General features: G+C 64.6%; 80 protein-coding genes and 4 pseudogenes (1 of these 84 running past the window's edge). 35 read left to right on the top strand and 49 right to left on the bottom strand.

The features are described 5' to 3' along the window. Positions 1 to 155: 155 nt before the first annotated feature. The 3 pseudogenes from ACLFKU_RS04340 to ACLFKU_RS04330 all read right to left on the bottom strand — a co-directional run. Positions 156 to 542 (bottom strand): annotated as a pseudogene (locus tag ACLFKU_RS04340) (type I restriction-modification system subunit M N-terminal domain-containing protein); the annotation flags it as partial. A gap of 376 nt (positions 543 to 918) precedes the next feature. Continuing rightward, a pseudogene (locus tag ACLFKU_RS04335) lies at positions 919 to 2,050 on the bottom strand (integrase). Positions 2,051 to 2,528: 478 nt separating this feature from the next. Next, positions 2,529 to 3,482, bottom strand: a pseudogene (locus tag ACLFKU_RS04330) (Rieske 2Fe-2S domain-containing protein); the annotation flags it as partial. Between the two features lie 299 nt (positions 3,483 to 3,781). Here ACLFKU_RS04330 and ACLFKU_RS04325 point away from each other — a divergent pair. Then, on the top strand, positions 3,782 to 5,314 hold the full coding sequence (locus ACLFKU_RS04325) for a diguanylate cyclase (RefSeq protein ID WP_368583283.1): 1,533 nt from the start codon (positions 3,782 to 3,784) through the stop codon (positions 5,312 to 5,314). Positions 5,315 to 5,486: 172 nt separating this feature from the next. Next, positions 5,487 to 6,794: a solute carrier family 23 protein gene (locus ACLFKU_RS04320; protein WP_368583284.1), complete on the top strand. Its 1,308-nt coding sequence runs from the start codon at positions 5,487 to 5,489 to the stop codon at positions 6,792 to 6,794. Between the two features lie 76 nt (positions 6,795 to 6,870). Here the strand turns inward: ACLFKU_RS04320 and ACLFKU_RS04315 are convergent, their stop codons facing one another. Beyond that, positions 6,871 to 8,526, bottom strand: coding sequence for a Na+/H+ antiporter (locus tag ACLFKU_RS04315; RefSeq protein ID WP_410848263.1), 1,656 nt, complete (start codon positions 8,524 to 8,526; stop codon positions 6,871 to 6,873). A 236-nt stretch (positions 8,527 to 8,762) separates the two neighbouring features. Here ACLFKU_RS04315 and ACLFKU_RS04310 point away from each other — a divergent pair, with 236 nt between their 5' ends. Both ACLFKU_RS04310 and ACLFKU_RS04305 read left to right on the top strand, forming a co-directional pair. Continuing rightward, complete coding sequence (locus tag ACLFKU_RS04310) at positions 8,763 to 10,049, top strand: EAL domain-containing protein (protein ID WP_368583286.1); 1,287 nt, start codon at positions 8,763 to 8,765, stop codon at positions 10,047 to 10,049. Positions 10,050 to 10,084: 35 nt separating this feature from the next. Continuing rightward, on the top strand, positions 10,085 to 10,780 hold the full coding sequence (locus ACLFKU_RS04305) for a copper homeostasis protein CutC (protein WP_410848262.1): 696 nt from the start codon (positions 10,085 to 10,087) through the stop codon (positions 10,778 to 10,780). A gap of 24 nt (positions 10,781 to 10,804) precedes the next feature. On the opposite strand, the gene ACLFKU_RS04300 is transcribed toward ACLFKU_RS04305, so the two are convergent. Both ACLFKU_RS04300 and ACLFKU_RS04295 read right to left on the bottom strand, forming a co-directional pair. Continuing rightward, positions 10,805 to 14,392 carry an indolepyruvate ferredoxin oxidoreductase family protein gene (locus tag ACLFKU_RS04300; protein WP_410848261.1) on the bottom strand — a complete coding sequence of 1,196 codons (3,588 nt, stop codon included), beginning with the start codon at positions 14,390 to 14,392 and terminating at the stop codon, positions 10,805 to 10,807. Positions 14,393 to 14,633: 241 nt separating this feature from the next. Beyond that, positions 14,634 to 15,611: an ion channel gene (locus ACLFKU_RS04295; RefSeq protein WP_410848260.1), complete on the bottom strand. Its 978-nt coding sequence runs from the start codon at positions 15,609 to 15,611 to the stop codon at positions 14,634 to 14,636. 319 nt (positions 15,612 to 15,930) lie between these two features. Between ACLFKU_RS04295 and ACLFKU_RS04290 the strand changes: the two genes are divergently transcribed. Continuing rightward, complete coding sequence (locus ACLFKU_RS04290) at positions 15,931 to 16,296, top strand: NlpC/P60 family protein (RefSeq protein ID WP_410848259.1); 366 nt, start codon at positions 15,931 to 15,933, stop codon at positions 16,294 to 16,296. Further along, positions 16,193 to 16,768, top strand: coding sequence for a DUF3828 domain-containing protein (locus ACLFKU_RS04285; protein WP_410848258.1), 576 nt, complete (start codon positions 16,193 to 16,195; stop codon positions 16,766 to 16,768). The genes ACLFKU_RS04290 and ACLFKU_RS04285 overlap by 104 nt, the downstream gene beginning before the upstream one ends. A 91-nt stretch (positions 16,769 to 16,859) precedes the next feature. Here ACLFKU_RS04285 and ACLFKU_RS04280 read toward each other — a convergent pair whose 3' ends face one another. The 6 genes from ACLFKU_RS04280 to ACLFKU_RS04255 form a co-directional block, all read right to left on the bottom strand. Next, complete coding sequence (locus ACLFKU_RS04280; protein WP_410848257.1) at positions 16,860 to 17,105, bottom strand: hypothetical protein; 246 nt, start codon at positions 17,103 to 17,105, stop codon at positions 16,860 to 16,862. Between the two features lie 71 nt (positions 17,106 to 17,176). Next, positions 17,177 to 17,407: a hypothetical protein gene (locus ACLFKU_RS04275; protein WP_176383813.1), complete on the bottom strand. Its 231-nt coding sequence runs from the start codon at positions 17,405 to 17,407 to the stop codon at positions 17,177 to 17,179. Positions 17,408 to 17,560: 153 nt separating this feature from the next. Next, on the bottom strand, positions 17,561 to 18,469 hold the full coding sequence (locus tag ACLFKU_RS04270) for a carbohydrate kinase family protein (RefSeq protein WP_368583291.1): 909 nt from the start codon (positions 18,467 to 18,469) through the stop codon (positions 17,561 to 17,563). Then, entirely contained in the window at positions 18,466 to 19,767 is a 1,302-nt protein-coding gene (locus tag ACLFKU_RS04265; protein WP_368583292.1) for an AGE family epimerase/isomerase, read from the bottom strand. The genes ACLFKU_RS04270 and ACLFKU_RS04265 overlap by 4 nt, the downstream gene beginning before the upstream one ends. Continuing rightward, positions 19,764 to 20,750 carry a LacI family DNA-binding transcriptional regulator gene (locus ACLFKU_RS04260; protein WP_410848256.1) on the bottom strand — a complete coding sequence of 329 codons (987 nt, stop codon included), beginning with the start codon at positions 20,748 to 20,750 and terminating at the stop codon, positions 19,764 to 19,766. Before ACLFKU_RS04260 ends, ACLFKU_RS04265 begins: the two co-directional genes overlap by 4 nt. A gap of 371 nt (positions 20,751 to 21,121) precedes the next feature. Further along, entirely contained in the window at positions 21,122 to 22,147 is a 1,026-nt protein-coding gene (locus ACLFKU_RS04255; RefSeq protein WP_368583294.1) for a bile acid:sodium symporter family protein, read from the bottom strand. A 535-nt stretch (positions 22,148 to 22,682) separates the two neighbouring features. Here ACLFKU_RS04255 and ACLFKU_RS04250 point away from each other — a divergent pair. From ACLFKU_RS04250 to icmF, 4 genes are all read left to right on the top strand, one after another. After that, on the top strand, positions 22,683 to 23,204 hold the full coding sequence (locus ACLFKU_RS04250; protein ID WP_368583359.1) for a hypothetical protein: 522 nt from the start codon (positions 22,683 to 22,685) through the stop codon (positions 23,202 to 23,204). A 557-nt stretch (positions 23,205 to 23,761) separates the two neighbouring features. Next, positions 23,762 to 24,847 carry a porin gene (locus ACLFKU_RS04245; protein ID WP_410848255.1) on the top strand — a complete coding sequence of 362 codons (1,086 nt, stop codon included), beginning with the start codon at positions 23,762 to 23,764 and terminating at the stop codon, positions 24,845 to 24,847. 151 nt (positions 24,848 to 24,998) lie between these two features. Further along, positions 24,999 to 25,931: a LysR family transcriptional regulator gene (locus tag ACLFKU_RS04240; RefSeq protein ID WP_410848254.1), complete on the top strand. Its 933-nt coding sequence runs from the start codon at positions 24,999 to 25,001 to the stop codon at positions 25,929 to 25,931. 118 nt (positions 25,932 to 26,049) lie between these two features. Further along, positions 26,050 to 29,442, top strand: a complete 3,393-nt coding sequence (icmF, locus tag ACLFKU_RS04235) for a fused isobutyryl-CoA mutase/GTPase IcmF (protein WP_410848253.1) — start codon at positions 26,050 to 26,052, stop codon at positions 29,440 to 29,442. Between the two features lie 38 nt (positions 29,443 to 29,480). Here icmF and ACLFKU_RS04230 read toward each other — a convergent pair whose 3' ends face one another. Next, positions 29,481 to 30,440: an NAD(P)H-dependent flavin oxidoreductase gene (locus tag ACLFKU_RS04230; protein ID WP_368583298.1), complete on the bottom strand. Its 960-nt coding sequence runs from the start codon at positions 30,438 to 30,440 to the stop codon at positions 29,481 to 29,483. Between the two features lie 316 nt (positions 30,441 to 30,756). Here ACLFKU_RS04230 and ACLFKU_RS04225 point away from each other — a divergent pair, with 316 nt between their 5' ends. Beyond that, positions 30,757 to 31,647 (top strand): alpha/beta fold hydrolase, encoded by an 891-nt coding sequence (locus ACLFKU_RS04225; RefSeq protein ID WP_410848252.1) that lies wholly within the window; start codon positions 30,757 to 30,759, stop codon positions 31,645 to 31,647. Between the two features lie 38 nt (positions 31,648 to 31,685). Here ACLFKU_RS04225 and ACLFKU_RS04220 read toward each other — a convergent pair whose 3' ends face one another. Continuing rightward, positions 31,686 to 32,156 carry an Lrp/AsnC family transcriptional regulator gene (locus ACLFKU_RS04220; protein ID WP_368583300.1) on the bottom strand — a complete coding sequence of 157 codons (471 nt, stop codon included), beginning with the start codon at positions 32,154 to 32,156 and terminating at the stop codon, positions 31,686 to 31,688. Between the two features lie 113 nt (positions 32,157 to 32,269). On the opposite strand from ACLFKU_RS04220, the gene ACLFKU_RS04215 reads away from it, so the two are divergent. Next, entirely contained in the window at positions 32,270 to 33,208 is a 939-nt protein-coding gene (locus ACLFKU_RS04215; RefSeq protein WP_410848251.1) for a DMT family transporter, read from the top strand. 282 nt (positions 33,209 to 33,490) lie between these two features. Here ACLFKU_RS04215 and ACLFKU_RS04210 read toward each other — a convergent pair whose 3' ends face one another. The 6 genes from ACLFKU_RS04210 to ACLFKU_RS04185 form a co-directional block, all read right to left on the bottom strand. Continuing rightward, a complete protein-coding gene (locus tag ACLFKU_RS04210) occupies positions 33,491 to 34,408 on the bottom strand; it encodes an MBL fold metallo-hydrolase (RefSeq protein ID WP_410848250.1) in 918 nt (305 codons plus the stop codon). Further along, positions 34,405 to 34,878 (bottom strand): MaoC family dehydratase, encoded by a 474-nt coding sequence (locus tag ACLFKU_RS04205; protein WP_410848249.1) that lies wholly within the window; start codon positions 34,876 to 34,878, stop codon positions 34,405 to 34,407. Before ACLFKU_RS04205 ends, ACLFKU_RS04210 begins: the two co-directional genes overlap by 4 nt. Continuing rightward, a complete protein-coding gene (locus tag ACLFKU_RS04200) occupies positions 34,875 to 35,120 on the bottom strand; it encodes a DUF1289 domain-containing protein (protein WP_368583304.1) in 246 nt (81 codons plus the stop codon). The genes ACLFKU_RS04205 and ACLFKU_RS04200 overlap by 4 nt, the downstream gene beginning before the upstream one ends. Positions 35,121 to 35,125: 5 nt before the next feature. After that, positions 35,126 to 35,647: a YbaK/EbsC family protein gene (locus ACLFKU_RS04195; RefSeq protein WP_410848248.1), complete on the bottom strand. Its 522-nt coding sequence runs from the start codon at positions 35,645 to 35,647 to the stop codon at positions 35,126 to 35,128. Positions 35,648 to 35,681: 34 nt separating this feature from the next. Beyond that, on the bottom strand, positions 35,682 to 36,608 hold the full coding sequence (locus ACLFKU_RS04190) for a hydroxymethylglutaryl-CoA lyase (RefSeq protein WP_410848247.1): 927 nt from the start codon (positions 36,606 to 36,608) through the stop codon (positions 35,682 to 35,684). Between the two features lie 117 nt (positions 36,609 to 36,725). After that, positions 36,726 to 37,667: a 2-hydroxyacid dehydrogenase gene (locus ACLFKU_RS04185; protein ID WP_368583307.1), complete on the bottom strand. Its 942-nt coding sequence runs from the start codon at positions 37,665 to 37,667 to the stop codon at positions 36,726 to 36,728. Positions 37,668 to 37,981: 314 nt separating this feature from the next. Here ACLFKU_RS04185 and ACLFKU_RS04180 point away from each other — a divergent pair, with 314 nt between their 5' ends. Both ACLFKU_RS04180 and ACLFKU_RS04175 read left to right on the top strand, forming a co-directional pair. Further along, positions 37,982 to 38,584, top strand: a complete 603-nt coding sequence (locus ACLFKU_RS04180) for an RBBP9/YdeN family alpha/beta hydrolase (protein ID WP_410848246.1) — start codon at positions 37,982 to 37,984, stop codon at positions 38,582 to 38,584. Positions 38,585 to 38,684: 100 nt separating this feature from the next. Continuing rightward, positions 38,685 to 39,722 carry a sulfate ABC transporter substrate-binding protein gene (locus ACLFKU_RS04175; RefSeq protein WP_410848245.1) on the top strand — a complete coding sequence of 346 codons (1,038 nt, stop codon included), beginning with the start codon at positions 38,685 to 38,687 and terminating at the stop codon, positions 39,720 to 39,722. Positions 39,723 to 39,829: 107 nt separating this feature from the next. Here the strand turns inward: ACLFKU_RS04175 and bioB are convergent, their stop codons facing one another. The 11 genes from bioB to ACLFKU_RS04120 form a co-directional block, all read right to left on the bottom strand. Continuing rightward, positions 39,830 to 40,909, bottom strand: coding sequence for a biotin synthase BioB (bioB, locus tag ACLFKU_RS04170; protein WP_410848244.1), 1,080 nt, complete (start codon positions 40,907 to 40,909; stop codon positions 39,830 to 39,832). 52 nt (positions 40,910 to 40,961) lie between these two features. Beyond that, positions 40,962 to 41,702 (bottom strand): dethiobiotin synthase, encoded by a 741-nt coding sequence (bioD, locus tag ACLFKU_RS04165; protein WP_410848243.1) that lies wholly within the window; start codon positions 41,700 to 41,702, stop codon positions 40,962 to 40,964. Continuing rightward, complete coding sequence (bioF, locus tag ACLFKU_RS04160) at positions 41,699 to 42,883, bottom strand: 8-amino-7-oxononanoate synthase (RefSeq protein WP_410848242.1); 1,185 nt, start codon at positions 42,881 to 42,883, stop codon at positions 41,699 to 41,701. Before bioF ends, bioD begins: the two co-directional genes overlap by 4 nt. Then, on the bottom strand, positions 42,883 to 44,244 hold the full coding sequence (gene bioA, locus ACLFKU_RS04155) for an adenosylmethionine--8-amino-7-oxononanoate transaminase (RefSeq protein ID WP_410848241.1): 1,362 nt from the start codon (positions 44,242 to 44,244) through the stop codon (positions 42,883 to 42,885). The genes bioF and bioA overlap by 1 nt, the downstream gene beginning before the upstream one ends. Positions 44,245 to 44,692: 448 nt before the next feature. Then, positions 44,693 to 46,000, bottom strand: a complete 1,308-nt coding sequence (locus ACLFKU_RS04150) for a dienelactone hydrolase family protein (RefSeq protein ID WP_410848240.1) — start codon at positions 45,998 to 46,000, stop codon at positions 44,693 to 44,695. A 613-nt stretch (positions 46,001 to 46,613) separates the two neighbouring features. Then, positions 46,614 to 47,069 (bottom strand): YchJ family protein, encoded by a 456-nt coding sequence (locus ACLFKU_RS04145; protein WP_410848239.1) that lies wholly within the window; start codon positions 47,067 to 47,069, stop codon positions 46,614 to 46,616. A 7-nt stretch (positions 47,070 to 47,076) separates the two neighbouring features. Next, positions 47,077 to 48,207 (bottom strand): acyl-CoA dehydrogenase family protein, encoded by a 1,131-nt coding sequence (locus ACLFKU_RS04140; RefSeq protein ID WP_410848238.1) that lies wholly within the window; start codon positions 48,205 to 48,207, stop codon positions 47,077 to 47,079. Between the two features lie 41 nt (positions 48,208 to 48,248). Further along, entirely contained in the window at positions 48,249 to 48,926 is a 678-nt protein-coding gene (locus ACLFKU_RS04135) for an SDR family oxidoreductase (RefSeq protein ID WP_368583317.1), read from the bottom strand. Between the two features lie 27 nt (positions 48,927 to 48,953). Continuing rightward, complete coding sequence (locus ACLFKU_RS04130) at positions 48,954 to 50,162, bottom strand: acetyl-CoA C-acetyltransferase (RefSeq protein WP_410848237.1); 1,209 nt, start codon at positions 50,160 to 50,162, stop codon at positions 48,954 to 48,956. A 72-nt stretch (positions 50,163 to 50,234) separates the two neighbouring features. After that, a complete protein-coding gene (aceK, locus tag ACLFKU_RS04125) occupies positions 50,235 to 52,052 on the bottom strand; it encodes a bifunctional isocitrate dehydrogenase kinase/phosphatase (RefSeq protein ID WP_410848236.1) in 1,818 nt (605 codons plus the stop codon). Between the two features lie 39 nt (positions 52,053 to 52,091). After that, the gene (locus ACLFKU_RS04120) at positions 52,092 to 52,496 is read right to left on the bottom strand and encodes a MerR family transcriptional regulator (protein WP_018436808.1); all 405 of its coding nucleotides are present in this window, start codon (positions 52,494 to 52,496) and stop codon (positions 52,092 to 52,094) included. A gap of 158 nt (positions 52,497 to 52,654) precedes the next feature. Here ACLFKU_RS04120 and ACLFKU_RS04115 point away from each other — a divergent pair, with 158 nt between their 5' ends. Beyond that, positions 52,655 to 53,728 (top strand): MBL fold metallo-hydrolase, encoded by a 1,074-nt coding sequence (locus ACLFKU_RS04115; RefSeq protein ID WP_410848235.1) that lies wholly within the window; start codon positions 52,655 to 52,657, stop codon positions 53,726 to 53,728. Positions 53,729 to 53,833: 105 nt separating this feature from the next. Here the strand turns inward: ACLFKU_RS04115 and ACLFKU_RS04110 are convergent, their stop codons facing one another. Then, positions 53,834 to 54,271, bottom strand: a complete 438-nt coding sequence (locus ACLFKU_RS04110; protein WP_410848270.1) for a lysozyme inhibitor LprI family protein — start codon at positions 54,269 to 54,271, stop codon at positions 53,834 to 53,836. Positions 54,272 to 54,631: 360 nt separating this feature from the next. Between ACLFKU_RS04110 and ACLFKU_RS04105 the strand changes: the two genes are divergently transcribed. Together ACLFKU_RS04105 and ACLFKU_RS04100 are read left to right on the top strand one after the other, a co-directional pair. Further along, complete coding sequence (locus ACLFKU_RS04105) at positions 54,632 to 55,414, top strand: hypothetical protein (protein WP_410848234.1); 783 nt, start codon at positions 54,632 to 54,634, stop codon at positions 55,412 to 55,414. Between the two features lie 88 nt (positions 55,415 to 55,502). Next, the gene (locus ACLFKU_RS04100; RefSeq protein WP_368583323.1) at positions 55,503 to 55,982 is read left to right on the top strand and encodes a hypothetical protein; all 480 of its coding nucleotides are present in this window, start codon (positions 55,503 to 55,505) and stop codon (positions 55,980 to 55,982) included. Between the two features lie 94 nt (positions 55,983 to 56,076). On the opposite strand, the gene ACLFKU_RS04095 is transcribed toward ACLFKU_RS04100, so the two are convergent. The 6 genes from ACLFKU_RS04095 to argS all read right to left on the bottom strand — a co-directional run bounded on the left by ACLFKU_RS04095 (position 56,077) and on the right by argS (position 63,055). Next, positions 56,077 to 57,663, bottom strand: coding sequence for an ABC transporter substrate-binding protein (locus tag ACLFKU_RS04095; protein WP_368588424.1), 1,587 nt, complete (start codon positions 57,661 to 57,663; stop codon positions 56,077 to 56,079). A 280-nt stretch (positions 57,664 to 57,943) separates the two neighbouring features. Further along, entirely contained in the window at positions 57,944 to 58,762 is an 819-nt protein-coding gene (locus tag ACLFKU_RS04090; RefSeq protein ID WP_410848233.1) for a helical backbone metal receptor, read from the bottom strand. Between the two features lie 3 nt (positions 58,763 to 58,765). Continuing rightward, positions 58,766 to 59,539, bottom strand: a complete 774-nt coding sequence (locus tag ACLFKU_RS04085) for an SDR family oxidoreductase (RefSeq protein WP_410848232.1) — start codon at positions 59,537 to 59,539, stop codon at positions 58,766 to 58,768. A gap of 15 nt (positions 59,540 to 59,554) precedes the next feature. Then, positions 59,555 to 60,193: a thiol:disulfide interchange protein DsbA/DsbL gene (locus ACLFKU_RS04080; RefSeq protein WP_410848231.1), complete on the bottom strand. Its 639-nt coding sequence runs from the start codon at positions 60,191 to 60,193 to the stop codon at positions 59,555 to 59,557. Positions 60,194 to 60,369: 176 nt separating this feature from the next. Then, complete coding sequence (locus tag ACLFKU_RS04075; protein WP_368583328.1) at positions 60,370 to 61,185, bottom strand: SPOR domain-containing protein; 816 nt, start codon at positions 61,183 to 61,185, stop codon at positions 60,370 to 60,372. Positions 61,186 to 61,264: 79 nt separating this feature from the next. Beyond that, complete coding sequence (argS, locus tag ACLFKU_RS04070) at positions 61,265 to 63,055, bottom strand: arginine--tRNA ligase (protein WP_410848230.1); 1,791 nt, start codon at positions 63,053 to 63,055, stop codon at positions 61,265 to 61,267. Positions 63,056 to 63,517: 462 nt separating this feature from the next. Between argS and ACLFKU_RS04065 the strand changes: the two genes are divergently transcribed. Next, a complete protein-coding gene (locus ACLFKU_RS04065) occupies positions 63,518 to 63,844 on the top strand; it encodes a DUF1840 domain-containing protein (RefSeq protein ID WP_013088219.1) in 327 nt (108 codons plus the stop codon). A 131-nt stretch (positions 63,845 to 63,975) separates the two neighbouring features. Here ACLFKU_RS04065 and ACLFKU_RS04060 read toward each other — a convergent pair whose 3' ends face one another. The 7 genes and pseudogenes from ACLFKU_RS04060 to ACLFKU_RS04030 form a co-directional block, all read right to left on the bottom strand. Continuing rightward, entirely contained in the window at positions 63,976 to 64,173 is a 198-nt protein-coding gene (locus ACLFKU_RS04060) for an acid-shock protein (protein WP_368583330.1), read from the bottom strand. A 188-nt stretch (positions 64,174 to 64,361) separates the two neighbouring features. Continuing rightward, positions 64,362 to 67,088: pseudogene (gene metH / locus ACLFKU_RS04055) on the bottom strand (methionine synthase); the annotation flags it as partial. Between the two features lie 62 nt (positions 67,089 to 67,150). Continuing rightward, on the bottom strand, positions 67,151 to 68,221 hold the full coding sequence (locus tag ACLFKU_RS04050) for a homocysteine S-methyltransferase family protein (protein ID WP_176383760.1): 1,071 nt from the start codon (positions 68,219 to 68,221) through the stop codon (positions 67,151 to 67,153). A gap of 296 nt (positions 68,222 to 68,517) precedes the next feature. Then, on the bottom strand, positions 68,518 to 68,775 hold the full coding sequence (locus ACLFKU_RS04045) for a DUF3567 domain-containing protein (RefSeq protein WP_013088223.1): 258 nt from the start codon (positions 68,773 to 68,775) through the stop codon (positions 68,518 to 68,520). Positions 68,776 to 68,894: 119 nt separating this feature from the next. Next, positions 68,895 to 69,683, bottom strand: coding sequence for a 3-oxoadipate enol-lactonase (pcaD, locus tag ACLFKU_RS04040; RefSeq protein WP_368583331.1), 789 nt, complete (start codon positions 69,681 to 69,683; stop codon positions 68,895 to 68,897). Positions 69,684 to 69,834: 151 nt separating this feature from the next. Continuing rightward, on the bottom strand, positions 69,835 to 71,118 hold the full coding sequence (locus ACLFKU_RS04035; protein WP_410848229.1) for a DUF3108 domain-containing protein: 1,284 nt from the start codon (positions 71,116 to 71,118) through the stop codon (positions 69,835 to 69,837). Positions 71,119 to 71,159: 41 nt separating this feature from the next. Beyond that, on the bottom strand, positions 71,160 to 72,224 hold the full coding sequence (locus ACLFKU_RS04030) for an IclR family transcriptional regulator (protein ID WP_410848269.1): 1,065 nt from the start codon (positions 72,222 to 72,224) through the stop codon (positions 71,160 to 71,162). A gap of 21 nt (positions 72,225 to 72,245) precedes the next feature. Here ACLFKU_RS04030 and ACLFKU_RS04025 point away from each other — a divergent pair, with 21 nt between their 5' ends. The 6 genes from ACLFKU_RS04025 to rfaE2 all read left to right on the top strand — a co-directional run bounded on the left by ACLFKU_RS04025 (position 72,246) and on the right by rfaE2 (position 78,653). After that, the gene (locus ACLFKU_RS04025; protein WP_410848228.1) at positions 72,246 to 73,229 is read left to right on the top strand and encodes a fumarylacetoacetate hydrolase family protein; all 984 of its coding nucleotides are present in this window, start codon (positions 72,246 to 72,248) and stop codon (positions 73,227 to 73,229) included. 196 nt (positions 73,230 to 73,425) lie between these two features. Continuing rightward, entirely contained in the window at positions 73,426 to 74,679 is a 1,254-nt protein-coding gene (locus tag ACLFKU_RS04020; protein WP_410848227.1) for an ABC transporter substrate-binding protein, read from the top strand. A gap of 54 nt (positions 74,680 to 74,733) precedes the next feature. Next, positions 74,734 to 75,591: an enoyl-CoA hydratase/isomerase family protein gene (locus tag ACLFKU_RS04015; protein WP_410848226.1), complete on the top strand. Its 858-nt coding sequence runs from the start codon at positions 74,734 to 74,736 to the stop codon at positions 75,589 to 75,591. A gap of 82 nt (positions 75,592 to 75,673) precedes the next feature. Next, the gene (locus ACLFKU_RS04010) at positions 75,674 to 76,516 is read left to right on the top strand and encodes a PhaM family polyhydroxyalkanoate granule multifunctional regulatory protein (protein WP_410848225.1); all 843 of its coding nucleotides are present in this window, start codon (positions 75,674 to 75,676) and stop codon (positions 76,514 to 76,516) included. A 623-nt stretch (positions 76,517 to 77,139) separates the two neighbouring features. Beyond that, entirely contained in the window at positions 77,140 to 78,018 is an 879-nt protein-coding gene (locus ACLFKU_RS04005; protein WP_013088232.1) for a ferritin, read from the top strand. A 152-nt stretch (positions 78,019 to 78,170) separates the two neighbouring features. Beyond that, positions 78,171 to 78,653, top strand: coding sequence for a D-glycero-beta-D-manno-heptose 1-phosphate adenylyltransferase (gene rfaE2 / locus ACLFKU_RS04000; protein ID WP_152851779.1), 483 nt, complete (start codon positions 78,171 to 78,173; stop codon positions 78,651 to 78,653). A gap of 68 nt (positions 78,654 to 78,721) precedes the next feature. On the opposite strand, the gene ACLFKU_RS03995 is transcribed toward rfaE2, so the two are convergent. The 3 genes from ACLFKU_RS03995 to ACLFKU_RS03985 form a co-directional block, all read right to left on the bottom strand. Next, positions 78,722 to 78,961, bottom strand: coding sequence for a hypothetical protein (locus ACLFKU_RS03995; protein WP_368583336.1), 240 nt, complete (start codon positions 78,959 to 78,961; stop codon positions 78,722 to 78,724). Between the two features lie 78 nt (positions 78,962 to 79,039). Further along, positions 79,040 to 79,879, bottom strand: coding sequence for a type III pantothenate kinase (locus ACLFKU_RS03990; RefSeq protein WP_410848224.1), 840 nt, complete (start codon positions 79,877 to 79,879; stop codon positions 79,040 to 79,042). Further along, a complete protein-coding gene (locus ACLFKU_RS03985) occupies positions 79,876 to 80,814 on the bottom strand; it encodes a biotin--[acetyl-CoA-carboxylase] ligase (protein ID WP_410848223.1) in 939 nt (312 codons plus the stop codon). Before ACLFKU_RS03985 ends, ACLFKU_RS03990 begins: the two co-directional genes overlap by 4 nt. Before the next feature lie 147 nt (positions 80,815 to 80,961). Here ACLFKU_RS03985 and ACLFKU_RS03980 point away from each other — a divergent pair, with 147 nt between their 5' ends. The 10 genes from ACLFKU_RS03980 (at position 80,962) to ACLFKU_RS03935 (ending at position 89,740) form a co-directional block, all read left to right on the top strand. Further along, on the top strand, positions 80,962 to 82,095 hold the full coding sequence (locus ACLFKU_RS03980; RefSeq protein WP_368583339.1) for an MlaE family ABC transporter permease: 1,134 nt from the start codon (positions 80,962 to 80,964) through the stop codon (positions 82,093 to 82,095). After that, the gene (locus ACLFKU_RS03975) at positions 82,092 to 82,970 is read left to right on the top strand and encodes an ABC transporter ATP-binding protein (protein ID WP_368583340.1); all 879 of its coding nucleotides are present in this window, start codon (positions 82,092 to 82,094) and stop codon (positions 82,968 to 82,970) included. The genes ACLFKU_RS03980 and ACLFKU_RS03975 overlap by 4 nt, the downstream gene beginning before the upstream one ends. A gap of 46 nt (positions 82,971 to 83,016) precedes the next feature. Continuing rightward, a complete protein-coding gene (locus ACLFKU_RS03970) occupies positions 83,017 to 83,994 on the top strand; it encodes an MlaD family protein (RefSeq protein WP_368583341.1) in 978 nt (325 codons plus the stop codon). Between the two features lie 30 nt (positions 83,995 to 84,024). Continuing rightward, on the top strand, positions 84,025 to 84,651 hold the full coding sequence (locus ACLFKU_RS03965) for an ABC-type transport auxiliary lipoprotein family protein (protein ID WP_368583342.1): 627 nt from the start codon (positions 84,025 to 84,027) through the stop codon (positions 84,649 to 84,651). 31 nt (positions 84,652 to 84,682) lie between these two features. Next, positions 84,683 to 85,840, top strand: a complete 1,158-nt coding sequence (locus ACLFKU_RS03960) for a VanZ family protein (RefSeq protein ID WP_410848222.1) — start codon at positions 84,683 to 84,685, stop codon at positions 85,838 to 85,840. A gap of 136 nt (positions 85,841 to 85,976) precedes the next feature. Continuing rightward, positions 85,977 to 86,300, top strand: a complete 324-nt coding sequence (locus ACLFKU_RS03955) for a (2Fe-2S) ferredoxin domain-containing protein (protein WP_013088242.1) — start codon at positions 85,977 to 85,979, stop codon at positions 86,298 to 86,300. A 32-nt stretch (positions 86,301 to 86,332) separates the two neighbouring features. After that, the gene (locus ACLFKU_RS03950; protein WP_410848221.1) at positions 86,333 to 86,977 is read left to right on the top strand and encodes an alpha/beta hydrolase; all 645 of its coding nucleotides are present in this window, start codon (positions 86,333 to 86,335) and stop codon (positions 86,975 to 86,977) included. Positions 86,978 to 87,296: 319 nt separating this feature from the next. Then, positions 87,297 to 88,526: a D-alanyl-D-alanine carboxypeptidase family protein gene (locus ACLFKU_RS03945; protein WP_368583345.1), complete on the top strand. Its 1,230-nt coding sequence runs from the start codon at positions 87,297 to 87,299 to the stop codon at positions 88,524 to 88,526. 13 nt (positions 88,527 to 88,539) lie between these two features. Then, positions 88,540 to 89,499, top strand: a complete 960-nt coding sequence (locus ACLFKU_RS03940; protein ID WP_410848220.1) for a D-amino acid aminotransferase — start codon at positions 88,540 to 88,542, stop codon at positions 89,497 to 89,499. Next, entirely contained in the window at positions 89,471 to 89,740 is a 270-nt protein-coding gene (locus ACLFKU_RS03935; RefSeq protein ID WP_013088246.1) for a DUF493 family protein, read from the top strand. Before ACLFKU_RS03940 ends, ACLFKU_RS03935 begins: the two co-directional genes overlap by 29 nt. A 20-nt stretch (positions 89,741 to 89,760) precedes the next feature. On the opposite strand, the gene ACLFKU_RS03930 is transcribed toward ACLFKU_RS03935, so the two are convergent. After that, positions 89,761 to 90,744 (bottom strand): transcriptional regulator GcvA, encoded by a 984-nt coding sequence (locus ACLFKU_RS03930; RefSeq protein ID WP_410848268.1) that lies wholly within the window; start codon positions 90,742 to 90,744, stop codon positions 89,761 to 89,763. Positions 90,745 to 90,842: 98 nt separating this feature from the next. Here ACLFKU_RS03930 and ACLFKU_RS03925 point away from each other — a divergent pair, with 98 nt between their 5' ends. Beyond that, a protein-coding gene (locus ACLFKU_RS03925) for a DUF2917 domain-containing protein (protein ID WP_013088248.1) crosses the window boundary here: on the top strand, positions 90,843 to 91,133 show its 5' portion. The gene runs 36 nt beyond the window's last position; 291 of the gene's 327 nt are visible here — the first part of the coding sequence; the start codon lies at positions 90,843 to 90,845; its stop codon lies beyond the right edge, outside the window.

The raw sequence follows: 91,133 nt of genomic DNA, 5'->3' as shown, positions 1-91,133 counted from the left end.
GCCGGCTTCTACGATCCCCTTCTTGGCCGGATCGGCCGGCGGGCATGGATCAATCCGGAAACCGTACCCCTCGGCGCATTCCGCGTAGGAGCGTTGCACGACAGGGTCGTAGGTGCAGGCACGCGTGGCGGATTCAACCGGTCGTAGTCGCGCGGCAATTTGCCCTTGAGATTCGCGTTGTCCCGCTCAACGGCGAGGATCGCATCATCGATCAACGTGGCGATGTCAGGGCGTGTCGCTTGATTCTGCAGGTTCGACCAACGCGCTTCGGGCGGCACCCAGAACACCCGCTCGGCGGTGTACTCGTCGCGCGATTCAAGCAGGCGTTCGAGCTGGTCGTCCTTGATGCCGTCGTTTACCAGTTCCGCACGTAGGTCGTCGCGGCGGCTCTCGAAACTGTCGGAGATGTATTTGAGAAATAGCAACCCAAGGACAACATGCTTATATTCAGCAGCGTCCACCTGGCCACGCAGAGTGTCGGCGGTTTTCCACAGTGTGTCTGCGTAGGTGAGGTCGATGGTGTTTGCTTCAGTACTCGCCATCAGTGCTCCGTTTTGGTTTCATTCATCGTGTCGCGTCCGTCCAATCTCATTGACCGCTGCTCGGAACGCTTAACGTTTGGCTAAGGGGCGTCCAAAAGCGCAGCTTTTGGACGCCCCGAGTGAGCGAAGCGAACGACTTGAGCCAATGTTTAGATTGCCCAGCCGAACGTTGGAAATTGTGCTAGCGGCGAGCATAACCCGCCGGGCGTCCGGCGTGCCGTTTTTGGGTCCGGGAGAATATTTGTGCGGTGCACATTCTCTGAAAGCAACTCCCTTGTTGAACAAAAATAACGGCCTCTACTTTTAGCCGCGGCGCCCAAAGGAGGGACACCTGGGACATCTTTGGGCAGGGCGTCTTGGGAAAAATCCGGCGCAGTTATGACAGCTTCTTTGCAAGATCCTCGGCCCTTGGATGGTAGTAACGCATCAACATGCGCGGGTCTTTGTGGCCCGTTATCTTTGTCAGCTCATGCATGGGGAATATCGATGCCAAGCGGGAGGTTGCCTCGTGTCGGAGGTCGTGAAAGCGAAGGTCCGTCAGGAATTTGCCGTCCGGTCTCTGTTGCGCAGCCCTTGACTCATCGATGTAAAGCATTCGAGCGCGCGCTACTGCGCGCTCGAATGCTCTCGTGACGGCGTCGCCGCGAATCTCGAACACGCGGCCGGCGGCGTCTTTGTCGATCCCGCTCGTATCATCCTCGGCGTGATCCCGCGCATCTTTCAGCGCCTGAAGAACAGCAACGGCGCGCGAAGATAGTGGTACGTCGCGAGCGTCTCCGTTTTTCGTTGAAGGCAGGTGCACGACGCGGCGATTGAGGTCTACATTCACCCACAATAGGGACACGATTTCACCCCGGCGCATCGCGGTCTCGACGGCCAGCCAGATGATGGAAGGGAGCAGTGTCGAACCGCTAGCATTGGCTACCCTTTCGAGTTCGCCGTCTTGTGTAGCACGTTGCGGGTCGGATTCTTCTCCGTCTACCGTGTTGAGTGATGCGTTGTTGACGGCAATGCGCCGAGTGCGAGCGTTGTTAGGTTGCGGCTTGCGGACCAGTTCGACCGGATTCGACAAGCTATCCATGCCCCATTCTTTGCGGGCGATGCTGAATACATGGGACAAGGACCGCCAAGCGGCGCAGGACCGTCGCGGGCTTATAGTCCTTCAGCCATTCGTCCCGGAGCTTTGCTATGTCCGCGCTGCGAATCGTTGCTAGCGGCCGCTTTGCGAGGTCGACTGCCTTGCAGGTCTTTAGAACCGACAATTCCTGCGCAGCCCCCTTCTTCGCCAGCGAGATTTCGTCCTCGTAGCGTTCCAGTGCCTCATAGAGAGTTGTTGTCTCGGCCTCGCTGCGGCTGACCCATATACCGCGCGACATTTCCGATTCGATCATACCGGCCCAAGCTTCCGCGTCCGCCTTGGTGTTGAAGGTCTTACTTTGTGCGGGGTAGCCGCGACGGCGTACCTGTGCCTCCCACTGGTAATGGCCGCGCTTTCGTATGGTCGGCATTTCTCGGTGCTTGCTCGAATGGAGTGTGGCGGAATTGTGGCAAATAATCGTGAACGGCGCTAGATCCGTTGGTGTATATAGCGCGGTTTTTACATTCGCAATGCGAAGGTCGGGAGTTCGATCCTCCTCCTCGGGATGCAGGGGATAGCCGTGTCCACAACTTCCGTCAACGTCACTGCTTCACACGCTTTAGCGCACGCACGTTCTGATCGCGTCCTTGATGCTCACGAACTCGGTGAGACTTATCTTCGCCGACCTGCTGCAACGATACTCAAAGATCTCACGCGAGCGCCCCATCGGCTGCCAGCCTCGAGGCGAGAACGTCTGGCCCGACTGCAGGCCATTCGGTTGCCACAACAAAACGACTTCGCGCCCGTATGAGAGCCCTTCAAGTGCGGTCGCATAGAAGACACCGTGATAACCCGCATCGAAATTGTCATTGGCGGAATCGTGAAACGGCTTCAGTACCTGACTGTTAGACGTTCAGGTTGCGCAGCCGGTGCATCATCCATTCAGCCTTGTCCTTACCATAGGCTTCGACGAGGCGCGGCATCACGCTTTCGTAGCCGGGACGCACCTGCGGATTCGGCATGTCGCTGAACAGTACGCTGTGGCCATTCCCGAAAGCGAACCAGCCGTCGTCGGTTTCGCTGTCGCCGGCGCCGAGCTTGCTGTAGTCGAGCGTGCCGCCGGGGGTATCGCCTTTCTTCGCATTCGACTCGCTGCGATGCTGCACGGTCGCAACGTAGTTGTAGTGCGCAGTGCTCACGTGGTAACCATCGAGACCGTTCTCGTTCTGCAGCTTCCAGTTGCCGTCGAACGCATAGGTCGACTTGCCGGGCAGTACGTCGAGCTCGCCGGTCGGCGACTGCGCGACCATCATGTCGAAGAAAATGCGCGCGTCGCCGAGATAATCTTCGAGCGTGTCGGTGCCGTCGACGTCGAGGCTCACGAACACGAAGCCCTTGTAGCTCGCGATGCGCGCTTTTTTCAGGCCGCGCACCGACTTGTCGAAGTCGTCGCAGTACTCGCCGGGCGCCTTCACCTTCACGAGGCGGCCGTCGTTCTTGTAGCACCATGCGTGGAACGGGCACGTGAAGGTCGACTGGTTGCCCTTGCTCATCCGCGTGAGCGTCGCGCCGCGGTGCTGGCACGCGTTGATTATCGCGTTCAGGTTGCCGGCGCCGTCGCGCGAGATGATCAGCGGCTGGCGGCCCGCCCGCATCGTCAGGAAATCGTTCCTGTTGGCGATCTCGCTTTCGTGGCACGCATATATCCAGGCCTTCTCGAAGATGTGCTCCATCTCAAGCGAGAACAACTCGGGCTCCGTGAACATCTCTCGGGCAATCCGGTACACGCCTTCCGCCGGGCGAAAGTCCAGACAGCCGCTAACGAATTCGCGCCATTCGGAGGCGCTGCGCTTCTCGCTCATGATGTGTCTCCCTCCTTGTGTCCAATCGTTTGAACGTGACAGGCTCGATTGAATACCCAAGTGAAGAGGCCAACTATCCAGCCAATATGCATTTGCTATCCGAATAATCTGGATGGCGCCTGGATAATCTGGCGATCGGGCGCAGACCCCCGCGGGCAAGAATCTGACTATGCAAACGTTTGCCAATGCGTCATGTCTGTTACGCTAACGTTTTCGTAGGTCGCGTAATTGACGGTATTGCCGGGACGCGGCCACCTCTTCACGCGCGACTTTCAGCGCAAGTCAAAAACCAAAAACGCATGGTGACGCGCGGACCGAACAACGTGATTGCGATCAGTGTCTTGCTGGCCGGCGCGATCCTCGCGATCGCCGTGTCGCTGCTCGCACAGATGCGCGAAGACGCGTTGCGGCGCGCGCAGGACTCCATCGGCAACATATCCCTGCTGGTCCAACGCGACGTGTCGCGCAATCTCGAGATTTACGACCTGTCGCTGCGCGCGGTGATCGACGGACTCAAGCAGCCGGGCGTGCTCGATCTGCCGCCGGCGATCCGCCAGATGGTGCTGTTCGACGGCGCGATCAGCGCACAGGACATGGGCTCGGTATTTGTGCTCGACGAGAACGGCAACGTGCGTTTCGATTCACGCGCGTGGCCGCCACGCGAACACAGCCACGCTGACCGCGATTACTTCAAGGTTCAGCGCGCTTCGCCCGACGTCGGCCTGTACATCAGCCGCCCGTTCAGCCAGAGCGGCACCGACGAGGACCTGCGCATCGCGCTGAGCCGGCGCATCTCGAGACCCGACGGCAGCTTCGGCGGCGTGGTGGTCGGCACGCTGCGGCTCACGTATTTCCATCGGCTGTTCGACGGCATGAAGCTCGGGCCGAGCGGCTCGATGGCATTGATGCTCAGCGACGGCACGATGCTGATGCGCCGTCCCTACGATCCGAAAACGATCGGCATCAACCTGACCGGCACGGCCAACTTCTCGCGCTTCGTCAAGCAGCCGAGCGGCGACTTCTTCGGCACCGCGGCGATCGACCGCGTCGAGCGCTGGTACGCGTTCCGCCACATCGACGGCTTTCCGCTGATCCTCGACGTCGCGTTGTCCACGCGCGACATCTACGTTCAATGGCGGCGGCGCGCATGGATCATCGGCACGCTGATCGTCGCGCTCGACGTGACGATCATCGCGCTCGCGATCCTGTTCTCACGCCAGTTGCGTTTGCGCCGCGCGGCCGAGGAAGAACTGCGCGAACTGGCGCGCACGGACGGGCTGACCGGCCTGAACAACCGCCGCACGTTCGAGGAGCACGTGAACGACGAATGGCGACGCGCGCAGCGCAACGGCAGGCCGCTGTCGCTGCTGCTGATCGATGTCGACAACTTCAAAGGCTTCAACGACCTGTACGGTCATTCGGCCGGCGACGAAGCGCTGATCGGCGTCGCTCGCTGCATCGCGCAGAACGTGCGGCGTCCGGGCGACACGGCCGCGCGGTTCGGCGGCGAGGAGTTCGCGGTGCTGCTGCCGGACACGGATGCGGCGGGCGCGCAGCGGATCGCCGAGCAGATTCGCGCGGCGGTGCAGGCGCTGCAATGCCGCCATGTGGCCAGCACGCATCACGTGCTGACGGTGAGCGCGGGAGCGGCCACCGCTCAGGGCGCGGCGTTCGCGACCAGCCGCGCGCTGGTCGACGCCGCCGACCAGGCGCTGTATCGCGCGAAGGATGCCGGTCGCAATCGGGTGATGGCGTACGGCGCGACGATGGGCGACTCTTCGCCGGCCAGCGCCGCTGTGACGCCGGATATCGACGCGCGCGGCGCGGAGTGACGCGCACCCGAGCCGTGCTTGTCAACCCGCTTCATGGCCTGCTTCATGGCCCGCTTCATAGCCTGCTTGCCAGCCCTTATCGCTCTCCGTAAACTCGCGCGTAACTTCGCCGGACCCACGCCGCAGCGCGTGATCGGCATACACCACGCCGACCCTGAGGAGAATTCCCGCGATGGCCGCATCCTATTTCCCCCGCTGGCGCCGCCAGCCTGCCGCCGCCGAGGGCGGCATCGTCGGCATCGACGAACGGCTCGGCTGGCCGCAGATGTTCGCGATGGGCGTCCAGCACGTCGTCGCAATGTTCGGCTCGACCGTGCTCGCACCGCTGCTGATGGGCTTCGATCCGAACCTGGCCATCTTCATGTCGGGCATCGGCACGCTGTTGTTCTTCGTGCTCGTCGGCGGGCGCGTGCCGAGCTACCTCGGTTCGAGCTTCGCGTTCATCGGTCTCGTGATCGCGGTGACCGGCTACGGTGGACACGGCGCGAACCCGAACATTCCGGTCGCGTTGGGCGGCATCATCGCGTGCGGTGTTGCGTACGGGGTGATCGGGCTGATCGTGTCGGCGGTCGGCACGGCCTGGATCGAAACGCTGATGCCGCCGGTCGTGACCGGCGCGATCGTCTGCGTGATCGGTCTGAACCTCGCGCCGATCGCCGTGCATGGCGTGAGCGGCAGCAATTTCGAATCGTGGATGGCGCTCGTCACGGTGCTGTGTGTCGGCGCGGTCGCGGTGTTCACGCGCGGCATGCTGCAGCGTCTGCTCATCCTGATCGGCCTGCTGCTCGCCTACGTCATCTACGCGATCGTCACGAACGGCCTCGGCATGGGCAAGCCGATCGATTTCTCGATCGTCCAGAACGCCGCGTGGTTCGGCATGCCGCACTTCATGTCGCCGGTGTTCGACCCGCACGCGATGACGCTGCTCGCGCCGATCGCGGTGATCCTCGTCGCCGAAAACCTCGGCCACATCAAGGCCGTCAGCGCGATGACGGGACAGAACCTCGACCGTTACATCGGCCGCGCGTTTCTCGGCGACGCGCTCGCGACGGTCGTATCGGGCTTCGCGGGCGGCACCGGCGTGACCACATACGCGGAAAACATCGGCGTGATGGCGGTCACGAAGATCTATTCGACGCTGGTGTTCGTGATCGCCGCGTTGATCGCGCTCGTGCTCGGCTTCTCGCCGAAGTTCGGCGCGGTGATCCAGACGATTCCGGGGCCGGTGCTGGGCGGCGTGTCGATCGTCGTGTTCGGGCTGATCGCGGTGACGGGCGCGCGCATCTGGGTCGTCAACAAGGTCGACTTCTCCGATAACCGCAATCTGATCGTCGCGGCCGTCACGCTCGTGCTCGGCGCCGGCGACTTCTCGCTGAAGCTCGGCAGCTTCGGGCTCGGCGGCATCGGCACAGCGACGTTCGGCGCGATCATTCTGTACGCGCTGTTGAGAAGGAAGCCGACGCAAGGGCCGGTGGCCTGAGCGTCTTTTATCGGCACCGGCATTTCAAGCGCCGGTGCCGAGCTCGATCCAGCAGCGAACTCCTACCTCCTACCTTCTACCTTTTGCGCGCGGTCAGCGCCGTCTCCGACAGATCCACTTCGCGCATCAGCTTGTTCATCGTCTCGTCGTTGATACGCTGGGAGTCGCGCAAATCGAGCAGCGTCTTGCGCTCGGCGCGCATCGCCGCGAGCTTCATGCGGAATTCGAGCGCATCCGCACGGCGCGCGAGTTCGCGTGGCGCCTGGTCGTCGTCGAGTGATGCGAGGCGGCGGCGGTACAGGTCCATCACGCGCGCGGTCACATCGGTCGCATAGGCCTGCGCCGATTCCTCGAGGTCCGCGCACTCGGTTTCGTGCAGATGATCGATCGCGCGAATCGCCGATTGCGCGGCCAGCGTGCGCGCGAGCGCTTCTTCTGCCGCATGCGGGTCCTTGCCGCGCCGCCAGCCGCGCAGCAGCAGCGGCAACGCGACGACCGCCACCAGCAGCGACAGCAGGATCACGCCCGACGCAATGAAGATCGCGAGGTCGCGTCCCGGCAGCGGCGTGCCGTTAGGCAGCACCTCCGGCAGCGACAGCACGCCCGCGAGCGTCACCGCGCCGCGCACGCCGGCTACCGTCGTCACCGACACCATGCGCAACCCCGGCACCGCGTTCGCGACACCGTGTTTCGTCGCGCCGCGGCTCGCGAACCAGCGCAGCAGCCACACCCACGCGAAGCGCATCGCGTACAGCGCGAGCGCCACCGCAACGATATAGCCGATCAGCAGCACGACCTGCGCGTCGTTGGTTTCGTGCGCATCGAGCAGCGCGCGGCCGAGGATGTGCGGAAACTGCAGGCCGAGCATGATGAACACCATGCCGTTGAACACGAACTCGATCATCGTCCACGTGCTCGTGGCCCGCACGCGTGAGGCGACCTGCCACTTTTCCATGATGCTCGCGTAATTCATCATCATGCCGGCGGAGACCGCGGCGAGAATGCCCGACAGCTCGAAGCGCTCGGCGGTCAGATAGGCGGCGAACGGAATCAGCAGCGTCATCACGACGCCCGGCGCGGGATCGGCTTCCTCGGTGAGATTCAGGAAACGCGCGGACACGAAGCTGAACACCGCACTCACCGCTGCGCCGACCGCGAGGCCGCCTACCGCGATGACCACGAAGCTCACCGACGCCGCACGCAGCGAGAACGCCCCGGTCAGCGCAGCGGCGATCGCGAACTTCAGCGCGACGAGGCCCGACGCGTCGTTCATCAGCGCCTCGCCTTCGAGGATATGCATCAGCTGCCCCGGAATCTTGCCCTTGCCGGCGATACCCGACAGCGCGACCGCGTCGGTGGGCGACAGCACTGCGGCGAGCGCGAACGCGACCGGCAGCGAGATCTGCGGCACCAGCACGTGCACGAAGTGACCGACGACCAGCACCGTCATGAACACGAGACCCAGCGCGAGCATGAGGATCGCGCGGCGCGCCATGAAGAACTCGCGCTTCGGAATGCGCCAGCCATCCGCGAACAGCAGCGGCGGAATGAACAGCAGCATGAAGATCTCCGGATCGAACGCGACGTGCAGATCGAGGCGAGGCCATGCGAGGATCGCGCCGATCGCGATCTGCACGAGGGGCAACGGCAGCTTGAACGGCAGCGCGCGGGTCAGCACACCGGACGCGGCGACGGCCAGTAGCAGGATCAGAACGGTGAAGACTATTTCCATCGTGAATTCCGGGTGGATCAAGGGGCCATCCGCGCACCGCATCGGTGCGCGCCACGCCCCCGGGCGGCGCACGAACACTGTCGCCGGTGCAATCTTTCGGGCGAATTACAGCACAGTGTGCGCCAGCGTGCGCATGGACCTTGCTTAACCGGTAACGATGACGCACATTTGAGAGACGGTGTCGGTCTAGTTGCCGTTCGCGTTCTGACCGGCCGGTTCTCGCGTGAGAGGATTGCATGACGACTGCGCAACAGGACAGGGCGGCAAGCGTGCCGCACGGCTTCGAGGTCGAGGTGACCTCGGGCCTTCGACGCTATTCGGTGCAGCACGGCGAACTGACGCTGACTAGCGTGTTCCAGCCGATTTTCAGTTTGTCGCACCTGCGCGCGGTTGGCTACGAGGGCTTGCTGCGCGCGCACGACGCGCTCGATCGCGCGGTGTCGCCGCTCGACGTGTTCGGCGAGGCCGCGCGCCTCGGCGACGCGCTGCAGATCGACCGGCTCGCGCAGACGCTGCATCTGGAGAACTTCAAGGTGCTCGGCGCGGAGCGCGAATGGTTGTTCCTGAACGTGCATCCGGGCGTGCTGACCGACCCGTATCTCGCGGCCGCTTTGCTGGCCAATCTGCGGCGGCTCGATCTGTCGCCGCGGCGTGTCGTGCTCGAAGTGCTCGAGCAGCGCGCCGAAGATCTCGATCGACTCGCCGACGCGGTGCGCGAGTTCCGCGAGCGCGGCTTCCTGATCGCGCTCGATGATTTCGGTGCCGGCCATTCGAACATCGAGCGGATTTGGCAACTGAATCCCGATATCGTGAAGCTCGACCGCATCATGCTGTCGCACGCCGCGCATCGCGCCGACATGGCGACGATCCTGCCGGGGCTCGTGTCGCTGCTGCATGAGGCGGGTAAGCTCGTGCTGATCGAGGGCGTCGAGACCGAGCATGAAGCGCAGATGGCGCTCGCCTGCAATGCGGACTTCGTGCAGGGGTTTTTCTTCGGCCGGCCGAGTCCCGGTATTGCCGATGCGATCCACACGGCGATTTGCATCGGCGAAGTCACCGAGCGTTATCGCGCGCAGGCCGAGGCGCGCGAGCGGCGCAGCGCGATCCGGCTCGCGCCGTATCTGCGCGCGTTCGAGCGCGCCGCGGAGCGTCTCGCCGCCGGAGAGCCGCTCGACGAGGTGTGCTGGAATTTCCTCGCGCTCGATCACGCGGCGCGCTGTTTTCTGCTCGATGCGAAGGGCCGCCAAGCTGGCCGCAACGTCGTGCTGCGCGCCGATCGCGCGGCGCACGAAACGCGCTTTCTGCCGCTCGCCGACGCGCAGGGCGCGAACTGGCTGCGTCGGCCGTACTTCAGCGTCGCGATCAATGCGCCGGAGCGCGTGCACGTGACGCGGCCGTATCTGTCGATCAACGAGGCGTTGCCGTGTGTGACGCTGTCGGTGGCGACGCGCGTGGGCAGCGAGACCTGCGTGCTGTGCGGCGATATCGATTGGGTCGAGGACGAACGGGGCGCGCGCATCTGACATGATGTCGTTTTAATCGAAATCAGCCTGCGCTCATGTCCGTGCTGCTCGAAGTGATTGCCACGACCGTCGCCGATGCGCGCGCTGCCGCGCAAGCCGGTGCCGACCGTCTCGAACTGGTGACCGCGATGGGCGAGGGCGGTCTGACGCCGAGTGTGGGCTTGATCGAGGCGGTGGTAGCCGCGGTCCGCATCCCCGTGAACGTGATCGTGCGGCCGCATAGCCGCTCGTTCGTCTACGACGCCGACGACTACGCGGTGATGCTGCGCGACATCCGTGCGGTGAAGGCGGCGGGCGCGAACGGCATCGTGATCGGCATGCTGGATGCCGAGCGCGCGATCGACCGAGAAGGTCTCGCGCGCGCGTGCGAAGCTGCCGATGGACTAGCGATCACGTTCCATCGCGCGTTCGATGAAGCGCGCGATCTGCGCGAAGCGCTCGATGTATTGCTCGGTTTCGACGCGGTGACGAACGTGCTGACGTCGGGCGGAAAGCCGTCGGTGCTGCAGGCGCAAGCCGTGGTCAGCGAGCTGGTGCGGCAGGCTGAAGGCTCGCCGTGCACGGTGCTCGCCGGTGCCGGCTTGACGGTCGATGCGGTCGAGGACTTCGTGAGCAACACGCACGTCGAGGCCGTCCATTTCGGCTCCGGCGTGCGCGTGAACGGCAACGGACTCGCGCCCGTCGATCCGGCGAAAGTGATGCAGGTGAGGGCGCTGCTCGACGCGACGTAAAACCGAGCAGCGCAACGAACGTACTTACTTCGCGACGACCACCGGAATGCCGCGCAATTGCCCGGCGCCCTTCATTTCCTCGAGTGACTTCTTCACCGCGACACCCGTCGCAGCATCGATGCCGAGGCGCGCGGCGAGGTCGCGTTCACCACGCTTGACCCCCGCCAGATTCGCCAGCTTCACGTGCCCATAACCGCGTACGCGCGCATGCAGTTCAGCGAGTTTCGCGACGTCGTCGAGATGGCTCGCGTCGAGTTTTGCCAGTGCGCGTTGCAGCGTGGTTTCGTAATCGCTCGCGAGTTCGCGCTCCATCTTGCGCTCGAGTGTGCGGCCGAACGGATCGAGCGCCGTGCCGCGAAGACCTCGCCATTTCGCGAGCAGGCCGAGCACGGGCCACATCCACTGACCATAGGTCTTCTTCGTGGGCACGGCGCCGGGCTGCGCGCGCGTAAGCGTCGGCGGCGCGAGGTTGAAGCGGATCGTGAAGTCCTTGCCGGCAGCGCCCTCGAACTGCGCTTCGAGCGCTTCGCGGAACGCGGCATCCGTATGCAGACGTGCGACTTCGTACTCATCCTTCACCGCGAGCAGCCGATAGAACGTCGTCGCGACTGCACGTGTCACCCGCTCGCTCGTCTTATCGACGGCCGTTTCCGCGCGGCGAGCCGTATCGACTAGCGTGCGATAGCGCTTCACGTAAGCGGCACCGCCATACGCGAGCAGACGTGCTTCACGATGCGCGATCAGCTCGTCGAGCGTATCGACCCGCACGCCCGGCTTCGGCGCATGGCGCGACTGCCACAGCGATTCGAGCGCGGCCGGATCAGCCGCGGCCATGCGCCCGATCGAAAACGCGAGCTGGTTCATCTGCACGGCGACGTTGTTCAGTTCGATCGCGCGCATCATCGCGGCGAACGATACCGGCACCAAACCGAGCTGCCACGCGAAACCGAGCATCAGAATGTTCGCGCCGATCGTGTCCCCGAGAAAACGCGTAGCGAGCGCTTGCGCGTCGCACGTAGACATGCGCTCTGCACCGGCCGCGTGACGCATCTTGTCGATCAGCGCGTCGGCATGCAGCGTCGCGTCGGGGTTCTGCACGAAGCTCGCGTTCGGAATCGCATGCGTGTTGACGACGATGCGCGTGCGGCCATGCCGCACCGTCTGCAGCGCATCGGCGCTCGCGCCGACCACCATGTCGCAGGCGAGTAGCACGTCGGCCTGCTGCGTGTCGATGCGCACCTGGTTCAGCCATTCGTCGCGCGCGGCAAAGCGCACGAACGACAGCACCGAGCCGCCCTTCTGCGCGAAGCCCATGAAGTCGAGCACCGACGCGCTCTTGCCTTCGAGGTGCGCGGCCATGCTGATCAATGCGCCGACCGTCACGACACCGGTGCCGCCCACTCCGGTGACGAGGATGTCGTACGGCGCGGCATCGAGTGGCGTCGCGGGAATCGGCAACGCGTTGACTTGGGCGGCGAGCGCCTGCGGATCGAATGCGACGCCTGCGGCCTTTTTCAGCGTGCCGCCTTCGACGGTGACGAAGCTCGGGCAAAAGCCGTTCACGCACGAGTAGTCCTTGTTGCACGACGACTGATCGATGCGGCGCTTGCGACCGAGCGCGGTTTCCACCGGTTCCACCGACAAACAGTTCGACTGCACGCCGCAATCGCCGCAGCCCTCGCAGACTTCTTCGTTGATGAAGAGCCGCTTGTTCGGATCGGGGAATTCGCCTTTCTTGCGACGACGGCGCTTTTCGGCCGCGCAGGTCTGGTCGTAGATCAGCACGGTCACGCCGTCGGTGTCGCGCAACTCGCGCTGCACCGCGTCCATTTCGCTGCGATGGTGAAACGTCGTGCCCGGCGGAAACTGGCCGTGATGACCGTCGTATTTCTCGGGCTCATCGCTGACCACGACGAAGCGCGACACGCCTTCGGCTTCGACCTGTCGCGCGATCTGCGGCACCGAGATGCTGCCGTCGACGGGTTGACCGCCCGTCATCGCGACCGCGTCGTTATAGAGGATCTTGTAGGTGATCGTCGCTTTCGCGGCGACCGCCTGGCGGATCGCGAGAATGCCCGAGTGAAAGTAGGTGCCGTCGCCGAGATTCTGGAACACGTGGCGGGTCTTCGTGAACATCGAATGCGCGGCCCAGTCGACGCCTTCGCCGCCCATCTGAATCAGCCCGGTCGTATCGCGCTCCATCCACGACGCCATGAAGTGACAGCCGATGCCGGCCTGCGCGATCGAGCCATCCGGCACTTTCGTCGACGTGTTGTGCGGACAGCCGGAGCAGAAGTACGGCGTGCGCTTCACGCTGTCCGCCGCGTTCGACAGGATCTGCGGCGCGACCAGATCGACGACGCGTTCGCGGCGATCGAGCGCCGGCTTGTGCTTCGCGAGCCAGTTCGCGAACACCGGCAGGATGCGCGACGGCCGCAATTCGCCGAGCGACGACAGCAGCAACGTGCCATCTTCGGCGTGCTTGCCGATCACGACCGGCCGCGTGCCTTGCGTGCGGTTGTACAGATAGTCCTTGATCTGCTGCTCGATCACGGGGCCCTTCTCTTCGATCACGAGCACTTCCGACAGGCCCGATACGAACGCGTCGATGCGTGTCATCTCCAGCGGAAACGACAGCCCGACCTTGTAGATGCGCACGCCGGCCGCGTCGAGATCGGCGACCGTCAGATCGAGCCGGCGCAGCGCTTCCATCAGATCGAGATGCGCCTTGCCGCACGTGACGATGCCGACGTTCGCGTGCGGGCTCGGCGCGATCCATTTGTCGATGCTGTTGATGCGCGCAAACTGGCGCACCGCGTCGAGCTTCGCGTGCAGACGCGCTTCGATCGTCAGGCTCGGCAGATCGGGCCAGCGGTTGTGCAAACCGCCGGCTGGTGCTTCGAATTCCTGCGGCGGTGCCCATTCGGTTTGCAGCGCGTCGAGATCGACGGTCGAGCCCGATTCGACGGTCTCCGAAATCGCCTTGTAGCCGACCCACGCGCCCGAGAAGCGCGACAACGCCCAGCCGTACAGGCCGAATTCGAGCATGTCCGCGATGTTCGACGGATTCACCACCGGCATATGCCACGCCATCATCGCGAAGTCGCTCTGATGCGGCATCGACGACGACACACAGCCGTGATCGTCGCCCGCGACCACCAGCACGCCGCCGTGCGGCGACGAGCCGTACGCGTTGCCGTGCTTCAGCGCATCGCCCGCGCGGTCGACGCCCGGGCCCTTGCCGTACCACATCGCGAATACGCCGTCGACGGTGCGCTCGGGATCGGCTTCGACGCGCTGCGTGCCGAGCACGGCGGTGCCGCCGAGTTCTTCGTTGATCGCGGGCAGAAAGCGGACATCGCTCGCGGTGAGCAGTTTTTTCGCCTTCCACAGTTGCTGATCGACCATGCCGAGCGGCGAGCCGCGATAGCCGCTGATAAAGCCGGCGGTGTTCAGGCCGCGGGTTTTGTCGAGCGCGCGCTGCATCAGAGGGAGGCGCACGAGCGCCTGGGTGCCGGTCAGAAAGATCCGGCCGCGCGTCGCGGTGAGATTGTCGGAAAGCTTGTAGTCGGCGAGAGCGGGCGTGCCGTCGATGGGCAGGCGAGCGGTCATGGGGAGTCTCCAATGTTCTGGCTCGGCGCGCGGATGGTGGGGTCACCGATGACGCGCAGCGAAAGAGACTCTATTTTTTAGCGCTCGCGGGAGTGAATTATTTCTTCTTTAATCGGACGTGCACGAATGGGCGCGATGACTCGCGCGTTTCGGCCCGCTTTTGAGCCGGATTTGCCATGCGGCGGCGCGCTTCGGGTATCCCCTGGGTATCGTGGGGCGTCGAATGGGACTGTGGCTATTGCTACTGCGCGGTGTTCGCCGCGATGTCGGGTTGGAGCGGCGCCGCATCGAGCGGCACGATCTCGTCGAAGTGCGAATAGTCGATGTGGCTCACGCCGTCTTGCTCGCTCATGATGTCGACGAACCGGTGCTGCCAGACGATCTGGTCGCAGGTCCACATGTGGCGCGCCTGCATGGTTTGCGACGTCGATTCGTCGATGCCTTCGAGCGTGAGCAGCAGCGACACGTCGCGGCCCTTCAACGATTCGGCGTTTTCGCCGAACAGCGGACTCGCTTCGTCGATGATGTGCATCAGCGTCCAGCCGAGCTTGAACACCGGGTGCTGGTCGCGTACCAGCGTGAGGTCGTAGAGCTTGCGAAGCGTAAAGCCTTCGATCGAGGTCTCCAGACGCATGATGCGCAGCCGCGCGCGTGCCTCGGCGATCACGTTTTGACGCGCGTTGGCCGAGCGCACCATCAACGTCATGCGGCCGTCGATCGGCCGGATCACCGCATAGCGCGCGAACATGATCTTCGCGTGCGGCCGCGAAAAGCGCGCGAAGATCAGCCCGGTCGCCAACGCGATGCTGGACATGCCGATGAAGATTTCCAGCGTCGCGATCCAGTGCGCGTAGACGGTTTGCGGATGCATGTCGCCGTAGCCGACCGTCGCGAGCGTTTCGACGCTAAAGAAGAACGCGCCGCCGAAGCCCTTCGGAAACAGATTCGCGATCGGAGCGTCGCCGAGCATGTAGAGCATCGCGAAGACGGTGTTGAGCAGCAGGAACAGCAGCGCGAGCGACACGAAGAACACCGGCCAGCGCACGCCGAGCGCGCGGTGATACAGGTCTTGCCACAACGGTGTCGGCATGCCGTGCGCGATCACCACGCGATCGTCGAGCCGCATTTCGCGGCTGCCGCGTGGGTGGCGCCTCGGCGCGCTCGTGTCGGTGTCGGGGTCGCCGAGCGTGGAAAAACGGTCTGACGGTTCGGTTGCCATCACGCGCTCGTGGGGATCAATACAGGCACAGCGTAGCATGGCGCGAGAGGGGGTAGAGAGGGGCGAAGCGGCGCCGTTGCCTTGCAGTTTTGCGAATGACATTCAGCATTCCGACGTTATATGACAAGGCTCATGTAGTTGACTGGACCGTGCCGATCAGCTTGATTTACCTCGTCACTAGCATGGTAGTGACGAGGGTTATTTTTATTCGGAAAAGCTATCTCAATTTAAATTGTTTTCGAGATAATCAAATGTCTTGGTTTGTTTTCTTAATTTACTGTACCATTCCGAAATCAAAATATGATTGAAATAATCTGATATGTCGTGGGATAAGACCGCTGCTGTTAACTATTTGCAATCGAATGCAAGACCAGTGAGCCGTGGAGAATGCGCCCGGTACGTTAGAGAAGCAATTGAGCGAGGCGGAATTGTATTGGCTCGCACCCGGTCCGCGAAAGACTACGGGCTTTCGTTGGCTCACGCTGGGTTTCGCGCGGTATCGACAGCCTCTCCCCAAAAAGGCGATGTAATCGTGATCGACGGCATCCATTTGCATCCGCACGGACATATGGCAATGTACGATGGACAATACTGGATTTCCGATTTCAAGCAGTGGCGTGGCTTCTATCCCGGTTCCGATTACCGGTCCGCACGACCGGATTACAAGATCTATCGCCACGATTGAGGTTGCATCCATGAGAAAATATCTGGCGATTTTTATCGCCGCGCTGTTGCTGATTTTTAACGGCACCTCATATGCAGGAAATGCGACCCACGCCGAACAAGCAACTCCCGAGACCCGCGTAAGAGATTTCTACGCATGGTTCATTCCGCGCCTGGCCGCAGACCGCGACTATCCGATCATGGACAAGGAGATATACAGGCACGTTGCAAAACCAACCGTCGATTTATTACGAAAGCAATATCAGGCCAACAAATTGTCCGAAGATGCGGAGTACTTCACGAAAGTGCAAGACTTCGACGAGAAAGATTGGGCCGGGCATATAGCGGTGCATCCAGTCTTCATGCTCGACAGCGTGGCGCTCGTGGCTGTTACGTTCGGCTTGAAAGACAAACAGACCAATATCGTGTTTTTGCGCCAGGAAAACGGAATCTGGAAGATCACCAAGGTCGTCGACACGCTCGACTATCGCTGACAGCTCAGCGTTATCTTGCGTGGCGACGCGCAGCGCTCAAGGCCGCCACGGCGAATCTCGACGCGACCTCAAAAAGCGCGTCGACAACCGCTTACGGAAACACGTGCGGCTTCGGAATCCCCGCGCCGTGCTCGATATCGTCGACGGCCTGCCGATGCGCGCTTTCCACCGCTTCGGCCTGCTCGGCAAAGCCCGCGTCGCCGCCGACCGTGGTCCACGGCTTGACGGGCTTCTCGCGATGACGGATTTCGTATTCCGCGTCCCAGCGCGCGCCGCTCAGCTCGAGCGGACGAACGTGAATCGAATACACGCCGTATTGGAACAGCTGTTCAGACATGATCGCCTCCAGCCGGCCGACCCCGCAGCGGTGCGCCAATGCGCGAGCACGCTGCTGCGCCTTGGTTCGGCCTACAGTTCGATTTCCCCGAGGATTCGATGTGCGAGCGCTTTGGCTTCTTCGAGCGCTTCTCCCGGCGTCGACGACGTCGAGTCGACTTCGTAGAGCGTGGTCTCCTGATCTTCGCTGGGTTCGCCCTCGTCGCGCGCGAGGGTGACGACACCTTGAAAGGCGTCCTGTGCGACTTCTCTTATCGACGCAGTGGCCGTGTAGATCCCTTTTGTGTAGGTGACGTCCTCCATGGCCTCGCTCCTTTTCGCAAAGGTTTCGATATTTTCATCCTAGCACGGCGTGGCGGGATCGGTTCCCGCCCAGGGCGGCTTCGCGCCGCGCGACGTGCTCGACACCCGTCACGCTACGCGCGCCCCAAGGCAGCAGAATTACAGCGCCGCGTTTTACAGCAGCGCGACCACCTCGTCGAGCGTCGGCGCGTGCGCGCCGGCATGGCCGCAAGCCGCCGCGCCTGCGGCGAGCGCGAATGCGAGATGCTCGGGCCATCCGCGTTGCGGCGCGCTCATCAGGCTGAACAGCAGGCCGCCGATCGACGCATCGCCCGCGCCGACCGTATCGACTACTTCGACGCGCGGCGGCTTAGCCTCGATCACCGCGGCGCCGTCGAGCAGCATCGCCGTGTCGGGGCCGCGGGTGACGAGCACGGTGGCGGCCGGATTCATCGCGCGCAATTGCGCGAGCGCGGCGGCTTCGTCGCTGGTCTTGAAGAACATGCGCAAGTCTTCGTCCGATACCTTGATCAGATCCGCGAGCGCGGCCATCTGGCGCAAGGTCGGCTCGTAGCCGTGCTCCATCAGATTGCGATAGTTGGGATCGAAGCTGATCTTCACGCCGTGCGAGCGCAACTCGGCGGCGAGCGCCGCGAGCGTATCGCCGAGCGGCTGACGCACGAGGCTGATGCCGCCGAAGTGCGCCCATTTCACTGCGTTCATCCAGCCGGCCGGTAGCCTGGCTGGATCGAACGCGAGGTCGGCGCTGTTCTCGCCCATGAAGAAGTACGCGGGAGGATGCGTCTGATGCACGATCGCGAGCAGCGGCGGGTGCTCGACGCGCTGCAGGAAGCGCATGTCGAGCCCGGCGGCGACGCTCGCGTCCCACAGCTCGTCGGAGAAGTTATCGACGCCCAGCGAGCCCGCGCACGCGGTCGGCAGGCCGAGCCGCGCGACGCAGCGCGCGACGTTCCAGCCGGCGCCGCCTGGACGCGACAGCCAATGCGATGCGCCGGTGCGCACGAGGTCGGTGAGGATGTCACCGGCGGACACGAAAACGGGGAGGTCGGTGGTTGCGCTCATTGTGCTTTCTCCGCTGAAACCGCTGCGGCGGGCGCGGTCGATCCAGCCGACGCGTCTTCGCCGAGCGCATGGGCGAGCACTTCGTAGCACGCGCCCATCGTGTGATAGTCGGTCTTGCCGGCCGGGCTCTTTTCGTCGCTGTACTTGCGGTTGTCGCAAGTCAGGATGCGATACCACGCGCCGTACTTGTGGTCGACGAAGTGCGTCCAGCTATAGCGCCAGATCTCGTCGTACCAGTCCCAGAAGCGCTCGTTGCCGGTGCGCTTGCCTAGCAGCGCGGCGGCCGCGAACGTCTCGGCCTGCACCCAGAAGTACTTGTCGTGATCGCACACGGTGCCGTCGGGGCCGAAGCCGTAGTAGAGGCCGCCGTGGTCTTCGTCCCATGCGTGCGTCATCGCGGCGTCGAACAGTTCGATCGCGCGCGGCAGCAGCCACGGCAGCGGACGGAAGCGTTCGAGAATCAGCAGCAGCTTCGCCCATTCGGTTTGATGGCCGGGCTGAAAGCCCCACGGACGGAAGATGTTCGAGCTGTCTTCCTCGTTGTAATGCCAGTCGACCGACCAGTCCGCGTGAAAGTGCTCCCACACGAGCCCTTGCGACAGCTTCGCCTGGCGCAGCGTGATGTTCGACGCGACGCGCTCGGCGCGATCGAGATACACCAGATGACCGGTCGCCTCGTGCGCGGCGAGCAGCGCCTCGGTGGTATGCATGTTCGCGTTCTGCCCGCGATACGTGCTGACGCGCCAGTCGGCCGATGCGTCGTCGGCATAGAGGCCGGCGGCGGGGTCCCAGAAGCGGTGCTCCATCAGTTCGAAGGTCGCGCCGATCATCGGTTTCGCTTCTTCGATGCCGGCCATCGCCGCATGCGAGTACGCGAGCAGCACGAACGCGAGGCCGTAGCAGTGGCGCGTCGCGTCGAGCGTGCGTTTTCTGCCGTCGCGCCATTCGATTTCCCAGTCGTAGCCCTCGTGCTGCGAATCCCAGTGCGCGTCGCGCAGAAAGCGCAGGCCGTGGCGCGCGTATTCGAGGTGCTTCGGGTCGCCGAACTGCCGGTACGCCATCGCGTAGTTGAACACGTAGCGGCAACTGCTCACCAAATGGCGCGTGGTGCGGTTGTAGACCGAACCGTCGTCGCGGAAGAAGTGGTAGAAGCCGCCGCTCGGGTCGAGCACGTTCGGCGCATAGAAGCGCAGCGTGTCCTCGATGTGCGCGAGCAAAAACTCGCGCTTACGGAAGCTGGCGACCGGCGGCGCCTTCACGACGTCGGTGAGAGGGTGATGCGGATCGGTTTTCGTCATGGCGTTTTCACCAAAGTACTGGCACGGGCAACGAGTTGAACGGGCAAGCGGACTTCGAGTTCGGCGGGCGAGTCTTCGAGCAGCAGTTCGACGCCGCGTCGGCCGAGCGCTTCCTTGTCGACAGCGATCGTCGATAGCGGCGGGGTCGCGTGGGCGGCGGCGGGAATGTCGTCGAAACCGATGATCGCGATGTCGTCGGGCACGCTGAGACCGCGCGCGAGGCACACGCGCAGCGCGGCGAGCGCGGCGGCATCGTTGAATGCGAATACGGCGTCGGGGCGCGGGCCCGGCGCGTCGAGCAGGCGCTGCATCGCGCGCGCGGCGCCGGTGTCGGGATCGAGCCCGGCGTCGATGGTCACTTCGAGCGACGGGTCGAACAGCAGCCCCGCTTCGAAGAACGCGCGCCGGTAGCCGAGCGCGCGCTCGGCGATGCTGAAGTGCGCGAGCGAGCCGCCGATGAACGCGACGCGCTTGCGCTGCTGCGCGAACAGATGGCGCATCGCGAGGGTGGCGCCGCCGGCGTTGTCGAGATTGACCGAGCGCAGGCCCGGCGACCATAGATCGATCAGCACCAGTGGGCGTTGCATCGCGACCAGCGTGGCGAGCGTTTCGGGCTCGACGAAGCCGGCGATCGTGACGGCGTCGGGCGCGTGCAGGCGCATCTGGTGAATCACGTCCTCGGTCGGCCCGGCGGTGAGCACCGACGGCACGATGCCGCGTTCGCGGCACGCGTCTTCGACGCCGTGCAGCACGTGCGAGAAAAACGGGCTCGCGGCGAAGTTGTTGTGCTGACGATGCAGCAGGAAAGTCAGGCGACGGATGCGCGGACGCAGCTGCGCCGAATCGTAGCCGAGTTGGCGCGCCGCTCGGACGACGCGTTCGCGCGTGGCCTCGGAAAGGCCCGGCTGATTTTTGAGCGCGCGCGACACGGTGCCGATCGAAACGCTGGCCGCGCGGGCGACGTCGCGGATGGTTGTGGCCATCGAATGAAGCTGCCGCGCAAGGCGAGGCAGCACGGGTTCAGGTCGGGCGATTGTATAGTAAAACGCTGCCAAAACAGCCCGCAAAACGCCCGAGCAACACCGGTAAATACCCGTATTTTATGGAGTTGTCTGAAGTTAAAGTGTTTAGTAAAAAAGACTAAACAATAGGTGGGCCGCCGTTTTCGACGCACATCCAGAATCGTCCTATGCCATCCGGCCGAGGCGACAGCGAGAGCGTTTGCGCGTGAAATAACGACAACGGCCAATGAAGCGCCAAAAGAAAAAGCCACCCGAAGGCGGCTTGCTTCACACGATCAAAACGACGCTCAGGGAGGGCGCTTATGAATGTCCTGTTTGCATTGCGTGTGCGTTCAACGGCGCGCGACGGCGGCGGCGGGTCGCCGCGCCGCCGCCTCGCTCTCGCCGCTGAGGTCGCGGGCGCCCCAGCGCTGCGCGAGCGCGGCGCAGACCATCAGCTGGATCTGATGGAACAGCATCAGCGGCAGCACCACGGCGCCGACCGCGTGCGACGCGAAGATCACCTTGGCCATCGGCACGCCGGCGGCGAGGCTCTTCTTCGAGCCGCAGAAGATGATCGTGATCTGGTCCGCGCGGTTGAAACCGAGCCGCTTGCTCGCGAAGATCGTCATGCCCAGCGCGAGCGCGAGCAGCACGCAGCTCACCACGACGAGGCCGCCGAGCGCAGAGAGCGGAATCGTATGCCACAGGCCTTCGGTGACGGCCTCGCTGAACGCGCCGTACACGACGAGCAGGATCGAGCCCTGGTCGACGAACTTCAGCACGCCGCGATTCTTCTCGATCCACTTGCCGATCAGCGGGCGCAGCAGCTGTCCGGCCACGAACGGCACGAGCAGTTGCAGCACGATGTTGCCGATCGTATGCCACGGCGACGCGCCGCCGCTCGCGGCCTGATTCGTCACGATGAGGCTGACGAGTGCTGGGGTAACGAAGATGCCGAGCAGGCTCGAGGCGGACGCGCTGCATACCGCGGCCGGCACGTTGCCCTTGGCAATGGACGTGAACGCGATCGACGACTGGACCGTCGATGGCAGCGTGCAGAGGAAGAGGACGCCGGCGTAGAGCGACGGTGTGACCAGAGGCGAAAGGACCGGTTTAAGCGCGAGGCCGAGCAGCGGAAACAGCGCGAACGTGCTCAGCAGCACCACCAGGTGAAGGCGCCAGTGCGTCGCGCCCGCAATGATCGCCTCGCGTGACAGCTTCGCGCCGTGCAGGAAGAACAGCAGGCCGACCGCGATGTTCGTCACCCAGTTGAATCCCACCGCGGCCTGTCCATGAACGGGCAGCAGGCTGGCGAGGATCACGGTGCCGACGAGGCACAGCGTGAAGTTATCGGGAAGGAGTTTCGGACGGGCCATGTCGCAATCTCAATTCAATAACGCGGTGTAAGCACGGGACGGGCCTGTCAGGGCGCGGTGCGTGCCAATGTGAAACGACTATTGTTGTCGAAAGTCGATTGAAAACGCAAATTCATTTGCCGAATCGATTAATGATGTCTGCGCATTGACCCGGCGGCCCACCCGATTTCAGTATTGGCGACGTGCTTCCTCGCCACAAATCGTTTACCCATTGAGGTTGCAGGCGGCGTTTATTTGCAACAAACGGCGCTTGCGTGAGGTAGGTAAAAACGCCCCTTGGCAAGCCGCAAAGACGCCCCCCGCACAAGGGCTCCAGCGCGGAAAAACGCCGCAGTAACAGGGTGTTACATCCACCGACGAGACCTAACACTTTTTGGCTCGACACCCTCTGCCCACGACCATAAATTACTCAGTCAAAGGCCGCAGGGATACCCTGCGCCGCGGCAGGCACGCGGCGCATTTCTCCTCCCGCAACAGGTCCATCGCAGCTCGAACGGTGGATTTCAGGCAAGTCTTCGGGCGTGAGAGTCACAAGGTGGACGGGTTGTCGAGAACGAGGCACTGGGTGTGGGGCGCGGTTATCGCCGTGCTGTGCTCGTTCGCCTATGCGAAGGGGCAAGGTGTGCCGCATGGCGGCGGTGCTTATTCGCACCAGGCTGGGGGCCACGCGCCGCGCATGGAGATGCGCGGCGACGGCCATTACGCCGGCCCGGGCGGTGCGCCCGCTCCGCGTGGCTCGCGCAATGCGACGGCTTGGCGTGACGCACGCGCGCAGCGCGGCAATCCGAACATAACGGACGCCAATTTCGGTTATGGCTTCGGCAGCTACAAGTCCGGCATGCGCCGTGTCGGCGATCCGTCCAGCTATGCCGGCGCGATCACGCCGGTCAGCGCGGAATCGCGTCCGGTGCCGCATCCCCCGTCCAACATGCCGATGCGCAACGGTTCGATCCGCGCCGACGTCGCCCGCTACAACGAAGAGCGCGGCGCCGCGCGTCCGATGCAACGTCCAGCCGACGATCCGCGGCAACCAGGCGGTTCACCCTATCGCAATTAGCTGAGCGCGATTTACCCGATCGTTTCGCGTCATGTGGGCCACGTTCGCCGCTACCTGAACGGGTGAGCCTGCCGGCTTTGCACGCAACGCGACCGCATATCGCCTGTCGCAAAACCCGTCCTCCGAATCCCTTCCCGCGATCCCTTGCGCGCCTTCCGCCGCGCCCGAGCGCCCAATCTGACGTTTCGACGCCACACTTTTTTGAAAACGCTCGGCATCGAAGTATCTGTCAGCGTCAAATCTTGGCATTCTGCCGCGTCGCGTCATCGGCCCGTATTCAAGGCGCTCCCACACGCTGTGGCGCGCCGTTCGCCGCATGCCGCATTGCGTTCGAGGCGCCGGCCGCAGTCCGCTCAAAGTGTCGTATCAAGCCGATAACCGACCAAACTAATCAGACCGATATACCCGCAATAAGCAGCGATATTTTTGTTTATAAAAATGGTCCGCAAAGATGGACCCGCCCCGATTGACTCGACGATCGAACGGATAACAACAACCTTTCGCGCGAGCGCCCCCTTTCGCACAGCCACACCTTTTTGACAAAGATTGGAGAACCCATGAACACAAGCCTCAGCAGCGCGCTGAAGACTACTCTCAAGGCCACCGCATGCGTCGCCGCGCTGGCGAGCGCATCGTCGGCGTTCGCGCAATCGAGCGTGCAGCTTTACGGCCAGGTCGACGAATGGGTCGGTGCGCAGAAGTTTCCGGGTGGCAAGACGGCGGTGGTCGTGTCGGGCGGAGGCATGTCGACGTCTTACTGGGGCTTCAAGGGGACCGAGGATCTGGGCAACGGCTACAAGGCGATCTTCACGATCGAAGGCTTCTTCCGCGCGCAAACCGGCGAGTACGGCCGCTTCACCGGTGACACGACGTTCTCGCGCAACGCGTATGTCGGTATCGAAGCGCCGTGGGGCACGGTGACCGCCGGCCGGCTGACGACGCCGCTGTTCGTGTCGACCATCCTGTTCAACCCGTTCGTCGATTCGTACGTGTTCTCGCCGATGGTCACCCACGTGTACCTCGGTCTCGGCACGTTCCCGACTTACACGACCGACCAGGGCGTGACCGGCGACTCGGGCTGGAACAACGCTGTGTCGTATGCGACGCCGAACTTCAACGGCCTGTCGGCGACGGCGATGTACGCGCTCGGCAACACGACGCAGAACGGCGCGAAGAAGTGGAGCGGCCAGGTGCTGTACTTCCACGGCCCGTTCGCGGCGACCGCGGTGTACCAGTACGTGAACTTCAACAACGTGCCGGGCGACCTCGGCAGCTTCGAAACCTCGGGCGTGCCGGGTCTGCGCAGCCAGAGCGTCGCGCAGGCGGGCGTGTCCTACGACCTGAAGTTCGTCAAGCTTTACGGCCAGTACATGTACACGTACAACAACCAGCAGGTTACGAGCTGGCACGTGAACACCGGACAGGGTGGCGTCACAGTACCGTTCGGGCCGGGCTCGGTGATGGCGTCCTACGCCTATTCGCGTAACGGCGGCGGTTCGAACCAGACGCGCCAGACGGCGGCGGTCGGCTACGACTATCCGCTGTCCAAGCGCACCGACGTCTATGCCGCGTACATGTATGACCACATCACCGGTCAGTCGAGCGGCAACACGTACGGCGCGGGGTTGCGCGCGAAGTTCTGATCCCGGCCAACGGTTTCACCGCAAAGCCCGCGTTCCGCCCGGAACGCGGGCTTTGTCGTTTTCGCCGCAGTCGAAGACCGGATGTTTGCTGCCGTTCCTTTGATAAACCAGGCAAAATGACGTCGATTGATTCCTGAAGCGAGCGACTGAGATGGACACCCTCGTCAGCATGAAAGTATTTCGCCACGTGGTCGAAGCCGGGAGCTTCGTCGGTGCGGCGGAGAAGATGGAGATGTCCGCCGCGATGGCGAGCAAGCACGTGATGCATCTGGAGCAGCAGCTCGGCGCGCGGCTCCTGAACCGCACCACGCGCCGCGTCGCACCGACCGAGGCGGGCCGCGAGTACTACGAGCGGCTCAGTCAGGCGCTCACCGAGCTCGACGAGGCCGGCCAGGCGGTCGGCGCGGCGAGCGTCGTGCCGCATGGGCGACTGCGGGTGTCGTCGCTGTCGGCGTTCGGCCTGAATCACGTGATGGCCGCGGTCGCGGACTACGCCGAGCAGTATCCGCAGGTCACCGTCGATATGACGCTGTCCGATCGCGTCGTCGAGCTGATCGACGAAGGTTTCGACGTCGCGATTCGCGCGTCGCCGGGCGGGCTCAAGTCGTCGTCGCTGATCGCGCGGCAGATCGCGACTGCTCACCTGGTGCTGTGCGCGTCGCCCGCCTATCTGCGCAAGCATGGCACGCCGAAGCGCGTCGCCGATCTCGCGCGCCACAACTATCTGCAGTACGCGGGCGTGTCGGCGCTCGAAGTCGCGACCGGCGACGCGAGCTCGCGCGTGCGCCTGTCGGGCAACCTGATCGTCAATCAGCTCGAAGCGCAGCGCGTGGTCGTGCTGCACGGCGCGGGCATCGCGATGCTGGGCACCGAGGTGATCGGCAGCGATCTCGCCGAAGGGCGGCTCGTGCCGCTGCTCGTCGACGAAGTGCCGCCGCGCGAGCTGCCGATCCACGTCGTCTACACGAGCCGGCGGCATCTGTCGGCCAAGGTCCGCTCGTTCGTCGATTTTCTGGCGGAGCGGTTCGCGAACGAATCGCTGTGGCCGTCGCTCGATGAGATCAAGGGGTTGGCTGTGCGGTAGCGTTTCCCGAAGCACCTAACAGACGCCGCCAATCGGCCGCCCGGCGCCCCGGCGCCGTCTTACCCCGTTTCTATATACTGACTGTCAACACCCATCAGTTAAATGAATTGGGGGAGACATGACCGATCTGTCCACGCCGCAGCGTGCCGGCAGCCACGAACTGCCCGCGGGCCGGCGCCTGCGCTTCGTCACCGCCGCCGCACTGTTCGACGGCCACGACGCGTCGATCAACATCATGCGGCGCATCCTGCAGGCGAGCGGCGTGGAGGTGATCCACCTGGGCCACAACCGCTCCGTCGCCGAAGTCGCGACCGCCGCGCTCAACGAGGACGCCGACGGCGTCGCCGTGTCGAGCTACCAGGGTGGTCACAACGAATATTTCCGCTATCTCGTCGAGTTGCTGCGTGCGCGCGGCGGCGAGCGCATCAAGGTGTTCGGCGGCGGCGGCGGCGTGATCGTCCCCGAGGAGATCGCCGCGCTGGAACGCGACGGCGTCGAAAAAATCTACTCGCCGCACGACGGCCAGCGGCTCGGCCTGCAAGGCATGATCGACGATATGATCGCGCGCTGCGTCGAAGGCGCGCGCGCGGCCGATGCCGCGCGCCCGACGCCGGTGCGCGAATGGCTCGCCGAACTGGCCGCGCGGCCGTTGCCGCTTTGCGTCGAGGTTAATGCTCCGCACGGCCGCGCTGCCCCTGGCTCGTACCCCGCCGATCCCGCCGCGCCGATCTTCCGCCGCCTCGCGCAACTGATCAGCGCGTTCGAAACGAACACCGTCGACGCCGCCGCACGCGACCAGCTATCGACACTCGCGCAGACCACGCGGGTTCCCGTGCTCGGCATCACCGGGACCGGCGGCGCGGGCAAGTCGTCGCTGACCGACGAGCTGATCCGCCGTTTCCGGCTCGACTACGACGACACGCTGAACATCGCCGTGCTCGCGATCGATCCGTCACGCCGCAAATCCGGCGGCGCGCTGCTCGGCGACCGCATCCGCATGAACGCGATCGGCGATTGGGGCGGCGGCGCACGGGGCGACGCCCGTGTGTATATGCGCTCGATGGCGACGCGCGAGGCGTCGACCGAACTCTCCGACTCTCTACCCGCCGCGCTGATGCTGTGCAAGGTCGCGGGTTTCGATCTGATCGTCGTCGAGACCTCGGGGATCGGTCAGGGCGATGCGGCGATCGTGCCGTTCGTCGACGAATCGCTGTACGTGATGACGCCGGAGTTCGGTGCCGCGAGCCAGCTCGAGAAGATCGACATGCTCGACTTCGCGAGCTTCGTCGCGATCAACAAGTTCGATCGCAAGGGCGCGCAGGATGCGCTGCGCGATGTCGCGAAGCAGGTGCAGCGCAACCGCGCGGACTTCGCGACATCGCCCGATGCGATGCCGGTGTTCGGCACGATCGCGTCGCGCTTCAACGACGACGGCGTGACCGCCCTGTACCTGCGCATCGCCGCAGCGCTGCGCGCCCACGGTCTGCGCGACGGCGGCGCCCGGCTGAGTGCTCCAGAAGGTTTGCGCTTTTCGAGCAACCTGCACGCAATCGTGCCACCCGCGCGCGTGCGTTATCTGGCCGACATCGCACAAACCGTCCGCGGCTATCGCGAGCGGGCCGACGTGCACGCGCAGATCGCGCGCGAGCGCTGGCAACTGATCGAGACGCGCCGCATGCTCGGCGAAGCGGGCCACGACGCGTCATCGCTCGACGCGCTGATCGAGCAACGCAACACCGCGCTCGGCGAGCGCGAACGCAAGCTGCTCGATGCGTGGCCGCAAACGGTGGCCGCCTATACCGGGGACGAACACGTGGTGCGCATCCGCGAACGCGAAATCCGCACCGCGCTGACGGTCACGACGCTGTCCGGCTCCGCAATCCGCAAAGTGTCGCTGCCGAAATTCGTCGATCACGGCGAGATCCTGCGCTGGCTGATGCTCGACAATCTGCCCGGTTATTTTCCGTTCACCGCTGGCGTGTTTCCGTTTCGCCGCGAGAACGAGGACCCGACGCGCATGTTCGCGGGCGAGGGCGATCCGCAGCGCACCAATCGCCGCTTCAAGCTGCTGTCGGAAGGTATGCCGGCCAAACGGCTATCCACCGCATTCGACTCGGTGACGCTGTACGGCGAGGAGCCGCACGAGCGCCCGGACATCTACGGCAAGGTCGGCAATTCGGGCGTGTCGGTCGCGACCCTCGACGACATGAAGACGCTCTACGACGGCTTCGACCTGTGCTCGCCGGAAACGTCGGTGTCGATGACGATCAACGGCCCCGCGCCGACGATCCTCGCGATGTTCTTCAACGTCGCGATCGACCAGCAGATTGCTTTGAAAGAGCAACAGCAAGGCCGTCCGCTGAGCGAAGCCGAACTCGCCGCAACGCGCCGTGCCGCGCTCGAAAACGTGCGTGGCACCGTGCAAGCCGACATCCTGAAGGAAGACCAGGGGCAGAACACGTGCATCTTCTCGACCGAATTCAGCCTGAAGGTGATGGGCGACATCCAGGCGTATTTCGTCGAACACGGCGTGCGCAATTTCTATTCGGTGTCGATCTCCGGCTATCACATCGCCGAGGCCGGTGCGAACCCGATCTCGCAGCTCGCCTACACGCTCGCGAACGGTTTCACGTACGTCGAGGCGTATCTCGCGCGCGGCATGTCGATCGATGACTTCGCGCCGAATCTGTCGTTCTTCTTCTCGAACGGCATGGACCCGGAGTACACGGTGCTCGGCCGCGTCGCGCGACGCATCTGGGCGATCGCGATGCGCGAGCGCTATGGCGCGAACGAGCGCAGCCAGAAGCTGAAGTATCACGTGCAGACGTCGGGCCGCAGCCTGCACGCGCAGGAGATCGATTTCAACGACATCCGCACGACGCTGCAGGCGCTGATCGCGATCTACGACAACTGCAACTCGCTGCACACCAATGCGTTCGATGAAGCGATCACGACGCCGACCGAGGAATCGGTGCGCCGCGCGGTCGCGATCCAGCTGATCATCAATCGCGAATGGGGGTTGGCGAAGAACCAGAATCCGAATCAGGGCAGCTTCGTGATCGACGAGCTGACCGATCTGGTCGAGGAAGCGGTGCTCGCCGAGTTCGAGCGGCTCACCGAGCGCGGCGGCGTGCTCGGCGCGATGGAAACCGGCTATCAGCGCGGACGGATTCAGGACGAGTCGATGCTGTACGAGCATCGCAAACATGACGGCTCGTATCCGATCGTCGGCGTGAATACGTTCGTGAGCGCGCATCCGCATGAAGCGCCGCGTCCGCTGGTGCTGGCGCGTTCCACCGACGCGGAAAAGCAGAGTCAGCTGCGGCGGTTGCGCGATTTCCAGACGCGCCACCGCGACGCCGCGCCTGAGGCGCTCGAACGCCTGAAGCGCACGGTGATCGACGACGGCAACGTGTTCGCGGTGTTGATGGACGTGGTGCGCGTGTGTTCGCTTGGGCAGATCACCCACGCACTGTTCGAGGTGGGCGGGCAGTATCGGCGGAATATGTAGGCCGCGAGGGGCGGCCCGGCCCGCCCCCGTTCAACACCTCAGCGTGCGATGCCGAGCCGCGCCTTCGCGTCGTCGTATTCCTTCTTCAGACGCCGCACGAGTTCGGCGACGTCGGGCACGTCGTCCATCAGGCCGACGCCCTGGCCCGCGCCCCAGATGTCTTTCCACGCCTTCGCTTTTTCGCTGCCGAAGTTCATCTTGGTCTTGTCCGATTCGGGCAGCGCGTCCGGGTCGAGCCCCGCGTTCTGGATGCTCTCGCGGATGTAGTTGCCATGCACGCCGGTGAACAGGTTCGTGTAGATGATGTCCGACGCCTTCGCGTTGATGATCGCCTGCTTGTAGCTATCGACCGCATGCGCCTCTTTGGTCGCGATGAAGCGCGTGCCCATGTACGCGAGGTCCGCGCCCATCGCCTGCGCGGCGAGAATCGAGCCGCCGTTCGCGATCGAGCCCGACAACACGATCGGGCCGTCGAAAATGCGCCGCACCTCGCCGACCAGCGCGAACGGCGAGGTGGTGCCCGCGTGGCCACCCGCGCCCGACGCAACCAGAATCAGCCCGTCGACACCGGCGTCCAGCGCCTTCTGCGCATGACGCAGATTAATCACGTCGTGCAGCACGATGCCGCCATAGCTATGCACCGCATCGACGATCTCGCGCGCCGGCGCGCGCAGGCTGGTGATGAAGATCGGCACCTTGTGCTCGACGCAGACGCGCACGTCGTGTTCGAGCCGCGCATTCGACTGATGAACGATCTGATTGACCGCGATCGGGCCGATCACCGCATCCGGGTTCGCGGCCCTGTGCTCGGCGAGTTGCGCCTGGATCTGCGTGAGCCACTCGTCGAGCAACTCGGCCGGACGCGCGTTGAGGGCAGGGAACGAGCCGACGATACCGGCCTTGCACTGTGCCAACACGAGTTCGGGATAGCTGACGATGAACATCGGTGAAGCGACGACGGGCAGCGCGAGGTTTTGCAGAACGGCGGGCAGTGCCATGGTGCGAATCTCCAGATTGGGCCAACCGGTGCGGCGCGCGCCCGGCGAATAGATGAGTTTAGCGGCGGCACGCGGCTTGCGGCAGGCCGAGCGGCGAATGCGTGTGGCAATCGCACGAAACCGGCATACCGCAGTCGCGGCAAACATTTAAGAACGATCGTTCGATTATAGGCTAAGTGGACGAGCACCGGCGCGTTAGGGCCATTTGAACGGTTCGAAGGAGTATTCAGGTTCCATGTCTGCGGGGGTTATCCCACCTCGCACGGACTTGTCGGCCTTCTACAATGCACGGACCTGAATCGATCAACGAGACGTCATGGCCTTCGAAAATTTCACGCCTTTTCGCGTCGCCGTGGGCGATGTCGATATTTTCGGAGTGAAGGGCGGCGCCGGGCCGCCTCTGTTGCTGCTGCACGGCCATCCGCAATCGCATCTGATCTGGGAACGCTGCGCCGCGCCGCTCGCACAGCACTTCACGGTGATCGCAACCGATCTGCGCGGCTATGGCGCGTCGGGCAAACCGCCGAGCGATGCGACGCACATGCCGTACTCGAAACGCGCGATGGCCGCCGACCAGGTCGCGGTGATGCGCCACTTCGGCTTCGAGCGCTTCCTCGTCTGCGCGCACGATCGCGGCGCGCGAGTCGCGCACCGGATGGCGCTCGATCACGCCGATGCGGTCGAGCGTTTGATGCTGCTCGATATCGCGCCGACGCTCGCGATGTACGAAGCCACCGACCGAACGTTCGCGACGCACTACTTCCACTGGTTCTTCCTGATTCAACCCGAGCCGCTGCCCGAAACGTTGATCGGCGCGAATCCGGCCGCCTATGTCGACGCGGTGATGGGCGGACGTCACGCGGGCCTCGCGCCGTTCGATCCCGCCGCGCTCGACGCCTATCGGGCAGCGCTCGCCCAACCGGGCGCGGTGCACGCGATGTGCGAGGACTATCGCGCGTCGGCGAGCATCGACCTCGAGCATGATCGCGCCGATATCGAGCGCGGCATCAAGATCGGCTGTCCGCTGCGCGTGCTGTGGGGCGACAAGGGCGTGGTCGAAAAATGCTTCGATGCGCTCGACGAATGGCGGCATGTCGCGCGCGACGTGAGCGGCCGCGCGCTATCGTGCGGACACTATCTGCCCGAGGAAGCGCCGGACGAACTGGTCGCCGAGATGCTGTCGTTTTTCGAGGCGGTCGAAAAATAAGCGCTGGGCCGCTTCGCGCGGCCTTCGTTCGACCTTTCTCAGCCGAGCGGCGGCAGACGTCGTGTGACCGGCGTCGACTTGACGATCGCGGTGCTGGTCTCCGCGCGCTCGGTCACTTTCGACAGGATCTCGTCGAGTTGCTCGATCGAATGCAGGTACAGGCGGCAGATGAAACAGTCGTCGCCGGTTACCTTGTCGCATTCGACGAACTCCGGAATGCGCCGGATCACTTCTTCCACCAGATGCAACTGGCCCGGCAGCGGCTTCACGCGCACGATCGCCTGCAGCGTGAAGCCGAGCGCGCGCGGATCGATCTGCACGGTGAAGCGTTCGATCACGCCCTGCGCTTCGAGCCGCCGTACGCGCTCAGCCGTGCTGGGCGCCGATAAGCCGACGACGCGCGCGAGTTCGCTGACCGGCTGACGCGCGTCCTGCGCGAGCGCGGCGAGCAGTGCCCGGTCGGTGTCGTCGAGTGCGACCGGTGTGATCGAAGCAAGGCGCTTGCTCATAATGGCCTTCGTTTATGAGGTGAAAAAGCAGTAACGCTTAAGTTTAGCCATGTATTCGCGTGGGTGGATTAATTACACTGCCAGTTATGCAGTCATCAATCCGGGATCGAACCATGGCTTCAAACAAGGCTTCAGCAACGACCGCGAGCAGTTCGTCCAGCGACATCCGCCGCGGCGCGGCCGAGATGAGCATTGCGATGCTGATGTCGGGCACGATCGGCTGGCTCGTCGTGTCGTCGCAGCAAAGCCCCTTTAACGTGGTGTTTTTCCGCTGCATTTTCGGCGGCGCGACGCTCGCGCTCGTGTGCGCCGTGCTCGGCCTGTTCCGCCGCGAGCTGTTTTCGTGGAAGATGCTCGGCCTCGCGTTACTCGGCGGCGCGGCGATCGTCGTGAACTGGGTGCTGCTGTTCGCCGCATATTCACGCGCGTCGATTTCGATGGCGACGGCCGTCTACAACACGCAGCCGTTCATGCTGGTCGGGCTCGGTGCGCTGGTGTTTCGCGAGCGCATCAGCACGTCGACGATCGCGTGGCTCGTGGTCGCGTTCGTCGGGCTCGTGTTCGTCGTGAAGGTCGAGCCGGCCGTGCTCGCGGTGCCGGGGCAATATCTGGTCGGCGTCGCCTATGCGGTCGGCGCGGCGGCGATGTACGCGGTGTCGTCGATCATCACGAAGCGGCTGAAGGGCACGCCGCCGCATCTGCTCGCGCTGATCCAGGTGTCGCTCGGCGTGCTGTTGCTAGCACCGTTCGTGCGCTTCGACGCACTGCCCGCAAGCGGCGTGCAGTGGCTCGAACTGGTCGTGCTCGGCGTCGTCCACACAGGTCTCATGTACGTGCTGCTGTATGGCGCGATCCAGAAGCTGCCGACGTCGATGACGGGCGCTTTGTCGTTCATCTATCCGGTGGTCGCGATCATCATCGACCGGATTGCGTTCGGACAGACGCTCGCATGGATTCAGGTGCTCGGCGCCGCGCTGATTCTGCTGGCGGCGGCGGGCGTGAATCTCGGCTGGCGGATCGTGCCGCAGAAAAAGCGCTTGTCGTCCACGTGATACGGCTCTTGCCAGGGATTCCGGAATAAGCGCGCGCATTCGAACGCCTAACGCGGCTTGATGACAGAATATGTATGCATTTGTAAAACGCGGTGTCAAATTTCTGTAGGGAAATCACCGATGCGTTGCGAATATTCGCTCGCGTATCATTGATGGCGACGCTGATCACGTCCACACAGATGTTCCGCCGCTCGCCTTGTCGAGCGGCTTTCTTTTTGTAGGTACGGTTTTGGTTCCGGTGCGCGTTCCAACTGCACCCGACTGCACGGGCCAATCACACGTTCAACGCCGCGCGAGAATGCGCGTGCCGTCCACTTCGAGCGGTCCACCGTTTGCCGCGAGCTCCCCGATCATTCCCTTCAGCAACGCTGGCCATTCGCTGCGTGGCTTCAGCATCGACGCGGCGGCGCGCATCACGGATGCGTCGTCGAGCATGCGCAAAAGCGTGTCCACGCTCATCTCGCGGACTTCGAGCAGCTTGAATACGATTAGCACCTTCAGCGCGTTCCTCGCATTGCGAGCGGGATCGGCACGCAACCAGGCGACGCGCGACATCGCGCGTTCGAGCGCCGGTTCGACATGCGTGAACGGCGCGCCGTGGCCAGGGATGACCACGCGCACGTCGAGTGTCGCGATCATGTCGAGCACGGCCTGCTGCTCGGCAAAGCCGCTTTCGCCTTCGAGTTCGGGAAAGATCACGCCGAAGCCGTTTTCCCATAGTGCGTCGGCGCTGATCAGCAAGCGTTCGTCCGCGCAATAAAGCATCAGCGAATGCGGATCGTGGCCCGGCGCGCCGAGCACCTGCCAGTCGAGCGCGCCGAGCCGCAAGCGCGCGCCGGGCGCGAGCGTGCCGGTGAAACCGAAGCGCTCGCAGGTTTGACCGGTCGCGCGAAAGCTGAGGCGCGTTTCGTCCCAGTCGCGTACGGCATCGGCTTCGGATGACGGGATCAACGTGCGACACGGCCATGTGGCCTGCAACAGCGTGTTGCCGCCGCAGTGATCCGAATGCAGATGCGTGTTGACGATCAGATCGAGCGGCCGCGTGTGCAGCGCATTGCGCACCAGCGCGACCGTCTGCGAAGCGTGCGTCGCATAGCCGGTATCGACGAGCGCCGCGCAGGTGTCATCGACGAGCAGCACGTTGTTCGACGACAGCCAGCCGCGCTCGAACACCTGGATCGATGCGGGCAGCGCGATCATGGTGCGGCCGTTTTCGATTGCGCGTGCTCGAGCACGTCGGGCTTCGGCATCACGAGGATCGTCGAGGTGCCCGTAAGCATCAGCTTGCCGCGCTGATTGACCACCGTGCCTTCGAGGTAGGTCAGGTCGCCGCTCAGGCTCGGCTTCCAGTGAGCGTCGCGCACACGCCAGGTGATCGTCAGCGTGTCGTGCGCCTGCACTGCCTTCTTCAGCTTGATATCGAATTCGAGGCCGAGTGGTTGCGCGTAAGTCGAAAAATGCGTGGCGAGGAGCGCCATGAAATACGCGGTGGGTTGCGTGCCCGACGCGATCAGCCCGCCAAAGCGGCTTTGCGCGGCATACGCTTCATCGTGATGCAGCGGGTTCAGATCGACGACGAGCGTCGCGAACGATTTGATCGAATCCACCGACAATTCGACCGTCGAACTGAACGTCTCACCGAGCGTGACGACGCGCGGTGCGGCTTTCATTGCTTCTCCTTCGCCGTCGATGCCGTGCGGCTAGCGATGAACTGCGCGTGGCGCGCTTCGATCGAGTCCCATACCGCGCGCTTATCGTCGTCGTCGAAGGTCGACCAGCCGGCGATTTCATCGATCGTGCGCAGGCATCCTTCGCACCAGCCGGTCGACGCATCCATCCTGCACACGTTGATGCACGGCGACGGCACACAGACGCCGGCGGCTTTTTGTTCGTAAGGCTTACTGCTCGCCATCGTGTTCAGGCCGGCTCGCGCAACGCGACATCGGCGACCGGCGCCCCGGTCAGCGCGATCAGCTCCTGCGCGGTGAGATTGAACACTGCATGCGGATGACCAGCGGCCGCCCACAGGCTCTCCAGCTCGAGCAGATCGGCATCGATCAGCGTGACGGGCTCGGTCGCATGGCCGACCGGGCACACGCCACCGATCGCATAGCCGGTTTTTTCACGCACGAACTTCGCGTCCGCGCGGCCGATCTCGCCGACCTGCGCGGCCACTTTCTTTTCGTCGACGCGATTCGCGCCGCTCGCGATCACGAGCACCGGGGCGTCGTCTTCGCGGCGCCGGAACAGGATCGACTTCGCGATCTGCGCGACCGAGCAGCCAAGTCCCGCGGCCGCTTCGGCGGAAGTCTTGCCGGTTTCCGGCAGCATCACGATTCGCCCCGCGTGACCGCGTTCGCGCAGCAGCAGCGCGACGCGGCGTGCCGAGTCGGGCAGCGCGGCGAGATCGTCGGAGTCGAAGGACGCGAGGTCGTTCATCGTTGGAGATCCTGATTCAAAATGGATGGAGCGTTTATACGCAGGAATTCGCTTCGCTGCGCGCCTTCGCGAGCAGCGCCTTGCCGGCGCGCGACACGTTGGCCCGGCCGATCGCGTTCGAAATGAAGTCGCCGATCTCGACCACCTGGGGGAGGTCGATGCCGGTCTCGATGCCGAGGCCGTTCATCAGATACAGCACGTCTTCGGTCGCGACGTTGCCGGTCGCGCCCTTCGCGTACGGGCAACCGCCGAGCCCCGCGACCGACGCATGAAAAATCTCGATGCCTTCGAGCAACGCAGCGTAGATGTTCGCAAGCGCCTGGCCGTAGGTGTCGTGGAAGTGTCCCGACAGATGCTCGCGCGGAAACACTTCGGTCACCGCCTCGAACACCTCGCGGGTGCGCTTCGGCGTGCCGACGCCGATCGTGTCGGCGATATCGATTTCGTCGCAGCCGAGCGCCGCGAAGCGCTTGACGACATCGACGACCGACGCGACCGGCACCTCACCCTGATACGGACAGCCGAGCGCGCACGACACGCTGCCGCGAATCCGCAGGCCATGTTCTTTCGCCGCTGCGGCAACCGGCGCGAAGCGCTCTATGCTCTCGGCGATGCTGCAGTTGATGTTCTTCTGCGAGAACGCCTCGCTCGCCGCGCCGAAGATCACGATCTCGTCGGCGCGCGCCGCGAGCGCGCCTTCGAAGCCCCGCAGGTTCGGCGTCAGCACCGAGTAGATGGTGCCGGCGCGGCGCTCGATGCCGGCCATCACATCAGCGCCGTCGGCCATCTGCGGCACCCATTTCGGCGACACGAACGACGCCGCTTCGACGTTGCGAAAACCCGCCGCCGACAGCCGGTTGATCAGTTCGATCTTGGTTGCGGTCGGCACGAATTCCTTCTCGTTCTGCAGCCCGTCGCGCGGACCCACTTCGACGATTTTCACTTGTTGCGGTAAGGCCATGATGTGTCTCCGATCCGATGCGGTTTTATCGCAGTCCCATCCAGGACGGGTGCCGCCGCATTGCTGTGATTCAGTTCAGCGCGCACGTCTGCGACGCGCGCGGGTGTGGGAATTCACTTAGTAGCCGCGCTCCAGCCGCACGACGCCGCTCACCTGCTCGCCGCGCATCATCGCGCCGATCTTGTCCGCGACCTGCACGACGCTGTCCTCGCGCAATGTCAGCGCCGACGTGTGCGGCGTGATCGTGATGCGCGGCTCGCGCCAGAACGGATGATCGGCGGGCAGAGGTTCCTCGCGGAACACGTCGAGCGTCGCGGCGGCGAGCTGGCCGCTCGCGAGCGCGGCGAGCAGATCCGTTTCCACCAGATGCGCGCCGCGCGCGACGTTGATCAGATACGCGCCGCGCACGAGTTTCGCGAAGACTCGCGCATTCAGCACGCTTTCCGTGTCGGGTGTATGCGGCAGCAGATTGACGAGCACCTTAGCGCCGTCGAGGAAGCTATCGAACTGGGCGTCGCCGGCGAACGTCGCGATGCCGTCGATCTGCTTCGCGCTGCGGCTATAGCCGCGCACCGGCAGGCCGAACGAAGCGAGCGTTTGCGCGACCTGCGTGCCGAGCACGCCGAGACCGAGCACGCCCACCGTGAACGTTGCGCGCGGATGCGGCTCGAGCACTTTCCAGCGGCGCTCGTCTTGCAGCATCTGATATTCGTCGAAGCGGCGCAGATAGCGCAGCACCGCATGCGTTACGTACTCGGCCATCTGCGCGCCCATGCCGGTGTCTTCGAGGCGAATCAGCGGCACCTCGGGCGGCAACGTGCCGGGGTGCGCGCGTTCGAGCGCGAGAATCGCATCGACGCCCGCGCCCAAATTGAAGATCGCGCGCAGCGTAGTGCGGCCGGCCAGCATCTCGCGCGGCGGACGCCAGACCACCGCGAAATCGGCTGGCGCGTTGTCGCCGGGCTGCCATTCGCGCAGCTCGGCCGCGGGCAAAGCGCGCGCGAAGTCGTGCAGCCAGGCGGCGGCTTCGGTGTGCGGGGCGTAGAAGAGTATTTTCATGCGGTACGGATTGCGGCGGCGTCGACCTGAGCATCAGCGGGGCGGACTGTCAGCGCGCCTCGGCGATGGGGCGACGCGAGTGGCATCGGGTCTCCTCCCGTTGAAATAGGCTTCATTCTACTTTTTCGACGCAAATCGCGCGCGTCTGCGCACGGGCGTGCGTTTCGCGATGCGTGTGGTCGCGGGCGTCGAGTTCGCACGTAACGGCGCATTTCTTCGTTTGCCCCATAACCAAAGCACAAAATCTTGGTTCATCGACGCGCGACCGAGCGGGACAATGATCGCCCGGATTTCCTGCGCAGCGAGACACGCACATGCTTTCATGCACCCGATCGAGCTGGCCGCCACGGCTCGTCACCGTTCCCGGCCTGCACGGCAGCGAAGGCGCGCATTGGCAAACATGGCTGGAGCGGCAGTTCGCGCGCTCGTTGCGCGTCGAGCAGGCCAACTGGGACGCGCCCGATCTCGCGCTATGGGCAAAGTCGTTGCGCGATCTGCTCGCACGCGAACGCGGTCCGTTCGTGCTGGCTGCGCACAGCTTCGGCTGCCTTGCGACCGCGCATGCGTTGCAGCAGGGCGCGCTCGCCAGCGACGTGGTCGGCGTGCTGTTCGTCGCGCCCGCGAGTCCGCGCAAGTTCGAATTCGCGGGACCGTTCGACGCGCGACGTGTGGGCGTACCGTCGATCCTGATCGGCAGCGAAACCGACCCGTGGATGACGCTCGCCGACGCGCGCGATCTCGCGCAGCGTTTCGGCAGCGCGTTCGTCAATCTCGGCGATGCGGGGCATATCAACACGGCAGCGGGCTTCGGTCCGTGGCCGCGCGCGAAGTACTTCATCGATACGCTCGTGCATTGCGCGGCGCCGCTGCGCTTTCGCGAGGAGGCGATCGATACCGCGCAGCATGCGCTTTTGTGAGCACCCCGCTGCGGCGCGCGCGAGGTAAGCAATCCGTTAGAATCCCGAGTCACGCCGCGTATGCGCGGCTACAGGTTTTATCATCGACGACGGGGAAACAATGAAGGGCATCACGGGGACATCAAGCCGGTTCAAAGCGGGCGTCACGGCTGGCTTCACACTGATTGCGCTCGCGTTCGGCGGCGTCTCGACGGCGCATGCGGATACGTCGCTACTGAACGTGTCGTACGACGTGACGCGCGAGCTGTACAAGGACATCAACGCGGGCTTCATCGCGGACTACAAGCAGAAGAGCGGCGAGACGGTGTCGCTGCGGCAGTCGCACGGCGCGTCGAGCGCGCAGGCGCTGTCGGTGCTGCAGGGGCTACAGGCCGACGTGGTGACGATGAATCAGCCGAACGACATCGACCTGCTCGCCGAAAAGGGCCACCTGGTCCCGGCCAACTGGCGCGCGCGTCTGCCGGACGATAGCGCGCCCTACACGACGACGATGGTGTTCCTCGTGCGCAAGGGCAACCCGAAGCACATCAAGGACTGGGACGATCTCGCGAAGCCGGGCATCCAGGCGGTGATCGCGAATCCGAAGACGTCGGGCAACGGACGTTATACGTATCTCGCCGCATGGGGTTATCGCAAGCAGAACGGCGGCACCGATGCGCAGGCGATCGACTTCGTGAAGGCGATCTTCCGCAACGTGCCGGTGCTCGACACCGGCGGTCGAGGAGCGACGACGACGTTCACGCAGCGCGGTATCGGCGATGTGCTCGTCACGTTCGAGAACGAAGTGTCGCTGATCGATACGGGTGTCGGCGCGGGCAGCTATGAAGCGGTGTATCCGTCGCTGAGTCTGCTCGCGGCGCCGCCGGTGTCGATCGTCGATAAGGTCGTCGACAAGCGTGGCACGCGCAAGCAAGCGCAGGCATATCTCGACTATCTGTGGTCGCCGGCCGCGCAGGAGATCATCGCGCAGCATCATCTGCGTCCGCGCGACAAGAACGTCTTCGCGAAGCACGCGGCCGAGTTCAAGCCGATCAAGACGTTCACGGTCGAGCAGATGTTCGGCAGCTGGCAGACGGCGCAGGACACGCACTTCTCCGATGGGGGGACGTTCGATCAGATTATTGTTGATCGGAAATAAGCTTCGCGTTTAGCGTAAAAAGAAAAGGCTGCCTCGCAAAACGAGGCAGCCTTTTTTATTCCCGCACGCTTAGCGCATGCGAGTTACCGATGCAGCGACTCCGCGACTCAATTCGCCGCGCCGTGATCCCCATGCCCATGCGCACACCCATGCTCGCAGCCACTCCGCTCGACCGGCATCTGCTGCGCAGCCTCAGCGCGAATGCCCAGCCGCGCGAGCAGCTTGCGGTCCGCTTCCGCCTGCGGATTGCTCGTGGTCAGCAACTGGTCGCCGTAGAAAATCGAATTCGCGCCCGCGAGGAAGCACATCGCCTGCAACGCCTCATCCATCTGTTCGCGGCCGGCCGATAGACGCACCATCGCGCGCGGCATCGTGATGCGCGCAATCGCGATCGTGCGCACGAATTCGAACGGATCGATCGGTTCGGTGCCGGTCAGCGGCGTGCCTTGCACCTGCACCAGATTGTTGATCGGCACCGATTCCGGATACGGCTCCATGTTCGCGAGCTGCGCGATCAGCCCCGCGCGTTCGCGGCGCGATTCGCCCATGCCGACGATGCCGCCGCAACACACGTTGATGCCCGCGTCGCGCACACGCTCGAGCGTGTCGAGGCGATCCTGATAGGTTCGCGTCGAAATGATCTGGCCGTAGAACTCCGGCGACGTATCGAGGTTGTGGTTGTAGTAGTCGAGGCCCGCATCGCGCAGCGCTTGTGCCTGATGCGGTTCGAGCATGCCGAGCGTCACGCAGGTTTCGAGGCCCATCGCCTTCACGCCGCGGATCATGTCCTTGATCGGCTCGAGGTGGCGGTCCTTCGGATTGCGCCACGCGGCGCCCATGCAGAAGCGCGTCGCGCCGTTGTCCTTCGCGAGTTTCGCTGCGGCGAGCACTTCGTCGACCGGCATCAGCTTGTCGGCCGCGAGACCGGTGTCGTGATGCACCGATTGCGGACAGTACGCGCAATCTTCTTCGCAGCCGCCGGTCTTGATCGACAGCAGCGTCGACAACTGCACCGCATTCGCGTCGAAATGCTCGCGATGGGTTTGCTGCGCGCGAAACAGCAGGTCGTTGAACGGCAATTCGTACAACGCGACGATATCGGCGACGCGCCAGCGCGCGAGCGGCTTCGCTTCAGTGGCGGCGGCGCTCGTGTCGGCGCTGCCCGCTGCGATGTTCAGTTGTGTCATGTGATCGATCCTCGTGTACGGATGAAATGGGGTTCGGCGCTGCTGGGCAGCGCTATGCCGCGCGCAATTGGCGCAGCGTTTGCAGAAGCCGACGAATGTCGAGCTGTTCGGCCGCAAGTTCCGGCGACAGCGGGCTGATATGCGGCACGATTCCGAGCAGCGGTGCGTCGTACGCTTGCGCGAGATGCGCGCGAATCGACGCGATGTTTTCGTCGGCGAAGGTCATATCCGGGTCGATGCGATTGGCGACCCAGCCCGCGAGCGTGAGACCGCGCGCGGCGATCGCTTCGGCGCTCAGCAGTGCATGGCTGATGCAGCCGAGCCGCATGCCGACCACCAGCACCACCGGCAGCTTCAGCGCGACGGCGAGATCGGCGGTGTCCTGCGTCGCGGTCAACGGCACGCGAAAGCCGCCGACACCTTCGACGACGACGACCTCGGCGAGCTTCAGCGCTTCGCGATGGCACGCGACGATGTGGTCGAGATCGAACGAGACGTTTTCCAGCGCCGCAGCGATGTGCGGCGCGGCCGGTTCCTTCAGCAGATACGGCGTGCGCATCGCGGGCGGCAGCAGCACGCTCGACGCGGCATCGAGTTGATCGGCGTCTTCGTTGTGCAGCACGCCGTTCACTTCGAACGCGCCCGCCGCGATCGGCTTCATCGCGGCCGCTCGCAGACCTTCGCGCACGAAGCCGCGCAATAGCGCCGACGACACGAAGGTCTTGCCGATTTCCGTATCGGTGCCGGTGACGAACAGCGACAGTGCGCCGCCATCGTTATTCAGGTTGCTCATGCGGCGCGCGCTCCGACTTGTTTCAAGGCGGCTTCGAGCCGGTCGAGATCCGCATGCGAGTGCGCGGCCGACAGCGAGATGCGCAGGCGCGACGTGCCGGTCGGCACGGTCGGCGGACGGATCGCGGGCACCCACAGCCCGGCGCGATCGAGCGACGCGGCGATGTCGAGCGTCGCGTCGTTCGCGCCGATGATCAGCGGTTGAACGGCCGTATGCGAATCGACGGGCAGCCACGGTGTCGCCTTCAGCATCGCGCGGGTGCGCTCGATCAGTTGCTGCAGATGCGCGCGGCGCGCATCGCCTTCATCGCCGCCGATGATGCGCAGGCTCGCCGACACGGCATGCGCGGCCGCCGGCACCGACGCGGTCGTGAAGATATACGGACGCGCGCGCTGCACGAGCCATTCGATCACGGTCGCGTGCGCGGCCACGAACGCGCCGGAAACGCCCGCCGCCTTGCCGAGCGTGCCGATCGAGATCAGATGCGGCGAGCGCAACGCGGCTTGCGCGATCGCGCCGCGGCCCTGCGGACCGAGCACGCCGAAGCCGTGCGCATCGTCGACGATCAGCCACGCGCCGTGCCGCTCCGCGAGTTCGAGCAAACGGGGCAGCGGCGCGATGTCGCCGTCCATGCTGAACACCGTGTCGGAGACGATCACCTTGACGTCCGCTTCGGACGCTTCGAGCATCGCGCTCAACGCATCCATGTCGCAGTGCGGATAGATCTGCACATCGGCGCGCGACAGCCGCGCACCGTCGATCAGCGATGCGTGATTGAGCGCATCGGAGAACAGCGTCGTGCCGCGGCCCGCGAGCGCGGTCAGCGTCGCGAGATTCGCCATATAGCCGGTGCTGAAGTACAACGCGCGGGCATCGTCGACGAAGCCGCCCGCGAATGCCGCGAGATCGTCTTCCAACTGCGCATGCGCGCGCGAATGACCGCCGAGCAGATGCGAGCCGCCGCTGCCCGCGCCATATAGCCGCGCGCCTTCGGCGATCGCCTCGATCAACTGCGGATGCGCGGCGAGGCCCAGGTAGTCGTTGCTCGCGAAGCCGATGATTTCACGGCCGTCGACCGTCATGTGCGCGGCGCAGGGTGTGTCCGCGGTGCGGCGGCGGCGACGCAGGCCGCGTGCGTCGATTTCCTTCAGGCCTTCGGCGAGTGTGTCGAGCAGATGCATCAGCGGGCCTCCGCGAGCGTGGCGTCGAAGGTGTCGCGTGTGCGCGCGGCGAGCAGCGCGAGTTCTTGGTCGTCGAGAATGTACGGTGGCATCAGGTACACGGTGGTGCCGATCGGGCGCAACAGTAGCTCGCGTTGGAGCGCGTTTTCGAAGAAGCGGCGCGAGAATGTTTTGGCTCGCTGAGGATCGTCGATCACCGCATCGAACGCGAAAATCGTGCCGCGCTGACGCAGATTGCGTACCTGCGCGTGCTCGGCGAGCGGCGCGAGCGCGGCCTCGAGCTTTGCCGATTTGCGGGTGTTGGTGGCGAGCACGTCGTCGCTCGCGAACAGATCGAGCGTAGCGAGCGCGGCGCGGCACGCGAGCGGATTGCCGGTGTAGGAATGCGAGTGCAGGAAGCCGCGGGCGGTGTCGTCGTGATAGAAGGCCGCGAAGATCTCGTCGCGCGACAGCACGATCGACAGCGGCAGATAGCCACCGCTGATGCCTTTCGACAGACACAGGAAGTCGGGCCACACGCCTGCCTGTTCGGATGCGAAGAACGTGCCGGTGCGGCCACAGCCGACCGCGATTTCGTCGGCGATCAGATGCACGCCGTACTGGTCGCACAGCGCGCGCAATCCGGCGACGTACGACGCGTCGTGCATCGCCATGCCGGCCGCGCACTGCACGAGCGGCTCGACGATCAGCGCGGCGATGCGGTTCGCGCGCGCCTCGAACAGCGCGCGCACATTGTCGAGCGCGCGGCGCGCGACGTCGGCGGCGGTTTCGCCCGCTTGCGCGAGCCGCGCATCGGGCGACGCGACGACGTGCGCGTGACGGATCAGCGGATCGTACGCGTCCTTGAATAGCGCGACGTCGGTCACGCCGAGCGCGCCGATCGTCTCGCCGTGGTAGCTGTTGGCAAGGCAGACGAATTCCTGCTTGTCCGCGTAGCCCCGATTGCGCCAGCTATGAAAGCTCATCTTCAGCGCGATCTCGACCGCTGACGCGCCATCCGATGCGAAGAACGCGTGGCCGAGCGTGTTGCCGGTCAACGCGTGCAGACGTTCGGCGAGCTCGACGGCGGGTTCGTGCGTGCAGCCGGCGAGCATCGCGTGTTCGAGCGTATCGAGCTGATCTTTAAGCACAGCGTTGATGCGTGGGTTCGCGTGACCGAACAGATTGACCCACCACGAACTGATCGCGTCGAGATAGCGATGACCCGCGCGATCGTATAGCCATGCGCCTTGACCGCGCGCGACGGGGATCAGCGGCAGACGTTCGTGATGCTTCATCTGCGTGCACGGGTGCCACACCGCGCGAAGGCTGCGGGCGACCCAATCTTCAGGGGCGACCGTGGGGGCTGCTGAATTTTCCAAAGAGGTACTCCGAGGTGCTTTTTTGCCACGCACGCGTGAGGGTGATTCCAGGCCCTTTTTGAAAGGTGTTTCCGTTTTTCCGCAGACCTATTCCGGTCGCGGGGAGCGAGCCTTGGCGAGTGCGCGGGGTCGAGATTAGCGGTTTATTTCGCCGCGCGCATCAGGTGCGAAACGCACGTCTTTCGCGCTGGCGTCGAGGTTTGCCGCTGTTCGATGCAGCTCGTTCGACTTCGGGATCGAAGCTCGCCAATCGACGGAGATAGCGACGTCAAAGTAATCGGCTATTACTGGCGAGAATTTGTGGTGAAGAGGTGCTTTTGCACATGCGCGCCGGGCGAACGCTCGTAGCTCTCATCGTGCAACGGCGGCCCGAATGCAAAAAGGCCTGCTGAATCAGCAGGCCTTCGACACGTCGGAACCGGACTCGAATCCGGATGCTATGCGTACCTCACTCCCGGCTCGCAATCGCTTTACGGCTATTCGCATCGGCATCCCCCGCATCCGCCGTCTGCGAGTTCTGATTGCCCCACACGACCGAGTTATCGACCGCATACAGCCGGCACGGATCGGAGCTCTGCTTCTGGCAATTCGCCACCGCTACCGACATCGGATCGTCGCCGCCCTCGGCCCACGACCACGCGCCCGAATCCGACACCGCGAATGCGCGGCTCGGATACTGATGCAGGAAGTTGCGATAGCCATTGCGGCCCTCGTTGTCGAGGAACGGCACCGCGTCGACCGCGTCGAGCGCGGCGAAGCCGGTTGCCTTCGGCGCGGCCGGATCGGCGACGTGATACTGCACGGCCGTCGGCATGCCGGCGCGCGCGAGGAACGCTTCGACGGCCGGCCACCACACGCGCACGCCGTCGCGATCACCGACCAGCCGATGCGCGTCGTTCTTGTACTTGCCGAAGTCGACCATCTTCACGCTCGCGCCATGCGCGCCATACGCGGCGTACATGCCGGCGACGAGCGGCGCGTTCCACACCGAATCGTTATCGCCATAGAGCCACAGCGACGGCACCGTGGTCTTCTCGCCATACGCGCCGAATGCGCGCGTCAGATTGCCTTGCCAGTCCTCGCAGGCGTCCTGGCGCAGGCCGCCCGAGAAATTGATCAGCGCGCGCACGCCGGGCGCCGCTTCGGTGCCGTACGCAATCGTCGCGAGGCCACCATGCGAGGTGCCGGCCACCGCGATGTGCGTCGCGTCGACATAAGGTTGCTTCGACATGTAATCGATCGTCGCGGCAACGTCGCCGGCCTGGCCGAGGCCATTGCGTTGGACGTCGCAGCCGTCCTGCTCGTACACGCCGCCCGAGTGGCCGAAGCCCTGGCGGTTCGGCGCGACGACCACGTAGCCGCGGCGTACGAATTCGCGCGCGAACGGCAGCGGGTCGCTGCGTTCCTGTGTGCGCGGATTGCCCGGAATCTTGCCGTGGTTGAACACGATCATCGGGAACGGGCCGGGGCCGTCCGGCTTATAGATCGTGGTTTCCAGCGTGACAGTGCCGGCGGCGTCGACCGGCACGCGGATGATCTTTTCGTTCAGGTGAGCGGTGGGCAGGTAGACGTCGTCGTCGAGCGCGAGGCGCGGCACGCGGGCACGCGACAGCGGTCCCTGGGTGTCGCTGGACGGCGTTGCGTTGTGTGCCGAAAGCGACGAGTAGGCGAGCGGATCGGCGTGCGCGATCGCGACTGCACACGTGGTCGCGGCGCAGATCGCCGCACACTTCGTCAGAACCTTGCTCAACACCATTGACGCACCTGCTTGAAAGACCTGTCCTGAACTCCGTGCTGTCCGGTTGCCGAAAACGCTGCTGACGTTCAGCTTTCGTCCGCGTTTTCGACACAAACAGACTCACTTGCGTGCGTAGTGCGCAAAGCGCACGCACGCAAATCGAGATCGCACGGGATGAACCCAACGGCCGACGCGACCCCACGCGCCGAGGATGAGCGTCACTCGATGCTGCCGGAGTCTGCGCGGCGCGCTTTCGATCAGCGACCGGTCAGGCTTCCTTTGCATCTTGCGGAACGGGTGTGACCCGCTCTCGCAATGTGACGTCATGAAACTACGGACTCATCCTGGCACGACAATTTTGTTTTGTGCAATCAAGGAGAACCCGCGACGAAAAAATTGCTGCATGCCGAATGAGGCCTCAAAGCCTTGCCAGGCAAGGGCCGGGGACAGGTGGCGGGAAGCGCCGGGTAAAGGTCTGTAAGTGCTGTGGTGCGAGGCCAACGAAGAACCCTGCGCGAGTGGATCGAAAAAAAGGCCCTGTCAGAGGGCCTTTTATGAGTTTTGTAGAGAGCGAACGAAAGACATGAGAAAGCTGCGATGCGTAATGCAGCGATTACTTAACCAGTGCTTGCTACTCATCGACATCGCCATCGACATAACGCCAGCGGCCATCATCGCCACGCAGGAAGCGGCTCAATTCATGCAACCGATGCGCACGTCCGCCCACTTTGTAGCGGGCGATGAATTCGACGGTCGCGTGATCGGCATCGCTTTCGGCGAACGCTTTGATCTGCAGTCCGAGCCACCGCGGCGCGTCGGGTGCGGCGGGATCGACGTCGAGATCGGCGGGGCAGGTGCGGGAGTCCCACGTCGCGCGCAGGTAGTCGGTTGCGCCGAGCACGTACGCGCTATAGCGCGAGCGCATCAGTTCGAGCGCGCGCGGCGCCGCTTCGCCGCCGTCGATATAGCGGCCGCAGCATTGCGCGAAACGCGGGGCTTTGGTCGCGGTGCCTCCGCGTGCATCAGGCGCGGCGCCGCCGCATGGACAGTCGACAGGTCTTTGCAGTGACAATAATGGCTTATTCATTGAAATTTCAGTTGAGCGCGCGAGCGATCAGGATCTTCTGGATATCGCTCGTACCTTCGTAGATCTGACATACGCGCACGTCACGGTAAATCCGCTCGACCGGGAAGTCGGTGAGATAGCCGTAGCCGCCGTGAATCTGCAACGCGGCCGAGCAGATGCGCTCGGCCGCTTCGGAAGCGAACAGTTTCGCCATCGCGGCTTCGGTCAGGCACGGTTGGCCCGCGTCCTTCAGCGACGCCGCGTGCCAGATCAATTGACGCGCGGCTTCGAGTTGCGTGTCCATGTCGGCGAGACGGAACTGCACCGCCTGGTGCGAGATCAGCGGCGCGCCGAAGCTCTCGCGTTCTTTTGCGTAAGTCAGCGCCGCTTCGAACGCGGCGCGCGCCATGCCGACGCTTTGCGCGGCGATGCCGATGCGCCCGCCTTCGAGCCCCGATAGCGCGATCCGGTAGCCTTCGCCTTCCGCGCCGACCAGGTTCGCGGCCGGCACACGGCAGTCCTCGAACACGATCTGCGCGGTGTCCGACGAATGCTGACCGAGCTTGTCCTCGACCCGCGCGACCACATAGCCCGGCGTGCTGGTGGGCACGATGAACGCGCTGATGCCGCGCTTGCCGGCGGTCTTGTCGGTGACGGCCATCACGATCGCGACGTCGCCGTTCTTGCCGCTCGTAATGAACTGCTTAACGCCGTTGAGCACGTACGCGTCGCCGTCGCGCGTCGCGGTGGTGCGCAGCGCCGACGCATCCGAGCCCGCTTGCGGCTCGGTCAGGCAGAACGCGCCGAGCATCTCGCCGCGCGCGAGCGGCGTGAGCCAGTCGCGCTTCTGCGCGTCGTTGCCATAGGTGAGCAGGATGCTGCACACCGGGCAGTTGTTCACCGAGATCGCGGTCGACGTGCCGCCATCACCCGCCGCGATTTCTTCGAGGATCAGCGCGAGCGCGAGCGCGTCCATGCCGGCGCCGCCATACGCGTCGGGCACCAGCACGCCATAGGCGCCGAGCTCGGCGAGCTGCCGGTGCACGTCGCGCGGAAAGGTGCGTTCGCGATCCCATTGCGCCGCGTATGGCGTGATCGCTTCGCGCACGAAGGTGCGCAGTGCGTCGCGCACCATCAGGTGATCCTGGTCAAGCACCATGAGTGTGTCTCCGAGCCGATGATCCGATGCAACCTGGTCGTCTACCAGTCGAGCTGCGTACCGTCGTGCTGAACGAAGCGGCCGTGAAACGCGTCGCGCGATGCCGCCGCCTGCGCCAGCACCTCGCGCATGCCCGCGACGCTGCGCGCCGGATCGAGCGCGGCCTGCGCGCCACCCATGTCGGTGCGCACCCAGCCGGGATGCAGCGACACGCAGGTCGCGCGTTGCGCGTCGAGCGACGCGAGCTTCAGCACGGCGTTCAGCGCCGCCTTGCTGGTGCGATACAGCCAGCCCGTCGTGCCGCTCGCTTCGGCGATGCTGCCCATGCGGCTCGAAATCACCGCGAGCACGCCGTCCGTTTCCTCGACGAGCGGCAGCAGGATCGGCAGCAGCTGCATCGGGCCGCGCACGTTCGTGTGCATCACGTGATCGAAGTCTTCGGCGGTGATCGTCTCGATGCCTTCGGTGCGCGGACCGTACACGCCCGACACCACGATCGCGACGTCGAGCCGTTCGCCGTCGAGCTTCCAGCCGAGCGCTGCGATCTCTTCGGGCGCGGTGACGTCGAGCATGAAGGTTTCCGCACCGAGTTCGTTGAGCGCGTCGAGCGCTGCGCCGTCGCGCGCGGTCGCGAGCACGCGCCAGCCGCTCTTTCTGTACTGCCGCACGAATTCCTGGCCGATGCCACGCGACGCACCGACGATCAACACTGTTTTCATCGTATTCCTCGAAGTTTGGTCAACGCTTCAGATCAGTTCGATACCCATCGCGGTCGCCTCGCCGCCGCCGATACACAGCGTCGCGACGCCGCGCTTCAGACCGCGATTCTTCAGCGCGCCGATGAGCGTAACCAGGATGCGCGCGCCCGAGGCGCCGATCGGATGGCCTAACGCGCACGCACCGCCGTTCACGTTGACCTTGTTGTGCGGCAAATCGTGCTCTTTCATCGCGGCCATCGTGACGACCGCGAATGCTTCGTTGATCTCGTACAGATCGACGTCGCCGGCGCGCCAGCCGTTCTTCCCGAACAGCTTGCGGATCGCGCCGACCGGCGCGGTGGTGAACTTCGCGGGCTCCTGCGCGAACGTCGAATGACCGACGACGCGCGCGAGCGGTGTCACGCCGAGCCGCTTCGCGGTCGATTCACGCATCATCACGAGCGCGGCCGCGCCGTCCGAGATCGACGACGAGTTCGCCGCCGTCACGGTGCCGGTCTTGCTGAACGCGGGCTTCAGCGTGGGAATCTTGTCGAGGTTGGCCTTGAACGGCTGTTCGTCGCGCGCGATCGTGACGTCGCCCTTGCGGGCCGCCACCGTAACCGGCGCGATTTCCCAGTCGAACGAGCCGTCCTCGTTCGCGCGCTTCGCGCGGTTCAGCGACTCGACCGCGAACGCGTCCTGCGCCTCGCGCGTGAAGTCGAACGACGCCGCGCATTCCTCGGCGAACGTGCCCATCAGACGGCCTTTGTCGTACGCGTCTTCGAGGCCGTCGTAGAACATATGGTCGATTACCTGGCCGTGGCCCATGCGCATGCCGCCGCGCGCTTTCGGCAACAGATACGGCGCGTTCGTCATGCTTTCCATGCCGCCCGCGACGATCACGTCGAGCGAGCCCGTGGCCAGCATGTCGTGCGCGAACATCGCCGCGCGCATGCCGGAGCCGCACATCTTGTTGACCGTCGTGCAGCCGGTGGCGAGCGGCAGACCCGCGCCGAGCGCGGCCTGGCGCGCGGGCGCCTGGCCGAGGCCGGCGGGCAGCACGCAGCCCATCACCGCTTCGTCGATCTGCTCGGGCTTCAGACCCGCGCGCTCGACGGCCGCCTTGATCGCGACCGCGCCGAGTTGTGGCGCGCTGAGCGACGCGAAGTCGCCCTGAAAGCCGGCCATCGGCGTGCGCGCCGCGCTGACGATCACGATCGGATCGGCATGGATACCACTTTGAATTGCGTCACTCATGTTTGAGCTCCTTGGTCATAGCTTGGATGGCTACCGCCGCGCGTGGCCTGCTGCGAATCCTCGTGAGATTCATCAAGCCACGCGCACATTCGGCTGGTTCGCCTCTGCATCGGCTGCGTCGGCGAACCGCTCCGGATAACGCACGCAGAAGCGCACGCTCTGGTCGTACGGGAAAAAATCGGGCAACTCGCCCTTCAACAGAAAATCCTTGTATCGCTGCCACAGCTGGGGCTCGAAGAAATCCGCGTGATGCCGCATGAACGAGCGGCGCACACGCGGATCGCCAAGCAGGAACGTGCCGTACGTCTCCGGGAAAATATCGTGCGGACCGACCGGGTACCACGGCTCGTCCGACATTTCGTCTTGCTCGTTGCGCGGCGCCGGCACCGCGCGCACGTTGCAGTCGGTCAGGTATTCGATCTCGTCGTAGTCGTAGAACACGACACGGCCATGCCGCGTCACGCCGAAGTTCTTGTACAGCATGTCGCCGGGGAAGATGTTCGCCTGGATCAGCTCCTTCACCGCGTTGCCGTATTCCTTGATGCCGTGCTCGATGTCGTCGTCGTTGCCGTTCTGCAGGAACAGATTCAGCGGGATCATGCGTCGCTCGATGTACATGTGGCGAATCACGAGGTTCTCGCCGTCGTATTCGATCAGCGACGGCACTTCCTTCTCGAGTTCGCGCAACAGCGTTTCGTCGAGCCGAGCGAGCGGCAGCGCGACGCTCGAATATTCGAGCGTGTCGGCCATGCGGCCGAGCCGGTCGTGACGTTTGACGAGCAGATACTTCTGCTGGATCTGCGCTCGCGTGGTTTCCTTCGGCGGCGGAAAGTTGTCCTTGATCAGCTTGAACACGTAGGGGAACGACGGCAACGTGAACACCAGCATCACGAGCCCCTTGATGCCGGGCGCGACGATGAAGCGGTCGCTCGAATGCTTGAGGTGATGCAGCAGATCGCGATACAACAGATTCTTGCCCTGCTTCTGCAGGCCCAACGACGTATAGATTTCTGCCTTCGGCTTAGCCGGCATCACCGTGCGCAGAAACTCGACATACGCGGACGGCACTTCCATGTCGACCAGAAAATACGAGTGCGAGAAGCTGAAGATGATCAGCAACTGCTCGCGCTTGAGCAGCACGGTGTCCAGCGCGAGCACGCCCGGTTTCACGTGACGCAGCGGCACCGCGAACGGCAGCAGCGCGTCGCCGTTGATGATCCGCCCGACGATATACGCAGCCTTGTTGCGATAAAACAGCGACGACAGCACGTGAATCTGGAAATTCGCCGCTTCGTCGAACACGCCGAACGCTTCGCGAATCGACTGCACCGCACAGGCGACGTCGCGTGTCAGATCCTCGAACGGCGGATCGAGCTGGAAGTTCGTGACGACCCGCTCCAGCGTTGCGGCAAGTCCGTCCGTGCCGGGGTAATACGCGCGATAGGTCGGCTTCGCGGCCGGTTCGTCGTTCTCGATGTATTCGGTCGAAATCGCCGGGCGCACGAAAATGAAATCGTTGTTGAAGTACGAGCGGTGCAGGATCTTGCAGGAAACCGAATTAAAGAAGGTTTCCGCGCATTCGGGCTGACGGTGCGTGGTCAGAAGACCGATGTAGTGCAGCTTGATCTGCTGCCACACTTCGCTGTCGATGTTCTCCGCGTCGTATTCGTCTTCGAGCAGGTGCACGCATTCCTGCACGCGATCGTCGTACGACGCGATGCGCTCGCGCGCGAGCTTTTGCAGGCCGTGCCAGTCGCCGGCTTCGAACAGCGTCTTCGCATGGATCGCCGCGTCGCGAAAGATCCGGTAGTGACGGTCGAACCCTTCGAGCATCGTCTGCGCGACGTCGAAACCGATTTGCGACGATAACAGTTTGGGGAAGTGATTCATCACGCGCGCTCCGCAAACGCCGGTCAGAGTCAGGCAGCTTCAGGCAGGTTTCGCGTCGTGCCTCGTGCCATCGAGCAACGCGCGCGCCTGCGCTTCGTACTGCGCGAGATCTTCGAGCGTCGCGTCGAGATCTTCGCGCTGACGTTCGAGCACTTCTCGGTGACGCGCGACCGTCGCGAGAAACGCGTGCAATTGCGGCACGGTGTCGGTCGGCGACTCGTAGACGTCGAGCAGGTCACGGATCTCCGACAGCGTGAAGCCAAGCCGCTTGCCGCGCAGCGTGAGTTTCAATCGCGTGCGGTCGCGGCCGGAATAGACACGTCGCAAGCCGCTCGAACCCTCGCGGCTCGGCGAGAGTAAACCCTGGTCTTCGTAGAAGCGGATTGCGCGTGGCGTGACGTCGAATTCGCGCGCGAGTTCGGTGATCGTGTATTGCGTATTCATCGGGACATCTCGTGGCCGCTTGGCCGGCACAAAACCGGATTGGACGATAGAATCGACGTTTACGTTATCGTCAACCTGAGCGGGACGCAACTACAACCAGGCCGACCGGCATCGCATACGTGGCCCTGCCGGAGAGTCGTCGGAGGAAGACAGTCCCCATGAATTCACTCGAACACCAACTCCAATACCCGTTCAACGACACGATGCCCGACTCGGGCCGCACGATGGAAGTCGCGCCCGGCGTGCTTTGGCTGCGCATGCCGCTGCCGTTTGCGCTCGACCATATCAACCTGTGGCTGCTGCGCGATGAGATCGACGGTCAGCAAGGCTGGACCGTGGTCGACTGCGGCATTACGTCGGACACGATCAAGGCGAATTGGGAGAGCGTGTTCGAGTCGGCGCTCGACGGGCTGCCGGTGCTGCGCGTGATCGTCACGCATTGCCATCCGGACCACATCGGCCTCGCGCACTGGGTGTGCAGCGGCGGCGAGAAAAAACGGTGGGACGCGCGGCTGTGGATGACGCTCGGCGAATACATGCAGGCGCGCGTAATGGCGACGGGCGACGGTTCGAACGCGGGCGGCGAGGCCGCGGCGCGACACTTCGCGCGGCATGGTCTGAACGACGCGGAATCGCTCGACAAGCTGCGCAATCGCACGAGCTATTACTCGAGCCTCGTGCCGGCGATTCCGGGGCAATACCGCCGATTGCGTGAAGCCGAGGACGTGAGAATCGGCGGCAGGACGTGGCGCGTGGTGACAGGCTTTGGCCACTCGCCGGAACACTGTGCGCTGCACTGTGCGGAAACCGGCACGCTGATTTCGGGCGATATGGTGCTGCCGCGCATTTCGACCAACGTGTCGGTGTTCGATATCGAGCCTGAGGGCTCGCCGCTCGAACTATATCTGGAGTCGCTCGGTCGTTACGAGACGATGCCTGAAGACACGCTCGTGCTGCCGTCGCATGGCAAGCCGTTTCGCGGCGTGCGCACGCGCATTCAGCAACTGCGCGAGCATCACGACGCGCGGCTCGCCGAAGTGCGCGAAGCGTGCGCGGAAAAGCCGCGCAGCGCCGCCGATATCGTGCCGCTGATGTTCAAGCGTCAACTCGATATCCATCAGATGACGTTCGCGATGGGTGAGGCGCTCGCGCATTTGCATCTGCTGTGGCGGGCGGGGGAATTGAAGCGGACGCAGGATGCGGATGGGGTGATCCGGTTTGCGGCGGTGTGATCTCGGCCGTTTGCTGCGGGTGCAGAAGCGCGGACGAACAGATCCGCGCTGGGCGAAGGCACTAAGCGGCGCAATGATGCAGGGTGTCCTCTCATGCGAATTACTTCAAGGCATGTCAGATGCAGCGTTGCGTAGTTGCTCGGCCCGCCGGTTGTTGAGTTCGAAAACGCAAGCTAAACGGCTGATTTCGTGCGCATTGCCGGCTGCACCACCGGTCAGCGAAGCTGCGAAGTCGCATTGAGACTCACGGTACAGAGCGAATTTTCTGTTTGATGCGGCGAGTTTTGCCCTGGCCTGGTTGACGTACTTGTCGTCTTCATCCCATCTGGCGAGGGTGCCAGCCATCTTCTCCTCGGCTCGTCTGAGGGTCTTCTTACTCGCCTCTGCTTTTTCTGCCAGACAGTCCCGCATCCCCGCTTGCGAGAACGCGCTGCATTCCTCGCGCAAGGCCCGCTCGCTTGCGACGGGAACCGCTGAGGCTGCAAGCACCATTGTTGGCAGGCAGGCGGCCAGGGCGAAACAGATCAGCTTTATCGAACGCATAGCGAAACTTAAAGACATGTAAAGAATATATTGAGACGGTATGCGATCGTGCATCAGATGCTACGATCCGAAGCTCGTCTTTAGTAATGGAGAAATTGCGGGGTACTGATGTTTTTCAGTCGGAGCATTATGTACGTAACGGAGGCGCGGGAATTCTCTCTGGCTTCCTGGTGGAGCTTGGTCTCCAGGCGACCCCTGACGCGCGAGGAGCACAACGAAGTAGCGCAAGCGTTGAAAACCGCGCGCGAAGATTATGTGACGTGGGCAAGTTCCCTACCGTGGAGGTCGAGTAATGCGGATATGCATAGCCTGCGGCACCTTCTGTCCCGAACGAACGGTATAAACCTGCGGATTGACTTGATGAGCGACCACGAGGTGGCGCGGGCAATCTTTGGGTATCTTCAACAAGGCAAGCTGATATTTGTTCCGCCGCCTTTGGAGGTCAAATGGCACATCGAAGAGGTCAAGACGAAATGCAAACGCCTGCATCAAAGAGATGATCTGCCCATACCCAATCAAGTATTCGCGAAGGCCGAGATCACGCGTACTGATCTGCCTGCTTTGCTTAATCCGATTGCGCCATCGCCTGTAGCTGACATTATGGCTACTGAAGTCGGCGAAGATATCGACCGACTTGTTCGCAAGTCTCCGGGTTTATTGGCTGATATAAAAAGGCTGGGGGAATCCGGTTGGCAGATCGAGAATGGCAAGCCGCATGGGGGCTCATATACCAATCGCTACAACAAGGTCATCACCCTGGACGGAGATCTCCTCAGCCGCCCAAGCGCATATGTGCAAGTCTTATCCCACGAGGTCGGACATGCGGCGTACTCCTATGACGAGGATGTCTCATCAAAGGCGGCCTATGTGAAAGGCAAGCTCAAAGACGAGGCTGCAGCAACGATGAGCAATATTCGCGCGCAGCGGGAGATTCTTGCCAATCATGGCCCGAACATTGGCGTTGCTGGCGAAAACAGTGCAGCTTACAACGCCGCATACGACAAGTACTTGCAGGACGGAAACGCCGCGGCCTGCAGGGCGGCAATCGGGACTGCATTCGGCGACGAAGTCACGTCGAACACGGGACAGAGGTACGCAGATTACTATGGAAGCTGGTATTACAAAACTTCCGCGTTCCGGTAATCGGACCGGGGTGCTTGCAGCACTGTGCCTGGCGGGATGGTTTGGCGGATGCAGCCTCGCGGCTGGACAATATGGAAAGGATTCACAGATGACTCAACCGGACATGACACTGTGGCAGACCATCGACTCTTTGGTGCAGCAAATTCCATTCACTAAGGAAAAGGTCGAAAGCGTGCTGGCGACTCACCTTGTCGGCAGAGATACCAGCAGAGAGTCAATCCAAAATACCGCATTCCAGTTTTATGTCGGCGGTCCTGCGAAGATGGCAGATGGTGTCGTGATCGGCAATGTGGATTTACGGGTCCGGCACACTGGAGGGCATCCTGGTTTTCTTGCGCTCGGGAGATTGAGCGGCGAATGCGTCACGCTCGCGATGGTCCGTGCGCATTACAGCAACCTCAAGATTACCGACTCTCCGCGCGGACATTCACTGGATGAAACCACGGCATATTCAGCTTTTCTGCCGTGGGGAACCTTGTCCTTCGCTTTCGCTGAACGTAATCGTGATTGTCTCGAAGGGGTATCGTTCGATCCAATAATCGCCGCAGCAGACAGCGCGGTGAAGTAACGGGCGAACTGTATCGGCCGGAAACGCTGGACATAAAAAAGCCGACCCGTGAAGGTCGGCTTTATTCTTTTCCGGTTTCAACCGCAGCACAAGATCACTGCACCACCACCGCCCCAAAGTTCTGCCGTCCAAACGGACTCACGTGATACCCGCTCACGTTCGTACGCGTGATTGCGGCCGCGGTCGGATAGCCGAGTGGAATCCACAGCGCTTCATCGTGGATGATCTGCTGCGCGGCTTCATACGCTTTCGTGCGCTTGGCGATATCCGACGTTGCTCTGCCGTCGGCGATCAGCTTGTCGAGATCCTGATCGCAGAAGCGCGCGAAGTTGATGCCCGACTTGACCGCGTTGCAACTGAAGAGCGGCGACAGATAGTTGTCCGGATCGCCGTTGTCGCCGGCCCATCCCATGAACAGCGAGTCATGCTGGCCTTGCTTCGCCTGCTTGATCAGCTCGCCCCATTCGATCACCTTGACGTCCGCCTTCACGCCGATCTTCGCGAAGTCGGCCTGCAACAGTTCGGCACCGGCCTTCGGATTCGGATTCAGCACGCTGCCATTCGGACGCACCCAGATGGTCGTTTGGAAGCCGTTCGGAAAACCCGCGTCGGTGAGCAACTGCTTCGCCTTCGCCGGGTCGTACGGCCAGCCCTTGATCGAGTGGTTGTAGCTCCACGTATTCGGCGGAAACGGGTTCACGGCCGGCGTCGCGGTGTTGTCGAACACGGTCTTCAGATACGTCGTGCGGTCGAACGCCATGTTCAGCGCGGCGCGCACCTTCTGGTTGTCGAGCGGCTTCTGCTGCGTGTTCAGCGCGACGAAGGCCGTCATGAACGCGGGCGTCTGCACGATCGCGAGCGACTTGTCCTTCTTCGCGTCGGCGAGATCCTGCGGCTTCGGCGACAGTGCGATCTGGCATTCGCCAGCCTTCACCTTCTGCGCCCGCACGGTTGCGTCCGGCGTGATCGCGTAGATCAGACGCTCGATCTTCGGCTTCGGCCCCCAGTAGGTGGGGTTCGCGTCATAACGGATCACCGCGTCTTTCGTATAGCTCTTCAGCACGAACGGGCCGGTGCCGATCGGCTTCGCGTTGAGGTCGACCTGCTTGCCGGCCTTCAGCAACTGGTCCGCGTACTCGGCCGAATAGATCGACGCGAAGCCCATCGTCAGGATCGACACGAACGTCGCGTTCGGCTCGTTCAATTCGAACTTCACCGTGTTGTCGTCGACCTTGGTGATCGACTTGATCAGCTTCGGCAGCCCCATCGATTGCGCGTGCGGGAAGCCGCTCGCGCCCGCCACCTTGTGCCACGGATTGCTGTCGTTGAGCATGCGGTCGAACGTGAAGATCACATCGTCGGCATTCAGCGCGCGGGTGGGCTTGAAGTAGTCGGTGGTCTGGAACTGCACGTTCGGACGCAGGTGGAACGTGTAGGTCAGGCCGTCGGGGCTCACTTCCCACTTGTCGGCGAGCGCGGGCACGACCTTCTTCGCGGCTTCATCGAACGACACCAGCGAGTTGAAGATCACGTCGGCCGATGCATTCGTCGTGACGAGCGAATTGAACTGCACGACGTCGAAGCCGTCGGGGCTCGATTCGGTACAGACAGTCAACGGTTTGGCGAGCGCGAGCGCGGGCGCCGTGAGCAGGATGGCGGCTGCGAGCAGATTGAAGCGCATAGGATCTCCGGTAACGAGCGCAGTCAGGCAGTGCGTCTGGTTGTGTTTATGGCGGCGATGCGTGAGCGGGCAGGAGAGCGCTCCCGGCGCGCGCGTCGCCACGATTGTGATACGTTCCCGGCGCCGTCATACAGGTCGGGCGATCCCGGCCTGCAGCCGAGGTGCCTGCCTTCGAGGCCTGGCCGGCGGCGCGCCTTCGCGAAAGCTTATCGAAGGGCCATTATGGCGACAACAATTTAATCGACATATCCATATGGGGCGGCGCGGCTGCGTTGCGGCATCAGGCCGCCGTGGCCTGGCGCAGCAGGTAGCCGATGCCATCGATTGCGCGCACGCCGTACCACGACGTCATTTCCCCATCGATCAGCTCGATGCGCTTGCCGGTGAACCGCGGATCGCGCGCGAGCGCATCGCGATGCGCGGCCGTGAAGCGGTACGGCTCGCTCGACAGCAGCACGCGCTCGACTTGCGCGAGCCATGGCGCGGTGTCGAAGTCGAGCGTGGGGTAGCGCGTGGCGCCGACGCTGCCGCCGTGCACGTTGGGTAATGTGTGCCAGTTCACGAGACGCAGCATCGCGGCGATGTACGTGTCGCGCGCGACGCTCATCCACGGTTCGCGCCAGATCAGGTACAGCACGTTCTGAGCGGCGAAGGTGTGTGCGGCGGCTTCGCGCAGACGCGCATCGAGCGCGCCGCTCAAGCGCCGCGCTTCTTCTTCACGTCCGAAAATCGCGCCGAGCAGCGCGTACAGCGCGAGATTGTCGCGCGGCGTCTGTGGATGAGTGACGACGATGTGCGGCACGAACGCGCGCAATTGCTCGACGGTGTCGCGTTCGTTTTCGTCGATATTGACGATCAGGTGGGTGGGGCGCAGTGCGCGGATCGCGTCGACTTTGACGGCTTTCGTGCCGCCGATCTTCGGCACCGCGCGGACCTTGTCGCGAGGATGCGCGCAAAAGCCGGTGCGCCCGACGATCTGCCGCTCAAGCCCGAGCGCGAACAGGGTTTCGGTGAGGCTCGGCACCAGCGACACGATGCGCGCATCGGCGCCCGCGGATTCGTGCGCGACGCCGGCTGCATCGACCGCACGGGGCTGCATGGCTTACTCGGTGGCGGCGCGCGGCTTGCGCGGCGCGCGTTCGAACACGCGATCGTAGAGCCAGCGCGGCAGCGCGTGCAGCAACATCGCGGCCACGCGCATCTGCCACGGAAACACCGCGAACGAGGTCTGCCGTTCGACCGCCCGCGCGACCTTCGCCGCGAAGCGGTCGGCGTCCATCAGGAACGGCATGTTGTACGGATTGTGCTCGGTCATCGGCGTGCGGATATAGCCGGGCGCGATCGTCACGACACCGACGCCGAACGGCCGCATCTCGACGCGCAAAGCTTCGAGATACTTCAGCGCCGCCGATTTCGACGCGCTGTACGCGCCCGAGCCCGGCAAGCCGCGCACACCGGCGACGCTCGCAATGCCGACCAGCGTGCCGCGTTTCGTGTCGGCCATCGCGGCGGCGAACGGCTCGAACGTCGCGACCATCCCGAAGTAATTGATGTCCATCACCTCGCGAAACGTGCGTAGATCGCCGTGACCGGTCAGCGCGCCGCGGCTGATGCCGGCGTTGGCGATCACGACGTCGGGCAGGCCGTGCTCGCCGATGAAGCGCGCGGCCGCATCGGCGAGCGCTTCCGCGTCGCGCACGTCGAGCGCATAGATAGAGACGGTGTTCCGGGGATGGGACTGCTGGAACGCGGCGAGCGCGTCGCCGCGGCGGGCGACGAGGCCGAGAATCGCGCCGCGCCGTGCATATTCGCCGGCGAGCGCGAGGCCGATGCCGCTCGAAGCGCCGGTAATGAAAACCTTCAGTGGAGAGGTCATACCGGCGCCTCGTGATTACATCTTTTTGGCGCGGACTTGCGAGACGAGGTAGTCAAGCACCTGGATCGTGCCCGGCAGGGTGCCGGTCGCGGCGGGGCCGGTCAAATACTTGCCCTGCACGGCGAGCGTCGGCACGCCGTCGATCTTGAACCCGTCGAGCAGTTTCTTGTCCTTTTGCAGCGCGCTTTGCGTCGAGAACGAGTTGTACGCTTCCATGTACTTCTTCGGATCGACGCCGAACTTCGCGAGGAATTTGGTCTGGTCTTCCGGCGTCAGCAGATAGTTCTTGTTGACGTGGATTTCGTTGAAGACCTTCGGCGTCAGTTCGTTCGCGAGGCCGAGCGCGTCGAGCGCGTGGAACATCTTCGAGTGCGGGATGAAGTCGTCGCGGAAGGCGACCGGCACGCGGCGGAACACGACGTCCGGGGCCTGCTTCTTGACCCACGTTTCGAGGAACGGGTTGAATTCATTGCAGTGCGGGCAGCCGTACCAGAAGAATTCGATGACTTCGATCTTGCCGGCCGGCACGTCGGTAGGTTGCGGCGTGGCCAGCACGGTGTAGTCCTTGCCGGCGACCGGCGCGGTCGGCGACGCATGCGCGCTCGCCGCGATCAGGCCCAGCGAGAGAAACAGGATGCTCAGCAGTTTTTTCATGTCGTGTAGACCCAGATAAGGCGGTAGCGCGGCGACGCCATGCGAAAGGCCCGTCACCGCTGGTGGGATTCGGTGTGGTCGCCCGCCACAATACAGGTCGAAGCGGCCATCGTGCTTGTGACTCGCGCGTCGCGCCGATAGTTCGACGCGCCGCGCGAGCCGGCATTACCGTTTATTTATTGTTTGGTGAAGCGGATCACGGCGGTATCGACACCCGCGTCCGACAGACGCTGACGGCTCGAATTCATGTCCTCGAACTTCGAGAACGGCCCGATGCGCACGCGGTAGTACGTGACGCCGCCGGCATCGCGCTGCGTGACCTTCGATTCGAAGCCCTGGAACGCGAGGCGCGCGCGCTGCTGTTCGGCATCGGCGGCGGTCTTGTACGCGCCGACCTGCAGGAAGTAGCCGGTGTTCGCGTCGCCCGGTGCGGGTGCGGGGGCGGGCGCGGCAGCGGAGCCAGGCTTGACGTTGGCCAGGGTGGTCGTGCTCGGGCTCTTCGGCGCCGAGCCTGCCGCAGTGGCGGCCGGCGCGCTCGAGGTCTGCGGCTTCTTCGCCGGCGCGGGCGCGACGATGCCGCCGGTGCCGTTTTCCTGCGCGGGGCTCGGTGCGACCGCCGTGCCGTTGTTATTCGCATTGCCGCCCGACGGCGGCACTTCGACGATCTGCGGTTCTTCGAGCATGCCCGACTGGGTCTGCGCGTTGGTCTGACCCGGCGCGGTGTTCGGCGGCGCCGGTTGCGCGGCCTGCGGCACCGGCTGACCCGGCGTCTTGCCTTGCAGCGGACGGTTCGGGTCGTATTGCGCCTGGCTCGCGCCGTTGTCGGTCGGCGCCGGCGGCGCGACCTTCGACACGAACGGCGTAGGCGCACGGGTGATATACAGCGCCACCACCACCGCGATCGCCAGGCCGACGATCAGGCCCAGCACGATGCCGAGAAAAGTGCCCCCGGTTTGCTTCGATTGCTTTGTTGTGCGGCGTGGTTTTGCCATCGTACGAATCACCTGCAAAAAGAATCCAGGAACGGCCGCCGATTATAGCGACGGCCGCGCGCATATTACGCTGGAGGAGTTACATCTTGACGGGAGCGGAGACGCCGATCGTCGCGAGACCGTTGGCCAGCACCTGGCGCGTGGCCGCGAGCAGCGCGACGCGAGCGTTGCGTTCGGCCGCATCGTCGACCAGCACGCGCTCGGCACGATCATTGTAGAACGAGTGAAATTCGCCGGCGAGTTCTCGCAAGTAGAACGCGACCGCGTGCGGCGCGAGCTCGTCGGCGGCGTGCTGCAGCATGTCCGGGAATTCGGCGAGCTTGTTGAGCAGCGCCATTGCGCGCTCGCTCGTGAGTGGCGCGACATCCACGCTCGCGAGCGTGCTCTCGTCGAAGCCGTAGCGCGCGTTGCATTCGGCGATCACCGAGCAGATGCGCGCGTGCGCATACTGCACGTAGTGCACCGGATTCTCGTCGTTCTGCTTCAGCGCGAGGTCGATGTCGAACACGAACTCGGTGTCCGCCTTGCGCGAGATCAGGAAAAAGCGCACCGCATCGCGGCCGCGGCGGATGGTTTCCTCGTCGATCAGATCGACGGCCGCTTCCGAGCCCGGCGTCGCGCCGCCCGACCATTCGATCAGGTCGCGCACCGTCACGTAGCTGCCCGCGCGCTTGGAGATCTTCACCTCTTCGCCGTTGCGCATGACCGTGACCATTTTGTGCAGGATGTAGTCGGGGTAGCCCTTTGGAATGCCGATGCCGAGACCCTGCAGACCGGCGCGCACTCGCGCGATCGTGCCGTGGTGATCCGAGCCCTGCACGTTGATGACCTTGGTGAAGCCGCGCTCCCACTTCGCGACGTGATAGGCGACGTCCGGCACGAAGTACGTGTAGGTGCCGTCGGTCTTGCGCATCACGCGGTCCTTGTCGTCGCCGTCGTCGGTGGTGCGCAGCCACAGCGCGCCTTCCTGCTCGTAGGTCTTGCCCGCGGCGATCAGCGCGTCGACGGTTTTCTCGACCCGGCCTTCCGTGTACAGCGACGATTCCAGATAGTACTGGTCGAACTTCACGCCGAACGCCTGCAGGTCCATGTCCTGCTCGCGACGCAGATACGTGACGGCGAAGCGGCGGATCGCCTCGAGGTCCTCGACGTCGCGCGCGCCGGTGACGGGCTCGCCGTCGCTCGCCTCGACCGTGACGCCGTTCAGATAGTCCTTCGCGATGTCGGCGATGTACTCGCCGTTGTAGGCCGACGCGGGCCAGCCTTCGTCGCCGGGGGCGAGGCCGCGTGCGCGTGCCTGAGTCGACAGCGCGAGCGTTTGGATCTGGACGCCGGCGTCGTTGTAGTAGAACTCGCGATGCACGTCCCAGCCCTGCGACTCGAGCACGTGCGCAAGCGCGTCGCCGAGCGCGGCCTGGCGGCCGTGGCCGACGTGCAACGGGCCGGTCGGGTTGGCCGACACGAACTCGATCAGCACGTGCTTGCCGGCGTCGCGCCGCGAGCGGCCGTACGCGTCCTTCTCGGCGAACACGGCGGCGATCGCGCCTTGCTTGGCCGCGGCCGTGAGGCGCAGGTTGATGAAGCCGGGACCCGCCACTTCGGCGGTCTCGATCAGGCCTTTGGCCTGCGGATTGACGAGCAGCGCATCGACGATCTGTTGCGCGAGCTGGCGCGGATTGGCGCGCAGCGGCTTGGCGAGCTGCATCGCGACGTTGCACGCGACGTCGCCGTGCGCGGCGACTTTCGGGCGCTCCAGCGCGATGGCGGGCGAGACGAAAGCGGCTTCGGTCGCGCCTTGCGTGGCGGTCGCGACCTGCTTCACCGTGTCGGCGAGCAGTGTTTCGAGTGTGTGTTTATGTGCGGGCAGCATGCTTGTTGCAAGTCCAGTGAGGCAATCCGGTAAGGCGGAAGAGGCGCCGGCCGCGGCCGGTGTCGCAAGCGTGAAGCGCGGCCGCGCTTTGCGGCGCTGATGGCTGCGCCGCCGGCAGAGCGTCCCCGAGGCGATGCGACCACTCGCAACGCAAGCAGCGCAACGCGGTGGACTCCGCACGGCGGCTTGCCGTTACGCAGGCTCGCGCGGTATGCGGATTGCGGCCGATGATTCGACGCCCCCGGGTTGCCCGCGTGCGCGATGCTCGTCGAGCCGCGCCGTACGTGGCGCTGGGCGGCGTGCTTTTCCGTTCAGACGGATTTTAGCAGGTGCTAATATGTTCAATGAGTTGCCCGCGAGGGGTGTGGCCGCCGCGCCTTGCCGGCGCCACGTCAGGCGCGCGCAGTTGCCGCCCTTGGGACGCTCGTGCGCTCACCCGACATAACGAAAAAGGGAACAGTCATGCTGATTACTTTCAAGTGCCACGCCTGCCCGGACGTGATGATGCTGGAGAATCTGGCGCAGTATCTGGTCGGCATTGTCGGCAAACGCCTTGGGCAGCGGGGCGTCATTACTCACGACGAACTGGGCCCGGCCATCGAAAAACTCGAAGCGGCGATCACGTCCGACAAGCAGGAGCGCGCCGAGCACGAGGGCCATTTCCACGAGGGCGAGGACGGCCGCGATCGTCACGAGATTCCGCCCGGTCTCGCGCAGCGCGCGTATCCGTTCCTCGACATGCTGCGCGCGGCGCAGAAGGAAAACGCGGATATCGTTTGGGGGATCTGATTTCTGGCGGGTTCCGAGCGCCGCGGCCCGGACTCAGAAAGTCTTCGTAAGCGCTCTGTTGGCGCACCAAAGAAAAGAGCCCGCTCGACGCGGGCTCTTTGTCATTCAGAAGGTTTTATCCGCCGTGCCGCTCATTGGCTCTCGGAGGCCGCCGACGCTGCCGCGCCCTTCTTCATCTTTTGCTTCTTCGCCTTTTTGACATGCGTCTCGGTGGGGGGCGAGTAGGAACTGACCGAGCTCGATCCACCCGGCGCGGCGGGTTGCGCGAGCGCCACGGAAGCACCCGCGGCCAGTGAAACAGCGGTCAATAACAGCGTCAGCTTCTTCATACGATTTTCTCCGTTGACGGTTGCAATCTCGGTGAGCCGGCGCGTTGTGCTCGCGCCTGACGGGGTGAAAGTCGACTCAGTCTACAAAGCCGAAATTGCCGTGGCGCCAAATATTCAGCCTTTCGGACTCGATATAGTCGCGCATGCGCGGCCCGGGCCGCACGGCCGGACCACGCGTCGTTTCACGCTCAAAGCAACGGCGCCAACGCGCGCTCGGCGTCCGCTTTCGAGAGCGACATCCGCTGTGCGTAGTCGTCGAGCTGATCCGCGCCGATCTTGCCGACCGAGAAATAGGTGCTGTCCGGATGCGCGAGGTAGAAGCCCGACACGCTCGCCGCCGGCAGCATCGCCAGCGATTCGGTCACGCTCATGCCGATTTCGTTCGCCTGCAGCACCTCGAACATGTCTCGCTTGACGAGGTGATCGGGGCAGGCCGGGTAGCCCGGCGCCGGGCGGATGCCGCGGTATTTTTCGGCGATCAGTTCGTCGTTGGACAGGTTTTCGCTGTTCGCGTAGCCCCACAGGTCGCGCCGCACACGCGCGTGCATTGCTTCGGCGAACGCTTCGGCGAGCCGGTCCGCGAGCGCCTTCAGCATGATCGCGCTGTAGTCATCGAGATCCTTCTCGAACTGCTTCTCCTTCACGTCGACGCCAAGACCCGCCGTCACCGCGAACATGCCGATGTAGTCGGCGACGCCCGAGTCCTTCGGCGCGATGAAGTCGGCGAGCGACCGGTTCGGTCGCATCACCCCGTCGACCACCGGCCGCACGCTCTGTTGACGCAGATTGCGCCAGGTGAGCGCGACGTCGGTGCGCGATTCGTCCGTGTAGATTTCGATGTCGTCGTCGTTCACCGTGTTGGCCGGCAGCAGCGTGATCACGCCGTTGGCCTGCAGCCAGCGGCCCTGAATCAGACGCGCGAGCATCGACTTGCCGTCGGAGAACACGCGCCGCGCCGATTCGCCGACGATCTCGTCGTTGAGGATCGCCGGATACGGGCCGGCGAGATCCCACGTCTGGAAAAACGGACCCCAGTCGATATAGTTCGCGAGTTCGTTCAGATCGAAGTTCTTGAACACGCGCCGGCCGATGAACTTCGGCTTGACCGGCTGATAGCCCGCCCAGTCGATCTTCGTCTTATTGGCGCGCGCTTCGGCGAGCGTGACCATCGGCTGCGCTTTTTTGTTCGCGTGCTGATCGCGGATGCGGTTGTAATCGGCGTTCAATTCGTCGATGTACTTTGCTGCGCCCTCGTCGGACAGCAGGCTCGAGGCGACCGACACCGAGCGCGATGCGTCCGGCACGTAGACCACCGGACCCTCGTACTGCGGCGCGATCTTCACCGCGGTGTGCACGCGCGAGGTCGTCGCGCCGCCGATCAGCAGCGGAATCTTCTTCACGCGGAAGTAGTCGTCGCGCTGCATTTCCGACGCGACGTAGGCCATCTCTTCGAGACTCGGCGTAATGAGGCCCGACAGCCCGACGATGTCCGCGCCCTCGACCTTCGCCTTAGCGAGGATCTCGTTGCACGGGACCATCACGCCCATGTTGACCACTTCGAAGTTGTTGCACTGGAGCACGACCGACACGATGTTCTTGCCGATGTCGTGCACATCGCCCTTGACGGTCGCGATGATGATCTTGCCCTTCGCGCGCACATCGCCGCCGGCCGCCGCGAGCTGGCGCTTTTCTTCCTCGATGAACGGGATCAGATGCGCGACCGCCTGCTTCATCACGCGCGCCGACTTCACGACCTGCGGCAGGAACATCTTGCCCTGGCCGAACAGGTCGCCGACGATGTTCATGCCGTCCATCAGCGGGCCTTCGATCACGTTGATCGGACGGCCGCCTTCGGCGGCGATCTTCGCGCGCACTTCCTCGGTGTCTTCGACGATGAACGTGGTGATGCCGCTCACGAGCGCGTGCGCGAGACGCTTTTCGACCGGCTGGTTGCGCCACTCGAGATTCTCTTCCTTCTTCGCGGCGCCGCTCTTGAACTTGTCGGCGATTTCGAGCAGACGGTCGGTGCCGTCTTCGCGGCGATTCAGCACGACGTCTTCGACCCGCTCGCGCAGTTCCGGATCGAGCTCGGCATACACGCCGAGCTGACCCGCGTTGACGATGCCCATGTCCATCCCCGCCTGGATCGCGTGATAGAGGAACACGGTGTGGATCGCCTCGCGCACCGGGTCGTTGCCGCGGAACGAGAACGACACGTTCGACACGCCGCCGCTCACCTTCGCGTACGGCAGGTTCTGCTTGATCCAGCGCGTCGCCTCGATGAAGTCGACTGCGTAGTTGTTGTGTTCCTCGATGCCGGTCGCGATCGCGAAGATGTTCGGATCGAAGATGATGTCTTCGGGCGGGAAGCCGACTTCGTTGACGAGGATCTCGTACGAGCGCCGGCAGATTTCCTTCTTGCGCGCGAGCGTATCGGCCTGGCCCTGTTCGTCGAAGGCCATCACGACGCTGGCCGCGCCGTAGCGGCGAATCAGCTTCGCGTGGTGAACGAACTGCTCCTTGCCTTCCTTCAGCGAGATCGAATTGACGATCGCCTTGCCCTGCACGCATTTGAGACCCGCCTCGATCACGTCCCACTTCGACGAGTCGATCATGATCGGCACGCGCGCGATGTCCGGCTCCGACGCGATCAGATTCATGAAGCGCACCATCGCCGCTTTCGAATCGAGCATCGCCTCGTCCATGTTGATGTCGATGACCTGCGCGCCGTTCTCGACCTGCTGGCGCGCGACGGCCAACGCCTCGTCGAACTGATTGTTCAGGATCATTCGCGCGAACGCTTTCGAGCCGGTCACGTTGGTGCGTTCGCCAACGTTGATGAAGAGCGTCCCGGACGTGACGTTGAACGGCTCGAGGCCGCTAAGGCGCATGGTGTGATCGGTCATAGCGTATGTGCGAGTCGGGTGCGTGCGTTAAGGGGCGTGCTGGGCTTCGGGGTGAAGTGCGTCAGGCCGGCTCAGGCCGCGTCGCGATACTGGCTCGGCCACTTGCGCGGCTTCAGCTCGGCGAGCGCCTTCGCGATCGCCGCGATGTGCTCGGGCGTCGTGCCGCAGCAGCCGCCAGCGATGTTCACGAGTCCCGCTTCGGCGAATTCCTTTAGCAGGCCCGAGGTATCGGCGGGCAATTCGTCGAAGCCGGTGTCGCTCATCGGGTTCGGCAGACCAGCGTTCGGATAGCACGACACGTAGGTGTCGCACAGCTTCGCGAGCTCGGCGATATACGGGCGCATCAGCGCCGCGCCGAGCGCGCAGTTCAGGCCGAACGTGAGCGGCTTCGCGTGACGCAGCGAATTCCAGAAGGCCTCGACGGTCTGGCCGGACAGAATGCGGCCCGAGGCATCGGTGACGGTGCCCGAGATCATGATCGGCAGACGCTCGCCGGTGTTTTCGAACAGTTCGTCGAGCGCGAACAGCGCGGCCTTCGCGTTCAGCGTGTCGAAGATCGTTTCGACGAGGAACAGGTCCGCGCCGCCGTCGAGCAGCGCTTTCGCCTGCTCGTAGTACGCGGCGTGCAGTTCGTCGAAGGTCACATTGCGGGCGCCCGGATCGTTGACGTCCGGCGAGATGCTGGCGGTTTTCGGCGTCGGGCCGATTGCGCCGGCGACGAAGCGCGGCTTGTCAGGGGTCGCGTATTTATCGCACGCGGCGCGCGCGAGCTTCGCCGATTCGATGTTCATCTCGACGGCGAGCGACTCCATGCCGTAGTCGGCCTGCGCGACCGTGGTCGCACCGAACGTGTTGGTCTCGATGATGTCCGCGCCTGCCGCCAGATATTGCTCGTGAATCTCCGAGATGATCTGCGGCTGGGTGATCGACAGCAGTTCGTTGTTGCCCTTGATGTCGCGCGCGTAGTCCTTGAAGCGCTCGCCGCGATAGCTGGCTTCGTCGAGCTTGTAGCGCTGGATCATCGTGCCCATCGCGCCGTCCAGGATCAGGATGCGCGAGTTCAGCAGCGCGGGCAGCGCTGCGCCGCGGGTATAGGCGGGCTCGGAACGGACTGGCGTGATGGATTGAGCAGGCTGGGTCATGGCGGACGAGGGCTTGCGCCGGCGTTGGCGGAAAGCCTGTCATTGTAGCCGCTGCCGCGCGGATGCGCCCGGCGAGCGGGAGACGGGTCTGAGGCGCGGCCGGCAAAATCGACCGATAGGAATGCGTCGCGCCAGCAATTCAGAACGCGCTAACAAACGAAGCAATAAAAAATAGCCCGGCAAGCCAAAGCCTGCCGGGCCGTTTTCGTTGCCGCCGACCGCAAGATGGAACCCGCCGCAAAAGCCGCGCGGTACGGTCGGTTGATGTCGCCTGAGCGCCAGCTAAACCCCTCCGGTCAATGCAGAACAACGGGTTGGTGCATCAAGCTGTCGAATTGACCGAGGAATTCGTCGACCTCGTCGAGCGTCGGCTCGCCTTCGATCAGCTTTTGCACATGCTCGCGAAAACGCGCCGCCATTGCACCGTCGATGTAGATTTCGCGCTGCATGTTCTTGTCGACAATCTCGTAGCCGCCCGACTTCATGGCCAGCTGACCTTCCTGCGGAGGAAACTCGACGACACAGTAGTTAGGGCTGTTATAGATCATTTGCATGGCGACACTCCTTATTTCCGTTGGGCTCCCGCCCTTTTCTGCAACATAGGTGGAGCGTGGGGGATGGAATTCAAGGGGTGGGTCCGGACGACGCAAGTAAAAAACTCCGGACCTGACGGTTAGACTCGCCGCTCCAGAAACGATTCAAGCAACGCGGCAAAACGGTGAGATTGCTCGACGGGCGCGAGATGCGCGGCATCCAGCAACTCGAAGCGGGCGCCCTCGATCGCCTCCGCTATTGCCTGCGTAGCAGCAGGGGGCGTGCCCGTATCGTGACGTCCGGCCACCGTCAGCGTAGGCACGCGGATCGCGCCGTGTTTGCCGCGCAGGTCGAAGTCGCGCAGCGCCTCGCACGCCATCGCGAAGCCTTCCGGCGGGGTGCGCGCAAATGCCTCACGGATTGGCTCGACCGCTTCGGGATGCCGGGCCTGAAAGTCGGGCGTGAGCCAACGCGCGATGGTCGACGGTAGCAGCGCCTCCATGCCGTCGCTGCGAGCGGTGTGGGCGCGCTGATTCCACAACTCGCGGTTTTCGGGCGGCGTGCCGCCGGTGCTGTCGGCGATCGTCAGCGTGTCGAGACGCGATGGATGGTCGAGCGCGAATTGCTGCGCGATCATGCCGCCGAGCGACAGTCCGACGAGGTGCGTCGTCGGCGCGCCGAGCGCATCGAGCAGTCGGGCGAGATCGTCGGCCAGATCGCGCATGGCGAACGGCTCGCGCGCGACCGCGCTGTGGCCGTGGCCGCGCACGTCGTAGCGCAGCACCGTGTAGTCGTCGCGGAAATAGCCGGCCATCTGATCCCAGATGGAAAGATCGCCGCCCAGCTGATGGATGAACGTGAGCCACGGGCCGCCGCCTTCGTTGCTCAGCACATAGCGTGTGTCGATACCGTTGATGTTCACTTGCATGCAGACTCCTTTGAAGGAAACGCAGTGAAAAAGCGCGGTGGGTCGCCCCGTTCGCGCAAACGGAGGCTCCATTGACGTGCGAGTCAGTGTTGCAAAGTAAGTTTCGCCGATCTCGGGCGGTTCTGCTCGTGACACTGTGTCACGACCAGTGTCACGGTTTGATGATTGTTGGAGCGGTTGAATCGACCGGTGCTGCGGGGGCGGGCTCGGGCGTTACTGCCGATGCGTAGGCGGGCGACGGCGTTGCAGGGCTCTTGGCGGAGGTGGCTGCGGGCATGGCATTCTCCGCCGGCGCCCCATCGACATTCAGCTTGCCGCGCCACACCAGCTCGAACTGGGTACCGTTCGGCTCAGTCTGCAGAATGCGCGCGGGCAGCCAGCCGAGCGACGGCGCAAGCCACACGTCGATACGGCGCTGGTCGCCATCGTGCCGCGGCAGACGTTTGAAATGACGCGTCTGCAGATAGCCCTGCGCGGCGCGGATCGTTTCGTCGCCGATCGTCTCGATCGGCCAGTTCTCGCCGCTATCGGAATCGACGACGAAAAACTGTCGCGTGACGCCAGGCTTATAGGCGTCAGGATCGCCGCGCACGAGGCTCGCGAGCTGCATCACGACGCTGAAGCGGTCCTGCGCGCCGTCGGGCAACGGCAACGAGGCGGGCGTGCGCGTGAAGCCGATCTTCTTGTCGCTGCGATTGAAAATCGCGATGTCTTCCGCGCGACGGCCACGCTTTTCGCTGTACTGCGCCGGCGCGAGGCCAAACGCATCGATCCCGCCGTGGCTCGAAAACACGAACGGGCCGACGAACGGCAGCGGCACCGATACGACCATTTCGTAGCCTTGCCCATTGCTCGCCCAATGGATCGTGCCGGGCGCGTTGCGCACGCCGTTGTAGAACGTGTCGTAGTCGAGTTCGCCCGACGGCGGCACCGAAAACTTCACGCCCTGCGACGCTTGCGGCGCGCTGGCCGCGCCAGCGGCGCTCGCGGCGGCGCCGCTGGCATTGGCATTGACCGGCGCATTCGCGCTCGCGGCGGCGGGCGGCGCGCTTGCCGCGACCTCCGATGCCGGCGTGGCCGCCGGCTCGCTCGGCTTGGCCGGCTGCAACGCGCTCAGCACATGCTGCTCGCGCGGCGCACGCGCCGCGGGCTTGCGTGTAGGCGCGGGCGGGTGCGGTGCCGGCGCGGCCGGTTTTGGCGCCGGTTGACGCTGGACCCTCTCGGGCGTCAGCAGCCCGACCTGCACCGGCACATGCTCGCGATTTGCCGGATTCAGATCCATTCGATTGCGCTCGAACCATTGCGCCGCGATCCAGTGCAAGACCGCCACGGCCACGAGCACCGCGATCCAGCGCCCCGCGCGCGCGCCGCGTCCCGGCCCGCTGCCCAAAGCGGGAAGGCGATCATGACGGCGGTTGGCGGAAGCAAAATCCATCGGCGCTTGAATCGGTGAGAGCTTGAAAGGACTGGCGCGTATCAACCGTTGTCGCTACGCGGTGTCGCGCTATAGCCGAGTTCGTACGACAGCTTGCGCGCGCATTCGCGCAGCGCAGTATCGATTTCGCCACCCCAGCGGATATCGAACGCGCCTTCATGGCCGAGCGCGACGAGAGCGAGCGCGAGTTCGCCGGTCGAATCGAACACCGGCATCGAAAACGCGTGGATCGTCGGCAGCAGCATGCCTTCGACTCGCGCGGCCTCGTGCTCGCGCACTTCAGCGAGCACCTTGTCGACGTCTTCGCGGGTGCGCGGCGCGCCGCTATGCGACGAACGCCGCGAGTCGGCCAGCTCGCGCTCGATCATCGCGTCGGTCTTGCCGGATGGCAGGTAGGCGGCGAACAGCAGACCGGTCGCGGAACTGAGCAAGGGCATCACGTCGCCGAGTTTCAGCGATGCCTTGGCCGGATAGCTCGACTCCATCCAGTGCACCATCGTCGGCCCCTGATTACCCCACACCGCGATGCCGACCGTCAGATCGAGCCGGTCGCGCAACTCGGCGAGCGCGATGCGCGCGAGCTTCACACCGTCGACCCGCGCAAGCCGCGCGAGCCCCAACTGCAACGCGAAGCCGCCGAGTTCGTAGCGGCCCGACAGCGGGTCCTGCGCGACCACGCCGAGACGCAGAAAGCTGACCAGATAGCGATGCGCCTTCGCCGGACTCATGCCCGCGCGCTGCGCGAGATCGCGCAGCATCATCGCGCGCGGCTCGCGGGTCAGCACGTCGAGCAGCCTGAACCCGACCTCGATCGACTGGATGCCTGAGCGCAGTTTTTCTTCGCCGGGTTCGCCGGCTTCGTCATCGGCGCCGGTTGCGTCGGTGGCATCGGCGGGTTCGAGCAGTTCGTCGGCGGACGCGGGGTCGGTGCGGGTGCGGATCGTGCCGGAGCGGGCGTTGGCGGACATGTGCAAAGGGCGCGGGCAGCGCGTTCGGTAATCGTAAAAGGCGCGTAACGGCGATGGTGGCAGTGACAACGACGACGAACACGCACATCTTGGGCCGCGCCGATTCACCATCGTAGAATAGATTCCTTCCATCGTCACTAACACACGGTTCACAGCTCTATGAAACTTGCCTCGCTGAAGGACGGCACGCGCGACGGTCAACTGATCGTCGTGTCCCGCGACTTGCACACGGCGGCCATCGCCGACGCGATCGCGCCCACGCTGCAGCGCGTGCTCGACGACTGGGCCTTCTACGCGCCGCAACTGCATGACCTTTACGATGCGCTGAACCAGGGCCGCGCGCGCAACAGCTTTTCGTTCGACGCCAAAGAGTGCATGGCGCCACTGCCGCGCGCGTTCCAGTGGGCCGACGGTTCATCGTACGTGAACCATGTGGAACTCGTGCGGCGCGCACGCGGCGCGGAAATGCCGCCCGAATTCTGGACCGACCCGCTGATGTACCAGGGCGGCAGCGACGATTTCATCGGCCCGCGCGATGACATCGTGTGCGCATCGGAACAGTACGGCATCGACTTCGAGGCCGAAGTCGCGGTCATCACCGCTGACGTGCCGATGGGCGCAACGCCCGAGCAGGCGTTGCGCGGCGTGCGGCTGGTGACGCTCGTCAACGACGTGTCATTGCGCCACCTGATTCCAGCCGAACTCGCGAAGGGCTTCGGCTTTTTCCAGAGCAAGCCGGCCACGTCGTTCGCGCCGGTCGCGGTGACGCCCGACGAGCTCGGCGAGCATTGGCGCGAAGGCCGCGTGCATCGGCCGATGATCGTCCACTGGAACGGCCGGAAAGTCGGCCAGCCCGACGCGGGCACCGATATGGTGTTTCACTTCGGTCAGCTGATCGCCCATGCGGCGAAGACGCGCAATCTGCGTGCTGGTTCTATCGTCGGTTCGGGCACGGTGTCGAACAAGGACGCGAAGCGCGGCTACTGCTGTCTCGCGGAGAAGCGCTGCCTCGAAACGATCGAGCACGGCGCGCCGCAAACGGAGTTCATGAAGTACGGCGACACCGTGAAGATCGAAATGTTCGACGACGCGGGCAAGTCGATTTTCGGTGCGATCGAGCAGAGCATCGCGCCGCTCGAATGAAGCGCGGCGCTCACGCGGCAATGCGTTGACGCGGCGGCACGCGCGAAAGGGTTTCGCCCGATGCCACCGCCCGCGCGCGCGGCTACACTGACTGGCGCGCCGGCTGGGACGGCGCCAATGTCAGATAGCGTGCAGCGACGCATCGGTAGCACATCGGCACTACATCACAACGAAAACCCCGACGTGAGGAGACAGCATGCCGCGATTGAACTTCCCCGCAGCTGGACATCGACGCGCTGATGCGTCACTCGTTCAAGCGCGCACGAGCGCGCGTGGCTCGTATCAACGCGGCCGGCGCTTCGCGCGGCGCGCCGCGACGCTGTGCGCCGCGCTCGTCTGCGCGTTGCCGCTGACATCGTTCGCGCAGGTGAAGATCGGTCTCGTGTTGTCGCTGACCGGGCCTACCGCATCGCTCGGCATTCCCGCGCGCGACACGGTCGCGCTGCTGCCGAAACAGATCGGCGGGCAAAACGTCGAGTACATCGTGCTCGACGATGCCTCGGACACGACCCAAGCCGTGCAGGACACCAAGAAACTCATCAGCGAAAATCATGTCGACGCGATCATCGGCTCGTCGATCACGCCGAATTCGCTCGCGATGATCGACGTGGTCGCCGAGGGCGAAACGCCGATGATCTCGCTCGCGTCGTCCGCGAAAATCATCGAACCGGTCGATGCAAAACGTCGCTGGGTCTTCAAGACGCCGCAGACCGACGCGATGATGGCCTCGGCGATCGCCGAGCATGCGAGCGGACACGGCGTGAAGACGATCGCGTTCATCGGACAGGCCGACGCGCTCGGCGAGACGTTCTACGCCGAGGTCGCGAAGTTCGCGCAACTGCATCACATCGACGTGGTCGCGAGCGAACGCTTCAATCGCACCGATCCGAGCGTGACCGGCCAGGTGCTGAAGATTCTCGCGACTCACCCCGACGCGGTGGTGGTCGGCGCGGCCGGCACACCTGCCGCGCTGCCGCCGAAAACGCTGCGCGAGCGCGGCTACAAGGGCGTCATCTATCACAACCACGGCGTCGGCAATAACGACTTCCTGCGTGTGTGCGGCGCCGATTGCAACGGCACGTTCCTGCCCGCGAGCCCGGTGCTGGTCGCCGCGCAATTGCCGGCCGATCATCCGGCCAGGCGCCTCGCGCTCGAATACATCGCGCGGTTTGAGGCGCAGCACGGCGCGGGCAGCGTGTCGGCGTTCGGTTCGTACACGTCGGACGCGGACGCATTGCTCGAGCACGCGATTCCGCTCGCGTTGAAGAGCGGCGCGCCAGGCACGCCGGCGTTTCGCCGCGCGCTGCGCGACGCGCTCGAAGGAACCCGCGGTCTCGCGGATACCAACGGCGTCGTCAACATGAGCGCGGCCGATCATCTCGGGCTTGATCAGCGCGCGCGCGTGATGGTCGAAATCACTAATGGCAAGTGGCTTTATCAGCCGCATTGAACGGGTCGCGACGTTCCGCGCGCGACTGAACGAATCACCTATGGACCGCTCACCATGACTCAGTCATCGCAACCGAACGACGCGTACTACGCGCACTACCAGTCGCTGCGTTTGCAGCGTCATCCGCACGGCGTGCTCGAAGTCGTGATGAGCGGCGAGGGCGCGAACAAGAGCGGCCTCGCGACCGCGGACGCACGCATGCATTACGAACTCGCTGAGATCTGGCGCGACATCGATCGTGATCCCGACACGCGCGTCGCGATCATTCGCGGCGAGGGCAAGGGCTTTTCGGCAGGCGGCGATCTGCAGCTCGTCGAGGACATGGCGGACGATTTCGAGGTGCGCACGCGGGTGTGGCGCGAAGCGCGCGACCTCGTCTACAACGTAATCAACTGCGGCAAGCCGATCGTATCGGCGATGCACGGGCCGGCGGTCGGCGCGGGGCTCGTCGCGGGGCTGCTCGCCGATATCTCGATCGCGGCGAAGACGGCGCGCATCATCGACGGGCATACGCGTCTCGGCGTCGCCGCGGGCGATCATGCGGCGATCGTCTGGCCGCTCTTGTGCGGCATGGCGAAGGCGAAGTACTACCTGCTGCTGTGCGAGCCGGTGAGCGGCGAGGAGGCTGAGCGTATCGGGCTCGTGTCGCTCGCGGTCGACGAAAGCGCGCTGCTGCCGAAAGCGTTCGAAGTCGCGCGCAAGCTCGCCGATGGGTCGCAGACCGCCATCCGCTGGACCAAGTACGCGCTGAACAACTGGCTGCGCACGGCGGGGCCGGCGTTCGATACATCGCTCGCGCTGGAGTTCATGGGCTTCGCGGGGCCCGATGTGCGCGAGGGCTTGAGCTCGTTGCGCGAGCGGCGCGCGCCGGATTTTGGCGCGGGCCGTCCGCGTCACGGCGAACCATCGTGATGTCATACCCCAAACGGTATGATCGAATCAACGCGCGCGGCATCGCGCGCTCTACCTGTCATCCAGTACCGAGGCGACAACCATGACCGACACCACTGGCTCCGCGCCGCCCTTTCCCGGCTTTCCCGGTTTTCCGCCCGCTGAAATGCTCGATCGGATGTGGAGCATGATTCGGCTGTCGCCGTTCGGCGCCGCCATGACGGGCGCGCAGCCGGGGGGCGGCACGAGTCCGTCGCTGTCGATGATGTCCGACATGATGGCGCCGCTCACGAGCGTCGAGGAGCTCGACAAGCGCATCACCGACATGCGCGCGGTCGAGCAATGGCTGAAGCTGAATCTGAGCATGCTGCAGTCGGCGATCCAGGCGCTGGAAGTGCAGCGCGCGACGCTCGCGACGCTGCGCGCGTTCGGCGCGTTCGCGCAGACCTCGATGTCGCAGGCGGCGGCTGCTGCAACGGGTGCGGCCGCGACTGACTCGCCGGGCCGCGCCCCGAGCCCCGCGCCGGCGCCGAGCTGGACGAGGCCCGCTGAGCCAGCCCCCGAAAGCGCCCCTCCAGCGGACAGCGACGAAGAGCAAGCGCCGGCGGCACCCGCTTTCGATGCATCCGCATGGTGGAATCTTCTGCAATCGCAGTTCAACCAGATCGCGCAGTTCGCGATGACGCAGCCGTCCGTCGCAGTCGCGGCGGCGGGTGGAGGCACGCAGGGCAAGGCGGAGTCGTCGAAGGCTGCGGATGCGTCGGGCGGCGATGCGTCGGGCGGCGATGCGTCGGGCGGCGATCCGTCGGGCGGCGATCCGTCCGGCGCCGGTGCGCAAAGCGCGAAGCCGGCCGCCAAGCGGCCGGCCGCGAAGCGCGCCGCGACATCGGCCAAACGCGCGTCCGGCGAGGGCAGGAGCGCGGCAACGCCGAAAAAGTCGACGTGAGCGGGGCGGTGCGGGCAGCACGCTCGCGCCCGGTGCGACTGCGCAAGCAATATCAGAAGCAGCGGCGGTCAGGTCCGCACTTCCACCTTCTGGCCGCCGCGAATCAGTGCCCCATGCCAAAGACAACCCGTCGCCTACGTTTTTGCCGTATGCCAACGCCGGCGATTTCTTCCCGCGCGAATTGCCGACTTTATTGAGAGAAGTCAATGCCATAGCGCGCTCGCACCGCTTCTGTCACGGGTTTGGCCGGAGGCGCGTGCTATCATTGTGTAAGCTTGATCTGGCTTTGGGGCGTGCGCCGAAAACAACCAATCCCACCGCCCTCTCGTCATTCGCCGCCGGCGCTACCGGTGCAGGGCTGGACGGTGCGGTTGTCGACCCGGACTGGCTCGACCTCAGGCAAAGGGTATTGCTCACCCACGGTTGGCCGCGGCGCCCGATTCACGCTCCAGGCGCCAATACAACAGCCCGGACTTCTTTGCTGCCCGATGCTTCTGGGCGGCCGGTTAACGCGTAAAATTGAATGCTTGGCCGATAAACGGCATGTCCGTTCGTCGCAGGTAAAAACGGCTACACGTAGCAGCAACAGACACACACAGTATGTGCAGAACAGGGGTGGGACTATGAACACCATGCTTTATCCGGAACTTTATAAATCGCTCGAATCCGTTCGATGGGACATGGAGAAGGACATTCCCTGGGACAAATTCGATGCATCGCTGTTGACCGACGAGCAGGCCGCGACGATCAAGATGAACGCGATCACCGAATGGTCGGCGTTACCCGCCACGGAAATGTTTCTGCGTGACAATCATCACGACAGCGATTTCTCCGCATTCATGAGCGTGTGGTTCTTCGAGGAGCAGAAACACTCGCTGGTGCTGATGGAATACCTGCGCCGCTTCAAGCCGGAACTGGTCCCGACCGAAGAGGAACTGCACGCGGTGCGCTTCGAGTTCGATCCCGCGCCCCCGCTCGAAACGCTGATGCTGCACTTTTGCGGCGAAATCCGCCTGAATCACTGGTATCGCCGCGCTGCCGAATGGCACACCGAACCGGTCATCAAGCACATCTACGAAACCATCTCGCGCGACGAAGCGCGCCACGGCGGCGCGTATCTGCGCTACATGAAGAAGGCCATGGCGCAAACCGGCGACATCGCGCGTGCCGCGTTCGCGAAGATCGGCGTACTGATGGCGTCGGCGCGTCGCACCGAAAAGCCGCTGCACCCCACCAACCTGCACGTGAACCAGGCGCTGTTCCCGCGCGACACGATCCAGTCGCGTCTGCCGGATCCGGAATGGCTCGAGCGCTGGCTCGACGAGCAGATCCGTTTCGATGACGGTTGGGAAAAGAAGGTTGTCGAGCGCATTCTGCACAACCTGTCGCTGCTGTTCGAACGCACGTTCACCACCGCGCAGGAACTGAACCGTTATCGCAAGGAAGTGGTCGCGCGTCTGCAAGCGGCCGAACAAAGCCCGGCGCAGCAGCAACCGGCGTAACGGCTCGGGCGGTTTCAGCACCGTTCAAATGGCGGTCCGGCAAGCGTGAGCTTGCCGGACCGTTTTCCTTTGAGCCGCCCAGCGTGTATCGTGGCGGCACCCGGCATTGCTCTTCCCGCAACTCCGTAACTCCCCAACTCTGTGACCGTGCGATGACCGCCATCTTTGAACGCAAGATTCTGACGCGCGATGCCCTGGTGAAGCTGCGTCCTTCGCTGCGCGCGCCCGTCGTATTTACGAACGGCGTGTTCGACATCCTGCATCGCGGTCACGTGACCTATCTGGCCGACGCGAAGGCGTTGGGCGCGTGTCTGATCGTCGGTGTGAATAGCGACGCATCGGTGCGGATGCTCGGCAAAGGCGACGACCGGCCGATCAACAACGAGGCCGACCGCATGGCCTTGCTCGCGGCGCTGGAAAGTGTCGACTACGTGGTGGGCTTTGGCGAGAAAACGCCGGTCGAGCTGATTTCCGCGCTGCGCCCGGACGTGCTGGTGAAAGGTGGCGACTACGACATGGACGCGCTGCCCGAATCGGCGCTAGTGCGCGGTTGGGGCGGCAAGGCGCTCGCGATTGCGTTCGAGCACGATCGCTCGACCACTGCGCTGTTGAAGAAGGTGCGCACACAGGGTTGATGCCGCGCATTGCCCCGCGAACGCACGGCGCAATGCCGAACCTCTAACCGACCGCGTCGCTCACCTGATTACTGCGGCAACTCCGATGTTGAAATCGGCGCCTGCGGCGCCGGTCCGCCGACCACTGCCTGGTCGGCCGCATCGGCGGCGCTGACCGGGCGCACCTTCAGCCAGTTCGGATGAATCTGGCGGTTCAGATGACCCGGCTCGCGTCCGCTGGCGGTGGGTATCGGGCCGAAGGCGCCACGCAGCGCGACGAAAGCCAACACGTTGACAAAAATCAGAATGGCGATCGGCCAGCGAAGCATTGTGGTTATTTCCAATCCAGAAAGAAGTGGAGCGCCGGGTCCGAGAGCGAAACATGGCCGCACCCGTCCGGCAGGCAATCAGCCGTCTTCGCGCGCCGTATCCTCGGCGGCGATCAGCGCGAGCCCCGACAGTACCAGCGAATCGTGGCGAGTATGCGGCACCTTCAGCGCGCTCGCCACTTCGTCGGCGGCGCCGCCGCTGACCACGAGACGCACCGGCAACTGCCACTCATCCTGCAGATCCCGCCACATCCGCTCGATCAATCCGGCCTGCGCCAGTGTGCAGCCCGACGACAGCGAGCGCGGCGTATCCGTCGCGAAGAACGGACCGCGTCGGGCCGCGTCGGCCGTATCGGCGCCATCGAGAAGACCACGCGCGTGCGCGGCGTCGAGCGTCGGCAGTTGCGCGGTGTGCTCACCAAGCGAGCGCATCATCAGCGACCAGCCGGGCGCAATCAATCCGCCGATAAACGCGCCGTCCGCGCGCAACGCCTCGAGCGTCGTCGCGGTGCCGAAGGTCGCGAGCAGCAGATGTTCGCCGGGAAAGGCCGCGTGCGCGCCGATCATGCCGCACCAGCGGTCGCTACCGAGCGAGTGCGGTGTCGAATAGCAATTGGTCACGCCGCATTGCTGAGCGCTGGCGCGGACCGTCGTGAGCGGCAGTTGCGGCCAGCGCGCTTCGACGAGCGCGGCGAGGTGCGCCGCGATCTGCGCGCCCGCGACGTTGGAGAGCCACGCGCCGCATGGCGCCGGCAAGTCAGCCCAACCAGTTTGCGAAGCAGGCTGCGCGCGTGGTCCGGCAACGTCGTGATGCGCGAGCGCACCGCTCGCCAACTGCGTCCCGTCCGGCTGCACCAGCGCCCACTTGATCCGGCTATTGCCCGAGTCGATCAGCAGATAAGGCGCGCGCCGCGTCATGCCACACCGTCGGCGAGGCGCAGCGACACGTCGCCGGTTGCGATGCTCTGGCGCCCTTCGGCCGTATCGAGCAGCAACTGGCCGCGTTCGTCGACGCCCGCCGCCACCCCACGCGCGAGTTCTTGACCATGCTCGAGCAGCACCACCTCGCGGCCCGCGTATGCATGCACGCCGTTCCAGCGAGTCTGGAACGGTGCGAAGCCTTCGGCGCCGAAGCGCTGCAGCATCGGTTCGAGCGCGTTCAGTTCGGCGGCCAGCGTATCGGTCAGATTCGCGTTCGGCAGCGCGCGCTGCAACGCGGTCGGCACGGTGCCGCGCGCCTGCGGCGGTACCTCGGCGTTCAGCGCGCCGACCTTCGCCGCGAGTTCGTCGGCGCCCTTCACGTTGGTGCCGATGCCGATCACGACCGCGCTCGCGTCGTCGGTGCTCCACGCGGTTTCGATCAGGATGCCGGCGAGCTTGTCGCCTTCGAGCAGCACGTCGTTCGGCCACTTCAGCGCGATCTGTCCGGGACCCGCGACCGGCAGCGAACGCAGCCCGTCGACGAGCGCGACGCCCACCGCGAGGCTCAAGCCCGCGAGCCCTTCGAGCGGGCGCGGCAACACGCACGCGACCGAAAACAGCAGCGCGTTGCCTGGCTCCGCGTACCACGGCCGGCCACGACGGCCGCGCCCGGCGGTCTGCAGATACGCGACGCGCACGATCGGCCGCGGCAGCGCGTTCGCGTGTCGCGGTAGTGCTTTCATGTGGGCCATCAGATCGGCGTTGGTCGAACCGGTTTCTTCGACGATTTCGATCGGCCAGTCATGCGCATGCGCGCCGAACAGTTTGACCGCGCGCGCGCGATCGATGCGCCAGTCGGCCGAAGCCGACGACGAGGCCGCGGCCGCACTTGTCGCAGCGGGCGGAGAGGCGGGAGTCTTGGAGGCATTCATGCCTCGTATTGTAGCCACAGCAAACCCTCCCGGGACTCGAATGCGGACCGCCGAGGAAGCGACGCGGACCGATGCACATCCTGGCGGACCGGCGGCCGAGCCTTCGCTACAATGGCCGCTAATCCGATAACCAGATTCACGCGATCCTTGAACTACGACACTCCGCCCGGCCTTGAAGTCGCGGCCGGCAGCCAAGGCAAGATCGTCCGTCTCTCGGGCCAGTGGACGGCGCTCGCGCTCGCGCGCGATCGCGACACCGGGCACGTGATTCCGCAACTGCGTTCGCTGACCGGTGCACAGGGCATCGGCGGGTGGGACCTGTCGCGCGTCGACAGCATGGACCACGTCGGCGGCCAGGCGCTGTGGCGCGTATGGGGCCGCAAATTGCCGCCGGGCACCGCGCTCACGGACACGCAGCGGGACATCTTCGAGCGCATCGCGCTGCTCGACACGGTGCGCGAGAGCGCCGAACCGGTAACGCGCTTCGATCCCTTCACGCGTCTCGGCCTTGGCATCTTCTCGTTCGTTGAGCACATGCAGGGCGGCGTCGCGATGCTCGGGCGTTTCGTGCTCGATCTGCTGGCGATCCTGCGCAAGCCGAAACTCACGCCGTGGACCGAAATCTCCGCGAACATCTACAACGCCGGCGCCCGCGCGCTGCCGATCACCGCGCTCGTCGCGTTCCTGATCGGCATCGTGTTGAGCTATCTGTCGGCACAGCAATTGCGCATCTTTGGCGCGAACCAGTTCATCGTCAATATTCTCGGCCTCGCGGTGATTCGCGAACTCGGTCCGGTGCTGTCGGCGATTCTGGTGGCGGGCCGCTCGGGCTCGGCGATCACCGCGCAGATCGGCGTGATGCGCGTGACCGAGGAACTCGACGCGATGCGCGTGATGGGCATCCCGCACGGCTTGCGGCTGATCCTGCCGCGCGTGATCGCACTGGCCGTCGCGATGCCGCTGCTCGTGATGTGGACCAACGTGATCTCGTTGACGGGCGGTGCGCTCGCCGCGAAGCTCGTGCTCGGCATCGACATGAGCTTCTTCGCGCGGCAACTGCCCGTCGTCGTGCCGATCGCTAACCTGTGGATCGGGCTTGGCAAGGGCGCGGTGTTCGGCATGCTGATCGCGATCGCCGGCTGTCATTTCGGCTTCCGTATCAAGGCCAATTCGCAGAGTCTCGGCGAAGGCACGACGACCTCGGTGGTCACATCGATCACCATCGTGATTCTCGCGGACGCGGTGTTCGCAATCCTCTTTCAGAACGTGGGGCTCGGATGATCGCGCCACTAACCGAAGCCGTACGCGGCCAACCCGTACCGTCGATCGCCGAGCCGGTGATCGAGGTGATCGACATCACCAAGCGCTACGGCCGCAACATCGTGCATCAGCATCTGAGCCTCGACGTGCGGCGCGGCGAGATCGTGTCGATCGTCGGCGGCTCGGGCTCCGGCAAGACCACGCTGGTGCGGCAGATTCTCGGCCTGGAGCGGCCGTCGCGGGGCACGATCAAGCTGTTCGGCGAAGATCTCGCCACGATCTCGCCCGAGACCGCGCTGCTGATGCGCAGCCGCTCCGGCATGCTGTTCCAGCGCGGCGCGCTGTTCTCGTCGCTGTCCGTGTTCGACAACGTCGCGCAACCGGTGCGCGAGCTCGGCAAGGTGCCCGAAGACCTGCTGCGCGACATCGTGATGCTGAAGCTCGAAATGGTCGGGCTGCCGTGCAAGCACGCGTCGAAGATGCCGTCGGCGCTGTCGGGCGGCATGATCAAGCGGGTTGGCATCGCGCGCGCGATCGCGCTGGAACCCGAACTGCTGTTCCTCGACGAACCGACCGCCGGCCTCGACCCGCAGGCATCCGACGAATTCGTCGAGCTGATCTCGGGGCTGCATCGCGCGCTCGGTCTGACGGTCGTAATGATCACGCACGATCTCGACACGATGGTCGCGCTGTCGACGCGCGTGGCCGTGCTCGCCGATCGGAAAGTGCTCGTCAATGCGCCGGTCGAGGAGGCCGCGGGCGTTGACCATCCGTTCATCCGCGAATATTTCCTCGGCCTGCGCGGGCGCCGCGCGCTGCAGGCGCTGCCGCCCGAGCGTCGCGCGAAGCTGCCGCGGGCGGCGCTCGAGCCGGCGTCGTCCGAGTTGTCGCTGTGAGGCCGGCCGCCGCGAAGCGGGCCGCTATGAACCAGGAAAACTGACAATGGAAAACAAAGCACATGCGTTCTGGGCCGGACTCTTCACGGTCGTGCTGACGGCGGCGATCGCGCTGGCCGCGTATCTGTTCAATGTCGACCGCACCGTCCGGGTGCCGTACGACCTGATCGCGCGCACCAATGTGACCGGCCTCTTTGCGGACGCGGCGGTGCGCTTTCGCGGGCTCGACGTCGGCCGCGTACAGTCGATCAAGTTCGATCCGACCCATCCGGGCCAGATTCTGATCCGCATCATGGTCGACGAGCACGCGCCGATCACGCATTCGACGTTCGGCAGCCTCGGCTTGCAGGGCGTGACCGGCATCGCGTTCATCCAGCTCGACGATACCGGGCGCGACCTGACGCCGCTGCACTCGTCGGCGCACCAGGTCGCGCAATTGCCGATGCGCCCCGGTCTGCTCGATCAGTTGCAGCAACGCGGCGACGTGCTGCTGCGCAAGCTCGAAAAAGTCACCGACAACGTGAACGACATGCTGTCGCCCGAAATGGTCGAGCAGCTGCATGAGACGGCGGCGAGCATCGCGCAGGCGGCTTCGGGCGTCGCGACGCTGACTCGGGAAATGGCGCCGGTCGCCAGCAAGCTGCCCGGCACGATCGACCAGCTGAACCACACGCTCGCGTCGACCAACCAGATGATCACCGGCCTGAACCGTCCGGACGGGCCCCTCGAGCGCAATCTGAACAAGGTCGGCACGGCCGCGCAGCAGGCCGGCGATGCGCTCGCGCAGATGAACACGACGATTCAGGACCTGTCCGCGCGGGTCGGCTTCGAGACGCTGCCGCGCGTCAATTCGCTGACCGAGGACGTGCGCTCGGCCGCGCAATCGATCGATCGCGCGGCCGACACCTTCAATACCAATCCGCGCAGCGTGCTGTTCGGCGCGCCGCGTGCGGCGCCGGGTCCGGGCGAGGCCGGCTTCGCGTGGCCCGCCGCCGCCGCGCCCGCAGCCCCCGCAGCCCATTAAATTCGCAGGCTAGAACAAAGGAAGATGCCCATGTCACGCTCGATTCACCGACTGTTGTCCTCGCGCGCCGCGCTCGCGGCGCTGCTCGCGTTCGGCGTGCTGGCGGCGGGCTGCGCGGGCACGTCCGCGGTCGTGTCGGACGTCCGCTACGACTTCGGACCGCCGCCGCAGAGCGCCGCCGCGAGCCGGCTGCCGGCCGTCAAGGTGCTGGAGGTCAGCGCGCCGTCCGTGCTCGAATCGGACCGGCTGACGTACCGGCTGAGCTACGCCGATGCGCAGCAGACGGCCGCCTACGCCAACAGCCACTGGACGATGATGCCGTCGCAACTGCTGACGCAGCGCCTGCGCAACGTGCTGAGCGAGCGGGGCACCGTGTTGACGGGCGCGGACGGCGTGAGCGCGCCGGTGCTGCGCGTCGATCTGACCGAGTTCGAGCAGGTGTTCGCCAGCCCGACCGACAGCCACGGCGCGATCACCGCGCGCGCCACGCTGATGCAGGGCGGCAAGGTGGTCGGCCAGCACACCTTCGTCGCGCGCGCGCCCGCGCATTCGGCGGATGCGGCCGGCGGCGCGCGGGCGCTCGCCGCGGCCAGCGACGACCTCGTCGCGCAGATCGCCACGTGGCTCGGCTCGCAGGCGCTGGTCGCCGCGCAATGACGGGCGGGCAGCGCACGCAAAGGAGCGCCGCATGAGCGAACGCCCCTGGCTGCGCCGCCCGTCGACGCTGGCCCGTCGGGCGCTGCTGCTGTACGCGGCGCTGATCGTGTACGGATCGTGGTATCCGTTCTCGGGGTGGCGCTCGCTCGGCATCGCGCCGTTCGCCTATCTGTTAGATCCAATGCCGCAGTACCTGACGGCATTCGACGTCGTCACCAACGTGCTCGGCTATATGCCGTTCGGCGCGCTGGTGGTGCTTGCGGTGTATCCGCGCTGGCGCGGCACGCTGGCCGTCGCGCTGGCGTTCGTGTTGGGCGGACTGCTGTCGGGCACGATGGAAGCCGTGCAGACCTATCTGCCGACCCGCGTCGCCTCAAATCTCGACCTTGCCGCCAACACGCTCGGCGCGCTCGTCGGTGCGTCGATGATGTCGCCGTTGACCGGCGCGCTGCTCGATCGCGGCCTGCTCAGGCGTCTGCGCCTGCTGTGGTTCGAGCGCGGCCATGCGACGCTCGCGTGCTTCGTCGCCGCGTGGCCGTTCGCGACGATGTTTCCGGCGCCACGTCTGTTCGGTCTCGGCAACTGGCCGCGCGCGCTGTGGCTGAGCGTCGATCCGGCCACCCAGGACGCGCTGCTCGCGTGGACGCCGTCTGCATGGCACGTCGGCGCATGGCCGGCGGCGGCCGCCGCGTGGCTGGACGACGACACGTGGGAAGCGCTGATCACGACGCTGAACCTGTTCGCGGCGCTCGCGCTTGCGTCGCTGCCGGTGCGCCGTCATGCGCCGCGCGTGCGCCTGCTGCTCGTGTTCATCGTCACGACCTTGTGCGTGAAGGCCGGCGCGACGTTCCTGCAATCGCAATCGGGCCTCGCGTTCGACTGGGCGACGCCCGGCGCGTTGCTCGGACTCGGGTGCGGCACCGTCGCGGCGCTCGTCGCACTGCCGCTGCGGCGGCGCGTGCGCGCGACGCTCGCGGGCGTCGCACTCGTCATCGCACTCGTGTTCGTCAATCTGCTGCCGGTGAATCCGTATTTCGACGCCGTGCTCGCCGACTGGCGGCAGGGGCGCTACCTGCATTTCAACGGGCTCGCGCGCTGGCTCGCGTGGATGTGGCCCTATGCGGCGCTGGTGTGGCTCGCATTCGCGGTCGAGCGGGCATGGCTGAAGCGGCGCGCGAAGCCGGCCTGACGTGCTTGCGGGCCGGCCGCGAGGCTCCGGCGCCTGCACAGCGCGGTCGCTATAATCGTCCGCACGACGGGCGCTGCGGCATACCGGATGCCGACGGCGCCACTGCACTTCCTTTCAGGCTCGCCTCCAGAACATCATGGATTCCTTCTACAAGCACCACGTTTTCTTCTGTCTGAATCAACGCGACCCCGGCGCCGAGCGTCCGAGCTGCGCGAACTGCAACGCGCAGGCGATGCAGGAGTACGCGAAAAAGCGCGTGAAGCAACTCGGTCTCGCCGGTCCCGGCCAGGTGCGCATCAACAAGGCCGGCTGCCTCGATCGCTGCGAACTGGGCCCGGCGCTCGTCGTGTATCCCGAGGCGGTCTGGTACACCTACGTCGACGAGAGCGACATCGACGAGATCGTCGAATCGCATCTCGTGAACGGCAAGATCGTCGAGCGTCTGAAGATCGATCAATAACGCAAACCACGAAACGGTCCACAGGCATCCCGATGAACGTCAACACGAAGAAGTATCTGATCGACGGCCCGGTCGGCAAGATCGAGGTCGCGCTGGACCTGCCCGACGACGTGCGCGATAAAAGCGCCGCGCCGCGCGGCGTTGCGCTCGTCGCGCATCCGCATCCGCTGTTTGGCGGCACGATGGACAACAAGGTCGCGCAGACGCTCGCGCGCACGCTCGTGCAACTGAACTACGTCACCTACCGGTCGAATTTTCGCGGCGTCGGCCAGACCCAGGGCGAGCACGACGCGGGCGTCGGTGAGCGTGACGATCTGCGCGCGGTGCTAGAGCACATGCGCGCCGATCCGGACTATGGCGATCTGCCGCTCGTGCTCGCGGGCTTTTCGTTCGGCACCGTGGTGCTGTCGCACGTCGCGGCGAAGCTGCGCGACGAAGGCAAGGAAATCGAGCGCATCGTGTTCGTCGGTACCGCGGCGAGCCGCTGGGACGTCGCGCCGGTGCCCGAAGGCACGCTCGTGATTCACGGCGAAGTCGACGAGACCGTTCCGATCCAATCCGTGTTCGACTGGGCGCGGCCGCAGGAACTGCCGGTCGTCGTGATTCCGGGCGCCGAGCACTTTCTGCATCGTAAGCTTCACATCCTGAAGCGCATCATCGTCGACGCCTGGCGCTGAAAACGCGCGACGCGCGTTTTGCGGGGGACAGGTACGCGCAAACGTGTGCAAATCGACGACACATGCGCGAAGTTGACCAAGCAGCGCGCGTATAATGAGCGCTCTTTTTTTGGGCACAGCGCCGCCCAGCCGGCAGAATCGCGCGCCGCGGAGTCATTTCGCGGGAGGGCGCGGCCGGGTGCTCAGCGCTGTGCTCGCGAACCGATTGCGTCGCCATCAGTCCAACGGGCGCCCGCCGTTTTACGGCCAGATGCCCCGCCGACCGGCTCCCCCAACTCCGCGCTGTCGCGCAACGTATTTTTCCGCACCAATCGACCCTATGCGTTTCTCCTCCTCTGGCCGCACGTCCTTCCCGTCTCTCGCTTCTTTCGTTCCCACTTCGCTCAATCGCGCCATCGCCGCCGGTCTCGTGCTGCCGGCCACGCTGGTTGCAAGCACCGCGTTCGCGCAGGTGCCGCCGCCGGGCGTCAACGCGCGCTCGTGGGTGCTCGTCGATGCGACCAGCAACCAGGTGCTCGCGTCCGCCAATGCCGACGAACGCGTCGAACCGGCATCGCTGACCAAGCTGATGACCGCGTATCTCGTGTTCGAAGCGCTCGCCACGAAGAAGATCACGATGGATCAGAGCATCGAGCCGAGCGAAGCCGTGCGGCGCGTGCGCAACGACGAGTCGCGCATGTTCATCGAGGCGCTCAAGCCGGTGACCGTGCACGACCTCGTGTACGGCATGATCGTGCAGTCGGGCAACGACGCGGCGATCGCGCTCGCCGAACTGGTGGGCGGCAGCGAGGCGCAGTTCGTCGACATGATGAACAAGGAAGCGCAGAAGCTCGGCATGAAGAACACGCATTTCGCCGACGTGAACGGCATGCCCGACCCGCAGCACTACACGACCGCGGGCGATCTCGCGATCCTGTCGGCGCGCCTGATCCGCGACTATCCGGACTACTACAACATCTTCTCGGTCAAGGAATTCACGTACAACAAGATCAAGCAGCCGAACCGCAATCGTCTGCTGTGGATCGATCCGAGCGTCGACGGTCTGAAGACCGGTCACACGCAAGCGGCCGGCTACTGCCTGATCGCGAGCGCGAAGCGTCCGCTGCCCGGCACGACCGACGCGTCGCGCCGTCTCGTCTCGGTGATGATGGGCGAGACCAAGGAGCACGACCGCGTGCAGGACAGCCTGAAGATGCTGAACTACGGCTACACCGCCTACGACACGACGCGTCTGTACAAGGCGAACCAGGTCGTGGCCACGCCGCGCGTCTACAAGGGCTCGCAGGACAGCGTGCAGGTCGGCGTGAAGAGCGACCAGTACATCACGCTGCCGAAGGGCGCCGGCGACAAGGCCAAGCCGCAGATCGAACTGAACGATCCGCTGATCGCGCCGATCGCGAACGGCCAGCAGATCGGCACGGCCAAGCTCGTCGCCGACGGCAAGGTGCTCGCGCAATTCCCGGTGGTCGCGCTGCAGCCGGTGCCGCAAGCCGGCGTGGTCGGCCGCGTGTGGGATTCGCTGATGCTGATGTTCAACAAGAAGAAGTAAGGGCTACGTCGCAATGACCGCTGTCTCCGATGTTTCGCCGGACCCGATCGTCTATCTGAACGGCGAACTGGTGCCGTTGTCCGAAGCGCGCGTCCCGGTGCTCGACCGCGGCTTCATTTTCGGCGACGGCATTTACGAAGTGGCGCCGTTGTACGCGCACGCGAGCGGTCGCCGCACCGCGTTTCGTCTGAAGCCGCATCTGGCGCGTCTGGCGCGCTCGGTCGGCAAGATCGGCATCGCCAATCCGCTCGACGACGCCGGTTGGCGCGAGCTGATCGAACGCGTGGTCGAGGCCAACGAAACGGACGGCGGCCTGCGTGCCGATCAGGACGCGATCGCGTACATTCAGGTGACGCGCGGCGTCGCGAAGCGCGGTCACGCGTTTCCGGCCGGCGTGAAGCCGACCGTGTTCGTGATGGTCACCGCGCTGAATCTGCCCGGCGCCGCGCAGCGCGCGAGCGGTGTTGCGTGCGTGAGCGCGGAGGATCGTCGCTGGCTCAATTGCGACATCAAGTCGGTGTCGCTGCTCGGCAACGTGCTGATGGCGCAATACGCGGCCGAAAACGACGCCTTCGAGACGCTGCAGTTCCGCGATGGTTTGCTGACCGAAGGGTCGTCGTCGAACGTGTGGGTCGTGAAGGATGGCGTGCTGGCCGGGCCGCCGCGCAGCAACAAGATTCTCGAAGGGATCCGCTATGGGCTCATCGAGGAGCTGACGGCCGAATGCGGCATCCGCTTCGAGGCGCGCGACATCACCGAGGCCGAAGTGCGCGCGGCCGATGAAATCATCGTCAGCTCGGCGACCAAGGAGGTGCTGCCGGTCACTCGGCTCGACGGCGCGCCGGTCGGCGCGGGCAAGCCGGGCGCGGTGTTTGCGGCGCTGTATGCGGCGTATCAGCGAGCCAAGGCGGCCGAAGCCGCCGCGGCGCAAGAAGGAGTAGAGAATGAATCCCGAGAACGACTCACTGTTTGAATTCCCCTGCGATTTCCCGATCAAGATCATGGGCAAATCGCACCCCGAGTTTGCCGCGACGATCGTCGAAGTGGTGCGCGAGTTCGATAGCGAGGTCGATGCGTCGCGCGTCGAGACGCGGCCGTCGAGCAGCGGCACTTACACGGGGCTGACCGTCCACGTGCGCGCGACGAGCCGCGCGCATCTCGACGACATCTATCGCGCGCTGACCGGCCATCCGATGGTCAAGGTCGTGCTGTAACACCGCGCGCGTTTTTCACCTCACGGCGTGACGCGCAACGCGTCCGCCGTCGCCCCCTGCGCCGCGAGGCGTGCGCTCGCCTCGGGCCCCGCCGCGCAGGCGAGATCGAACAACTGCCTGAAGCGCGCCACCTCGTCGAACACCCAGTCGCGAAACGCCTTGACTCGCGCAGTCTCCAGCGTCTGCGGCAGGCAGACCAGATAGTATTGCCACGGGCTGGGCCCATCCACATCGAAGAGCCGCACGAGCCGGCCCGCTGCGATTTCGTGCATCGCGAGCGAGCGGCGCGTCAGTGCGACCCCCTGGCCGTCGACGGCCGCCTGCAGCAGATTCGACGAATCCTGATACAACACGCCACGCTTCGGCTCCGGCCAGTCGGTGAGGCCGGCGGCGTCGAACCATGGGCGCCATAGCTCGTCGTCGGAGCGCAGCAGCGGGACTTTGGCGAGATCGGCCGGAGTTTGAGGCAGCTTGCCGCCGTTGAAGTTGGGCGAGCAGGCCGGAAAGAAAATCTCGTCGAGCAGCAGCTCCGCGTGCAGTCCGGGATATTTGCCGAAGCCGAAACGGATCGCGACGTCGACGTCGTCGCGCGCGAAGTCCGTCAGCGCATTGGTGGTCAGCAACTCGAGATCCCACTGCGGATTCGCCTCGATAAAGCTGCCGATGCGCGGCGTCACCCAGCGCGCCGCGAACGACGACAGCATCGATATCACGAGGCGCCGCTCGCGGTCGCCGGCGCGGATCGCGCGGGTCGCGTCGGCGAGCTCCATCAGCGCGGCGCGCACCTGGGTGGCGTAGCGGCGGCCGGTTTCGGTGAGGCGCACGCGCTTGCCGTCACGCGCGAACAGCGACACGCCGAGCTCGGCCTCGAGCGCACGGATCTGGTGGCTGACCGCGCCGTGCGTGACGAAGAGCTCGTCGGCGGCGCGCGAAAAGCTCTCGTGGCGGGCGGCGGCTTCGAACGCCTTGATCGCGTTCAGGGCGGGGAGTTGACGCAGGTCCATCGGAATATTTCTCACATAGACGTGAAAATTGATCGTTTTGCCCAAGTCCTTGCTGCACCTAGGATTCTAGTCAGGAAACCATTTTTGGCGAGGGCCTCATGCGAGAAATTTCCTCTAGCATTGCATATGAAATCCGCACTGGCGACACGCTGCCGCTGAAGGTCGCGCGCAGCACGAAGCTGACCGTGCGCGGCGGCGCGGTGTGGGTCACGCGCAGCGACGACACCAAAGACTACTGGCTGCAGCCCGGCCAGACACTGCATCTGCGGCGCGGCGAGCGGCTCTGGCTCAGCGCCGAGGGCGCCACGTTCGCGAAGGTCACGTTCTCGGTGCCGACCCGCTGCGACAAGCGCGCGCTGAACTGGTTCGCGCGCATCGGCGAGCGCTGG

The organism is Paraburkholderia sp. EG304 (assembly GCF_046543485.1).
In the GTDB taxonomy this organism is placed as follows: Bacteria; Pseudomonadota; Gammaproteobacteria; order Burkholderiales; family Burkholderiaceae; genus Paraburkholderia; species Paraburkholderia youngii.
Note: the sequence above shows the minus strand (reverse complement) of the source record. Positions and strands in the feature narration are given on the sequence as shown.

What these genes read in the sequence shown, in the direction of transcription:
- ACLFKU_RS04210 (WP_410848250.1), bottom strand. Translation starts at nt 34,408, where the DNA reads ATGATCGCGCTGCCCGCATCGATCCAGGTGTTCGAGCGCGGCTGGCTG.
- ACLFKU_RS04035 (WP_410848229.1), bottom strand. Translation starts at nt 71,118, where the DNA reads ATGGATTTTGCTTCCGCCAACCGCCGTCATGATCGCCTTCCCGCTTTG.
- ACLFKU_RS03955 (WP_013088242.1), top strand. Translation starts at nt 85,977, where the DNA reads ATGGATTCCTTCTACAAGCACCACGTTTTCTTCTGTCTGAATCAACGC.
- ACLFKU_RS03945 (WP_368583345.1), top strand. Translation starts at nt 87,297, where the DNA reads ATGCGTTTCTCCTCCTCTGGCCGCACGTCCTTCCCGTCTCTCGCTTCT.
- ACLFKU_RS04220 (WP_368583300.1), bottom strand. Translation starts at nt 32,156, where the DNA reads ATGAGCAAGCGCCTTGCTTCGATCACACCGGTCGCACTCGACGACACC.
- ACLFKU_RS04045 (WP_013088223.1), bottom strand. Translation starts at nt 68,775, where the DNA reads ATGCAAATGATCTATAACAGCCCTAACTACTGTGTCGTCGAGTTTCCT.
- ACLFKU_RS04295 (WP_410848260.1), bottom strand. Translation starts at nt 15,611, where the DNA reads ATGGCAACCGAACCGTCAGACCGTTTTTCCACGCTCGGCGACCCCGAC.
- ACLFKU_RS04025 (WP_410848228.1), top strand. Translation starts at nt 72,246, where the DNA reads ATGAAACTTGCCTCGCTGAAGGACGGCACGCGCGACGGTCAACTGATC.
- ACLFKU_RS04200 (WP_368583304.1), bottom strand. Translation starts at nt 35,120, where the DNA reads ATGGCGAGCAGTAAGCCTTACGAACAAAAAGCCGCCGGCGTCTGTGTG.
- ACLFKU_RS04105 (WP_410848234.1), top strand. Translation starts at nt 54,632, where the DNA reads ATGAGCGACCACGAGGTGGCGCGGGCAATCTTTGGGTATCTTCAACAA.
- rfaE2 (WP_152851779.1), top strand. Translation starts at nt 78,171, where the DNA reads ATGACCGCCATCTTTGAACGCAAGATTCTGACGCGCGATGCCCTGGTG.
- ACLFKU_RS04285 (WP_410848258.1), top strand. Translation starts at nt 16,193, where the DNA reads ATGGACAATACTGGATTTCCGATTTCAAGCAGTGGCGTGGCTTCTATC.
- ACLFKU_RS04230 (WP_368583298.1), bottom strand. Translation starts at nt 30,440, where the DNA reads ATGGCACTGCCCGCCGTTCTGCAAAACCTCGCGCTGCCCGTCGTCGCT.
- ACLFKU_RS03995 (WP_368583336.1), bottom strand. Translation starts at nt 78,961, where the DNA reads ATGCTTCGCTGGCCGATCGCCATTCTGATTTTTGTCAACGTGTTGGCT.
- ACLFKU_RS03960 (WP_410848222.1), top strand. Translation starts at nt 84,683, where the DNA reads ATGAGCGAACGCCCCTGGCTGCGCCGCCCGTCGACGCTGGCCCGTCGG.
- ACLFKU_RS04015 (WP_410848226.1), top strand. Translation starts at nt 74,734, where the DNA reads ATGACTCAGTCATCGCAACCGAACGACGCGTACTACGCGCACTACCAG.
- ACLFKU_RS04060 (WP_368583330.1), bottom strand. Translation starts at nt 64,173, where the DNA reads ATGAAGAAGCTGACGCTGTTATTGACCGCTGTTTCACTGGCCGCGGGT.
- ACLFKU_RS04225 (WP_410848252.1), top strand. Translation starts at nt 30,757, where the DNA reads ATGGCCTTCGAAAATTTCACGCCTTTTCGCGTCGCCGTGGGCGATGTC.
- ACLFKU_RS04110 (WP_410848270.1), bottom strand. Translation starts at nt 54,271, where the DNA reads ATGCGTTCGATAAAGCTGATCTGTTTCGCCCTGGCCGCCTGCCTGCCA.
- ACLFKU_RS04270 (WP_368583291.1), bottom strand. Translation starts at nt 18,469, where the DNA reads ATGAGCGCAACCACCGACCTCCCCGTTTTCGTGTCCGCCGGTGACATC.
- ACLFKU_RS04065 (WP_013088219.1), top strand. Translation starts at nt 63,518, where the DNA reads ATGCTGATTACTTTCAAGTGCCACGCCTGCCCGGACGTGATGATGCTG.
- ACLFKU_RS04050 (WP_176383760.1), bottom strand. Translation starts at nt 68,221, where the DNA reads ATGACCCAGCCTGCTCAATCCATCACGCCAGTCCGTTCCGAGCCCGCC.
- ACLFKU_RS04080 (WP_410848231.1), bottom strand. Translation starts at nt 60,193, where the DNA reads ATGAAAAAACTGCTGAGCATCCTGTTTCTCTCGCTGGGCCTGATCGCG.
- ACLFKU_RS03930 (WP_410848268.1), bottom strand. Translation starts at nt 90,744, where the DNA reads ATGGACCTGCGTCAACTCCCCGCCCTGAACGCGATCAAGGCGTTCGAA.
- ACLFKU_RS04320 (WP_368583284.1), top strand. Translation starts at nt 5,487, where the DNA reads ATGGCCGCATCCTATTTCCCCCGCTGGCGCCGCCAGCCTGCCGCCGCC.
- ACLFKU_RS04075 (WP_368583328.1), bottom strand. Translation starts at nt 61,185, where the DNA reads ATGGCAAAACCACGCCGCACAACAAAGCAATCGAAGCAAACCGGGGGC.
- ACLFKU_RS04245 (WP_410848255.1), top strand. Translation starts at nt 23,762, where the DNA reads ATGAACACAAGCCTCAGCAGCGCGCTGAAGACTACTCTCAAGGCCACC.
- ACLFKU_RS04215 (WP_410848251.1), top strand. Translation starts at nt 32,270, where the DNA reads ATGGCTTCAAACAAGGCTTCAGCAACGACCGCGAGCAGTTCGTCCAGC.
- ACLFKU_RS04005 (WP_013088232.1), top strand. Translation starts at nt 77,140, where the DNA reads ATGAACACCATGCTTTATCCGGAACTTTATAAATCGCTCGAATCCGTT.
- ACLFKU_RS04120 (WP_018436808.1), bottom strand. Translation starts at nt 52,496, where the DNA reads ATGAATACGCAATACACGATCACCGAACTCGCGCGCGAATTCGACGTC.
- ACLFKU_RS04325 (WP_368583283.1), top strand. Translation starts at nt 3,782, where the DNA reads ATGGTGACGCGCGGACCGAACAACGTGATTGCGATCAGTGTCTTGCTG.
- ACLFKU_RS03940 (WP_410848220.1), top strand. Translation starts at nt 88,540, where the DNA reads ATGACCGCTGTCTCCGATGTTTCGCCGGACCCGATCGTCTATCTGAAC.
- aceK (WP_410848236.1), bottom strand. Translation starts at nt 52,052, where the DNA reads ATGAATCACTTCCCCAAACTGTTATCGTCGCAAATCGGTTTCGACGTC.
- argS (WP_410848230.1), bottom strand. Translation starts at nt 63,055, where the DNA reads ATGCTGCCCGCACATAAACACACACTCGAAACACTGCTCGCCGACACG.
- ACLFKU_RS04135 (WP_368583317.1), bottom strand. Translation starts at nt 48,926, where the DNA reads ATGAAAACAGTGTTGATCGTCGGTGCGTCGCGTGGCATCGGCCAGGAA.
- ACLFKU_RS03985 (WP_410848223.1), bottom strand. Translation starts at nt 80,814, where the DNA reads ATGAATGCCTCCAAGACTCCCGCCTCTCCGCCCGCTGCGACAAGTGCG.
- bioB (WP_410848244.1), bottom strand. Translation starts at nt 40,909, where the DNA reads ATGACACAACTGAACATCGCAGCGGGCAGCGCCGACACGAGCGCCGCC.
- ACLFKU_RS04090 (WP_410848233.1), bottom strand. Translation starts at nt 58,762, where the DNA reads ATGCAGCCCCGTGCGGTCGATGCAGCCGGCGTCGCGCACGAATCCGCG.
- ACLFKU_RS04275 (WP_176383813.1), bottom strand. Translation starts at nt 17,407, where the DNA reads ATGGAGGACGTCACCTACACAAAAGGGATCTACACGGCCACTGCGTCG.
- ACLFKU_RS03970 (WP_368583341.1), top strand. Translation starts at nt 83,017, where the DNA reads ATGGAAAACAAAGCACATGCGTTCTGGGCCGGACTCTTCACGGTCGTG.
- ACLFKU_RS04140 (WP_410848238.1), bottom strand. Translation starts at nt 48,207, where the DNA reads ATGGTGCTTGACCAGGATCACCTGATGGTGCGCGACGCACTGCGCACC.
- ACLFKU_RS04260 (WP_410848256.1), bottom strand. Translation starts at nt 20,750, where the DNA reads ATGGCCACAACCATCCGCGACGTCGCCCGCGCGGCCAGCGTTTCGATC.
- bioF (WP_410848242.1), bottom strand. Translation starts at nt 42,883, where the DNA reads ATGCATCTGCTCGACACACTCGCCGAAGGCCTGAAGGAAATCGACGCA.
- ACLFKU_RS03965 (WP_368583342.1), top strand. Translation starts at nt 84,025, where the DNA reads ATGTCACGCTCGATTCACCGACTGTTGTCCTCGCGCGCCGCGCTCGCG.
- ACLFKU_RS04265 (WP_368583292.1), bottom strand. Translation starts at nt 19,767, where the DNA reads ATGACGAAAACCGATCCGCATCACCCTCTCACCGACGTCGTGAAGGCG.
- ACLFKU_RS04240 (WP_410848254.1), top strand. Translation starts at nt 24,999, where the DNA reads ATGGACACCCTCGTCAGCATGAAAGTATTTCGCCACGTGGTCGAAGCC.
- ACLFKU_RS04280 (WP_410848257.1), bottom strand. Translation starts at nt 17,105, where the DNA reads ATGTCTGAACAGCTGTTCCAATACGGCGTGTATTCGATTCACGTTCGT.
- ACLFKU_RS04195 (WP_410848248.1), bottom strand. Translation starts at nt 35,647, where the DNA reads ATGAACGACCTCGCGTCCTTCGACTCCGACGATCTCGCCGCGCTGCCC.
- ACLFKU_RS04255 (WP_368583294.1), bottom strand. Translation starts at nt 22,147, where the DNA reads ATGGCCCGTCCGAAACTCCTTCCCGATAACTTCACGCTGTGCCTCGTC.
- bioD (WP_410848243.1), bottom strand. Translation starts at nt 41,702, where the DNA reads ATGAGCAACCTGAATAACGATGGCGGCGCACTGTCGCTGTTCGTCACC.
- ACLFKU_RS03950 (WP_410848221.1), top strand. Translation starts at nt 86,333, where the DNA reads ATGAACGTCAACACGAAGAAGTATCTGATCGACGGCCCGGTCGGCAAG.
- ACLFKU_RS04100 (WP_368583323.1), top strand. Translation starts at nt 55,503, where the DNA reads ATGACTCAACCGGACATGACACTGTGGCAGACCATCGACTCTTTGGTG.
- ACLFKU_RS04185 (WP_368583307.1), bottom strand. Translation starts at nt 37,667, where the DNA reads ATGAAAATACTCTTCTACGCCCCGCACACCGAAGCCGCCGCCTGGCTG.
- ACLFKU_RS04180 (WP_410848246.1), top strand. Translation starts at nt 37,982, where the DNA reads ATGCTTTCATGCACCCGATCGAGCTGGCCGCCACGGCTCGTCACCGTT.
- ACLFKU_RS04010 (WP_410848225.1), top strand. Translation starts at nt 75,674, where the DNA reads ATGACCGACACCACTGGCTCCGCGCCGCCCTTTCCCGGCTTTCCCGGT.
- ACLFKU_RS04290 (WP_410848259.1), top strand. Translation starts at nt 15,931, where the DNA reads ATGTCGTGGGATAAGACCGCTGCTGTTAACTATTTGCAATCGAATGCA.
- ACLFKU_RS04020 (WP_410848227.1), top strand. Translation starts at nt 73,426, where the DNA reads ATGCCGCGATTGAACTTCCCCGCAGCTGGACATCGACGCGCTGATGCG.
- ACLFKU_RS04095 (WP_368588424.1), bottom strand. Translation starts at nt 57,663, where the DNA reads ATGCGCTTCAATCTGCTCGCAGCCGCCATCCTGCTCACGGCGCCCGCG.
- ACLFKU_RS03975 (WP_368583340.1), top strand. Translation starts at nt 82,092, where the DNA reads ATGATCGCGCCACTAACCGAAGCCGTACGCGGCCAACCCGTACCGTCG.
- ACLFKU_RS04145 (WP_410848239.1), bottom strand. Translation starts at nt 47,069, where the DNA reads ATGAATAAGCCATTATTGTCACTGCAAAGACCTGTCGACTGTCCATGC.
- ACLFKU_RS04175 (WP_410848245.1), top strand. Translation starts at nt 38,685, where the DNA reads ATGAAGGGCATCACGGGGACATCAAGCCGGTTCAAAGCGGGCGTCACG.
- ACLFKU_RS04305 (WP_410848262.1), top strand. Translation starts at nt 10,085, where the DNA reads ATGTCCGTGCTGCTCGAAGTGATTGCCACGACCGTCGCCGATGCGCGC.
- icmF (WP_410848253.1), top strand. Translation starts at nt 26,050, where the DNA reads ATGACCGATCTGTCCACGCCGCAGCGTGCCGGCAGCCACGAACTGCCC.
- ACLFKU_RS04190 (WP_410848247.1), bottom strand. Translation starts at nt 36,608, where the DNA reads ATGGCCTTACCGCAACAAGTGAAAATCGTCGAAGTGGGTCCGCGCGAC.
- ACLFKU_RS03935 (WP_013088246.1), top strand. Translation starts at nt 89,471, where the DNA reads ATGAATCCCGAGAACGACTCACTGTTTGAATTCCCCTGCGATTTCCCG.
- ACLFKU_RS04130 (WP_410848237.1), bottom strand. Translation starts at nt 50,162, where the DNA reads ATGAGTGACGCAATTCAAAGTGGTATCCATGCCGATCCGATCGTGATC.
- ACLFKU_RS03990 (WP_410848224.1), bottom strand. Translation starts at nt 79,879, where the DNA reads ATGACGCGGCGCGCGCCTTATCTGCTGATCGACTCGGGCAATAGCCGG.
- ACLFKU_RS04150 (WP_410848240.1), bottom strand. Translation starts at nt 46,000, where the DNA reads ATGGTGTTGAGCAAGGTTCTGACGAAGTGTGCGGCGATCTGCGCCGCG.
- ACLFKU_RS04115 (WP_410848235.1), top strand. Translation starts at nt 52,655, where the DNA reads ATGAATTCACTCGAACACCAACTCCAATACCCGTTCAACGACACGATG.
- ACLFKU_RS04085 (WP_410848232.1), bottom strand. Translation starts at nt 59,539, where the DNA reads ATGACCTCTCCACTGAAGGTTTTCATTACCGGCGCTTCGAGCGGCATC.
- ACLFKU_RS04300 (WP_410848261.1), bottom strand. Translation starts at nt 14,392, where the DNA reads ATGACCGCTCGCCTGCCCATCGACGGCACGCCCGCTCTCGCCGACTAC.
- ACLFKU_RS04205 (WP_410848249.1), bottom strand. Translation starts at nt 34,878, where the DNA reads ATGAAAGCCGCACCGCGCGTCGTCACGCTCGGTGAGACGTTCAGTTCG.
- ACLFKU_RS04310 (WP_368583286.1), top strand. Translation starts at nt 8,763, where the DNA reads ATGACGACTGCGCAACAGGACAGGGCGGCAAGCGTGCCGCACGGCTTC.
- pcaD (WP_368583331.1), bottom strand. Translation starts at nt 69,683, where the DNA reads ATGCAAGTGAACATCAACGGTATCGACACACGCTATGTGCTGAGCAAC.
- ACLFKU_RS04315 (WP_410848263.1), bottom strand. Translation starts at nt 8,526, where the DNA reads ATGGAAATAGTCTTCACCGTTCTGATCCTGCTACTGGCCGTCGCCGCG.